100 protein-coding genes (2 of these 100 cut by a window edge) are annotated in these 115,343 nt (G+C 69.4%); 65 read left to right on the plus strand and 35 right to left on the minus strand.

Annotation, left to right across the window (positions count from 1 at the left end; all coding sequences use genetic code 11):
* The 3 genes in view from glgX to treZ are tightly spaced (at most 7 nt apart) and all read left to right on the plus strand, a layout consistent with a single transcriptional unit that may run on beyond the window.
* Window positions 1-1,725: the 3' portion of a glycogen debranching protein GlgX gene (gene glgX, locus DKM19_RS06435; RefSeq protein ID WP_204358677.1), read on the plus strand. Its footprint begins 381 nt before the window's first position; only the last 1,725 of its 2,106 coding nucleotides appear in the window; its start codon lies beyond the left edge, outside the window; its stop codon occupies window positions 1,723-1,725.
* 7 nt (window positions 1,726-1,732) lie between these two features.
* Complete coding sequence (gene treY / locus DKM19_RS06440; protein WP_239514115.1) at window positions 1,733-4,051, plus strand: malto-oligosyltrehalose synthase; 2,319 nt, start codon at window positions 1,733-1,735, stop codon at window positions 4,049-4,051.
* Window positions 4,052-4,054: 3 nt separating this feature from the next.
* Entirely contained in the window at window positions 4,055-5,758 is a 1,704-nt protein-coding gene (gene treZ / locus DKM19_RS06445) for a malto-oligosyltrehalose trehalohydrolase (RefSeq protein ID WP_110694921.1), read from the plus strand.
* A gap of 16 nt (window positions 5,759-5,774) precedes the next feature.
* Here treZ and DKM19_RS06450 read toward each other — a convergent pair whose 3' ends face one another.
* From DKM19_RS06450 to DKM19_RS06460, 3 genes are all read right to left on the minus strand, one after another.
* Window positions 5,775-6,755, minus strand: coding sequence for a DUF523 and DUF1722 domain-containing protein (locus DKM19_RS06450; RefSeq protein ID WP_239514116.1), 981 nt, complete (start codon window positions 6,753-6,755; stop codon window positions 5,775-5,777).
* 94 nt (window positions 6,756-6,849) lie between these two features.
* Window positions 6,850-7,374, minus strand: coding sequence for an RNA polymerase sigma factor (locus DKM19_RS06455; protein ID WP_110694923.1), 525 nt, complete (start codon window positions 7,372-7,374; stop codon window positions 6,850-6,852).
* Window positions 7,375-7,665: 291 nt separating this feature from the next.
* Entirely contained in the window at window positions 7,666-8,613 is a 948-nt protein-coding gene (locus DKM19_RS06460; protein WP_110694924.1) for a MerR family transcriptional regulator, read from the minus strand.
* 336 nt (window positions 8,614-8,949) lie between these two features.
* On the opposite strand from DKM19_RS06460, the gene DKM19_RS06465 reads away from it, so the two are divergent.
* Complete coding sequence (locus DKM19_RS06465; protein WP_239514117.1) at window positions 8,950-10,230, plus strand: deoxyribodipyrimidine photo-lyase; 1,281 nt, start codon at window positions 8,950-8,952, stop codon at window positions 10,228-10,230.
* Window positions 10,231-10,463: 233 nt separating this feature from the next.
* Window positions 10,464-11,405 carry a hypothetical protein gene (locus DKM19_RS06470; RefSeq protein WP_162641334.1) on the plus strand — a complete coding sequence of 314 codons (942 nt, stop codon included), beginning with the start codon at window positions 10,464-10,466 and terminating at the stop codon, window positions 11,403-11,405.
* A 258-nt stretch (window positions 11,406-11,663) separates the two neighbouring features.
* Here DKM19_RS06470 and DKM19_RS06475 read toward each other — a convergent pair whose 3' ends face one another.
* The 6 genes from DKM19_RS06475 to DKM19_RS06500 all read right to left on the minus strand — a co-directional run bounded on the left by DKM19_RS06475 (window position 11,664) and on the right by DKM19_RS06500 (window position 17,805).
* A complete protein-coding gene (locus tag DKM19_RS06475; RefSeq protein ID WP_089211404.1) occupies window positions 11,664-12,020 on the minus strand; it encodes a hypothetical protein in 357 nt (118 codons plus the stop codon).
* 36 nt (window positions 12,021-12,056) lie between these two features.
* The gene (locus DKM19_RS06480; RefSeq protein ID WP_110694926.1) at window positions 12,057-12,734 is read right to left on the minus strand and encodes a uracil-DNA glycosylase; all 678 of its coding nucleotides are present in this window, start codon (window positions 12,732-12,734) and stop codon (window positions 12,057-12,059) included.
* A gap of 78 nt (window positions 12,735-12,812) precedes the next feature.
* Window positions 12,813-13,652, minus strand: coding sequence for a carbohydrate ABC transporter permease (locus tag DKM19_RS06485; RefSeq protein WP_239514416.1), 840 nt, complete (start codon window positions 13,650-13,652; stop codon window positions 12,813-12,815).
* 32 nt (window positions 13,653-13,684) lie between these two features.
* Window positions 13,685-14,947 carry an ABC transporter permease subunit gene (locus tag DKM19_RS06490; protein ID WP_110705515.1) on the minus strand — a complete coding sequence of 421 codons (1,263 nt, stop codon included), beginning with the start codon at window positions 14,945-14,947 and terminating at the stop codon, window positions 13,685-13,687.
* A 137-nt stretch (window positions 14,948-15,084) separates the two neighbouring features.
* The gene (locus DKM19_RS06495) at window positions 15,085-16,419 is read right to left on the minus strand and encodes an ABC transporter substrate-binding protein (RefSeq protein ID WP_110694928.1); all 1,335 of its coding nucleotides are present in this window, start codon (window positions 16,417-16,419) and stop codon (window positions 15,085-15,087) included.
* A 129-nt stretch (window positions 16,420-16,548) separates the two neighbouring features.
* Entirely contained in the window at window positions 16,549-17,805 is a 1,257-nt protein-coding gene (locus DKM19_RS06500; RefSeq protein ID WP_110694929.1) for an ABC transporter substrate-binding protein, read from the minus strand.
* Window positions 17,806-17,936: 131 nt separating this feature from the next.
* On the opposite strand from DKM19_RS06500, the gene DKM19_RS06505 reads away from it, so the two are divergent.
* From DKM19_RS06505 to DKM19_RS06515, 3 genes are all read left to right on the plus strand, one after another.
* Window positions 17,937-18,443, plus strand: a complete 507-nt coding sequence (locus tag DKM19_RS06505; protein WP_089211410.1) for a PadR family transcriptional regulator — start codon at window positions 17,937-17,939, stop codon at window positions 18,441-18,443.
* A complete protein-coding gene (locus DKM19_RS06510) occupies window positions 18,440-19,183 on the plus strand; it encodes an ABC transporter ATP-binding protein (RefSeq protein ID WP_110694930.1) in 744 nt (247 codons plus the stop codon). Before DKM19_RS06505 ends, DKM19_RS06510 begins: the two co-directional genes overlap by 4 nt.
* 199 nt (window positions 19,184-19,382) lie before the next feature.
* Window positions 19,383-21,662, plus strand: coding sequence for an ABC transporter permease (locus tag DKM19_RS06515; RefSeq protein WP_110694931.1), 2,280 nt, complete (start codon window positions 19,383-19,385; stop codon window positions 21,660-21,662).
* Window positions 21,663-21,837: 175 nt separating this feature from the next.
* Here the strand turns inward: DKM19_RS06515 and treS are convergent, their stop codons facing one another.
* Together treS and DKM19_RS06525 are read right to left on the minus strand one after the other, a co-directional pair.
* Window positions 21,838-23,529 carry a maltose alpha-D-glucosyltransferase gene (gene treS / locus DKM19_RS06520; RefSeq protein ID WP_089211413.1) on the minus strand — a complete coding sequence of 564 codons (1,692 nt, stop codon included), beginning with the start codon at window positions 23,527-23,529 and terminating at the stop codon, window positions 21,838-21,840.
* A 618-nt stretch (window positions 23,530-24,147) separates the two neighbouring features.
* The gene (locus tag DKM19_RS06525; protein ID WP_110694932.1) at window positions 24,148-25,806 is read right to left on the minus strand and encodes an asparagine synthetase B family protein; all 1,659 of its coding nucleotides are present in this window, start codon (window positions 25,804-25,806) and stop codon (window positions 24,148-24,150) included.
* 71 nt (window positions 25,807-25,877) lie between these two features.
* Here DKM19_RS06525 and DKM19_RS06530 point away from each other — a divergent pair, with 71 nt between their 5' ends.
* From DKM19_RS06530 to DKM19_RS06560, 7 genes are all read left to right on the plus strand, one after another.
* On the plus strand, window positions 25,878-27,782 hold the full coding sequence (locus DKM19_RS06530; protein ID WP_110694933.1) for a glycosyltransferase: 1,905 nt from the start codon (window positions 25,878-25,880) through the stop codon (window positions 27,780-27,782).
* A gap of 10 nt (window positions 27,783-27,792) precedes the next feature.
* On the plus strand, window positions 27,793-28,494 hold the full coding sequence (locus DKM19_RS06535) for a DALR anticodon-binding domain-containing protein (RefSeq protein WP_110694934.1): 702 nt from the start codon (window positions 27,793-27,795) through the stop codon (window positions 28,492-28,494).
* Window positions 28,495-28,540: 46 nt separating this feature from the next.
* Window positions 28,541-29,353, plus strand: a complete 813-nt coding sequence (locus tag DKM19_RS06540) for a neutral zinc metallopeptidase (protein WP_110694935.1) — start codon at window positions 28,541-28,543, stop codon at window positions 29,351-29,353.
* Window positions 29,354-29,493: 140 nt separating this feature from the next.
* Window positions 29,494-30,876 (plus strand): diaminopimelate decarboxylase, encoded by a 1,383-nt coding sequence (gene lysA, locus DKM19_RS06545; protein ID WP_110694936.1) that lies wholly within the window; start codon window positions 29,494-29,496, stop codon window positions 30,874-30,876.
* Window positions 30,877-30,937: 61 nt separating this feature from the next.
* Window positions 30,938-32,230: a homoserine dehydrogenase gene (locus tag DKM19_RS06550; protein ID WP_110694937.1), complete on the plus strand. Its 1,293-nt coding sequence runs from the start codon at window positions 30,938-30,940 to the stop codon at window positions 32,228-32,230.
* Between the two features lie 244 nt (window positions 32,231-32,474).
* A complete protein-coding gene (locus DKM19_RS06555) occupies window positions 32,475-33,839 on the plus strand; it encodes a hypothetical protein (RefSeq protein ID WP_110694938.1) in 1,365 nt (454 codons plus the stop codon).
* Window positions 33,836-34,651: a polysaccharide deacetylase family protein gene (locus DKM19_RS06560; RefSeq protein WP_110694939.1), complete on the plus strand. Its 816-nt coding sequence runs from the start codon at window positions 33,836-33,838 to the stop codon at window positions 34,649-34,651. The genes DKM19_RS06555 and DKM19_RS06560 overlap by 4 nt, the downstream gene beginning before the upstream one ends.
* A 175-nt stretch (window positions 34,652-34,826) precedes the next feature.
* Here the strand turns inward: DKM19_RS06560 and DKM19_RS06565 are convergent, their stop codons facing one another.
* Genes DKM19_RS06565 through DKM19_RS06580 form a run of 4 tightly spaced genes read right to left on the minus strand, consistent with a single transcriptional unit; the run spans window position 34,827 to window position 40,775 of the window.
* On the minus strand, window positions 34,827-36,683 hold the full coding sequence (locus DKM19_RS06565; protein ID WP_110694940.1) for a glycosyltransferase family 2 protein: 1,857 nt from the start codon (window positions 36,681-36,683) through the stop codon (window positions 34,827-34,829).
* On the minus strand, window positions 36,680-38,602 hold the full coding sequence (locus DKM19_RS06570; protein ID WP_110694941.1) for a glycosyltransferase family 2 protein: 1,923 nt from the start codon (window positions 38,600-38,602) through the stop codon (window positions 36,680-36,682). Before DKM19_RS06570 ends, DKM19_RS06565 begins: the two co-directional genes overlap by 4 nt.
* Window positions 38,602-40,314, minus strand: coding sequence for a glycosyltransferase (locus DKM19_RS06575; RefSeq protein ID WP_110694942.1), 1,713 nt, complete (start codon window positions 40,312-40,314; stop codon window positions 38,602-38,604). Before DKM19_RS06575 ends, DKM19_RS06570 begins: the two co-directional genes overlap by 1 nt.
* Window positions 40,311-40,775: a hypothetical protein gene (locus tag DKM19_RS06580; protein ID WP_110694943.1), complete on the minus strand. Its 465-nt coding sequence runs from the start codon at window positions 40,773-40,775 to the stop codon at window positions 40,311-40,313. The genes DKM19_RS06575 and DKM19_RS06580 overlap by 4 nt, the downstream gene beginning before the upstream one ends.
* Before the next feature lie 231 nt (window positions 40,776-41,006).
* On the opposite strand from DKM19_RS06580, the gene DKM19_RS06585 reads away from it, so the two are divergent.
* Together DKM19_RS06585 and DKM19_RS06590 are read left to right on the plus strand one after the other, a co-directional pair.
* Window positions 41,007-42,125, plus strand: coding sequence for a glycosyltransferase family 2 protein (locus DKM19_RS06585; protein WP_110694944.1), 1,119 nt, complete (start codon window positions 41,007-41,009; stop codon window positions 42,123-42,125).
* The gene (locus DKM19_RS06590; RefSeq protein WP_110694945.1) at window positions 42,122-44,026 is read left to right on the plus strand and encodes a glycosyltransferase family 2 protein; all 1,905 of its coding nucleotides are present in this window, start codon (window positions 42,122-42,124) and stop codon (window positions 44,024-44,026) included. Before DKM19_RS06585 ends, DKM19_RS06590 begins: the two co-directional genes overlap by 4 nt.
* A 179-nt stretch (window positions 44,027-44,205) precedes the next feature.
* Here DKM19_RS06590 and DKM19_RS06595 read toward each other — a convergent pair whose 3' ends face one another.
* Complete coding sequence (locus DKM19_RS06595) at window positions 44,206-45,768, minus strand: glycosyltransferase (RefSeq protein ID WP_110694946.1); 1,563 nt, start codon at window positions 45,766-45,768, stop codon at window positions 44,206-44,208.
* Between the two features lie 219 nt (window positions 45,769-45,987).
* Between DKM19_RS06595 and thrC the strand changes: the two genes are divergently transcribed.
* The 24 genes from thrC (at window position 45,988) to DKM19_RS06715 (ending at window position 71,910) form a co-directional block, all read left to right on the plus strand.
* Window positions 45,988-47,046: a threonine synthase gene (gene thrC, locus DKM19_RS06600; RefSeq protein ID WP_089211233.1), complete on the plus strand. Its 1,059-nt coding sequence runs from the start codon at window positions 45,988-45,990 to the stop codon at window positions 47,044-47,046.
* Window positions 47,047-47,116: 70 nt separating this feature from the next.
* Window positions 47,117-48,088: a homoserine kinase gene (gene thrB, locus DKM19_RS06605; RefSeq protein ID WP_110705516.1), complete on the plus strand. Its 972-nt coding sequence runs from the start codon at window positions 47,117-47,119 to the stop codon at window positions 48,086-48,088.
* Between the two features lie 464 nt (window positions 48,089-48,552).
* Window positions 48,553-50,748 (plus strand): transcription termination factor Rho, encoded by a 2,196-nt coding sequence (gene rho, locus DKM19_RS06610; RefSeq protein WP_110694947.1) that lies wholly within the window; start codon window positions 48,553-48,555, stop codon window positions 50,746-50,748.
* A gap of 237 nt (window positions 50,749-50,985) precedes the next feature.
* Window positions 50,986-52,305 carry a sensor histidine kinase gene (locus tag DKM19_RS06615; RefSeq protein WP_110705518.1) on the plus strand — a complete coding sequence of 440 codons (1,320 nt, stop codon included), beginning with the start codon at window positions 50,986-50,988 and terminating at the stop codon, window positions 52,303-52,305.
* 11 nt (window positions 52,306-52,316) lie between these two features.
* Window positions 52,317-52,961: a response regulator transcription factor gene (locus DKM19_RS06620; RefSeq protein WP_110705517.1), complete on the plus strand. Its 645-nt coding sequence runs from the start codon at window positions 52,317-52,319 to the stop codon at window positions 52,959-52,961.
* Between the two features lie 314 nt (window positions 52,962-53,275).
* Window positions 53,276-53,521, plus strand: coding sequence for a 50S ribosomal protein L31 (gene rpmE, locus DKM19_RS06625; protein WP_110694948.1), 246 nt, complete (start codon window positions 53,276-53,278; stop codon window positions 53,519-53,521).
* Window positions 53,522-53,634: 113 nt separating this feature from the next.
* Window positions 53,635-54,687 carry a peptide chain release factor 1 gene (gene prfA, locus DKM19_RS06630; protein ID WP_089211230.1) on the plus strand — a complete coding sequence of 351 codons (1,053 nt, stop codon included), beginning with the start codon at window positions 53,635-53,637 and terminating at the stop codon, window positions 54,685-54,687.
* A gap of 9 nt (window positions 54,688-54,696) precedes the next feature.
* Window positions 54,697-55,551, plus strand: coding sequence for a peptide chain release factor N(5)-glutamine methyltransferase (prmC, locus tag DKM19_RS06635; RefSeq protein WP_110694949.1), 855 nt, complete (start codon window positions 54,697-54,699; stop codon window positions 55,549-55,551).
* Window positions 55,552-55,785: 234 nt separating this feature from the next.
* Window positions 55,786-56,451 (plus strand): L-threonylcarbamoyladenylate synthase, encoded by a 666-nt coding sequence (locus DKM19_RS06640; RefSeq protein ID WP_110694950.1) that lies wholly within the window; start codon window positions 55,786-55,788, stop codon window positions 56,449-56,451.
* 231 nt (window positions 56,452-56,682) lie between these two features.
* Window positions 56,683-59,412, plus strand: a complete 2,730-nt coding sequence (locus tag DKM19_RS06645) for a hypothetical protein (protein ID WP_162641335.1) — start codon at window positions 56,683-56,685, stop codon at window positions 59,410-59,412.
* A gap of 64 nt (window positions 59,413-59,476) precedes the next feature.
* Window positions 59,477-59,857, plus strand: a complete 381-nt coding sequence (locus tag DKM19_RS06650; RefSeq protein ID WP_110694952.1) for a hypothetical protein — start codon at window positions 59,477-59,479, stop codon at window positions 59,855-59,857.
* A 78-nt stretch (window positions 59,858-59,935) separates the two neighbouring features.
* Window positions 59,936-61,201, plus strand: a complete 1,266-nt coding sequence (gene glyA / locus DKM19_RS06655; protein ID WP_110694953.1) for a serine hydroxymethyltransferase — start codon at window positions 59,936-59,938, stop codon at window positions 61,199-61,201.
* A 57-nt stretch (window positions 61,202-61,258) separates the two neighbouring features.
* Window positions 61,259-62,557 (plus strand): glycosyltransferase family 4 protein, encoded by a 1,299-nt coding sequence (locus tag DKM19_RS06660; protein ID WP_204358678.1) that lies wholly within the window; start codon window positions 61,259-61,261, stop codon window positions 62,555-62,557.
* 151 nt (window positions 62,558-62,708) lie between these two features.
* On the plus strand, window positions 62,709-63,137 hold the full coding sequence (locus tag DKM19_RS06665) for a hypothetical protein (RefSeq protein ID WP_110694955.1): 429 nt from the start codon (window positions 62,709-62,711) through the stop codon (window positions 63,135-63,137).
* A gap of 293 nt (window positions 63,138-63,430) precedes the next feature.
* Window positions 63,431-64,222, plus strand: coding sequence for a F0F1 ATP synthase subunit A (atpB, locus tag DKM19_RS06670; protein ID WP_089211223.1), 792 nt, complete (start codon window positions 63,431-63,433; stop codon window positions 64,220-64,222).
* Window positions 64,223-64,292: 70 nt separating this feature from the next.
* Complete coding sequence (gene atpE / locus DKM19_RS06675) at window positions 64,293-64,523, plus strand: ATP synthase F0 subunit C (RefSeq protein ID WP_089211222.1); 231 nt, start codon at window positions 64,293-64,295, stop codon at window positions 64,521-64,523.
* Window positions 64,524-64,553: 30 nt separating this feature from the next.
* Window positions 64,554-65,093, plus strand: a complete 540-nt coding sequence (locus DKM19_RS06680; protein ID WP_089211221.1) for a F0F1 ATP synthase subunit B — start codon at window positions 64,554-64,556, stop codon at window positions 65,091-65,093.
* 85 nt (window positions 65,094-65,178) lie between these two features.
* Window positions 65,179-65,988, plus strand: a complete 810-nt coding sequence (locus DKM19_RS06685) for a F0F1 ATP synthase subunit delta (RefSeq protein WP_110694956.1) — start codon at window positions 65,179-65,181, stop codon at window positions 65,986-65,988.
* A gap of 23 nt (window positions 65,989-66,011) precedes the next feature.
* A complete protein-coding gene (gene atpA, locus DKM19_RS06690; RefSeq protein WP_110694957.1) occupies window positions 66,012-67,661 on the plus strand; it encodes a F0F1 ATP synthase subunit alpha in 1,650 nt (549 codons plus the stop codon).
* Window positions 67,662-67,664: 3 nt separating this feature from the next.
* Window positions 67,665-68,567: a F0F1 ATP synthase subunit gamma gene (locus DKM19_RS06695; protein ID WP_110694958.1), complete on the plus strand. Its 903-nt coding sequence runs from the start codon at window positions 67,665-67,667 to the stop codon at window positions 68,565-68,567.
* Window position 68,568: 1 nt separating this feature from the next.
* Window positions 68,569-69,996 carry a F0F1 ATP synthase subunit beta gene (gene atpD / locus DKM19_RS06700; RefSeq protein WP_110694959.1) on the plus strand — a complete coding sequence of 476 codons (1,428 nt, stop codon included), beginning with the start codon at window positions 68,569-68,571 and terminating at the stop codon, window positions 69,994-69,996.
* A 63-nt stretch (window positions 69,997-70,059) separates the two neighbouring features.
* Window positions 70,060-70,467, plus strand: a complete 408-nt coding sequence (locus DKM19_RS06705; protein WP_110694960.1) for a F0F1 ATP synthase subunit epsilon — start codon at window positions 70,060-70,062, stop codon at window positions 70,465-70,467.
* A 38-nt stretch (window positions 70,468-70,505) separates the two neighbouring features.
* Complete coding sequence (locus DKM19_RS06710; protein WP_239514119.1) at window positions 70,506-70,919, plus strand: DUF2550 domain-containing protein; 414 nt, start codon at window positions 70,506-70,508, stop codon at window positions 70,917-70,919.
* A 262-nt stretch (window positions 70,920-71,181) separates the two neighbouring features.
* On the plus strand, window positions 71,182-71,910 hold the full coding sequence (locus tag DKM19_RS06715) for a choice-of-anchor C family protein (RefSeq protein WP_110694961.1): 729 nt from the start codon (window positions 71,182-71,184) through the stop codon (window positions 71,908-71,910).
* A gap of 68 nt (window positions 71,911-71,978) precedes the next feature.
* Here DKM19_RS06715 and DKM19_RS06720 read toward each other — a convergent pair whose 3' ends face one another.
* Window positions 71,979-72,581: a cob(I)yrinic acid a,c-diamide adenosyltransferase gene (locus tag DKM19_RS06720; protein WP_110694962.1), complete on the minus strand. Its 603-nt coding sequence runs from the start codon at window positions 72,579-72,581 to the stop codon at window positions 71,979-71,981.
* Between the two features lie 269 nt (window positions 72,582-72,850).
* On the opposite strand from DKM19_RS06720, the gene DKM19_RS06725 reads away from it, so the two are divergent.
* The 6 genes from DKM19_RS06725 (at window position 72,851) to DKM19_RS06750 (ending at window position 80,257) form a co-directional block, all read left to right on the plus strand.
* Entirely contained in the window at window positions 72,851-75,841 is a 2,991-nt protein-coding gene (locus tag DKM19_RS06725) for a S41 family peptidase (RefSeq protein WP_239514120.1), read from the plus strand.
* Window positions 75,842-75,936: 95 nt separating this feature from the next.
* Window positions 75,937-76,998 (plus strand): ABC transporter ATP-binding protein, encoded by a 1,062-nt coding sequence (locus DKM19_RS06730; protein WP_110694964.1) that lies wholly within the window; start codon window positions 75,937-75,939, stop codon window positions 76,996-76,998.
* A gap of 91 nt (window positions 76,999-77,089) precedes the next feature.
* Complete coding sequence (locus DKM19_RS06735; protein WP_162641336.1) at window positions 77,090-77,887, plus strand: ABC transporter permease; 798 nt, start codon at window positions 77,090-77,092, stop codon at window positions 77,885-77,887.
* Window positions 77,888-77,922: 35 nt separating this feature from the next.
* Window positions 77,923-79,155 carry a sensor histidine kinase gene (locus DKM19_RS06740; RefSeq protein ID WP_162641338.1) on the plus strand — a complete coding sequence of 411 codons (1,233 nt, stop codon included), beginning with the start codon at window positions 77,923-77,925 and terminating at the stop codon, window positions 79,153-79,155.
* Window positions 79,152-79,745: a DNA-binding response regulator gene (locus tag DKM19_RS06745; protein WP_110694967.1), complete on the plus strand. Its 594-nt coding sequence runs from the start codon at window positions 79,152-79,154 to the stop codon at window positions 79,743-79,745. Before DKM19_RS06740 ends, DKM19_RS06745 begins: the two co-directional genes overlap by 4 nt.
* Window positions 79,746-79,939: 194 nt before the next feature.
* Window positions 79,940-80,257: an STAS domain-containing protein gene (locus DKM19_RS06750; RefSeq protein ID WP_110694968.1), complete on the plus strand. Its 318-nt coding sequence runs from the start codon at window positions 79,940-79,942 to the stop codon at window positions 80,255-80,257.
* A 100-nt stretch (window positions 80,258-80,357) separates the two neighbouring features.
* On the opposite strand, the gene DKM19_RS06755 is transcribed toward DKM19_RS06750, so the two are convergent.
* From DKM19_RS06755 to DKM19_RS06805, 11 genes are all read right to left on the minus strand, one after another.
* Complete coding sequence (locus DKM19_RS06755; protein ID WP_110694969.1) at window positions 80,358-80,963, minus strand: TetR/AcrR family transcriptional regulator; 606 nt, start codon at window positions 80,961-80,963, stop codon at window positions 80,358-80,360.
* Between the two features lie 245 nt (window positions 80,964-81,208).
* Entirely contained in the window at window positions 81,209-81,832 is a 624-nt protein-coding gene (locus DKM19_RS06760) for a response regulator transcription factor (protein ID WP_110694970.1), read from the minus strand.
* Window positions 81,810-83,057 carry a sensor histidine kinase gene (locus DKM19_RS06765; protein WP_110694971.1) on the minus strand — a complete coding sequence of 416 codons (1,248 nt, stop codon included), beginning with the start codon at window positions 83,055-83,057 and terminating at the stop codon, window positions 81,810-81,812. Before DKM19_RS06765 ends, DKM19_RS06760 begins: the two co-directional genes overlap by 23 nt.
* Window positions 83,054-84,220 carry a sensor histidine kinase gene (locus tag DKM19_RS06770; protein WP_110694972.1) on the minus strand — a complete coding sequence of 389 codons (1,167 nt, stop codon included), beginning with the start codon at window positions 84,218-84,220 and terminating at the stop codon, window positions 83,054-83,056. Before DKM19_RS06770 ends, DKM19_RS06765 begins: the two co-directional genes overlap by 4 nt.
* 5 nt (window positions 84,221-84,225) lie before the next feature.
* The gene (locus DKM19_RS06775) at window positions 84,226-85,068 is read right to left on the minus strand and encodes an ABC transporter permease (RefSeq protein WP_110694973.1); all 843 of its coding nucleotides are present in this window, start codon (window positions 85,066-85,068) and stop codon (window positions 84,226-84,228) included.
* A 190-nt stretch (window positions 85,069-85,258) separates the two neighbouring features.
* A complete protein-coding gene (locus DKM19_RS06780) occupies window positions 85,259-86,101 on the minus strand; it encodes an ABC transporter ATP-binding protein (protein WP_110694974.1) in 843 nt (280 codons plus the stop codon).
* Window positions 86,102-86,281: 180 nt separating this feature from the next.
* On the minus strand, window positions 86,282-86,941 hold the full coding sequence (nucS, locus tag DKM19_RS06785; RefSeq protein WP_110694975.1) for an endonuclease NucS: 660 nt from the start codon (window positions 86,939-86,941) through the stop codon (window positions 86,282-86,284).
* A gap of 86 nt (window positions 86,942-87,027) precedes the next feature.
* A complete protein-coding gene (locus tag DKM19_RS06790) occupies window positions 87,028-88,176 on the minus strand; it encodes an ABC transporter permease (RefSeq protein WP_110694976.1) in 1,149 nt (382 codons plus the stop codon).
* Window positions 88,173-89,051 (minus strand): ABC transporter ATP-binding protein, encoded by an 879-nt coding sequence (locus tag DKM19_RS06795; RefSeq protein WP_110694977.1) that lies wholly within the window; start codon window positions 89,049-89,051, stop codon window positions 88,173-88,175. The genes DKM19_RS06790 and DKM19_RS06795 overlap by 4 nt, the downstream gene beginning before the upstream one ends.
* Window positions 89,038-89,361, minus strand: a complete 324-nt coding sequence (locus DKM19_RS06800; protein ID WP_110694978.1) for a transcriptional regulator — start codon at window positions 89,359-89,361, stop codon at window positions 89,038-89,040. Before DKM19_RS06800 ends, DKM19_RS06795 begins: the two co-directional genes overlap by 14 nt.
* Complete coding sequence (locus tag DKM19_RS06805; RefSeq protein WP_110694979.1) at window positions 89,358-89,798, minus strand: hypothetical protein; 441 nt, start codon at window positions 89,796-89,798, stop codon at window positions 89,358-89,360. Before DKM19_RS06805 ends, DKM19_RS06800 begins: the two co-directional genes overlap by 4 nt.
* Window positions 89,799-90,005: 207 nt before the next feature.
* Here DKM19_RS06805 and DKM19_RS06810 point away from each other — a divergent pair, with 207 nt between their 5' ends.
* From DKM19_RS06810 to DKM19_RS06830, 5 genes are all read left to right on the plus strand, one after another.
* A complete protein-coding gene (locus tag DKM19_RS06810) occupies window positions 90,006-90,263 on the plus strand; it encodes a hypothetical protein (protein ID WP_110694980.1) in 258 nt (85 codons plus the stop codon).
* Window positions 90,260-90,580, plus strand: coding sequence for an ATP/GTP-binding protein (locus DKM19_RS06815; RefSeq protein ID WP_110694981.1), 321 nt, complete (start codon window positions 90,260-90,262; stop codon window positions 90,578-90,580). The genes DKM19_RS06810 and DKM19_RS06815 overlap by 4 nt, the downstream gene beginning before the upstream one ends.
* Window positions 90,581-90,588: 8 nt before the next feature.
* On the plus strand, window positions 90,589-91,302 hold the full coding sequence (locus tag DKM19_RS06820; protein WP_110694982.1) for an alpha/beta hydrolase: 714 nt from the start codon (window positions 90,589-90,591) through the stop codon (window positions 91,300-91,302).
* A gap of 75 nt (window positions 91,303-91,377) precedes the next feature.
* Complete coding sequence (locus DKM19_RS06825) at window positions 91,378-92,139, plus strand: SDR family NAD(P)-dependent oxidoreductase (RefSeq protein WP_110694983.1); 762 nt, start codon at window positions 91,378-91,380, stop codon at window positions 92,137-92,139.
* A 114-nt stretch (window positions 92,140-92,253) separates the two neighbouring features.
* Entirely contained in the window at window positions 92,254-93,045 is a 792-nt protein-coding gene (locus DKM19_RS06830; RefSeq protein WP_110694984.1) for an alpha/beta fold hydrolase, read from the plus strand.
* Here DKM19_RS06830 and DKM19_RS06835 read toward each other — a convergent pair.
* From DKM19_RS06835 to mce, 3 genes are all read right to left on the minus strand, one after another.
* Window positions 93,005-94,300, minus strand: coding sequence for an AI-2E family transporter (locus DKM19_RS06835; protein ID WP_239514121.1), 1,296 nt, complete (start codon window positions 94,298-94,300; stop codon window positions 93,005-93,007). The genes DKM19_RS06830 and DKM19_RS06835 overlap by 41 nt on opposite strands.
* 185 nt (window positions 94,301-94,485) lie before the next feature.
* Complete coding sequence (locus DKM19_RS06840; protein ID WP_110694985.1) at window positions 94,486-95,766, minus strand: DivIVA domain-containing protein; 1,281 nt, start codon at window positions 95,764-95,766, stop codon at window positions 94,486-94,488.
* Window positions 95,767-95,962: 196 nt separating this feature from the next.
* On the minus strand, window positions 95,963-96,385 hold the full coding sequence (gene mce, locus DKM19_RS06845) for a methylmalonyl-CoA epimerase (protein WP_089211191.1): 423 nt from the start codon (window positions 96,383-96,385) through the stop codon (window positions 95,963-95,965).
* Between the two features lie 84 nt (window positions 96,386-96,469).
* On the opposite strand from mce, the gene DKM19_RS06850 reads away from it, so the two are divergent.
* Both DKM19_RS06850 and meaB read left to right on the plus strand, forming a co-directional pair.
* On the plus strand, window positions 96,470-97,657 hold the full coding sequence (locus DKM19_RS06850; RefSeq protein WP_110694986.1) for an acetyl-CoA C-acetyltransferase: 1,188 nt from the start codon (window positions 96,470-96,472) through the stop codon (window positions 97,655-97,657).
* 2 nt (window positions 97,658-97,659) lie between these two features.
* The gene (meaB, locus tag DKM19_RS06855) at window positions 97,660-98,598 is read left to right on the plus strand and encodes a methylmalonyl Co-A mutase-associated GTPase MeaB (protein WP_204358679.1); all 939 of its coding nucleotides are present in this window, start codon (window positions 97,660-97,662) and stop codon (window positions 98,596-98,598) included.
* Between the two features lie 128 nt (window positions 98,599-98,726).
* Here meaB and DKM19_RS06860 read toward each other — a convergent pair whose 3' ends face one another.
* Together DKM19_RS06860 and DKM19_RS06865 are read right to left on the minus strand one after the other, a co-directional pair.
* The gene (locus DKM19_RS06860) at window positions 98,727-99,401 is read right to left on the minus strand and encodes a DUF4230 domain-containing protein (protein ID WP_110694987.1); all 675 of its coding nucleotides are present in this window, start codon (window positions 99,399-99,401) and stop codon (window positions 98,727-98,729) included.
* A gap of 55 nt (window positions 99,402-99,456) precedes the next feature.
* Window positions 99,457-100,830, minus strand: a complete 1,374-nt coding sequence (locus DKM19_RS06865) for a hypothetical protein (RefSeq protein WP_110694988.1) — start codon at window positions 100,828-100,830, stop codon at window positions 99,457-99,459.
* Window positions 100,831-101,172: 342 nt separating this feature from the next.
* Here DKM19_RS06865 and DKM19_RS06870 point away from each other — a divergent pair, with 342 nt between their 5' ends.
* The 4 genes from DKM19_RS06870 (at window position 101,173) to DKM19_RS06885 (ending at window position 106,202) form a co-directional block, all read left to right on the plus strand.
* Complete coding sequence (locus DKM19_RS06870) at window positions 101,173-101,706, plus strand: MarR family winged helix-turn-helix transcriptional regulator (RefSeq protein ID WP_089211187.1); 534 nt, start codon at window positions 101,173-101,175, stop codon at window positions 101,704-101,706.
* Window positions 101,707-101,856: 150 nt separating this feature from the next.
* Complete coding sequence (locus tag DKM19_RS06875; RefSeq protein ID WP_110694989.1) at window positions 101,857-103,524, plus strand: methylmalonyl-CoA mutase; 1,668 nt, start codon at window positions 101,857-101,859, stop codon at window positions 103,522-103,524.
* Window positions 103,525-103,570: 46 nt separating this feature from the next.
* Entirely contained in the window at window positions 103,571-104,512 is a 942-nt protein-coding gene (locus DKM19_RS06880) for a tetratricopeptide repeat protein (protein ID WP_110694990.1), read from the plus strand.
* A gap of 277 nt (window positions 104,513-104,789) precedes the next feature.
* The gene (locus tag DKM19_RS06885; RefSeq protein ID WP_110694991.1) at window positions 104,790-106,202 is read left to right on the plus strand and encodes an NAD-dependent malic enzyme; all 1,413 of its coding nucleotides are present in this window, start codon (window positions 104,790-104,792) and stop codon (window positions 106,200-106,202) included.
* An 86-nt stretch (window positions 106,203-106,288) separates the two neighbouring features.
* Here the strand turns inward: DKM19_RS06885 and DKM19_RS06890 are convergent, their stop codons facing one another.
* Window positions 106,289-106,849 (minus strand): hypothetical protein, encoded by a 561-nt coding sequence (locus DKM19_RS06890; RefSeq protein ID WP_110694992.1) that lies wholly within the window; start codon window positions 106,847-106,849, stop codon window positions 106,289-106,291.
* Window positions 106,850-106,982: 133 nt separating this feature from the next.
* Here DKM19_RS06890 and DKM19_RS06895 point away from each other — a divergent pair, with 133 nt between their 5' ends.
* Window positions 106,983-107,561 carry a YqgE/AlgH family protein gene (locus tag DKM19_RS06895; RefSeq protein ID WP_089211182.1) on the plus strand — a complete coding sequence of 193 codons (579 nt, stop codon included), beginning with the start codon at window positions 106,983-106,985 and terminating at the stop codon, window positions 107,559-107,561.
* Window positions 107,562-107,785: 224 nt separating this feature from the next.
* Here DKM19_RS06895 and DKM19_RS06900 read toward each other — a convergent pair whose 3' ends face one another.
* The gene (locus DKM19_RS06900) at window positions 107,786-108,409 is read right to left on the minus strand and encodes a TetR family transcriptional regulator (RefSeq protein WP_110694993.1); all 624 of its coding nucleotides are present in this window, start codon (window positions 108,407-108,409) and stop codon (window positions 107,786-107,788) included.
* A 152-nt stretch (window positions 108,410-108,561) separates the two neighbouring features.
* On the opposite strand from DKM19_RS06900, the gene DKM19_RS06905 reads away from it, so the two are divergent.
* The 6 genes from DKM19_RS06905 to DKM19_RS06930 all read left to right on the plus strand — a co-directional run.
* Window positions 108,562-110,148, plus strand: a complete 1,587-nt coding sequence (locus tag DKM19_RS06905) for a DHA2 family efflux MFS transporter permease subunit (RefSeq protein ID WP_110694994.1) — start codon at window positions 108,562-108,564, stop codon at window positions 110,146-110,148.
* 244 nt (window positions 110,149-110,392) lie between these two features.
* The gene (locus DKM19_RS06910; RefSeq protein WP_089211177.1) at window positions 110,393-110,647 is read left to right on the plus strand and encodes a DUF3039 domain-containing protein; all 255 of its coding nucleotides are present in this window, start codon (window positions 110,393-110,395) and stop codon (window positions 110,645-110,647) included.
* A 285-nt stretch (window positions 110,648-110,932) separates the two neighbouring features.
* The gene (locus DKM19_RS06915; protein WP_239514122.1) at window positions 110,933-111,667 is read left to right on the plus strand and encodes a zinc metalloprotease; all 735 of its coding nucleotides are present in this window, start codon (window positions 110,933-110,935) and stop codon (window positions 111,665-111,667) included.
* Entirely contained in the window at window positions 111,664-113,052 is a 1,389-nt protein-coding gene (locus DKM19_RS06920; RefSeq protein WP_110694996.1) for an MFS transporter, read from the plus strand. Before DKM19_RS06915 ends, DKM19_RS06920 begins: the two co-directional genes overlap by 4 nt.
* A gap of 97 nt (window positions 113,053-113,149) precedes the next feature.
* Window positions 113,150-113,905: a hypothetical protein gene (locus DKM19_RS06925; protein WP_162641339.1), complete on the plus strand. Its 756-nt coding sequence runs from the start codon at window positions 113,150-113,152 to the stop codon at window positions 113,903-113,905.
* Between the two features lie 371 nt (window positions 113,906-114,276).
* On the plus strand, window positions 114,277-115,343 hold the 5' portion of the coding sequence (locus DKM19_RS06930) for a DEAD/DEAH box helicase (RefSeq protein ID WP_204358681.1). 685 nt of this gene lie beyond the right edge of the window; only the first 1,067 of its 1,752 coding nucleotides appear in the window; its start codon is at window positions 114,277-114,279; the stop codon falls past the right edge of the window.

Genomic DNA, 115,343 nt, shown 5'->3' on the forward strand with positions numbered 1-115,343 from the left:
CCGTTCGTGCCCCGCTCCATCGTGATCAACCCGTTCTTCGGGTGGGGACACGACCGTCCGCCCAGCACGCCGTACCACAACACGGTGATCTACGAGGCGCACGTCAAGGGCCTGACCATCAACCACCCGAAGATCCCCGAGCGGATCCGCGGCACCTACGCGGCGATCGGCCACCCGGAGATCATCGATCACCTCACCTCGCTCGGGGTGACGGCGATCGAGCTCATGCCGGTGCACCAGTTCGTCACCGACCACGTCCTCGCCGAACGGGAGCTGACGAACTACTGGGGCTACAACAGCATCGGGTTCTTCGCCCCGCAGAACTCCTATTCGAGCACCGGCCAGCGCGGCGGGCAGGTGCTGGAGTTCAAGGCCATGGTGAAGGCGCTGCACGAGGCGAACATCGAGGTCATCCTCGACGTGGTCTACAACCACACCGCCGAGGGAAACCACCTGGGTCCGACGCTGAGCATGCGGGGGATCGACAACGCCGACTACTACCGGCTGGTCGAGAACGACAAGCGCTACTACATGGACACCACGGGGACCGGCAACAGCCTGTTCATGCGCTCCCCGCACGTGCTTCAGATGATCATGGACTCGCTCCGCTACTGGGTCATCGAGATGCACGTGGACGGGTTCAGGTTCGACCTGGCCGCCACGCTGGCGCGGGAACTGCACGAGGTCGACCGGCTGAGCGCCTTCTTCGACCTGGTCCAGCAGGACCCGGTGCTGTCGCAGGTCAAGCTGATCGCCGAGCCCTGGGACGTGGGTCCGGGCGGTTACCAGGTGGGCAACTTCCCCGCCCGGTGGACCGAGTGGAACGGCATGTACCGCGACACGATCCGCGACCTGTGGCGGGGCGAGCCCGCCTCGCTGCCGGAGTTCGCCTCCCGGCTGACCGGCTCCAGCGACCTCTACCAGGACGACAGCCGCCGCCCGGCCGCCTCGATCAACTTCGTCACCTGTCATGACGGGTTCACCCTCCAGGACCTCGTCTCCTACGACGGCAAGCACAACGAGGCCAACGGCGAGAACAACCGGGATGGCACCGACGACAACAGGTCGTGGAACTGCGGCGAGGAGGGACCCGCCTCACTGGCGATCGAGTCACTGCGCGAGCAGCAGAAGCGCAACTTCCTGACGACGCTGTTCCTGTCCCAGGGCGTGCCGATGATCTCTCACGGCGACGAGCTGGGCCGCACGCAGCAGGGCAACAACAACGTCTACTGCCAGGACAACAAACTGAGCTGGGTGGACTGGTCGGACGTCCGGGAGAACTGGCTGCTGCTGGAGTTCACCCGGCGCCTGGCCAAGCTCCGCGCCGACCACCCCGTCTTCCGGCGGCGCCGGTTCTTCTACGGCCGGCCGGTACGCGGCTCGGAGGACAATCTCAGCGACATCGCATGGTTCACCCCGAAGGGGGAGAAGATGACCGATGGGGACTGGAACGTGGGCTACGCCAAGTCGCTGGCGGTCTTCCTGAACGGCGAGGCCATCACCGAGCCGGACCGCCGGGGACGGCAGATCACCGACGACTCGTTCCTGCTCCTGTTCAACGCGCACCACGATGTCATCAAGTTCACGATTCCCAAGGACTACGGCGAGATGTGGCTGATGGAGATCGACACGGCGATGCCGATCACAGTTGACACCCGGATCTGCCGGGCGGGCGAAAGCGTGCCGGTCGTCGGCCGTTCGGTAAGGGTGTTGCGTCGTGTCTGAGCCGGGCGTGTCCGAGTCATCTGAGCCGTCGGTGTCCGAGTCGTTCGAGGAGCCGGTCCCGGTCTATCCGGCGCCGGCCTCGACCTACCGGGTCCAGCTGACCCCCGACTTCGGGTTCGCGCAGGTGGCGGACCTCGCTCCCTACCTGCGGGACCTGGGGATCAGCCACGTCTACCTGTCGCCGCTCCTGCAGGCCAATCCCGAGTCCAGGCACGGCTACGACGTGACCGACCACTCGCGGGTCCGGGCGGAGTTCGGCGGGATCAAGGGGTTGCGAGCGCTGTCGGCGACGCTGGCCGAGCACGGGATCGGGATCGTCGCGGACCTCGTGCCCAACCACATGACGATCCCGGTGCCGGAGTCGGGCAACGCGCAGCTCTGGTCGGTCCTCAAGGACGGGCAGGCCTCGCCGTACGCGTCCTGGTTCGACATCGACTGGGCGGACGGCAAGCTGAACATGCCGGTCCTCGGGGGTGACGACGGCCCGACGGCGGACGGCGACGTGCTGCGCTACCACGACCACGAGTTTCCCCTGCCCGACACGCACTACCGGCTGGTCGACTGGCGTGAGGGGCCCGGCTACCGGCGGTTCTTCGACGTCTCCTCGCTGATCGGGCTGCGGGTGGAGGATCCGGAGGTCTTCGACGCCACTCACGCCGTGATGCTCTCCCTGGTCGAGGAGGGGATCGTCCACGGGCTCCGGATCGATCACCCCGACGGGCTGGCGGACCCGCGCGGCTACCTGTCCCGGCTCCGGGCCGCCTCGGGCGTGTGGACCGTGGTGGAGAAGATCCTGATCGGGTCCGAGCAGCTGCCGGAGGACTGGGACTGCGACGGCACGAGCGGCTACGACGTGCTCAACCGGATCACCGGGCTGTTCGTCGACCCGGCGGGCAAGGAACGGCTGGTGGAGCTGTTCGTCATGCACACCGGCATGCCGACCGACTACGCCACGGTGGTCCAGGAGTCCAAGGCCGAGGTCCTCGGCCTGTTCTTCGCCTCGGAGATCGACCGGCTGCACGCCGTCGTCGGCTCCGACCGCGAGGCGCTGGTGGAGCTGCTCGCCGCGATGCCCGTCTACCGCGCCTACGTGGTGCCGGGAGAGCCGGTGCCCGAGGTCTCGGCCAGGATCGTCGAGACGGCGGGGCAGCTCGCCGCCGACCGGCTGCCCGAGGGCGCCCCGGTCGCGGAGGTCGTGAACGCGGTGCTGCACGGCCCTGCGGAGGCGGTCACCCGCTTCCAGCAGACCTGCGGGCCGGTGATGGCCAAGGGCGTGGAGGACACCGCGCTCTACCGGTGGTATCCGCTGGCATGCCTGAACGAGGTGGGCGGGGAGCCGGACCGGTTCGGGGAGTCCGTGGGTGACTTCCACACGTTCTGCCTGGAGATGTCGTCCGGCACGATGACAACCCTGTCCACGCACGACACCAAGCGTTCCGAGGATGTGCGGGCCAGACTGGCCGTGCTGTCGGAGCTGCCCGGGGAGTGGGCGGCGGCGGTCGGGGAGTGGTCCTCGAAGGTCTCCTTCGACCCGGTGCTCGACTATCTCGCCTGGCAGAACCTGATGGCGGCCTGGCCGATCAGCCAGGACCGGCTCTTCGACTACCTCTTCAAGGCGGCCCGCGAGGCGAAGACCTCGATCTCCTGGGTGACCCCCGATCCCGCCTACGAGGCGGGTATCCGCGACTTCGTCACCCGGGCCATCGGCGAGTGCGGCGCGTCGATCGCGGAGTTCGCCGACAGGATCGAGCCGTACGCCCGGTCCAACTCCCTGGGGCAGAAGCTCGTCCAGTTCATGTTGCCGGGCGTGCCCGACCTGTACTGGGGCAACGAGATCACCGACTTCTCCCTGGTGGATCCGGACAACCGCCGCCCCGTCGACTTCGACCTGCGCCGCCGGATGCTCGCCGGTGCCGGCGGCAGCGTCGCCGGTGGAGGCACCGCCGATGGCCCGTCGTGGGACGGGGCCAAGGCCGCCGGCCTGTCGCGGGACGCGGGCAAGACCGGCGATCTGTCATGGGACGAGGCCAAGCTGATGGTCACCACCCAGGCGCTGAACCTGCGCCGGCGACTGGATCCGGCCGCGCCGTACATCCCGCTGGAGGCCGACGAGCACGCGATCGCCTTCGCCCGCGGGGACCGGGCCGTGGCGGTGGCCACCCGGCTGCCGGTCGGGCTGGAGCGGCGTGGCGGCTGGGGGAGCAGTACGCTCACGCTGCCGCACGGAAGGTGGCGGGACCTGCTGTCCGGGGCCGAGCACACCGGTCGGATCCCCCTGGCGCACCTGCTGTCCATTCACCCCGTGGCACTCCTGGAAAGGGACTAGCCGATGTTCGAGGTATGGGCGCCGCATGCGACCGCGGTCGATGTGGAGATCGAGGAGACTCGCTACTCGATGTCCGCGGGGTCGGCCGGCTGGTGGTCGGTGGAGGTGCCGGGGGCCGGGCACGGAACCGACTACCGTTTCAGGCTGGACGGGGGCGAGGCGCTGCCGGACCCCCGGACCCGATGGCAGCCGGAGGGGATCTTCGGGCCGAGCCGGGTCTACGAGCACGACCGGTTCGAGTGGAGCGACGACCTCTGGCGAGGCCGGGGCCTGCCGGGGGCGGTCATCTACGAGCTGCACATCGGCACCTTCACCCCCGAGGGCACCTTCGAGGCGGCGATCGGCAAGCTTGAGCACCTGGCGGAGCTCGGCGTCGACTTCGTCGAGATCATGCCGGTGCCCCCGGTGCCGGGGGAGCGCAACTGGGGTTACGACGGCGTGGACCTGTGGGCCGTCACCGAGAACTACGGCGGCCCCGACGGGCTCAAGCGCTTCGTGGACGCCTGTCACCGGCAGGGGCTCGGCGTGATCCTCGACGTCGTCTACAACCACCTCGGCCCGTCGGGCAACTTCCTGGCCCCCTTCGGCCCCTACTTCCACTCCTCCGCCTCCTCCTTCTGGGGTCAGGCGGTCAACCTGGACGGTCCGGGCTCCGACGAGGTGCGCGGCTATCTCATCGGCAACGCGCTGCAGTGGCTGCGCGACTACCACGTCGACGGTCTGCGGCTGGACGCCGTGCACGCGCTGCACGACAAGCGGGCCGTGCACCTGCTGGAGGAGCTGGCCGTCGAGGTGGAGGCGCTGTCGGCGGCCGTGGGCAGGCCGCTGACCCTCATCGCCGAGTCCGACCTCAACGACCCCCGGCTGATGACCTCGCGCGAGGCCGGCGGGTACGGCCTGGAGGCGGCCTGGAACGACGACGTCCACCACGCCCTGCACGTGGCGGTGAGCGGTGAGCGGCACGGCTACTACGACGACTTCGCCGGGGCCCTGGCCAAGGTGCTGACCCGGGGATACTTCCACGACGGGACCTACTCGACCTTCCGGCACCGCTCCCACGGACGCCCGGCGAGCCATGTGCCCGGCTACCGATTCGTCTGCTGCGCGCAGAACCACGACCAGATCGGCAACCGGGCCGAGGGCGACCGCCTCGAGCCCGACGCGCTGAGGCTGGCCGCGGGGCTCCTGCTGACCTCGCCGTTCACCCCCATGCTGTTCATGGGGGAGGAGTGGGGGGCGCGCACGCCGTTCCTGTTCTTCACCGACCACGTCGAGCCGCAGCTCCGCGAGGGGGAGGCCGACCGGCGGCGGCGGGAGTTCGTCGGGTTCGGCTACGACGACTGGGCGGACAAGGCGCCCGATCCCGGGGAGGAGATGACCTTCCTGCGATCCAAGCTCGACTGGAGCGAGCTCGACCATGACGCCCACCGGGCCCATCTCGACTGGTACCGGGCACTGATCGCGCTGCGTCGCGCCCATCCCGACCTGTCGGACCCGAGGCTCGAGCGGGTCCAGGTCGATCACGGCGAGACCTGGCTGGTCGTCCACCGGGGCATGCTCCGCGTCGCCGCCAACCTCAGCCCGATCCCGATCACGGTACGGCTCTCGCCCGCTCAGATCCTGCTCGCCTCCGATCCGAGGACGACCGTGGACGGCGAGGAGTTGTCCCTGCCCGCCCGCTCCCTCGCGATCCTGAAGGTGACCTGACGCGGGGCGGGGGAGCTTATGCGGGGACGTGGTTCCGTAGGCGGAGCTCTTCGGGGTACGGCGAGAAGTAGGTCTGGTCCCGTACATACTCGGTGGCCTCGCCCCGTGCGTGATGGCGGAGCAGGGTCGCGGGCACGCTGAGGGCCACCAGGCCGGCCCGGTAGGAGGCGATGACCTCCGCCAGGTCGGCCCGCCTGGCCGGGTCGAGCGAGTCGCTCATCATGCCCATGCAGTGCTGCAGGACGTTGACGTTGCGGCCGATGGTGGCCTTCGTGGCGAAGGCCGTGCCGAACACGCGGGCGTAGTCGGCGGCGAGCTCCTCGCGGGGGCGCACGCCCGCCCGGGCCACGACGCGGCCGGCCTCGCCGTAGGCGACGGGGTCGTGGGCCAGGATCTGCATCTTGTGCCGGGAGTGGAAGGAGATCAGGTCGCGCACCCGCCAGTCGCCCTCCAGCAGCGCGCGCAGCCGGGCGTGCGCGAAGATCCGTTCCACGAAGGTCTCGCGGAGCAGCGCGTCGTTCAGCCGTCCCTCGTCCTCCACCGGCAGCAGCGGGTGGGCGTCGAGGATCCTGGCCGCGAAAACGCCCCGGCCCTTGCGATCCACGGCCATGTCCCCCTCGTAGACGGGGATGCCGTGCAGCCCGCAGCTGGGGCTCCTGGACTTGAAGACGTAGCCGTCCACGTCGAGGGTGCGGGCCCGCTCGGCGGACAGGGCCGCCATCCGGTCGGTGAGGTCCACCCGGGTCTTCCTGGTCACCAGACGCGGTCCTTCGGGAGAGCGCTCGAGGCGGAGGGTCTCGCGCGGGGTGCCGAGGCCGATCTCCATCTCCGGGCAGACACGCACCCAGTCGACGTGAGGGTCCAGCTCCCCGCTGAGGAACCGGTCGCGGCTGTGACCGCCGTTGAACCGCACCAGCTCGCCCATCAGGCAGCTGGACACCGCGACCCGGGGCCTGACGGCCTCGGCGATGTCGCCTGTCCGGTTCATATCGCTCATGTCATCTGCCCGACTCATGTCGTCTGTTTCGCCGGCCCCGCTCATGGCACTCGTGCCGCTCATCCCGCTCATACCCGCGCCCGGCCCGTCCTGCTCATGCCGTGACCGGGGGAAGGATGTTCGACAGGCGGCGCAGGCCGCGGGCCGTACGGGCCTTGATGGTGCCGAGCGGCACACTCAGCCTCTCGGCGATCTCCCGCTGGGTCAGCTCGCCGTAGTAGGCCAGCTCGATCGCCTGGCGCTGCGGTGCGGGAAGCTCGGCCAGCGCCCGCTGGACCTGGTCGCGGTCCGCCAGGCCGTCGCCGTGGGTCCGGCCGTCCGCACCGGCCGGATCGGCCACCACGTCCAGCGGGACCGTCTGCGGTGTCCGTATCCGCAACTGGTCGACCGCCCGGTTGTGCGCGATGCCGAGCAACCAGGCCGGGAGGTTGCGGGTGGGGTCGAAGCGGTGCCGGCACCGCCAGACCTCCGCGAACACGATCTGCTGCAGGTCTTCGATGTCCTGCTGAGGGACGAATCGCCGCAGGTAGGAGCGGACCAGTGACCCGTGCGTGTGAAAACACTCGGCCAGCGCGGCGTCGTCGCCCTCGGCGAGCCGGATGTTCAAGGTGTCTGTCATGATGACTCTCCCTTGCCATGAAAACCTACTCAAAACTTATTCATACTCGCTCACCCTTCGTGATCGCAAGCTGGGAGAGGGGCGCGTCACGAGACGGCGGGGCCCCGGGTGGTGAAACGCGGGTGGTCGGCGCGGTCGTGCGAAGGCCACGGGAGCGATGCCAGGGGGGAAGCCGGAGAGGCGAGACGTGAGCGATCGGCGGCGCGGTCCGTCAGGGCGGCCCGGCCCGGAGACGGCGGGCGCGGTGACAGGTGCAGGCCTCGAAAGGGGGAAGGCCGGTGCGGCGCGCGGTCAGTGGAGGGCGGCGCTGATCCGGGTGAGCGCGTCCCGGAACGACGTGACGCGGGAGACCGACGGCGGGAGATCGTCCCACCATCCCGTGCCGCCGACGATGACTCGGCTCGCGGGGCGGAGCAGGGGCAGCGACGCGAGCGGGGCCGGGTCGCCGGTCTCGGGCAGCTGGGACCAGACGAAGACCACCGCCGGGCCGAGGCGGCGCATCGCGTCGGCCAGGGCCGGATAGGGGATCCGTGCGCCCAGCACGCGTGTCTCCACGTGTTCGGCGGTCAGCGCGGCGGCCAGCGCGTAGATCGGCAGGCTGTGCTGCTCCTCCTCGGAGCAGGTGAGCAGCACCGGCCGGACGTTGATCGGCCGTGCGGGGCGTTCGATCAACCGGCTCAGGGAGGCCAGCAGCCGGTCGGAGAACAGGTGCTCGACCTCGATGCTCGCGCCGGTCTCGGCCTGGCGCCTGCAGATCGTCTCGAAAACCGGGATCACCAGCTCCTCCCAGGTCCAGATGACCCCGTGCCTGGACAGCGCCGCGCCGATCCAGTCGGACACGAGCTGGCTGTCCAGCATGATCGCCGCCCGAGCCAGCATCGCCACCGTGGGGATCTCGGGGCGCGGTGCCAAGACAGGCGGGTGCTCCTCCCGGGCCGCCCGGAGATCCGGGACTTCCCGGAGAGGGGCGGCCGGTGGGGTCCCGTCGCCTCTCAGGACCTCCCGCGCCGCGTCGGCGGCGGGCACGCCCGTCCGGATGAGCCGGTTCATCTCCTCGAGGCGCCGCAGGTCGCTCAGGTCGTAGCGGCGATGCCCTCCCGGGCTGCGGCGGCTGGGGCCGAGGCCGTAGCGCAGGTTCCAGGTCCGCAGGGTGGGGGCGGGCACGCCGAGACGCCGTGCGACGGCTCCGATGCCGTAGCCCGGCTCCTCTTCGGTGGTCACCTGACTCTGCTCGCCCATCTCATCTCATTCTCACAGCCCGTTCCGTGCCCGTGATCGCCCTACCAGGCTGCCAGACGGCGCGGGTGGACGTCCCCTGGACGTTTCTTCGGGCGACAGGTCCCGGCGGATGCAGTCACGGGAGCCGGAGTGCGCGAAAGGTGGCGATATGCGGCAAGCGAGGCTCCCAGGGCTGAGCGTACGAAAGGAGCCAACCCTGACAGGCGTAACCGATGAGGCCGGGGCGCGCGAATGGAGTGAGCTCTGGCGGGTGCAACCACCGGGGCTGGAGCGTGCGAAAGGGAATAAGCCCTGGTGGATGCAACCGCCGGTGCCGCAGGGCGCGAAGAGAGGATCATGATGGACACCGTCATCGTCTTGTTCAACCGCGATCTCCGGACGCACGACCACCCGGCCCTCGCCGCCGCGTGCGAGAACGCGCGCCAGGTGGTCCCGCTCTTTGTGCTCGACCCCGCACTGCCCACGGGCCACCGCTCGGCCTTCCTGTCCGAATGCCTCGCCGACCTGCGTCAATCGTTACGGGAGCGGGGAGGGGAGCTCGTGATTCGCCGGGGGGATCCGGTCGAGGAGACCGTACGGCTGGCAGGGCGGATCTCGGCCCAGGCCGTCTACGCCAGCCTGGACGTCAGCACGCTCGCGCAGCGTAGGCAGCGGCGGCTGGCCGAGGCATGTGAGCGGAGCCGGATGGAGTTTCGCGGGTTCCCCGGCGTGACGATCGTCGCGCCCGACGCGCTCAGACCTTCGGGCGGCGGTGATCACTACCGGGTCTTCACGCCCTACTGGCGCGCCTGGAGCGCCCATCCGCGGCGGGAGACGTTGAAGGCGCCCGAGGCGGTGCACGTTCCCGACGGTCTGGAGGAAGGTCTCCTGCCCGAGCCGGATCACGAGCCGTCCCCGCTGTTCAGGGGTGGTGAAACGGCGGCGCGCGAGCGGATGGGGCAGTGGTTGAAGCACTGCGTGGAGGACTACGCCGACGGCCACGACGATCTCGCGGGAGACCGTACCTCCAGGCTGAGCCCGTATCTGCACTTCGGCTGTCTGTCGCCCCTGGAGCTGGAGTCGACGGCCGTGAACGGCGACGCCTTTGTCAGGCAGCTGTGCTGGCGCGACTTCTTCCATCAGGTGACGGCGGCCTTTCCCGGCATCAACCGGGACGACTACCGATCACGCGGCCAGGAGTGGCGCACCGACTCCGGCGCCGCGCAGGCCTGGAAGGAGGGCATGACCGGGGTGCCGATCGTGGACGCGGGAATGCGGCAGCTGCTCACCGAGAACTGGATGCACAACCGGGCCCGCATGATCGTGGCGTCCTTCCTGGTCAGGCGGCTGCGTCTCGACTGGCGAGTGGGGGCCGACCACTTCTTCGAGATGCTGCTGGACGGTGACATCGCCAACAACTACGGCAACTGGCAGTGGATGGCCGGGACGGGCAACAACACCCGGCCCAACCAGACGGTCAACCACATCCGGCAGGCCAGGAGGTTCGACCCGGACGGCGAATACGTCCGCCGCTACGTGCCCGAGCTGGGCTCGGTGCCGAAGAGGGCGGTCCACGAGCCGTGGCGGTTGCCGGCGGGCGTCCCCGGCTATCCACAACCCCTGGTCTCGATGGACTGACGCGAATGATCCGGCAGGGGCGGAGGCAGGGGAGCGGGGCTTCATCCGGCAGGGGGAGGCATGGGGGTGAGGTCTGCTTTGGGCAGGCCGCAGGAGAACTGATTGAAGAGAAAAGTCGCATTAAATCCTGATTAGGGAGAAAGAGGCGACAATGCGCGACTGGGCAAGGGTGAGAGCAGGGATTGACCACGCCCGGGCGGAACGATTTGGCCCTGCCGCACGTCGCAAAAAGTGTGACCTCTTTTGAGAGCATCGACGATGACCTACGCGTCGTCCACGGGCGAGTGCGACAGCTGGAACAGCTGACCAGACGGCGTCAGGCGGTGGACGTTCAGCTCGACGAGGTCGGGCGGCTCATCGGCGACCTCGAAGCCGAGCTCGCCGAGGAGGAGCGGGGCGTCTCCAGGCTGGAGGGCGGTTTCTCGGCGTTCCTGGCCGGCCTCACCGGATCCAGGGAGGAGAAGCTGGCCGGGGAGAAGGCCAAGGCACTGGCCGTACGGCAGCGCCTTGAAGGGCAGCGAACCCGCCTCGAATGGCTGAACACCGACAGGGCGGCCTTGGAGGAGGCCCTGGCCGAGGTCGGGTCGGCCCCGGAGGAGTTCACCGAGCTGCTCGAACGCAAGGAGCGCATGCTGGTGGAGTCGAGCGATCCCCGGGGCCGCGAGCTGGCCGAGATCGCCCAGCGGCTCGCCGAGGTCGACGCCGACCTCCGGGAGCACGAGGAGGCCCACCGTGCCGGGGTCGCCGCCGCCCACGCGGTCGGTCAGGTCCTGCGCTGCCTCGGCGGCGCGCGCGGCGCCTCCACGTGGGACATGCTCGGCGGCGGTGGCGGCATCGCGGACATGATGGAGCGTGGCCACCTGCTCAACGCGGACGAGGCGGCCTGGCACGCCCAGCATCTCCTGGACGTCTTCGCCAGGGAACTCGTCGACATCGGCGTGCACGTCAGCCCGGCGCTTCCCAAGGTGGACACCCGCTGGTTCGCCGACATGTTCTTCGACAACATCGTCACCGACGCGATCAAGCATCAGCGGATCGCCCGCACGGGCGAGGCCGTCGGCGATGTCGCCGAATGGGTGGGAGGTACGGTGAACGGCCTGGCCGCCCGCTGCGGAGAGCTGACGCGCGGGCGCGACTCCTTCGTCGCCCGTCGCGAGGACGTCCTTACCGGCTGAGAGACGCCGCCGAAGTGGCCGAAGGGCGTCACCGATTCATCGGGGGCTCAAGGAGGTCGCCGGTCGGAGGGCGTCACCGATCGTCAAGGGTTTGGGGGCGCCGCGAGCCGGAGGGCGTCACCGGCTGTCGGGGCTCGGGGACACCGCCGACACGTGAATGGATGAGGGACGTCCCCGGAAGCACCGGAGCCGGCGGGACGGGTGCCCGCGAGGTCAGCTCCGGAGCTTCGGGAACGACTCCATGGTCAACGAGCGATCTCAGTGCTTGTGACCGACAGCGTCATGGTCGTGGTCGTGCTCCTCGTCCTCATCCTCGTCCGAGGGACCGTCGGAGGGCTCGACGCCCAGCACGGCCTCACGGGGCTCGATCTCCTCAACGTGCTCGATCAGACCCAGGACGTGGTCCGGCTCGATCAGCCACTGCAGCGCCGTGGCGCCGGTGTCGTCGGTGGAGACCAGCTCCGCCTGCTCCTTGCGCTCGTCATCGTCCAGATCGGCGTCCGGGTGGTTGATCTCCTTCAGCGCGGCGGCCTGCAGGCCCGCAAGGTCCTGCACCTCCACGGTAAGCTCGACAGTCAGACGCAGATAGCGTTCAGTGCCCGATTCATCACTCATGGTGTAAATCCTAGTGCCCTCGTAGGGTGCGATTGCCTAAGGAAGCTTCCACTCGACCGGCGTCGTGCCCTGCTGCTGGAGAAGCTCGTTGGTGCGGCTGAACGGGCGGGAGCCGAAAAAGCCGCTGCGGGCCGACAGAGGGCTCGGGTGGGCCGACTCGACGGCCGGGAGGTTGCCGAGCATCGGGCGCAGGTTGCGGGCGTCGCGCCCCCACAGAATCGCCACCATCGGCTTGTCACGAGCGACGAGCGCCTTCATGGCCTGCTCGGTGACCTCTTCCCAGCCCTTGCCCCGGTGCGAGGCGGACTTGCCCGGCGCGACGGTGAGAACCCTGTTGAGCAGCAGCACGCCCTGCTCGGTCCACGGGGTCAGGTCGCCGTTGCTCGGCATCGGCAGGCCGAGGTCCTCGGTGAGCTCCTTGTAGATGTTGCGCAGGCTGCCCGGAATCGGGCGCACATCTGCGGCCACGGAGAAGCTCAGGCCGATCGGATGACCCGGCGTGGGATAGGGGTCCTGGCCGACGATCAGCACTTTGACCTGGTCAAAGGGCTGTTGAAAGGCACGGAGCACGTTGGCTCCCGACGGGAGGTACTGCCTGCCTTCCGCCACCTCCTTGCGGAGGAAGTCGCCCATCTCGGCGATTCTTTCAGCGACGGGTTCGAGGGCCGTGGCCCACCCGGCTTCCACGATTTCATTCAAAGGACGCGCGGCCATGCCGAAAACCCTATCGAGGTTTGAGGTCCGGTACGGCGTGCGCCGGAAAACCGCGCACGCTGTACCGGACCTGCCCCTTTATTTCACCGAACCCGCCATCATGCCCTGCACGAAGTAACGCTGGAAGGCAAAGAACAAGATCAGCGGGATGATCAGCGACAGGAAGGCACCGGGCGCGAGGATGTCGACGTTGGTTCCGAACTGCCGCATCTGGGACTGCAGGGCCTTGGTCATCGGCTGGTTCTCGGTGTTGGCGAAGACCAGGGCGACGAGCAGGTCGTTCCAGACCCAGAGAAACTGGAAGATGCCGAGCGAGGCGACCGCGGGCTTGGCCAGCGGGAACACCACGGTCGAGAAGATCTTCCACTCACCCGCGCCGTCCATGCGCGCGGCTTCGAGCAGCGAGCGTGGAATGCCCGCGAAGAAGTTGCGGAGCAGGAAGATGGCGAAGGGGAGTCCGAAGGCGACGTGGAAGAGCACCACGCCGGCGATGGAGCCGAAGATGCCGATCGAGCCGTAGAGCTTCGCGATCGGGATCAGCGCGATCTGGATCGGCACCACCAGCAGGCCGATCACCACCAGGAACAGCGCGTCCCTGCCGGGAAACTCCATCCAGGCGAACGCGTAGGCGGCCATGGACGCGATGCCGATCACCAGGAGGGTCGTGGGCACCGTGATGAGCACGGTGTTCCAGAACGACGCGGTGAACCCGGTGGCCAGCAGATCGGAGTAGTTCTTGATGGTCCACTCGGCCGGCTTGGTGAACGCCGTCCACCAGCCGGTGGAGTTGTTGGCCGTCTCCTGGCGGAGCGAGACCACGAACAGGCCGAGGGTGGGAACCAGCCAGAACAGGCCGACCAGCACCAGCACCGCCTGGACGAGGCCGCCGCCGACCTTGTCCACGATCCGGCTGAGCATGTTGCGCGGTGGGGCGCCGAGACTGGAGGTCGTCACTGGTTGTCCCTCCTGAAACGGCGGATGTTGATAATCATGAAGGGCAGAACGAGGATCAGCAGGAAGATGGACAGCGCGCTGCCCAGCCCCTGGTTGCCTCCGCCGCCGAACGAGACCCGCCACATCTCCAGCGCGATCACGTTGGCCTGCGGCTGCACCGATCCCGGTGCGATGACGAAGACCAGGTCGAAGACCTTCAGCGTGTTGATGATCATCGTGACGAACACGACGAGCAGCACCGGGGCGAGCAGTGGGATGGTGATCTTGCGGAACACCTGCCATTCGGTGGCCCCGTCGATGCGGGCCGCCTCCAGAGCGTCACGCGGGATGGCCGAGAGCCCCGCCGCGATCAGCACCATGGAGAATCCGGCCCACACCCAGATGAACGCTCCGATGATCGCCGGAGTGATCAGCGCCGGGCCGAGCCAGGCGATCCCGTTGAAGGCCGCGTGGAAGTTCGACTCCGGCAGCCGCACCAGATAGTCGCCCGGAGCCAGCCCGGTGAAGCGGAAGGTCCCGTCGGCCCCGGTGGTGACGGTGGCCTTGACGGCACCGTTCTGCACCGCCTCGACGGTCACGCCCGTCAGGCCCTTCTCCGTGGGATCCACCTGGTTGACTGCGCCTCCGCCGCCCTGGGTGAAGTCCACCCACACGGTCCCGGCCAGTTCGCCGGGGCCCGGCTGGGACGCCTTCGCCGTCGCCGCGGAGGCGAGGGTCTCGGGCTTCACGCCGACCAGGGGGAGGAGCACGGCCTTGCCGGGCCCCGCGGGCTGTTTGGTCACCACCGCGCCCTGCTGACCGGCGACCGGCGACTGGTCGTTCTCCCTGGGCCGGGCGTCCGGGTAGCCGTCGGTGGAGCCGAAGACGTCCATCACCGAGGTGATGACGGCGTTGGCCACGCCCCGGTCCGGGGCCTGCTCGTAGACCAGGCGGAAGATGACGCCGGAGGCCATCAGGGAGACGGCCATCGGCATGAACACGATCAGCTTGAAGGCGGTCGCCCAGCGGATCCGTTCTGTCAGCACCGCGAAGAGCAGACCTATCGCGGTGACGAGGGCGGGGGCCACCGCGACCCAGATCAGGTTGTTCCTGATCGTGGTCAGGGTGGAGGAGTCATTGAAGATCGTCGCGTAGTTCTCGACGCCGACGAAGGTGTTCCCGTTGGAGTCGTAGAAGCTGCGGAAGATCGAGTAGATGATCGGGTAGATCACCATTGCGCCGAGCAGGAGCACGCCCGGCAACAGGAACCAGAGCGCCATCCTCGCCGGAGGACCCAGGGATCCGGCCTTCACGGGAGCCGGCTCGGGAGCCTTCTCAGGAGCCGCCTCCGATACCGCCTGCGATACCGGAGGCGGTGCCGGAGGGCCGTCTAACCGATCGGTCACGGCCTATCCCCTTACTTCCAGGCCTTTTTGGCCTCGTCTTCGAGCTTGCTCTGGATGCCCTTGATGTCGGCCGGGTTGCGGACGAAGTCCTGCAGGAGCTTCCACTCGCCCTTGCCGTCGGTGCCGCCGAAGGCGCTGGGGGCGAGGTCGGACATGTCGTAGCGGACCGCGTCACCGGCGGAGATGATCGTCTCGGCGAGCTTCTTGGTCAACTCGGACGGGTAGGTGTCGGGCGCGACGTTGCGGTTGGGGGAGAGGTAGCCGGGAAGCTTGGCCCAGATCTCGCCGCCCTCCTTGGAGGCGAGGAACTCCAGCAGCTCCATCGAGCCCTTGGAGTCCTTCAGCGCCACCGCGATGTCGCCGCCCAGCACGACCGGCTCGGTGTCACCGGCCTTCGGGAACGGGAAGTACTTGGCCTCCTCGCCGAGCTTCGCGCCGGACTCCTCGGCCGTGGTGCCCACGAAGTCGGCCTCGATCACCATCGCCGACTTGTCCTGGCCGTAGACCTGGGTCACGCAGGTGGGGAAGTCGGTCTGCAGGGCGCCGGAGGCGCCGCCGAGCAGGAACTCCTTCTTGCCGACAATCTGGCCGATCTTCTCCAGCGCGGTGGTCACGCTGGCGTCGGTCCACGGGATCTCGTGCTTGGAGAGCTTGGTGTAGTTCTCCGGACCCGCGCTGGAGAGGTAGACGTTCTCGAACAGGTCGGTCAGGGTCCAGCCGGACGCGCCGCAGAAGGAGAACGGCGCGGTGCCGGAGTCCGCGATCGTCTGGGAGGCCGTGACGAGGTCGTCCCAGGTGGCGGGCGGCTGCACTCCGGCGTCCTGGAAGGCCTGGTCGCGGTACCAGATGAGCGACTTGTGGGCCGCCTTCACCAGCACGCCGTACACCTGGCCGTCGGCGGAGCCGAGCTCCTTCCAGTACGGGGTGTAGTTGTCGTCGAGCTGCTTCTGCACCTCGGCGGTGAGCGGCTTGAGCGCCTTCTGGTCGGCGTACTGCTGGACCAGGCCGGGCTGGGGCAGGATCGCGACGTCCGGCGGGCTGCCGCCCTGGATGCGCGGGCCGAGATAGGCGCCGGTGTCCTCGCCGGTGGAGGCGTAGGTGACCTTGGCCCCGGTCTTGGCCTCGAAGGCCTTGAGCACCTGCTCGAAGTTGGTCTGCTCGGAGCCCGTCCACTTGGCCGCGACCTCGAGGCTCACGCCTTCGAGGGTCTTGGCCTCGGCGGGCGCGGAGGCGGGGGCGCTGCCGCTCGCGGCCGGGGTCGTGGGTGCCGCCGCCTCGCCGCCGCCGCATGCGGCGAGTGCGAGTGCGAGTCCGGCCGTCGTCGCCATGGCAATGGATTTGCGCATGCTGAACAAACCTCCTGTGGTGTCAAAGCCCCGGAATTCGGGAGAAAGTAATTCGGGAGAAGCGAAAGAGAGCGGAGGGCTGAATCGAGATCCGGGAGGGATGACGGCTCGCCGGGGGATCGCCCCGGGTTACTGAGCCCGGATGATCTCGTTCAGCTGGCCTTTCATGGAGGCGATGATGTCGTCGCCGGCCTCCTCGAAGGGTGGGGTGAGCGCGTTGGAGACCGCGCTGGCGATCACCAGGCTCACCTGGTTGTAGTTGGCACTGGCCGGTCTCGGCTGGGCCGAGAGAATGCTCTGCTTGAGGACGGGAAGGTAGGGGAAACGCTTGATCAGGGCGGGGTCGTCGTACAGCTCGGCCCACACGGGTGGGAACGAGCCGTCGGTGAGCACCCGCCGCTGGTTCTCCAGGCCGGTGAAGTAGCGGATGAACTCGACCGCCGACTTCTGCTTCTTGGAGTAGGCGCTGAGCGCGAGGTTGACGCCGCCCAGCGAGCTGGAGCCCGGACCGTCGAGTCCGGGCAGCCGGGTGACCGCGAACTTGTTCGCGACGGCCGAGTCGGTGGCGGGGCCGTACGCGTGCGGCCAGTTGCGGGCGAAGGCCAGCCTGCCCTCCTGGAAGGCCAGCCGGGACTCCTCCTCCTTGAAGGAGAGCGACTCCGGCGGGATCCAGCCTTCGCGGAACCCGCCGACCAGGAAGTCCAGGCCGGCCTTGGCCTTGGCCGAGTCCATGGTCACTTTTGTGCCGTCCGGGCTGAGGATCTGCCCTCCCGCCGACTGCACGGCCTCGGCGAAGTTGACGGTCAGTCCCTCGTAGGCCAGGAACTGCCCGGCGTAACCGCCGATGCCGTACTTCTCATGCAGCGCACCGGCCTGCTCGCGGAGCTCCTCCCAGGTCTTGGGGGGCTTGAAGCCCTGCTTGGCGAGCAGGTCCTTGCGGTAGTAGAGCAGCCCGGCATTGCTGGTGTACGGCACGGCCCAGAGCTTGCCCCGGTAGACCGCCGTGTCGACGACCGGAGGCAGGAACCTGTCGAGCTGGAACATCCCGCGTTCCAGCGGCAGGATCCAGCCCGCGTCGGCGAACTCCGCCGTCCAGACCACGTCCAGGCCGAGCACGTCGTAGCGATCGCTTTTGGCCTGGAGGTTGGCGACCATCTGCGCGCGTTGCTCGTCGGCCGCCTCGGGGAGTTCGAGCAGGGTGACCCGCTCTCCGGGATGGGTCTGGTTCCACCTGTCCAGCAACGGTTGCAGGTAGGCGGTCGTGTCCCGTCCGATCACGAGGGTGAACGGGCCGGTCCCCCCGAACCTCTCGGTCTCCTGCGCGCCCACCCCGGCGCATCCCACCGGCAGAAGCACGGCGAGCGCGATGGGAATGAGACGGCGCACTATGACCTCCAGATTTCGAGGTAGTTACATACGTGTTAGGTAGATGCATGCATGTTATGCATAGCGATAACATGAACGTCAACGGATTGACCCGTAACGCTCAGGTAACAAGCACTCCGAGGAGGTGGGGCGTGCGGCCGTTGCTGATGGCGCTCCTCGCGAAAGAACCTGCCCATGGTTACGAGCTGAAACAGGCGCTTGAGCAGATCTTCGGCAACGCCTATCCGTCGCCGAACATCGGGCAGATCTACGTTACGCTCGGCCGCCTGGAGAAGGACGGCCTGGTCCGCGTCGTGGACGTCGAACAGTCCAACCGCCCGAACAAGAAGGTTTACTACCTGACCGCCGCGGGCCGGGAGAGCCTCGACACGTGGGTGGACGAACCCACCGAGGGACCCCGGGTCCGGGACGACTTCTTCATGAAGCTGGTGCTGGCCCCGATGACCGGCCTCGCCGACAGGATGACGCTGATCAACCGCCAGCGCCGTCACTACCTCGCGCTGATCCGTGACCTGAACGAGCTCGCGGAGCGGATCGACCCCGAAAATCGAGTCGCGCTTCTCCTCGTGGAGGGGGCTATGCTCCACCTGCAGGCCGACCTCGACTGGCTCGAGCGCTGCCAGGAGGACCTGAGTTGACTTCCCCCGTGGTCGATACCGTCAATCTCGTCAAGATCTATCAGAACGGCGCCGTGCCGGTGCCCGCCGTGCGCGGAGTCGATCTGCGGGTGGCGTCCGGGGAATTCGTGGCGATCATGGGCCCCTCCGGGTCGGGCAAGTCCACCCTGGTCCACATGCTCGGCGGCCTCGAAGCCCGGACCAGCGGCGAGATCTGGCTCGACGGGCAGCGGGCCGACACTCTGAACGAGAGCGCCTGGGCACTGCTGCGCCGTAAGAAGGTCGGCTTCGTCTTCCAGTTCTTCAACCTGGTCGCCAACATGACCGTGGCCGACAACGTCGAACTGCCCGCGCTGCTGGCCGGGGCCTCCGCGCGTGAGGCACGCCAGCGCCGGCAGTATCTCCTCGGCGAGCTCGGCCTGACCGACCGCGCCGACGCCGCGCCCTCCCAGCTCGCGGGCGGCGAGCAGCAGCGGGTCGCGCTGGCCCGCGCGCTGGCCAACAAGCCGAGCCTGCTGCTCGCGGACGAGCCCACGGGCAACCTCGACAGCCGCAACACCCGCGACGTTCTCCGCCTGCTCGGTGAGGTCCACCGCGACGGCCAGACCGTCATCCTGGTCACCCACGACGCCCGGGTGGCCGGCCTGGCCGACCGGGTGGTCGCCCTCTTCGACGGCGAGATCGTCGACGACGGCACCATCGGCATGGCCCGCCGCCGCCCCAAGGCCACCGTGGGCGACGTCGTCGAGCTGAGGGGATAGCCGGTGCGCGTCTCTCGCTCCTGCCGTGCCCTCTCGCGGGCCGGATCCGCCGCTCCCCTCACGATCCGGCTCGCCCACCGGCACCCGGCGGAGACCCACCGCGTCCTCACACGGGCAGGGTCCGCCGCTCCGGGGCGGCCCGCCGGCCTCACTCGCGTGGGTTCGACCGGCTTCACCCGCGCGGGACGGGTCCGCTGAGATGAGCACCGTCCGGGCGTCCGTCAGATGGATCCGGGCCGACCTCAGGGCGCGGCGGGTGCAGGCACTGCTGACGCTGCTGGCCGTGGCGGGGATCGTCACGGCACTGATCACCTCCGCGACCCTGCTGGAAGACGGGACCAACCCGTGGCGGGGACTGTTCACGGAGTCCAGGGGCGCGCACGTGTGGATCCACACCAAGGACGCCCCGGACGTGGCCGCGCTGTCGCGGCTTCCGGGCGTGGTCCAGGTGGCGGGACCGTACCGGACGGCGCCCGTGACGCTCACGCTGGACGGCAAGAAGTCACCCGTGGCGCTGCGGGAGATGTCCCCCACTCCCCCCTCGGTGGCCACGCCGATGATCCGCGAGGGACGGTGGCTGCGCGCGGGCGACACCGAGGGCGTGATCGTCGAGCGGTCCTTCGCCACGGCGCTCAACCTGAAGGTGGGCGGTCCCTTCACCGTCACCGCGCTCAACGGCGCCTCCCACCCGCTCATCGTGGTCGGCCTGGCCGACACCGCCGACCAGGGCTTCTACCCCGAGTGGACGCCGGGCCTGGCCTGGACCCTGCCCGAGGTCCTGGCCAGGGTCGAGCCCGCCCTGGGCCGCAGCGAGTCGGTCACCGGGCTGCGCCTCGCCGACGGCGAGGCCACGCTGCCGGTCGTCCACGGCGCCGTCACCCTGCTGGACGAGGAGATCCAGCGGATGTCCACCTGGCGCGAGGTCCGCGCCTCCATGGAACTGGACAACCGCCTGCTCGGCCTGCTGCTGGCGCTGTTCGGCGTCACCGGGCTCGTCGCCGCCGCGCTCGCCATCGCCAACGCGGTGGGCGGGCGGGTGCTCGCCCAGACCCGCGACATCGCCACCCTCAAGTCCCTCGGCTACACCCGGAGCCAGGTCTTCGGCGTGCTCATGGCCGAGCACGGCGCGCTCGGACTGCTGGGCATCGCCATCGGTCTCGTCTGCGGCCAGCTCATCGCCTCGCTGACCCTGCACGGCACGCCGATCCTGCCGCTCTCCCCGATCCCGCTGCTCGCGATCACCGGTGGCACCGCCGCGGTGGTCCTGGTCGCGGTGGCCCTGCCCGCCTGGCGCGGCGGCCTCACCCCGCCCATCCCCGCGGCCACCGCGGGGCCGCCCCGGGGCCACCTGTCGCGGATGGCCAGGATCGCCCTCCTGGTACGGCTGCCGCCCGCCCTCGTCCTGGGCACCCGCGACGCCTTCACCAGGCGCGTCCCCGCGTTCCTGAGCATCTTCGGCCTCGCGGTCCCGATGATGATGATCACCATCGGCCTCGGCTGCTGGGCCACCCTGGACGACTTCCTGAACCACCCCGAACGGGTCGGCCAGGCGGCGGCGCTCATCGTCCGCCCGGACAAGCTCCCCGCCGAGGACGCCGCCCGGATCGCCAGGGCCGATCCTCAGGTGCTGGCCGTCTACCCGGGCAGCGAGGTGTCGGCCCTGGAGCCGGAGCAGACCAGGAGCGTGCTGGCCCGCGCGCTGGGCACGTCGGCCGACCCGTACCCCTTCTCGGTCGTGGAGGGGCGGATGTTCACGGCCAGGGGTGAGGCCGTCGCGGGACAGGGGCTGCTCGACCTGCTGGGCGTCAAGATCGGCGATCGGGTCCGCATGACGGTCGGCGGCACACCGCTGATCGTGCACCTCGTCGGCCGGGTGGTGGAGCCCGACCAGGACGGTGAGGTGCTCTCCTTCGGCATGGACAGTCTCGCCGCCAAGGACGCGGTGCCGCCGCAGTTCTACAGCCTGGTGCTCAGGCCGGGCGCCGACCCCGCCACGGTCCGGGCCCGGCTGCTGGCCGCCTCGGGCGAGGCCCTGGAGGTGAACCGGGTGGTCAACCCGGCCGAGCGGCTCGCGATCATCCGTGTGGTGATCGTGGCGTTGATCGCCGTGCTCTCGCTGCTGGGCCTGGCCAACCTGCTCACGGCGAGCGCCCTCGGCCTGCGTGATCACGCCTTCGACCTCGCGGTGCTCAAGGCGATGGGCCTCACCCCCCGGCAGGTGGCCGCGACCCTGGTCACCGGTACGGGCCTGCTCGCGGTGCTGGGCGTGGTCGCGGGCACCGCGGCCGGGGCCTCGCTGGTCGGCGGCCTCATCGACCTGCAGGGCTACACCAGCGGCGTCGGCGCGGGCATCGGCCGCACGCCCTCGACTCTGACGCTCGTCTCCGCGGCGGCGATCGCGGTGGGGGCCGCCCTGCTGGTGGCGTTGATCCCGGCCAGCAGGGCGGCTCGCGCCCAGGTGCCGGCGGGCATCAGATAGATCCCGCGCTCGCCGGCGGAGTGGTCGGGAGCGTCTTGGAACGACGAGAAACGGTACGGCCAGGCCGTACCGTTCCCTGTCGGATCTCGTTCGGAGCCGAAACCGAGCCGCCCCGCTCACACCGGGGCGGCTCGGGAAAATCTGCCCGGAGCGGGCCGGGTCCCGTTTTTTCCGGTCAGTCCACGTGCTTGAGGGAGAACCAGTAGAAGCCGTGACCCGGCAGGGTCAGCAGGTACGGCAGGGTGCCCACGCGGGGGAACGGCACCCCGCCCCTGGCCTCGATGGGCGTCATGTCCATGAAGCGGCGCAGGTCCAGCTCCACCGGCTGCGGATACTTCGACATGTTGTTGACGCACAGCATGATGTCGTCCCCCTCCTCGCGGATGTAGGTCAACACCGCCGGGTTGCTGGACCACAGCTCGCTGTAGGCGCCGGTGCCGAAGACCGGGTGGTTACGGCGGATCGCCAGCATGTTCCTGGTGAAGTGGAGCAGCGACGCCGGGTTCTTCCGCTGCGCCTCCACGTTGACCGCCTGGAAGCCGTAGATCGGGTCCATGACGGCGGGGAGGTAGAGGCGGCCGGGGTCGGCCTGGGAGAAGCCGGCGTTGCGGTCGGGGCTCCACTGCATCGGGGTGCGGACCGCGTCGCGGTCCTCCAGCCAGATGTTGTCGCCCATGCCGATCTCGTCGCCGTAGTACATGACCGGCGAGCCGGGCAGCGACAGGAGCAGGGCGGTGAACAGTTCGATCTGGTCGCGGTGGTTCTCGAGCAGCGGGGCCAGGCGACGCCGGATGCCGAGGTAGGCCCGCATGCGCGGGTCCTTGGCGTACTCGGCGTGCATGTAGTCGCGCTCCTCTTCGGTGACCGTCTCCAGGGTCAGCTCGTCGTGGTTGCGCAGGAAGATGCCCCACTGGGCGGTCTCCGGGAGCTTCGGCGTCCGCGACATGATCTCGGAGATCGGCTCGCGGCTGCCTCGCCGTACCGCCATGAAGATGCGCGGCATAAGCGGGAAGTGGAAGGCCATGTGGCACTCGTCGCCGCCGACCGAGGGGTCGCCGAAATACTCCACCACGTCCTCGGGCCAGCCGTTGGCCTCGGCCAGCAGGACCCGGTCCGGGTAGAGGCGGTCCACCTCGCTCCGGACCTTCCTCAGGTAGGCGTGGGTCTCCGGCAGACCGGAGCAGGCGGTGCCCTCACGCTCGAAGAGGTACGGCACGGCGTCCAGGCGGAAGCCGTCGATGCCCAGGTCCAGCCAGAACCGCAGAACCTCCAGCATGGCCTCCTGGACCGCCGGGTTGTCGTAGTTCAGGTCCGGCTGGTGGTGGAAGAAGCGGTGCCAGTAGTACTGCTTGCGGACCGGGTCGTAGGTCCAGTTGGACTCCTCGGCGCCGATGAAGATGATCGGTGCGTCGGGGTACCCGGTCGGGTCGTCGGACCAGACGTAGAAGTCCCCGTAGGGACCCTCGGGGTCGTGCCGCGAGGCCTGGAACCAGGGATGCTTGTCACTCGTGTGGTTCATCACCAGGTCGGTGACGATGCGCAGGCCGCGCTGGTGCGCCGACTCGATCAGCTGCACGAAGTCTCCGAGATCCCCGAAGTCCGGCAGGATCTTCATGTAGTCGGAGATGTCGTAGCCGCCGTCACGCAGCGGCGATTCGTACAGGGGCAGCAGCCACAGGCAGTCGACGCCGAGCCACTGGACGTAGTCCAGCTTCTCGATCAGACCGCGCAGGTCTCCGGTGCCGTCGCCGTTGGAGTCCTTGAACCCTCGGACCAGCACCTCATAGAAGACCGCACGCTTGTACCACTGGGGGTCCGCCGAGACGAAGTCCTCGGGAACGGATTCGGGAAGGGGGGATGCGTTCATCGTGTTCTCGCTCACGGTGATAAAGGGCAGGACGAAGTCACCGGATGTCCCGGCTGATGAAATTTGGTGACCGCGCCTGGGGGAGCCGTCATCCCTACGAGCTCCGTGCCCCTCGGCCGGACCGAATTTGTAATTCGGTGCCATCCGTTGTGGCGCTTTCTGGGCCGAACACTACCAGCCGCATGACATCTTCGAAGCCTGCGTAACGGGCTTAAACGCCCCGGCGACACGGAATATCCAGCCTGCCGCGCCATCTCCGCGTAATCGCCTTGATACTTACCGTTCTTTTCTGTGAAACACGCCACGCGCCGTGGCGATGACCTTGGGCGATACCCGAAGACCCGTCCGGCGCCCGTGTCTTCCGGAGCGCCGGTGAATACGGGCTTCGGCGACACCCGAGCCCCGTTCCACCCCACGGCGCGCGCCCGTCCGGGCCCCGCGTCGCGGATTCCCGGCACCCGGTTTTTTCCGTACGGCGCGCGAAGGTAAAGCTTTTGCCCCGCCGGGCGGCGCGGCCCTTCCGAAGGCCGGGGACGGCCCCGAGGGAGAGGTCGGAGCGGGCATGAGGGGCAAGCCGGAGCGGGCGGTGAGGAAGAGGAAGGGGCCGTGAGGGAGGGATCAGAGCCAGGGAGGGGTGAGCTCGGGGAGGCGGTCCTCGTAGTCGCCCAGCCAGGCTCCGAACAGCACCAGGCTCCGTACCCAGAACCGGTCGTTCCAGCCGTTGAACCGCGCCAGGGCGTCGGGGCCCTCGGCGATCACCACGTGGAGCTGATCCGACAGCAGCGAGGGCACGGCGGCCGCGACGCGGGTCAGCATCCGGTGGCCGTACTCCCTGGCGGGAGCGGCGGTCGAGCGGAGCGGCACCCTCTGAAGCGGCTGCTTGACCACGTTGGTGGAGGGCAGCGCGGCGACGCGAGGGTTGGCCGCGTGCAGGATCTCCCGGTAGAACCGCCCCTTGTCCTTGCGGGCCACGCCCACCGAGAGCGCCGCGTCGAAGAAGTCCGGATGGATGAACGGCGCCGCGAACGAGACCTCGGGGCCGACCAGGTTGACCGGGGAGCGGGCGATGCCCCGGGCCGTGCGGGTGTGCAGGACCGACAGCGGCAGCTCGGCCCGGTGACCGTTGAACATGGAGGTCGACTGGGTGAAGGCGTCCTCGACGCTGTCGGTGATCCAGGCGGAGGCCCGCTCGGACAGGAACGGCGCGGACGGGGCGCCCAGCGTCAGGGAGCCGAGCAGCGCGGCCTTCCGCTCCGCCTGCGAGGAGGCCTCCAGCGCCGCCCCGCTGATCATGAAGTTCTTCAGCAGCGGTCCCCCGGCCAGCCCGTCGACCAGGGTCCGCCCGGCCTTGTGCACCTCACGGGAGAACGGGGTGTACCAGGCGTGGTGCGGGGTGAGGAACTCCAGTCGCCGGGCCACGTCCAGCGCGTCGTCGGGATAGGCGGAGGCGTCCTGAGTGATCACGCGGTGCCGTACGCCCAGCTCGCGGGTTATCGCGCGGGCGAAGGTGATGTCGGTGTCGGTGCCGTCGTCCGGGCTCGTCGTCCACGACTCCACGTCGGCGCCCCGCGCCACCGCGACCGAGCAGAGCAGCCGCGAGTCGTAGCCGCCGCTGACCGGCACGAGCAGCGGCCGCCCGTCGAACTCCTTGTAGACCTCGTGCAGGATCTCCAGGATCTCCCCGGCGGTCCGGCCCGCCTCGTACGGCTCCTCGCGCAGCCACCGGGGCAGCCTGCGCTCGGTCGAGATCCGGCCCGTCGCCCGGTCGAAGATCAGCGCGCTTGATCCGCCCATCCTCTTGACCTGCGCGTACGGGGTGTCGTCGCGGAGAGGGAAGGTCAGCTGGATGATCGAGGCCCAGGCGTCCCAGTTGATCTCGTACGGCCGGCGCGCGAGGGACAGCAGGGGTTCCAGCAGGGAGGAGAAATAGACCGCCCCGCCCCGGAACAGGTAGTAGACGTCCACGAGGCCGAGCCCGCCGGCGTGCAGCGTGACCCGCTTCCCGTCGTCGATCAGGCCGGGCGTCTCGAAGTTCTCCGCCACGCCGATCCACGGTGCCGCCTCGGTGGGGACGCGCTCACCCCAGGCGAACGCGCAGGTCAGCGCGTCCCGCTGATAGGGCGGCAGCGGAGAGGAACTGCACAGCGACGCCCCCGCCGCACGAAGCGCGGGCGTGACGCGCGGTCCGGCCCTCCGCAGCGTCTCCAGGACGGCCTCGTCAAGGTGGCCGATGCCGCCGCAGACGTACGGCCTCACATTGAACGTCGGCCACTGCACCGTGCTGACTCCTCTGTGTCGAGATTGTCCAAAGGGTATCCTTTCGCCCGGCTTAGAAAACGGAGGACGACGTGGCGAGCGAGCAACTCGAGAGCACACGGCAGGCGTTACGGGAGGCCATGGCCCATGCGGAGCGGGCTGCCGAACTGGCTCGACTGCTCGACGAGGCGCAGGCGAGGACCGCCGACGCGGAGCGGGCGGCCGATGAGCTGCGTACGGTGAGGGATCGGCTGAGCGAGACGGAGGAGCGGCTCGAGGCCGCGAACGCGATCGAGGAGAAACTCCACAGGGATCTGGCGGAGCAGCGCTACCAGGCCGAGGTGGCGAAGTGGAAGCTGTCCTCGGTGCAGGTGGCCCGCTGGTCCCGCATCGGTGACGCGCTCAAGACGGGCAAGAGCAATCCGGTACGGCTGGCGCGCGGACTGCGCGGAGCCGCCAAGCCCGCCAAACGCCCGATCGCCCCCGAACGCCAGCCCGTCCCGCGCAGGAGCGGCGACAAGCCGGTCCCCGGCGTCTCCTTCCAGGCCACGACCTCGACCAGGACCGTCGGCGGCAAATCGGTCAAGCTCAAGCCCTTCCGCGTCCCGACCGGCCCGAACACCCGCCCGCACCTGACGGTGGCCGTCGTCGCCGAGCCCCACGCCGAGGCGCTGCTGCGCTACGAGTGGCGGCAGACCATCGGCTTCACGCCCCGGGACTTCGCCCGGGTGCTGGCCGGGGAGGTCCCGCACCTGCTGCTGGTCGAGTCGGTGACCGAGGGGCCGTGGGCCGAGGAGCTGAGCCGTCCGGGCGAGGGTCTGCGCGGGCTGCTGTCCTGGTGCGCGGAGCGGGGCATCCGCACGGTCTTCTGGCACACCAAGGGGGAGCCGGACCGTTTTGTGGCCGCCGCCAGGCTGTTCGAGCACATCGTCACCGCGCTGCCCAGGTCGGTGGGGCCGTGGAGCGCGATCCTCGCCGCCCAGGAGCCGGAGCAAGGGCGCAGGGCTCCCTCGCTGGGGATCCTGCCCTTCGCCATCCAGCCGCGCGTGCACAACCCGCTGCCGCTGGGCGGAGACCGGTTCGACCGGGTGCTCACCCTGCAGGAGCTGCTCCCCGAGCACCTGACGTATCCGGACGTGCTCACCTCCTATCGCTGGCCGGTGGCGGTGGACTGCCCGCCCGGCACCGAGTCCTGGCTGATGGCCGAGCTGGCCGCCTGCGGCACGCTGATCGGTACCGCGCCCGACGACCGCCGGGCCCACGTGGCGCTGCGCCAGGCCTACACCTCGGGCACGATGACCCAGAAGGTCGACGACCTTCTCGACGCGATCGGCCTGCCCAGCGGCCGGGCCACCCTGAACATCTCGGTGATCATGATCGACCGGGGCGACCTCGACCACACCCTGGCCCAGGTGGCGCCGCAGAAGGGCGTCGTCCAGCTGGTGCTCCTCACGGACGCCCCGGACGCCGAGAAGCGGGCCCGCGCCGCGATGCCCGACAGGGTGGACGTCGTGGTCCGCCGTACCGACCCCGGCCTCACCATCGGCGGCATGCTGAACCACGCCCTCGATCTGTGCCAGGGCGACCTGGTGGCCGTCATGGACGCCCAGGACGTCTACAGCCAGCACTATCTGACCGATCTCAGCAGGGCCTTCCTGTTCACCACCGCCGACATCGTCGGCAAGGCCGCCTACCACGCCCATCTGCGCGACGTCACCGCGACCGTGCTGCGCCAGCCCGCGGCCGAGTACTCCTACCTTCCCGAGATCGCCGGAGCCACCCTGCTGGCCCGCCGTACGGTCCTGCGCGGCCTCGGGTTCGCCGACGTCTCCGAGGGCTGGGCCGAGGTGCTGATGCGCCAGTGCCGCACGGACGGGGTCAAGGTCTTCTCCGCCGACCGGTTCGGCTACGTCTGCCGCCGTGATCACGACCGCGGGCTTCTCGACTCGGCGCAACTCGTCGAGTACGGCCCGGCCGACCCGCACGCCCTGATCTAGGCTGTCGGGCATGACGCCCGGCCGGCTCGGTGAGATCCTCGGCCTGCCGCCGATCCCGCAGGGGACGTGGGCCGAGGAGGCGCTCTACGTCTCCCCGGCCGCGTTGCGCCGCGGGGAGGCGCCCGGGGAGATGGCGGCGCGGCTCCGGGCGCTGCCGGGGATCGCGGATGTCCGGGTGCGGGCGGACGGGTTCCTGGAGATCGCGGTGACCGTGCCCGGGGAGCTCGTCGTGGAGCTGACCGGGACCGTTTCCCCGGACTCCCCGGCATCCACAGCACCTCCGGCATCTCCAGCGCTCCCTGACACGGCGGTGTCGCCCTGGACCGACGCTCCCGGGACGTGGAGCAACCCTGGATTTGTTGTGAAATACGCGCATGTAAGGGCGGTTGCCGTACGGCGCTGGGCGGCGGAGCTGGGGGTCGGCGGGAGGTTCCGGCCCGAGTCGCTCGACGGCCGATGGGACAGGGCGGTGCTCAGGCTGCTGGCCGAGGTGCACGGCAGGCGGGCGAGCCGGGACCCCGGATGGGCCGCCTACACCGAGCGGCTGGCCCTGGCCTACCACGACGCGTTCGAGCGGGCCGCGGTGCTGCCGATGGGAGACGAGGAGCCGTCGCCGCTCCACACCGCCCGGGTGGAGCTGGCGCGGGCCGTACGGGCCGTACTGGCCGAAGGTCTGGCGGCGCTGGGCGAGACGGCGCCCGACAGACTGTGATAGACCCTGCCAGAATGGCCCTCCCGAAACGAACCTTGGAGAACGGGTGAACGGCGCGCGGGACTGGGAGGCACGGGAGCCGCGCCGGCCCGGAGTGATCCGGCGGGTGCTGCCGACCGCGCTGGCCTTTGTGATCATCATCGGCGGAATGGCCTATCTCGGCGGTGACCTCCAGGAACTGCTCGGAACCGCGCCGGGTTCGCCGCGGTCGGCGGCGGCCACGAATCGCGTCTACGAGGAGACCGGCCCGGTCGACGCCCGCTGCGACACCCTGCCGGAGGACGTCAACGCCGACCCCGCGACCTCGCTGAGGGCGCTCTCGAAGTGCCTGGACCGGATGTGGGCCGCCACGCTGGCGCAGGCGGACCTCGACTACGAGCGGCCGCGGGAGGTGCGGCTGGTCGCCAGCCGGGACAAGGCCGCGTGCGGGATCGAGGACTACGACTGGGCGGGGATCTACTGTCCCCAGGGGCGCGTGGTCAACGTGCTGATCGAGGACTGGCACACCTTCCCGATGATGTTCACGCTCGCGCACGAGTACGCCCACCACATCCAGGAGATCAGCGGGATCGCCGACCAGCGGGGCTCCGAGGTCTTCGACGACGCATGGTCCCGGCGGCTCGAACTGCAGGCCGACTGCCTGGCCGCGGTGACGCTGCGGACCTCCTGGCCGAACCCGCTGGAGAACTTCCGGAGGATGGCCAGGGGCGACTCCGGCACGGCGGGCGAGTTGGAGGACGGCTACCTGCAGTCGCACGGTTCGGGTGCCAGCAGCGCCGCGTGGATGCTCCGCGGCGGGCAGGCGGGCACCATGGCGTCGTGCAATACCTGGGGTGCTCCCGCCGACCAGGTGTCCTAACGGTCAAATCATCACAAAACACAAAAATATATGGCTTAAGCACTCAATTGCGTAAAAAGTCCACGATTTTGGGGCTGATAGCGTCTCGATAGATGGGCACTCGTCCCACGGGGATCACCGGGTCCTATAGCCTCGATCGGGTGAGTCGATTCGCCCATCCTGCCGGTGACCGGCATGCCGAAGTGTTGCCCGAGGACCGCCCTCCGCACACACCTGCCGACCTGAACACACTCGACCCGACGATCTGGCCCCGAACGTCGAACCGCGCCGACGGCTCGATCACGGTCGGCGGCGTGGATGTCAGAGATCTGGTCGAAGCACACGGCACCCCGCTCTACGTGGTGGACGAGGAAGACTTCCGTTCCCGGTGCCGCGACTACAGAAGCGCGTTCGCCGGCGGTGAGGTCCACTACGCCGGCAAGGCGTTCCTGTGCCGCGAGGTCGCTCGCTGGATCATGCAGGAGGACCTCGGCCTCGACGTGTGCAGCGCGGGCGAGCTCGCCGTCGCGCTGAGCGTCGGATTCCCGCCCGAGCGGATCACCCTGCACGGCAACAACAAGTCGCTCGCCGAGCTGGAGAAGGCCATCGAGGCCGGGGTCGGGCACATCGTGGCCGACTCCTTCGAGGAGATCGCCCGCCTGGGCTTCCTCGCGGACAAGCACGGCAAGCGCCCCCAGATCATGATCCGGGTGACCGTGGGCGTGGAGGCGCACACCCACGAGTTCATCGCCACCGCCCACGACGACCAGAAGTTCGGCTTCTCGCTGAGCAGCGGCGCCGCGGCGGAGGCCGCCCGGCGGATTCTCGCACTGCCCCAGCTGGAGCTCGTGGGCCTGCACTCCCACATCGGCTCCCAGATCACCGACACCGCGGGCTTCGAGGTGGCCGCGCGCCGCCTGGCCACGCTTCTGGTGCAGATCAAGGAGGAGCACGGCGTCGTCCTGCCGGAGCTCGACCTCGGCGGCGGCTACGGCATCCCCTACGTCGACGGCGACACCGCGCTCGACGTCAAGGAGATCGCCGACAGCCTGCGGGAGATCGTCTCCAAGGTGACGAAGGCCGCGGGTCTGCCGGTGCCCAAGCTCACCGTCGAGCCCGGCCGCGCCATCGCCGGACTCGCCGGAATGACGCTCTACGAGGTCGGCACGATCAAGGACGTCGAAGGCCTGCGCACCTACGTCAGCGTCGACGGCGGCATGAGCGACAACATCCGCACGGCGCTCTACGGCGCCGAGTACACCGCGCGCCTGGCCTCCCGCGAGAGCACCTCGGGGCCGATGCTCTCGCGCCTGGTCGGCAAGCACTGCGAGAGCGGTGACATGGTGATCCGCGACCTGTGGCTTCCGCAGGATCTGGCCACCGGCGACCTGATCGCCGTCGCGGGCACCGGCGCCTACTGCCGTTCGCTCGCCAACAACTACAACTATCTCCCCAAGCCCGCCGTCGTCGCGGTCAAGGACGGGGGGGCCCGCGTGATCGTTCGCCGGGAGACCGAGGACGACCTGCTGAGAGGGCAGCTGTGAAACGACCTCAGACGGTGAGCGGCCGAGTGAGCGAAGCGAACGGGCAGGAGAGTGTGACCGAATGACACTTAAAGTCGCGCTTCTGGGATGCGGCGTCGTGGGCTCCCAGGTGGTCAGGCTGATGCACGAGCAGGCCGACGACCTCGCCGCGCGCATCGGGACCCCGCTGGAACTCGCCGGTGTGGCCGTGCGGCGGCTGGGCCGCAGGCGCGACACCGACGTGGACCCCGCCCTGCTCACCACCGACGCCGAGGCCCTGGTCACCCGCGACGACGTGGACATCGTCGTCGAGGTGATCGGCGGCATCGAGCCCGCCAGATCGCTCATCCTGGCCGCCATGAACAGCGGCAAGTCGGTCGTCACGGCCAATAAGGCGCTGCTCGCCGAGGACGGCGCGGCCGTTCACGGCGCGGCCAGGGCCAACAACGCGGACCTGTACTTCGAGGCGGCCGTCGCGGGCGCGATCCCGCTGATCCGCCCGCTGCGCGAGTCCATGGCCGGAGACCGCGTGCACCGCGTGCTCGGCATCGTCAACGGCACCACCAACTACATCCTCGACAAGATGGACTCCAGCGGGGCCTCGTTCTCCGACGCGCTGGAGGAGGCCCAGGCGCTGGGCTACGCCGAGGCCGACCCCACGGCGGACGTGGAGGGTTTCGACGCCGCGGCCAAGGCCGCGATCCTCGCCGGAATCGCGTTCCACAGCCGGGTGACGGCCGCCGACGTGCACCGCGAGGGCATCACCGAGATCACCGCGACGGACGTGGCCAGCGCCAAGGCGATGGGCTACGTCATCAAGCTGCTGGCGATCTGCGCCCGCTCCGAGGACGGCCGCTCCTTCGGCGTCCGGGTGCACCCGGCCATGATTCCCAGGACGCACCCGCTGGCCGGGGTCCGCGAGGCCTACAACGCGGTCTTCGTCGAGGCCGAGTCCGCGGGACAGCTGATGTTCTACGGCGCGGGCGCCGGCGGCGCTCCGACGGCGAGCGCGGTGCTGGGCGACATCGTGGCCGTGGCCCGCAACCTGCTGGCCGGGGCGCGCGGTCCCGCGGAGTCCACCTACGCCGACCTGGTCGTGCACCCGATGGGCGAGACCGTCACGCGGTATCACGTCTCCCTGGACGTCGCCGACAAGCCGGGTGTGCTCGCCCGGGTCGCCGACATGTTCGCCAAGCAGGACGTGTCCATCCAGACCGTCCTCCAGGAGGGGCACGGCGACGATGCCCAGCTCGTGCTGGTCACCCACCGGGCCACCGACGCCGCTCTCTCCGCGACGCTCGAGGGTCTGCGCGAGCTCGACATCGTCCGGGACGTGGTGAGCGTCATGCGGGTCGAGGGCGAGGGCGCCTCCTAGAAGTTCTCCCGGCCCTCCCCGTCCGCTCGGGGGAGGGCCATCCGCGGGACATGTGGCCGTGTAAGCGCCCTCCGTCCGCGCGAATCCGGCCGATGACATCCATGCCCAGATGCTTGGTAACAAGTTATTTGAGCAGTGCTATGGGCATATATGGTGATTAATGCCTATGTCCCTGATGCGTCGTCTATCGGATCGCCCCGTTGTTCTCCTCGGGGCGATTTGTTGCGTTTACGTCGGGCTCCAGTTGGCGATTCTGCCCAACGGCATGCCCCTCGAATGGGACGAGGCGGTCTACACCAGTCAGGTCGCCCCCGGCGTACCCGACGCCGTCTTCAGCGCTCCTCGCGCCCGGGGAATCACCTGGCTGGTCGCCCCGGTGGCCTATTTCACCAGGGATCCCGCCCTCATTCGCGGCTGGATGATCTTACTGTCCGGCCTCGGGCTCTTCCTGGCCTTCCTCCCCTGGGCCTTCCTGCTCAGCAGGCGGGTGCTGCTGCTCTCCGCCGCCCTGTTCGGCGGCCTGTGGGTCACCCTGCTGTACGGCGCGCAGGTCATGCCCAACCTCTACGTCGCCTTCGGCGCCGCCGCCACCGCGGGCTGCCTGCTGCTGGTGCTCCGGGGCGGCCCCGCCCGCGCCTCCCTGAGCCTCGGCGGCCTCGGCGTCTCCGCCGCGGCGGTGGCCGCGCTGCGTCCCAGCGACGCCCTCTGGCTCGCCCTGCCGCTGGCCGTCGCCAGCCTGCTGCGCCGCCGGATCCGGCCCGTCGTGGTGCTCTCCGCCGGCGTGGCGGCGGGGTTCGCCCCGTGGATCGCCGAGTCCTTCGTCTCCTTCGGAGGCCCGCTGGCGCGCTGGAGGGCGGCCGGTGAGGTCCAGGGCGGGCTCTCCCTGGCGCCTGGGTTCCTCCACGAGTTCAAGACGGCCAACGGACCCCTGTTCTGCCGCCCCTGCACCATCCCGCTGGAGAATCCGCAGTGGGCGATCTGGTGGCTGCTCCTGCCGTTGCTCGCGATCGGCGGGATCGTCGTCTCCCGCAGGGCCGCCCCCGCGACGGTGGCCGCGATCACGGGGTTCAGCGTGGCGGTGCCGTATCTGGTGATGGTCGACTACGGCGCTCCGCGCTTCCTGCTCCCGGCCTACATCCTGCTGGTGATCCCCGCGGCCGAGTGCCTGCTCTGGCTGGCCGGGCGGGCCCGTGTCCGGTATCGCTGGGTGCCGGCGGTCCTGGTGACGGGCGTCCTGCTGGCCCACACCGCCGTCCAGGCGGACGTCCTGGTCGATCTCGCCTACCAGCAGGACAGGCAGCGCGGCTATAACGCCGACGTGGTCAGGGACATGGGCAAGCTGGGCGTACGGCCGCCGTGCACAATGGTGGACCAGTTCGTCGATCCCGCGATGACCTTCGTCTCCCGCTGCGACACGCTCAACCTCTCCGACCACGGCAAGTCCCTCTCCGCCCAGATGGCGCAGGCCGAGCCTGGGCGGGTCTTCGCGCTCCTGACCAAAGGAGACCCGCCTCCCGAGGTGGCGGGCTGGGAGCGGCACGTACTGCGCGAACGCGACACGGAACCCCTCTGGGTCGCCTACATCTTTCGAAAGGACGACTTACGGTGAGGATCGCTCATTGGGCGGCAGCCCTGCTGGTCGCGCTGATCGCCGTGCCGGCGATGTCGGCCATGCCGGCACAGGCCTCCTCGGAGGCGACCGCGAAGCCGAAGAAGGTCAGCACGGTCGTCTCGCTCACCTTCGACGACGGGGACGTCACCCATCTGGCCGTGGCACGCATGCTGGAGAAGCGGAAGATGCGTGGAACGTTTTACATCAACACCGAGACCATCGGGGATGAGCTCAAGCTGACCCGCGCCCAGGTCGCCTCGATCGCCAAGGGGGGTCACGAGATCGGCGGCCACACGCTGACCCACGTCAGGCTCTCCGAACTCCTGCCGAGCGAGCAGCGCGTGCAGATCTGCGACGACCGCCGGACGCTGGCGGCGTGGGGCTACCGGGCCACGACCCTCGCGTATCCGTTCGGCGCGGAGGACGCCGACGCCAAGAAGGTGGCCCGCCAGTGCGGCTACGACGTGGCGCGCACGGTCGGCGGGCTCAAGGAGTGGGGATGCCCTCGCTGCCCGGCCGCCGAGGTCTCCCGCCCGAAGGACCGCTACGGAATCCGGACCCCGGGCTCGGTCCGTGACGACACCTCGCTGCGCGAGATCAAGCAGCAGGTCCTCGACGCGGAGAAGACCGGCGGGATCCTCCCCCTGGTGTTCCACCGGGTCTGCGCCGGCTGCGGCGTCTACTCGGTGCCCCCCAAGATCCTGGACGAGTTCCTCGGCTGGCTGGCCACCCGCAAGTCTCACGGCACGGTGGTCAAGACCATGCACGACGCGCTCGGAGCCAAGTACAGGCCCCTGCCGAGCCAATGACCCCGGCCTCCTCGCGTGTCCCTCCGTCACGATGATCGCGGCGGAGGGACGGGGGAGCGACGGTACTCGCGGGAACGGCGGTGTCTTCGGGACGGCGGCACCGCAGGGCACCTGAGAACGCCTGAGGACACGGCAGCCGGAGAGGCCGCCCCCGGTCAAGGGACGCGAGGCCGGGCTAGGTGGAGTCCCGTACCAGTTTCCGCAGGCGGCGGGTGGCGCGGCCGAGGAACGAGCGTTTCTGCGCGTTGCGCAGGGCCACGGCCTCCAGCCGGCGCTGTTCGGCCTTCTCCCGCCATCTGGAGGTGTCGCGCTGGCTCCTGGCCACCGAGGCGCGCAGCTCCTTGAGCTCGGCCCTGAGCGCCGCGACCTGCCGCTGGGCCCGTTCGGTCTCCCGCTTGCGGGACTCGGCCTCCGCGCGCCAGCGCACGGCCTCGCGGTTGCGGTTGGAGGCCCAGGCCGGGTAGGCCCGCGCCGCCGGCCGGAACTTCCACGACTCGGCGTCCAGCCAGGTCGCGCCGTAGAGGTCGGCGATCACGTCGTCCAGGGACTCGTCGTCGCGGGCGAAGCGCATCGCGCGGGCGACGGCGGCCGTCCGTTCCAGGCGGGCGGTCACGACCCCCGACTCGTTCTCCTCCAGCGCCACGAGAAGCAGGCCCTCGTCGTCCTTCTCCGCCTGCTCGACCAGCAGGGCCAGCGACTCGGCGCCGGGAACCCACCCGGCCGGGCAGGTGAGGCGGAACGGCGCGGGGGCCGACGTCGGGGGAACCTCCTCGGCGAAGGAGACACGGCTGTCGTGGGCGTACTGCCCCTGGACCAGCCGCAGGTCCAGCAGCGGATCGTCCAGCGGCGCCCGGCGCCCGCCGGTCAGTGACGACCACGGGCCGACCACCGTGACCCGCAGGTCGGGCAGGGTGCTCGCCAGCGCTCCGTCCACGCTCGCCCGGACGTCCTCGAAGGCGGCGCCGAGGGCGTCGACCACGACCTCGACGTAGGGGACCAGCCACTGGCGGCCCGGGTCCGAGCGCAGGTGCCGCCGGTAGGGCACGCGGTCGGCGATGAAGGGATCGTTGTGCCGCCGGACGTCCTTGGCCCTCCTCATCGCCGTCGTCGTGCCCAGGTGCCAGCTCAGCGCGCCGGTCTCCGGGACGAACACCGCGCCCGTCTGGGTGAGCCGGTAACCGAGCTCGGTGTCCTCACCGAGCGTCAGGGACGGGTCGGTCCCTCCCACGGCCCGGAACAGCGCCGCGGGCAGCGATACGGTCGCGCCCACGTGGACACGGTGGAGGAGCGCGCTGGGCGCGTCGCGGAAGCCGCGGTGTCCGGCGACGAGCTCGTCGATCCAGTCGTGCCCGTGGTCGGGGTCGGCCTCGAAGAGGGAGGCGGCCCTGTCCTTGGCGACGGCGATCTGGACCTCGGAGGGGGTGGGCGGGGTCCCGGCCATGGCGGTGAAGCGCAGCGTGCCCATGACCACCAGGTAGTCGGCGAGGTGGTGCCAGCGCATGTGCGCCTCGACGTGGTCCCGGTAGGAGACGATGTCGGAGTCCATCCGGTGGATCACCTCGCCGTCCGCGACGGCCGTGCCGGACTCCAGGGCCCAGGCGATGCCCCAGCCGCCGGGGGCGCCGCCGATGATCCGGGTGCGTTCCGGGGCGATCTCGGGAAGGCGGAGCGGGGGCGCGCTGCCGTCGTCCACGACGATCACTTCGAGAAGGTGCGCGGGGTAGGTCTGGGCGGCGAGGGCGGCCAGCGTGAGGTCGAGCTTCTCCTGGTTCTGCCTGGCGGGGATCACCACGCTCACCGACATGCGCGGCTCCCACGCGCCGAGGGCGGGCGGATCGAGCACGCCGTAGTCGTTGCCGGGGATCCGCGGTGCGTTCACGCCGGTGTGACCGGTACCCGTGTCGTGGTGGCCGGGAGCCGGTGGTGGGCTCACACCGAGGTGGCCGGGGTGTGGTGGCGCGCTCATGCCGGGGTGGCGGGGAATCGGCGGTGTGCCCACGCCGTGATGGCCGAGGGGCGACGGTGTGTTCACGCCGTCTCCACCGGGAGCTCCATGAGGGCGTTGGGCCGGAAACCGCGCCACTGGCGTCTGTTGCGCCGCAGGAAGGTGCCGATCGGCTCGCGCCAGGTGTGGTTGGCGGCGTTGCCGCGACGCAGGATGTAACCCAGACCGTGGGTGCGGTAGATCTGCCCTCCGGCGGCCTGTACGGCGTGCTGGAACTGGGCGTCGATCGTGCCCGGCATCGGCCTGAAACCGCCTATGGCCTCGAAGGTGGAGCGTTCGGCGAAGATGGTTCCCCCGGCGATGAAGTTGGTGATCTGCTCGGTGACCTGCTCGCGGTGGACGGTCACCCCGATCGACGCCAGATAGACGAACTCCGGGACCATGCCCACGACCTCGGCCCCCGAGTACGAATGAGCCAGGAGCAGGTCAGACAGGAAGTCCGGCCCGTACCAGTCGTCGTCGTCCACCTTGACGAGGAACGTTCCCGAGGCCCTGGCGGCGGCCTCGTTCAGCACGGTCCCGAACACGGTCTCCCTGCTCGCCTCGAACACGGTCACCGGCCGGTCGAAGGAGGCCAGTGCCGCCACCACGTCGGGATGCCCCGAGGGGATCCCGTGCAGGGTGAGGATCATCTCGAACTCGGCGCCGCGCTGCCTGGCCATCTGTTCCAGCGCGAAGCGCACCATCTCCGGGCGGCGGGTGGTGAGCAGTACGGAGATCAGCGGTGTGGGCGCGGCGGGGGCGCCGAGCTGCTCCCAGCGTGCGCGGACGCCGTGGGTGCGCAACGCCTCGCGCCGGAGCCGGATGCTGTGCTCCTCGCGTTCCAGATCGTCCGCCAGGCCGGGCTCGCCGACCGAGGTCAGCAGCCTGTCCAGTTCCGGCCCGAGAGCTCCCGCCCATCTCGGCACGGCGTCGGAGATCAGGGGCACACCGGCCGCCGCCAGCCCGGTGACGACCCGGAGCGCGGCCACGGGGCCGCTGTGGCTCCGCCGCCAGTCCACGCGGACCCCCCGGACTCGCCTGATCCGGTTCACGTCCACGTCGGTGACGCACCCGGAGGTGGCGAAACGGACGAGCGTCTCGCCGTCACAGGTGATCGCCCAGCGGCCGGATTCGACCGAAAGGTCGGCCATGCCGAGGGAGGGTACGGTGAGGAAGCCCATCGGGTTGACCGAGCGGTCGTCGACGGGCGGGATGGTCCGGGGCTCGGAGAGGTCGCCGAAGGAGGTCTCCAGGATCTTGGCCCCGCCGGGACGGCCGAGCTGCTCCCAGCTCATCAGCTCGGCGACCGGACGATCCGTCGGGATCTCGTCGCCGGCCCAGGGGTCCGGATCCTGACCGGTGACGCGCAGGACCAGGTCGCTGCCGCGCGCGCCGAACCGTTCGGGGACCGGGCCGATCGCGCCGGCCGGGGCCGCGTTCGGGTCGCCGGGACGCCAGTGGGCCGCTCCGGGACCGGACAGGCCGGCCACGGGCGCCGCGACGACGTCCAGCCGGTGCGCGGCGAACGCCCTGGCGGTCGCGGCGAGGGTCCGGCCGGCGGGCGTGGGCTTGGAGAACCTCGCGTGCACCACCCACGACGGCCGTTTCGGCTGGTGCACGCGTAGCTCGGTCAGCGCCCGCCAGCGATGGGCCGGGGTGGGGGACAGGACCGGCGCGGTGTACCACGGCGGAGTCTCCTCCACGGCGACGACGACCCGCGACGCCAGGGGGAGCAGGGACTGCAGGGACGCGGCCCTGCGGAGGTCGGTCGGCGTCCGGGCGAGCACCAGGATCTCGGCGGCGCTCCCGTCCGGCCGCGGGGCATCGTCGAGGTCCCCGTCGAGGTCCACCACCTCGTACGGTTCCAGCTCGGTGAACGTCTCGAAGCCGGCGTGGTAGACGAGGACGCGCTGCTTGCCGTTACGCTCCACGGCGGCGCGGACAAGGTCGATCAGAAGAGACATCAGCCGGTTTTCCCCTGGCCTATGGCCGTCGCGATGATCTCTCGCAGAGGGCCGCGCGGCCGCTTGCCCTCCAGTTGCCCGATCTCCGCCCGGAGGCGCTCGGCCTCGGCTCGAAGATCCTTGACCTCGCCCTCCAGCCGTTTCGCCTCGCGCCGCCACCGCGCCGATTCGGCCCGCCACTTCGCGGGATCCCCGGTGACGGGCTCGGCCTTCCCCGCGGTCGTGAGGCCGAACTGGTCCGCACCCGCCCAGAACGAGCCGAACAGTTCGTGCACCACGTTGTCGGTGGCGTCGGTGGCGTCGGTGGCGTCGGTGGTGAGGGCGTCGGCACCGTGGCCGCCGGCGATCAGCAGGGCCGCCCTGGCGAAGGCGGCCGTGCGTTCGAGCCTGATCGCCCTGACTCCCTCGACTCCCTCGTCGAGCACCACGCTCAGCAGGCCGTACTCCTCGCGCTCGGCGAGTTTCACCAGTTCCGCCAGGCTGTCCGCACCGAGAACCCACCCGGCGGGGCAGGTGAGGCGGAACGGCGCGGGGGCCGAGCTCCGGGGCGCCTCCTCGGCGAAGGAGACGCGGGGCTCGTGGGCGTAGAGGTTGTGCGTCAGGCGCATGTCGAGCAGCGGCTCGTCCAGGGAGGAGCGACGCCCGCCGGTGAGTGCCGACCAGGGGCCGACGACGGTGACGGCGACGTCGACGACGGTTCCGGCGAGCGCGGCGTCCACGGTTGCCCGGACGTCCTCGTAGGAGGCGTCGCGGGCGTCGACGACGACGTGGACGTAGGGCACCAGCCAGTGCCTGCGCGGGTGGGAGCGCAGCCAGCGCAGGTCGGGGATGAGGTCGGGCAGCACCGACCAGTTGTGCCGGTGCACCTCCTTCTCCCGGCGCATCACCGTGGACGTGCCGAGATGCCAGCTGCGGGCCTGCGGATCGGGGATGAAGACCGCCCCCGCCTGCGCGAGGCGGAAGCCGAGGTCGGTGTCCTCACCCATGTTCAGGGTGGTGTTCACCCCGCCCACCGACCGCAGGAGCGCGGTGGAGACCGAGGTGGTGGCGCCGGAGTGGAGCCGGTAGGCCCCCGCGCCCGCGTCCCGCAGCCACCGGGTCTCCTCCAACACGCCCGCTCTCCATGCGTGCGGAGCCGAGGTCTCGAACAGCTTCTCCGCGTCGCCGGCCTCGACGGCCGAGAAGACCTCCTGCGCGGAGGGCCCCGCCTCGTCGGGGGTGAAGCGGACATCGCCGAGAACGACGGTGTAGGAGGCGAGATGGTGCCAGCGCATGTGCGCCTCGAGGTGCTCCCGGTCGAGGATCATGTCGGAGTCGATCCAGTGCAGGACGTCGCCGCCCGCCGTCGCCGCGCCGGTCTGGCGGGCCCAGCCCCGCCCCCAGCGGCCGTCGGGCACCCGGACGATCCTGGTGTTCACCGGGGCGAGCTCGGGGATTCGCAGCGGCGGATCGCTGCCGTCGTCGGCGACGACCACCTCGGTCAGATGCGAGGGATAGCTCTGCGCGGCCAGGCAGGCGAGCGTGCGGTCCAGTGCCTCCTGGCAGTCGTACGCCGGGATCACCACGCTGACCGTCAGCCGCGGCTCCCCGTCGCCGAGATCGTGCGGCCATAGCGATCCGTAGTCGTTGTGCCTGATCCGGGCGTCGGCAACGGCGTCACGACCCTCCCGGGGGAGATGAGGGGCAGGGGCGCCGGGGGGAGCCTCCGTCATGCCTTCCCCTCTGCTTCGGCCCTGGCCTCGACCGCTTCCAGACGCGGCAGCAGCTCGTGGACCATCTCCTCCATCTCCTGACGCTGGGGCAGGGAGGTGAGCCGGTCCTCTCCGAGGGAGATCAGGATCGCCTGCAGATCCTCGTCGCGTTTGAGCTCGCGGCTTCTGAGCAACTCGACGATCTCGTCGAGCCGCCGGTCGAGCCGCGCTGTCACCGCCTTGACATCGGCCAGCTCGGTTTCGTACCGCTTGACTCGGTTGTCAATGCGCATGGCCTTGCCGTCGACCCTGCGGACGCTCATGACCGTCAGAACCTGGCAGGCGAGCACTACCGCGATCGCGCCGAGCACGACGGCCGCCGTCGCCGAGATGACATCCGTGCCCGTGAGCAGCGTCAACGCGATCAGCGCACAGAGGCCGATGCTTGCCGCCAGGAGTGTCAGTTTTCGGGGCGTGGGCATCCGCGCTTACCTTCCGTACCGCTTCTATCGAAAGATCTGTCGACGAGGTAATAATCGAGGCTATCTGTTGTTCAAGTGGAAATATGGCCACAAAGCGGAAACTCTGAGCTTCCCGTGACCTGGGTAACAGCTGTGAGTGATCGTTTGTAAGCGTCCTTGTCAAATTGTGGGCGCTCACGTCAAGTCGAAGTAGGACGAGACGGACGCCTCGGGCATCGCTATCCTTCGCTCGTGCCTGTACAGCCGACTCTCCCCCTCCCGACACCCGTCGGTTTCCTGCGGTCAGCGGCCGAGGGGGCGGCCGAGCTTTCGTGGACCGGGCAGGGCTGGCTGGCGGCCGGCGAACCGCTCGGTGACCGGCTGGACGCCGACGGCGTCGCCCGCCTGAGACCGCTGCGGGGACTGAACGTCCGATGGCCCTCCTCCCGGGTTCCGGTCGAGGTGATCACGGACCTGGCGGCGGCCGGGGTTCCGCTGCACGCCGCCGACACACCGGCGTGGGTGGAGCCCGAACTGGCCGGCCTGCTCGCCGCGTGGACGCCCGAGGAGGGTGACGGCGGCCGGCGGTCCGTGACCGACCTGCGGCGGGAGGAGCACAGCGTACGGCTGCGTCGCCACGGGCTCCGGAGCCGGGCCGCGGAGCCCGCGGTGGCCCTGCCCAAGGTGAGCGTCGTGATGTCGAGCATGCGGCCGTACCTGCTGGCCTCGGCACTCGACCAGATCGCCCGGCAGCGGCGGGTGGAGGTCGAGGTCCTGCTGGGCCTGCACGGCGTCCCCGCCGAGCACGAGGCGGTACGGCGGGCGGTGCGGGAGTTCGGCCTGCCGATCACCGTGGTCGAGGCCGGCGCGGAGATCCCCTTCGGGGAGGTGCTCAACCGGGCCGCGTCCAGGGCGAGCGGCGATCACATCACCAAGTGGGACGACGACGACTGGTACGGCCCCGAGCACCTGGCCGATCTTCTCCTCGCGCGGTCCCACACCGGCGCGGACATCGTGGGCACCACGGCCGAGTTCTTCTACCTGGAGCCGCTCAACGCCACGATCCGCCGTACCGACTACACCAGCGAGATCTGGTCCGAGCACGTGGCCGGAGGCACGATCCTGCTCGATCTGGCCAGGTTCCAGGAGCTCGGAGGGTTCCCCGCACTGCGCGGCGGGGTGGACGCCGCGTTCCTGAAGGCCGCCCACGCCGCGGAGGCGCGCATCTACCGGACCCACGGCCTCGGCTACATGCTGCGGCGCTCGGTGAGCACCGAGCACACCTGGCAGCTCTCCCTCGCCCATTTCCTGCGCGTCGCGTCGAACCAGTGGCGCGGTTTCCGCCCGAGTCTGATTCTGGAAAGACCATGACCGCACGGATCACCGGTAACGACTACCGGAGCCTCACACCCCCCGAGATCGGCGCCTGGACGCCGTCGCTGCGGGTCAGCGTGGTGGTGCCCGCCTACGGCGGCCAGGACAAGCTCGACCTGGTGCTCGCCGGGCTGGCCGGCCAGACCTACCCCGCCGCGCTGACCGAGGTCATCGTGGTGGACAACGGCAGCCGGCCGCCCCTGCGCCTGCCCGACCTTCGTCCCGCGGGGACCCGGTTGATCGTCTGCCCGGTGCCCGGCCGGGCCCACGCCCGCAACGCCGGCCTCCTGGCGGCCACCGGCGACGTGATCCACTGGCTGGACTCCGACGTGGTCCTGGACCGCAGGTCGGTCGAGGCGCACATGCGCTGGCACCACGCCGCGCCGTACCTCGTGGTGACCGGCTACCTGCGCTTCACCCCGGCGGAGCTGCCCGCGCCCGGCGTGGTGGCCGCGGCCGACGACCTGGCCAAGATCTTCGAGCCCGCCGAGCCGCACGCCTGGCTGGTCGACCTGGTCGAGCGGACCGGCGGCCTCGTCGACAACCCGCACCGCGCCTTCAGCCTGCACGTGGGCGGCGCCACCTCGGTCAACGCCGCGCTGCTCGCCCAGGCGGGGCCGATGGACGCCGACCTGATCCTCGGCCAGGACACCGAGATGGGCTACCGGCTGGCCCAGGCGGGCGCCGTGTTCGTGCCCGAGCCGCTGTCCCGCGCCTTCCACCTGGGCCCCACGATGCGGATGCGCGACAAGGCCTCGATCGACCGGGTCAGTCACGCGTTCGTGGCCGACCGGATCCCGGCCTACCGCTGGCTCCGTTCCCACCCGGCCAGGCAGTGGAAGGTGCCCTATCTGGAGGTGGTCGTCGACCTCACCGGCCGGCCGACCGGCGAGTTCGGCTACGACGAGGTCCGCGCCACCGTGGACGCCGTGCTCGCGGGCACCCTGCCCGACGTCGTGATCACCCTCACCGGTCCCTGGGACCGGCTCGGAGCCGAGGGGCGCGCGCCGCTGAAGGACCCGGACCTGGACCTCGTGCTGATCCGCGGCCACTACGCCCACGAGCCCAGGGTGCGCTTCTCGCTGGAGGCCCCCGACTCGGTACGGCCGGCTCCGCCGTATCCGGCGACCGGCGACGGACGGCCGACGGCCGCGGTGCCGTACCGGCTGAGGCTGCCCGCGGGATGGGTACCGGGCGAGGACAGCCTTGCGCGACTGCTCGACCTGGCCAGGGACGAGGGCTACGGCCTGGTCTCGGTGCTGCTGGCCGAGGGTCCCGTCGGCGCCGGAGGTGCCAAGGGCGTCAAGGGTTCCGAGAGCGCCGAGGATCCCGCGAGCGCCGAGGATCCCGCGAGCGCCGGGGATGCCAAGGGCGTCGAGGGTTCCGAGAGCGTCGAGGGCTCAGGGAGCCCCGGGAACGCCCGGGATGCCGAGGACCTCGGGGATGCCGGAAACGCCGGTGACGCCGGAGGCTCGGTCCGGGGAGATCGGCGGATCGTCGCGGCCAGGCTGGAGCGGGCGGCGGCGTTCGCCCGTGCCGAGATCGTGCTGGCGGAGGGTGAGGACCTCGACGACGCCGTGGAGGACGCCTTCGGGGTGCTGTGGGTGGACGGCGAGACCTACGGGTTCCTGCCCGAGGCCCGGCCGATCGTGGGCCGTCGCGGCTCCTATCGGGCCAGGACCGAGGCGGAGGCCGAGGTGGTCCGGCTCACCAAGGAGGCCGAACGGCTCCGCGGCCAGGTGACCAAATGGCGCGGCGAGGCGGGAACCTGGCGCAAGAGCGCGGTCGAACTGCGGCGCGAGGTCGGCGGCCTGCGCAGGGAGCTGGCCGCCGCGAAGAAGGTCGTCCAGTACGGCCTGCTCTCCTCCGTCAAACGGGCGATCACCCGTCGCCGATGACCACGCCGGCCCCGCCGGGAAGCTCCCCCACCGGGACCCGCGATCCGGGCCGATGCCGGCGATCACCGCGCGTCCGGTTCCTCTTACGAGACCGTGAGCCGGGTCGGTGCGAGTGTTCGTGCCACCGGGCGTCCGATCTCTCCCCACCGGATCCGCGAAGCCGGGTTCCGCTCGGTCGCTCAGCCGGATCGGGGCCTGGTGCGGAGCCTGCCGAGCCAGGACTCCGGCCTGGCCTGAGCGGGCTTCTGCGCCGAAGAACGGGCCGAGGCACCGGTCGGCGAGGGCGCATTTTGGGCCGGGGCGTCCTTGGCCGGTTTCCGCACGGGCTCCTTCACGGGAGCCGGGGGCGCGGTCTTGACCGGCCAGAACTCCGACCGGTCGCCGTGCCGTACGCCGTGGGTGGCCTTGATCGAGGTGACGACGTCGTCGGCGCCGAGCAGTTTCGCCCGGCCCAATGCCTCGGTCCGCTCCAGCGTCGCCGTGCCGTCGCCCGCGAGGTCGACGACGAGCATGCCCGGCCGGTCGCCCCCCTGCATCACGCCGATCATCCGCTCCAGCGAATCGTCTCCCAGCGGGACCGAGACCGGACCCGTGTAGCGGAACGGGATCGGGGCGGGGGTGCTCGCGACCGTGTCGGCCAGCCGTACCCGCTCGTCGTGGGAGAAGTGCTCACGCAGCAGCCGAAGATCGAAGAAGGGGTCGTCGATCACCGGGTGGCGGCCCTCCGGCAGCTGTGACCACGGGGCGACCAGGGTGACGATCACGTCGCCGGCCGTTCCCTCAAGGGCCGCGTTCACCGCCTTGCGCACCTGGTCTCCGGGCGCGTCGACGTGGAGCACCACCTCCACGTACGGCACCAGCCACCGCCTGCCCCGGTCCTTGCGCAGGTCACGGCGGAGCGGCACGCGCTGGGCGAGGTAGGGGGCGACGACCTGGACCGCCCGCTCCCTGTCCAGGCGCTGCGCGGGAAGCCCCAGATGCACGGCCTCGGCCGCCATGTCGGGAATGAAGACCACGCCCGACTGGGCCAGCCGGTAGGCGAACTCGGTGTCCTCGCCCCTGAGCACGGCGGGATCGACCCCGCCCACGGCGTGGAAGGTCTCGCGCCGCATCGACACCGTCGGCCCCGTGCACACGTGGTAGGGGTTGCGGCTGGCCCGCAGGCCGTTGGTGCGCTGGATCGTCTGCTCGGTGGAGCTGGCCAGGGCGTTCGACAGGTCGAAGATCGCTCCGAGCGAGCCTCCGCGTACGCCGTCGTGCACCTGGGAGGCCGAGATCGCCGGCTCCTCGATGAACTTCTTCGCGCCGATGGTCACCAGGTAGTCGGCCAGGTGATGCCAGCGGGCCAGCGCCTCGATGTGCTCCCGGCAGACGACCATGTCGGCGTCCAGGCGCTGGATGATCCGGCCCTCCGAGAGGGCGGCGCCGGTGTTGACCGCGTTGGCGGTGCCCCAGCCCGCGGGGTCGGCCATCTCGATCCGGGCGCCCGCCGGAGCGATCTCCGGCAGCCGCAACGGCGGACCGCTGCCGTCGTCGACCACGATCACCTCCATGAGGTGATCGGGATAGGTCTGCGCGGCCAGGGCGGCGAGGGCCAGGTCAAGCCTGTGCTGACCGCCGTACGCCGGAATGATCACGCTGACCGAGAGGCTCGGATCCCATTCGCCGAGTGCGGGCGGATCCAGGGGGGAGTAGTCGTTGTTCCGGATCGGCGGCTGGTCGATCACCGCTTCGTCCGTCATGTTGGGGTGCCCCTTTTGCGCGTATACGTGTCTGTCAACTCCTGTCAAGGGCTGATGACCCTACCGACCGTTGCTTAGAGTTTCCTGATAGCAAGACATCCGACTTGTCCAATTGGTGGACAACGCATCCCGCTGCCGAGACCGTTGCCCGTAGACTCGTTTCTCAATACCGCAGGTAGTAGGTCGCGCACGGTCTGTCCGCGCGCGGGAGGAGTAATCATGACCAGGGCGTGGCGTGGCCTCATCGAGGAGTACCGTGACCGACTTCCGGTGACCACGGCGACGCCCGTCGTCACGCTTCTGGAGGGCGGCACACCGCTCATCCCGGCGAACAGGGTTTCGGCGCTGACCGGCTGCGAGGTCTATCTCAAGGTCGAGGGTCTGAACCCGACCGGCAGTTTCAAGGACCGTGGCATGACCATGGCCATCAGCAAGGCCGTCGAGGACGGCGCGAAGGCCGTCATCTGCGCCTCCACCGGCAACACCAGCGCCTCCGCCGCCGCCTACGCGGTCCGTGCGGGCCTGACCTGCGCCGTGCTGGTGCCCCGAGGCAAGATCGCGATGGGCAAGCTGGCCCAGGCGCTGGTCCACGGGGCCAAGCTGCTCCAGGTCGAGGGCTCGTTCGACGACTGCCTCGACATGACCAGGAAGCTGTCGGAGAACTACCCGATCGCGCTGGTCAACTCGGTGAACCCGTTCCGGCTCCAGGGCCAGAAGACCGCCGCCTTCGAGATCGTGGACACCCTGGGCGACGCCCCCGACATCCACTGCATCCCGGTCGGCAACGCCGGCAACATCTCGGCCTACTGGATGGGCTACACCGAGTACGCCGGGGACGGCATCGCGTCCCGGACACCCCGGATGTTCGGCTTCCAGGCCAGTGGCGCCGCGCCGATCGTCAACGGCGCGCCGGTGACCCACCCGCACACGATCGCCACCGCGATCCGCATCGGCAACCCCGCCTCCTGGCAGCTCGCCGAGGCCGCGCGTGACGAGTCGGGCGGGGTCATCCAGGCCGTCACCGACCGCCGGATCGCCGCCGCCTACAAGCTGCTGGCCCAGGAGGAGGGCGTGTTCGTCGAGCTCGCCTCGGCCGCCAGCGTGGCGGGCCTCCTCCAGGCCCACGAGCAGGGACTGGTCGAGCCCGGCCAGCGCATCGTGTGCACGGTGACAGGAAACGGCCTCAAGGACCCCGACTGGGCCATCTCGGGCGCTCCCACCCCGGTGACGATCCCGATCGACGCCTTCGCCGCCGCCACCGCCCTCGAACTCGCCTAAGCGTTAGGCCTGAGCGTTAAGGAGTAGGGGCGTGATCCTCCTTTCGGAGGGATCACGCCCCGGAATCTCGATGACCGACAGCAGCAGAGTCGTCGTCCGGGTCCCGGCGACGTCGGCCAATCTCGGACCCGGGTTCGACACGCTGGGGCTGGCCCTCAGCCTGTACGACGAGGTCGAGGCCTCGCTCTTCGAACCCTCGGAAGATCCCGCCTCCCTGGGCGTCGCCATAGAGATCGAGGGCGAGGGGGCGGGCGAGCTCGACCTGGGCGAGGGTCATCTCATCGTGAGGACGATGCGCGTGACCTTCGACGAGATGGGGGTTCCGCAGCCGCGCGGCATCCGGCTGCGCTGCCTGAACCGCATCCCCCACGCCCGCGGCCTCGGATCCTCCTCGGCGGCGATCTGCGCGGGAATCCTCGCCGCACGCGCGCTGGCCGGCACGTCGTATCCGGCGAGTTCTGGCCGGTCCCTCGTGCGGCCCGAGTTCACCGATGACGACGTCTTCGCGCTGGCCACCGAGATCGAGGGCCATCCCGACAACGTGGCGCCGTGTCTCGCGGGCGGGCTGACCATCGCATGGACGGATCAGTCGGATGTGCCGCATATGGTGAAGCTGATTCCACATGCCGACATCCGGCCCGTGGCCATCATTCCCCGGAACAGGCTCTCCACAGAGATCGCCCGGGGGCTTCTCCCCAAGGACGTGCCGCATGTCGACGCGTCCGCCAACGCCGGCCGGGCCGCGCTGCTGATCGCCGCGTTGACCGGAAGGCCCGAAGCGAAGCTGCTACTGGCCGCGACGGAAGATCGTCTCCATCAAAATTACCGCGCGCCTGCGATGCCGCGGACCGCGGATCTGATAGAACGATTGCGCGGGATCGGCGTTCCCACGGTTGTCTCGGGAGCCGGTCCCACGATTCTTGCGTTTTCGACTGCGGATACGCAGGATTTGATCGCACCAGAAGTGGGTACTGACTGGCACATCCAGCCACTGGATGTCGAAACCCGCGGTGCTTGCGTTGTTTCTCCCGAGACACGCTGATACCTCTTCGACCTTCAGGGAATAGCTGTGTGCGCTGGTGATGTTAGGCTGATAGCCGCACCAGGTGCCCCGTGTTGGGTGCGTGCTTGTCAGTCACACATCGCTGCACCATGTCTTACCTCGTGAGACATGAGCGCCGCAGTGGCCTCCCCGAATCCGTCGCCTCCGAATGCTCCACATTCGGTTGGGGCAACGAGAGGCGGCGTTTTAGGGGACATGCGCGTTCGATCTACCTCGACATCTGGTTGCCGGTAGCAATCCGGGGGGTGTCCTCCAAGCCCCACCGCCGGCGAATCTCGCTGGTGGCGGTCTGGACAAGCCCTTCTCCGACAGTGGCGGCGGTTCTCATGGACCGTCGAGGATCGCAACGTGCAACCCGACCCGGTCTGTCCCACCGGGTTGATCGCACCACCGGGACGATTGGCTGATCATGGCCACGCCCGACCCCTGGGAAGGACCCATTAGTGAGCGACACCACCGAACTCCTCTCCGACACCGGCACACTGCCGGCGGCCGGCGACACCCCCATCCGCGCCGCGGCCAAGCCGCGTCGTCGCTCCGGCACCGGCCTGTCCGCCATGGTGCTGCCCGAGCTGCAAGCCATGGCGTCAGGCCTTGGCATCAGCGGGACCGGGCGGATGCGCAAGAGCCAGCTCATCGCGGCCATCCAGGAGAAGCAGGGCGTATCCACGGAGAGCGCCCCGGCTTCCACCCCCGCTCCCGCCGTCGTCAAGGAAACTCCGGCAGCCCCGGCCGCCGTGGCCGAGCCCGTGACCGAGCGGGCCACCGAGCGTCCGGCGCGCACGCGGAGGGAACGTTCCCGCCCCGTCGCCGTCGCCGCCGAGCCCGTTGTGGAGCAGCCGCCCCCCGCGCCTGAGCCCGTGGCCGCGGTCGCCGCAGCCGAGCCCGTCGTGGAGCAGCAGCAGCTCGACACCGTCCAGAGCGAAGGCCGCGCCGAGCGTGGCGAGGGCCGTCGCGAGCGTAGCGACCGTCGTGGTCGCAACAGCGAGCGTGGCGAGCGGACCAACGACCGGCGTGAGCGCGGCGACAGCCGCACCGACCAGCGCGCCGCCGACCCCGGCCAGAGCCGCGGCGACCGCGGCAGCGACCGTGGCGAGCGCCTCAACACCGACCGCGGCGAGCGTCTCAACGACCGTGGTGACCGCGGTGACCGTCTCAACGATCGCGGTGACCGTGGCGAGCGCCTCAACACCGACCGCGGCGAGCGTCTCAACGATCGCGGTGACCGCGGTGACCGTCTCAACGATCGCGGTGACCGTGGCGAGCGCCTCAACACCGACCGTGGTGACCGCGGTGACCGCGGCGAGCGGACCGGTGACCGTGGCGACCGTCTCAACGACCGTGGCGACCGCGGCCCCCAGAACCGTGGCCCGCAGGACCGCAACGACCAGCACGGCATCGGCGAAGACGACGACCGTCGCGGCCGTCGCGGCCGGTTCCGTGAGCGGAACCGTCGCGGCCGTGACCGCTTCGACAGCAACGAGCCCGTGGTGGGCGACGACGACGTCCTGATCCCGATCGCCGGCATCCTGGACATCCTCGACAACTACGCGTTCGTCAGGACCAGCGGCTACCTGCCCGGCTCCAACGACGTCTACGTCTCGCTGGCCCAGATCCGCCGCAACGGCCTGCGCAAGGGTGACGTCGTCACCGGCGCCGTCCGCCAGCCCCGCGACGGTGAGCGCCGCGAGAAGTTCAACGCGCTCGTCCGCCTCGACACGGTCAACGGCATGGACCCGGAGCAGGCGCGGCAGCGGCCCGACTTCAACAAGCTCGTCCCGCTGTACCCCCAGGAGCGGCTGCGCCTGGAGACCGAGCCGAACATCCTGACCACCCGGATCATCGACATGGTGGCGCCGATCGGCAAGGGCCAGCGCGGTCTCATCGTCTCCCCGCCCAAGGCCGGCAAGACGATGGTGCTCCAGGCGATCGCCAACGCGATCGCCCAGAACAACCCCGAGTGCCACCTGATGGTCGTCCTGGTGGACGAGCGTCCGGAAGAGGTCACCGACATGCAGCGGTCGGTGAAGGGCGAGGTCATCCACTCGACCTTCGACCGTCCGGCCGAAGATCACACCACGGTCGCCGAGCTCGCCATCGAGCGTGCCAAGCGCCTGGTGGAGCTCGGCCACGACGTCGTCGTGCTGCTCGACTCGATCACCCGTCTGGGCCGGGCCTACAACCTGGCGGCCCCGGCCTCCGGCCGAATCCTGTCCGGTGGTGTCGACTCGACCGCGCTCTACCCGCCGAAGCGCTTCTTCGGCGCCGCCCGCAACATCGAGAACGGCGGCTCGCTGACGATCATCGCCACGGCACTGGTCGAGACCGGTTCCAAGATGGACGAGGTCATCTTCGAGGAGTTCAAGGGCACAGGAAACCTGGAGCTCAAGCTCAACCGCTCGCTCGCGGACAAGCGGATCTTCCCGGCGGTGGACGTCGACGCGTCCAGCACCCGTAAGGAAGAGATCCTCATGGGCAAGGACGAGCTGCAGATCACCTGGAAGCTGCGGCGCGTGCTGCACGCTCTGGACATGCAGCAGGCTCTGGAGCTTCTCCTGGAGAAGATGCGGGAGACCAAGTCCAACGCGGAGTTCCTGCTCCAGGTCCAGAAGACGACGGTCAGCTCCGAGCGCGACTGACGGTCCCGCAACACCGATCATCTTGACGTACGGCGAACGCCCCGGTCACCACGACCGGGGCGTTCGTCGTCTCCAGGGTCTTGTGTGACCGGAGACTTCGGGATATCCCTACTTCAGAACGCCCGCCTGCCTCATTCTGCCCAGGCCGCACCCTCCAACAGGCTTGGATGGTCCGAGGCGAGGTCCGGGCGTCGGCCATAGCCGTGATCGCAGCTCGTGAAGACGGAGGGTGAGCGCATGGTGGCCGAGACCGCAGCAGGCCGACCGGTGACAGGGACGCCGCTCCGCCGACGCGTCCCGCTGGGGCCGAACGGGCCCGTGGGGATGCTCGTCGATCCGATGACCTGGCGGGCGGTGCCTTACCTTCTGGTGAGCATGTTCTACGGCATCGCCTGCTTCGCCGTCCTGGCGTCGGCGATCCTGCTCTCCCTGGTCCTGGCGATCGTGTGGGTGGGAGTGCCGCTGCTCGCACTGACCATGCTGGCCTGGCGCGGCGCGGCGACGCTCGAGCGCCGGTTCCTCCGGCTGGCCTTCGGGGTCGAGATCCCCGTTCCCTACCGGCCCTCCGAGGGCGACAACCTGTTCCTGCGGTGGAAGGACATGTTCGTCGACCCCGCGACCTGGAAGGACCTTCTCTATCTCCTGCTGCTGCTGCCGATCGGGATCGGGGAGTTCGTCGTCTCGGTGGTCCTGTGGTGCTTCGCGCTCGGCCTGACCCTCGCGCCGTTGCCCCTGCTGCTCCTTGGCAAGCCGATGACGCCCGGCGGTGAGTTGCTGATCGACACCGTGCCCGAGGCGCTGCTGTGCATGGTCATCGGAACCGGATTCTTCCTCGCCGCGCTCTACGCGACCCGGGGGATGGCGTGGCTGCACGCGCTGTTCGGCCTCGCGTTGCTGGGGACGGGGGAGAAGAACCGGCTGGTCGCCCGTGCGGCGCACCTGCGGGCCAGCAGGGCTCGCGGGGTCGACGCGGCCGAGGCCGAGCGGCGCAGGATCGAGCGCGACCTGCACGACGGCGCTCAGCAGCGGCTGCTCTCCGTCGCCATGGACCTGGGCCGGGCACAGGCCAAGATGGACTCCGACCCCGAAGGGGCCAGGGAGCTCCTGGCTCAGGCGCACACCGGCACCAAGGCCGCCATCGCCGAGCTACGTGATCTCGCGAGAGGGATCTACCCGGCGATCCTCACCGACAGGGGGCTGAGCGCGGCGCTCTCCTCGCTCGCGGCCCGTGCGCCCGTGCGGGTGGATCTGTCGGTGGAGGTGTCCCATCGCCCGCCGGCGGCGGTGGAGAGCATCGCCTATTTCATCGTGGCCGAATGTCTGACCAACCTGGCCAAGCACTCCGAGGCCACCGAGGCGTTCATCCGGGTCAGCCGCCAGGAGCAGCGGGTGATCGTCGAGGTGTACGACAACGGGGTCGGCGCCGCGGTGCCGCGTCCCGGGGGTGGTCTCGCGGGGCTGGCGGACCGGGCGGCGACCATCGACGGCACCCTGAGCGTTGACAGCCCGCTCGGAGGTCCCACGATGATCCGGGCCGAACTGCCCTGCGAATGGTGAGGGCCGAGCACATGCGGGTAGTGATCGCCGAAGACTCGGTGCTGCTGCGTGAGGGATTGGCCAGGCTGCTGGCCGACGGTGGGATCGAGACCGTCGGGGTGGCGGGGGACGGCCCGGGACTGGTGACCGCGGTGGCCCAGCATGAGCCCGACCTGGCGATCGTGGACGTGCGGATGCCGCCGACCCACACCGACGAGGGCCTGCGCGCGGCCCTGGAGGCCAGGTCGCGGCGGCCGGGACTGCCGATCCTGGTGCTGTCACAGTATGTGGAGGAGCAGTACGCCACCGAGCTGATCGGCGGGGGCGCCGCGGCGGTCGGCTACCTGCTCAAGGAGCGGATAGCGGACGTGGCGGAGTTCCTCGACGCGGTGCGCCGGGTGGCGGCCGGAGGGACGGTCATCGACCCCGAGGTGATCGGGCAGCTGCTGAGCCGCCAGCGCAAGGGAGACCCGCTGGAATCCCTGACCGCCAGGGAGGGAGAGGTCCTGGCCCTGATGGCCGAGGGCCGCTCGAACACGGCGGTCGCCGGGCGCATGCTCGTCACCGAGGGCGCGGTGGAGAAGCACATCTCCAGCATCTTCGCCAAGCTCCGCCTTGAGCCCGCCTCCGACGACCACCGCCGGGTTCTCGCCGTGCTGGCCTATCTGGGCAGGTGATCTCGGGCCCGCCTCCGACGACCATCGCCGGGTCCCAGCCTGTCCGGGCAGGGGGCCAAGATGAAGAACGGGTAAAGATGAGGTGCGGGGATCCGCGCCCGATGACGCCCGTGCGACCCGCCTGCGGACACGGGTCACGGCCGCCGGGGAATGTCTTGTGGCCTGGGATGGTTGGAGGATCTGGCACACTGGTAGCCGAACTGCAGTGGTTCCGGTTCCCGCCCGCGCGCACCTCGGTGTGCTCAGCGCGCAAGCCTTACAGGCGAGAGACAGTGGCGACCCGGCGACCGTGCTTTGGAGAGGATCAAAAAGACATGAAGCCTGACATTCACCCGGAGTACACCACCACCGTGGTGACCTGTACCTGTGGTAGCTCCTTCACCACCCGTAGCACCGCCAAGGGTGGCGCGATCCACGCGGACGTGTGCTCGGCCTGTCACCCCTTCTACACCGGCAAGCAGAAGATCCTCGACACCGGCGGCCGGGTGGCACGCTTCGAGAAGCGCTTCGGCAAGAAGCCCACGGCGGAGGCCGCAGCGGAGCCCACGCCGGGCCAGTAGCCTCGTCTCGACGCCGGCTCGGAACCACCCCTCCGTTTTTTGGAGGGGTGCACCCGGGTCGGCGTTCGTGGTGATTAGGCAGGCTTCAAAGCGCTTTCAAGGAAGGACGCACGGTGAACCTCGACGAGCTACTCAGTGAGTACGCCGAGCTGGAACTCAAGCTCGCCGATCCCACCGTGCACGCCAACCAGACGCAGGCTCGCACCTTCGGCAGGCGCTACGCCGAGCTGACCCCGATCATCACCACCTATCGGGAGCTCGAAGGAGTGCAGGACGATCTCGGAACGGCCAGGGAGCTGGCGTCCGAGGACCAGGCCTTCGCCGAGGAGGCCAAAGAGCTCGAGGCTCGGATCCCCGAGCTGGAAGAGAAGCTCAGGCACCTGCTGATCCCGCGTGATCCCAATGATGACAAGGACATCATCATGGAGATCAAGGCGGGCGAGGGCGGCGAGGAGTCCGCGCTGTTCGCCGGCGACCTCCTGCGGATGTACCTGCGGTACGCCGAGCGGATCGGCTGGAAGACCGAGCTCATCGACGCCACCTACTCCGATCTCGGCGGCTACAAGGACGTCACGGTCGCCCTGAAGGCCAGGGGCGACGAAGGCGTCTGGTCGAGGCTGAAGTTCGAGGGCGGCGTGCACCGCGTCCAGCGGGTGCCGGTCACCGAGTCGCAGGGCCGCATCCACACCAGCGCCGCCGGCGTACTGGTCTACCCGGAGGCGGAGGACGTCGACGTCCAGATCGACCCGAACGACCTTCGCATCGACGTCTACCGGTCCAGCGGCCCCGGCGGCCAGAGCGTCAACACCACCGACTCGGCCGTGCGCATCACGCACGTCCCGACCGGCGTGGTCGCCTCCTGCCAGAACGAGAAGAGCCAGCTCCAGAACAAGGAGTCGGCCATGCGCATCCTCAGGGCCCGCCTTCAGGCCATCGCCGAGGAAGAGGCCAACGCCGCCGCGATGGCCGAGCGCAAGTCCCAGATCCGGACGGTCGACCGCTCCGAGCGGATCCGCACCTACAACTTCCCCGAGAACCGCATCTCCGACCATCGCGTCGGCTTCAAGGCGTACAACCTCGACCAGGTGCTCGACGGTGACCTCACCGCCGTCATCCAGTCCCTGCTCGACGCCGAGATGGCGGAGAAGCTCGCCGCTCACTCATAGAACGCGCCCATGACCTTTCTGCTGGACGAGATCGCCCTCGCCACCGCCCGGCTCGCCGAGGCAGGTGTGCCGTCGCCGCGCACCGACGCCGAGGAGATCGCCGCGTGCGTCCACGGTGTGCGGCGCAGTGAGCTGCACATGGTGAAGGACTCGGACTTCGACGCGCTGTTCTGGGAGGGCGTCGCCCGGAGAGAGTCCCGCGAGCCGTTGCAGCACATCACCGGGCGGGCGTACTTCCGCTACCTGTCCCTGGAGGTCGGGCCAGGCGTTTTCGTGCCGCGTCCGGAGACCGAGGTCGTGGCCGGTTGGGCCATCGAGCGGCTGCGGGAGATGGACGTCGCCTCGCCGGTGGTCGTGGATCTCGGCACCGGTTCCGGCGCCATCGCACTGTCCATCGCCCAGGAGGTCGCCCTGGCCACGGTGCACGCGGTCGAGGTCGATCCGGACGCCTATCGCTGGGCCAAACGCAACATCCTGGAGCACGGTCAGGGCCGCGTCCACCTGCATCCCGAGGATCTGGCCGACGCCCTGTCCGAGTACAACGGCCAGGCCGATCTGGTGATCTCCAACCCTCCCTACATCCCGCCGGGCGCCATTCCCCGCGACCCCGAGGTCCGTGACTACGACCCGCACCGTGCTCTGTACGGCTCGGGCAGTGACGGTCTCGACGAGGTCAGGGCGGTCGAACGGACCGCCAGGCGGCTGCTCCGCCCCGGTGGGTTCGTCGCCGTGGAGCACGCCGACCAGCAGGGCACCCCGGTCTATCTGATCTTCTCCGAGGACAACGGATGGCGCGACGTCCGCAGCCGCCAGGACCTCACCCGCAGGGACCGCTTCGTCACCGCCCGTTTTGGCCAGGAATAGGATGGCATGGCGTGAGTGACCGTAGTGAGCCGGTGGACACGGCAGCCCTTGGTTCACTGATGGCTGGCCTTCGGGCGAGGAGGCCGCGAGTGAGCGAACCAGTAAACACAGCAGCCCTTGGCTCACTGATGACGAGCCTTTAGGCGAGGAGGCCGCGAGTGAGCGTAGCGAGCGAACCAGTAAACACAGCAGCCCTTGGCTCACTGATGACGAGCCTTTAGGCGAGGAGGCAAAGTGAGCCGTAGTTATGACTGCACAGACCCCGAGCAGCGAGCCGCCGGTCTGACCGACGCCGCGTCAGCCGTACGGCGGGGCGAGCTCGTGGTGCTCCCGACCGACACCGTCTACGGCATCGGAGCGGACGCCTTCACCCCGGCGGCGGTCACCTCGCTGCTGGAGGCCAAGGGGCGTGGCCGGGACATGCCGGTGCCCGTGCTGGTCGGGACCGTGCGGGCCGCCAACGCCCTCGTGGAGAACCTCGGCCCGTACGGCCAGGATCTCATCGACGCCTTCTGGCCCGGCCCGCTCACGCTGATCTGCCGCGTGAACCGGTCGCTGTCGTGGGACCTGGGCGACAGCAAGGGCACCGTCGCCCTCCGGATGCCACTGCACTCGGTCGCCCTCGACCTGCTCAAGGAGACCGGCCCGATGGCGGTCTCCAGCGCCAACCGGTCCGGCGCCCCGGCCGCGACCACGGCCGGCGATGCGGAGAAGCAGCTGGGCGACTCGGTCTCGATCTATCTCGACGGCGGCCCGTGCGACGACAACATCCCGTCCACGATCCTCGACCTGACCACGGCGGTGCCCCGGCTGCTACGCCGCGGGGCCATCTCGGTGGAGAAGCTGCGCGGTGTGATCGGTTACGTCGCCACCGATGGCGGATCCGAGTCCGACGGGTGACGTAGACCCGGGCGCTCCGGGCCGGCGTTCGGCCGGCGGGACCGGCCCGGGACGTCGGCCGTAACGCCTGGTCGGCAGGGATCGGCCCGGGACGCCGGCCGTAATGCTCGGCGGCGCGCCGCCGAGCGCCGCCCGGTCTGTGCCCGTGATCCATGCCGTCTGATTATCACCGTGACGCGCGGCGTTCTCCCCGGTACCGTGAAGTGGGCCGACACCCTCCGGGAGACGTCCATGGGCAAGTTCGAAGGAATGGACCCCAAGCTGGTCCGTGACCTGCTGTCCGAGGTGCAACAAGCCGCGGTGCGGATGCGGACCGCTGAGGACCGGGTCAACCACCTGATGCGTGGCGCCGGCCTGCCCGCGCTGTCCACGCACCACCCGGCCCAGATCGCCGACGACTGCGAAAAAATGGTCCGTGACGTCTCCACCCGCGTGGAGTTGCTGGAGAAAAAGGTCAGGCAGGAGGCCGGGGCCCCTCCCGGGGCGCCGAAGGCCGGAGACGCGGGATCCGATTCACCCAAGACCGAGACCGGTTCCCAGGGCGGTGGCGACAAGCCCCGCGTCGGCGACCAGTCGGCCGAGACCGTGCCACGCGACGATCCCAAGGATCAGCCCAGGGCGGATGCCCCCAAGGGCGGCGACGCGAAATCCGAGGCCGGTTCCAAGGGCGACGATGCAAAATCGGAGACCGGGTCCAAGGACCAGTCCACATCGGACACGCCCAAGGGCGACGACACGAAATCCGGGTCGCGCGACGATCCCAAGGATCAGCCCAGGGCGGATGCCCCCAAGGGCGACGACGCGAAACCCGAGACCGGTTCCAAGGGCGACGAGTCCTCTCCACGGGATGATCCGAAGGAGTCTCCTCGAACCGATCCGCGAGACGACGCGAAGGCGCCTCCTCAAACCGACGACCCCAAGGATCAGCCCCGATCGGACGCCCCCAAGGGCGACGACGCGAAACCCGAGACCGGTTCCAAGGACGAGACCTCGCCACGGGACGATGCGAAGGAGTCTCCTCGAACCGATCCGCGGGATGACGCGAAGGCGCCTCCTCAAAACGACGATCCCAAGCCGGACACCGGTTCCAAGGGCGATGAGATCTCCCCACGCGAGGGAGACGAGCCCAAGGAGATCGTGACGCCGGAGACGCCGGGTCCTGAGGCCGCGCAGGAGGAGCCGAGGGCGGATGACGTGCAACCGGCTCCGCGGGGCGAGGATTCGGAGCCGGTGCTTCCGGGGCCGGATGAGGGTTCTCAGGGTGACGGGCAACCTGTCGACCCCGCGCCTCGGGAGACGCCGAGCCCCGATGCCGCGCAGGAGCAGCCGAGGACCGACGACGCGCAGCCTCCCGCTCCACGGGTTGAGGATCTGGAGCCGGCGGTTCCGGGGCCGGGCGAGGGTCCCCAGGGCGAGGCGGTTCCGGGGCCGGGCGAAGGCCCTCAAGGCGGAGCGGCTCCAGGTCCGGGTGGGGGTCCCCAGGGCGGAGCGGTTCCGGGGCCGGGCGAAGGCACTCAAGGCGGAGCGGCTCCAGGGCCGCTTCCGGGTCCGGGTGAGGGTTCTCAGGGCGACGGGCAAACTGTTGACACCGCGCTTAGGGATGCCCCGACGCCGAGTCCTGACGCCCCGCAGGAGCAGCCGAGGACGGACGACGGGCGGACGCAGGTCGACCAGGTCAACAACCCGTCGCCGGGCACCGGAGACACCCCGACCGATGCCCCCGCGAACGACCCCGACGGCAAGGGCGACACCGGCTCCAAGGGCGACGAGCGCTCGCCCAGGGAAAACGGCGGCACTTCTGGCACCGACATCTTGGACACCGCGCAGAAGGACCATCCCGACGACATCGACCAGAGCGGCGACCTGAAAGCGAGGGTCGTGGAGGTCGACGGGGTGAAGGTGCTGCAGATCCCGCTCGACTCGCCCACGGCGGATGAGGTCAGCGAGCTGCTGAAGAACATCGAGGACATCCCGCCGCTGGAGATGCCCGGAGTCGACGGCGTCTCCGACATCGTGGGCCAGCCCGGCTGGGTCGAGCCGAACGAACCGCTGGCTTCGGCGAAGCCGGACTTCCCCCTCCTCGACACCGCCGAGCCGGCCCCCGGCCAGACGGTCCAGCCGCCGGACACGGGCGGGGACGTGGGCACGCAGTCGGCGGGTGCGGCTCCGGGGGGTGCCCCGGCTCAGTCGATCGGGACGGCCGCCCCCGGCGACACCGGGACGCAGTCGGCGGGTGCGGCTCCGGGAGGCGCGCCGACCCAGTCGATCGGGACGGCCGTTTCCGTGGATGCCGGGACGCAGCAGGTAGGGGCGGCTCCGGGGGATGTTCCGGCTCAGTCGATCGGTACGGCCATTTCTGTGGATGCCGGATCGCAGCCGGCAGGGGATGTTCCGGCTCAGTCGATCGGTACGGCCGTTTCCGTGAATGCCGGGACGCAGTCGATGGGGACGGCCGCTTCCGGAGACATCGGGACGCAGGCCGCGGGAGCGGCGCCGGGGGATGTTCCGGCGCAGGCCGTCGGGGCGGGGGGCGAGGGGTCGGTCGCGCAGTGGGCGAACGACGGCAGCGATGTCGTCTCGGCCAGAGCCGACCCGCTGAACGTGGAGGCGTTCAGGACGCTCGTCGACAATGTCAGCGATGTCGAGCCGCTGGACATGCCGGGCGTGCAGGTCGGCGGCGGAGAGACCGGGGGCGGGGGGTCGGTTGAGCAGTGGGCGAACGACGGCAGCGACGTCGTCTCGGCCGAAGCGGGTCCGCTGGACATGGACGCACTGAGGACGCTCGTCGACAATGTCAGCGATGTCGAGCCGCTGGACATGCCGGGCGTGCAGGTGCCCGACGGCGAGACGTGGGGCGAGGGCGCCTGGGTGCCCAGGGACATCGGTCCCGACGGCCCGGCGGACGATGTGGATCCGGGTGACCCGCTGCGGTCGATCCCGCCACTCGGCGGTGGGAAGTGAGGCCGGCAGTGAAGCTGACGGCGAGGCGGGCAGCGAGACCGACAGTGAGCGTGAGGAGCCTGTGATGTTCGTGGATCCACCCGCACCGCAGCCGCTGCAGCCGGGGGAGACCCCACCGGTCTCGGGAGGTCTCGGGCTGCCGTCTCCGGATACCGCCATGTCGTGGGAGTTCAACCCCGACTACCAGCGGCTGGTCATGATGTGGAGACAGGTGCTCCCCGTGCTCGACACGCTGACCGCCTCCCTGGACAAGGCCTACCAGCTCGCCAGGAGCAGGGACGTCTGGGACGCCCCCGTCTCGGGTCGCTACGTCGAGGACATGACCGCGTGGCGCACCCGTCTGGGTCTCTACCGGCAGGCGATCCTCACCTCGATCAGCGATCAGGCCGCCGACACGCCCAGGTGGATTCCCGCCGCCGCAGGAGCACCACACGCATTCTCATGACGACGCGCGTCTGACGTGGGAAAATGGGTCCGATCAGGCTTACAGTGGGGGTGAGTCGTCATCCCCAGGATGTGAGCCATGGGCGCAGAACCGTACTACGGGCCCGATTTCGGTCTCCTGCAGAGGCAGGACCCGGAGATCGCGGGTGTTCTCCTCGATGAGCTGGACCGGCTCCGCGGCGGCATCCAGCTCATCGCGAGCGAGAATCTCGCCTCGCCCGCCGTGCTCGCCGCGCTCGGCTCGACGCTCACCAACAAGTACGCCGAGGGATATCCCGGCAGGCGTTACTACGCGGGCTGCGAGGTGGTCGACCGGGCCGAGCAGCTCGCGATCGACCGGGCCAGGCAGCTCTTCGGCGCCGACCACGTCAACGTGCAGCCCCACTCGGGCGCCTCGGCCAACCTCGCCGCGTACGCCGCCCTCCTCCAGCCGGGTGACACCGTGCTGGCCATGGCGCTGCCGCACGGCGGCCACCTCACTCACGGCTCCCGGGTCAACTTCTCCGGCCGGTGGTTCGACGTCGTGGCGTACGGCGTGCGCAGGGACACCGAGCTGATCGACTACGACGAGGTCAGGGAGCTGGCGCTGCGGCACCAGCCCAAGATGATCATTTGTGGCGCCACGGCATACCCACGCGAGATCGATTTCATGGCCTTCAGGGGGATCGCCGACGAGGTGGGCGCCTGGCTGCTGGCCGACGTCGCGCACACCATCGGCCTGATGGCGGGAGGCGCCCTGCCGTCCGCGGTGCCGTACGCCGACGTGGTGACCTTCACCACGCACAAGGCGCTCCGCGGTCCGAGGGGCGGTGGCATCATGTGCACGCAGGAGCTGGCGGCCAGGATCGACCGGGCGGTTTTCCCGTTCGTCCAGGGCGGTCCGCTCATGCACGCGATAGCGGCCAAGGCGGTGGCGTTCGGCGAGGCGCTCCGACCGGAGTTCGCACAGTACGCGCGGCGGGTGGTGGACAACGCCCGGGTGCTGACCGACGCATTGGCGGCCGAGGGCATGCGGCCCGTCTCCGGGGGCACGGACAGCCATCTGGCGTTGATCGACCTGCGGGACGCCGGGGTCTCGGGTGCGGTGGCCGAGCAGCGATGTTCCGCGGCGGGGATCACACTGAATCGCAACGCGATCCCGTATGATCCGGAGCCTCCCACGGTGACGTCCGGAATCCGGGTCGGCACCCCCTCCGTCACGACGCAGGGGATGGGACCCGAGGAGATGAAAGAGGTGGCCTCGATGGTGGCGCAGGTCATCCGCAGCCCGGACACCGTTGGAGAGATAAGAAGGCGGGTCACGGCGCTGACGCAGGCCTATCAGGTATATCCCAGGGAACTATGAGCTGTTCTGTGTCGTTTTCCGGTCACAGTTGGCCGGACTATCCGCGAAACTAGGTCCGTGCGCGAATATCTACTTATGGCGCTGGTGGCGGCGGCGATGACCTATCTGCTGGTCCCGCTGGTCCGCGTTTTCGCCATTCGCATCGGTGCTATGCCCGAGGTCCGTGATCGTGACGTGCACACCACGCCGACGCCGAGGCTCGGTGGCCTGGCGATGTACGGCGGGCTCGTCGCCGGTCTGCTGATCGCCAACGAACTGCCCTACGCCGGAGGCAAGCTGGCCGAGGGCAAGACCGTGATCGCACTGATCGTCGCGGGCGGTCTGATCACACTGACCGGCTTCCTGGACGACTGGTGGGGCATGGACGCCCTCATCAAGCTCGCCGGACAGATCGGCGCCGCCGGCATTCTGGTCGCTTTCGGGATTAATCTGCCCTGGATTCCACTGCCCTCCTCGCTCGGCGGGACGGTGATCCTGGACTCCACGCTCAGTCCTCTGATCACGATTCTGATCGTGATCGTTATGATCAACGCGGTCAATTTCGTCGACGGACTGGACGGCCTGGCGGCCGGCATCGTCGGCATCGCCGCGATGGCCACGTGGACGTACTCCGTCGCCCTGTCCAAGGACTACGGAGACAGCAGCATCAACGTCACTGCGGTGATCACCTCGGTGCTCATCGGCATGTGCCTGGGCTTCCTGCCCCACAACTTCCATCCGGCGAAGATCTTCATGGGTGACACCGGCGCGATGCTGATCGGCCTGGTGCTCGCGTCCACGATGATCACGGTGACGCCGCTCGACTCCAGCAACATCAACCGGTTCCCGGTGGTCCTTCCCCTCATCGTGCCGATCGCGATCCTGGTGCTGCCGCTGCTCGACCTGATCATGGCGGTGGTCCGGCGCACGTCCAACGGCCTGTCGCCGTTCGCCCCTGACCGGGGCCATCTCCATCACCGGCTCCTGGACGTCGGCCACTCGCACCGGCGCAGCGTCCTGATCATGTACACCTGGACCTTCCTGTTCGCCTTCACGGTCGTGGGGCTGTCCATCGAGGGCGTCCCGCTCGTCCTGTTCCCGCTGACCGTGCTGCTGGCCGTCGGCGTGCTGGTGATGATGTCGCTGCCGCGCTGGCGTGCGCGCCGCGAGGCCAACGGGAATGGGGGGCCCGGAGCGCACACCGGGCGTCGCTCGCGTCATGGTGCGGTGCCGGCCCAGTCTTCTCCGCTTCCCCCGGAGGCGCCGGGTCCCCGGCCGGCCGCCGCAGACGGTGACACGGCTATGCTGTCCGCGCTCCCCGACCTGTCGCTCACCGCTCCCCGGCAGACTTTCTCAAACCCTGAGACGCGGCGCTGAACACCTTCTGGTAACCCAATGATCGTTTACTTGAAACGGCAGGTAAAGGCGGTCTTCCAGGAGCTTGTGATAGCTTTCACTAACAACGGCTCAACCAGATGAGCTTTACAAGGTAGCAATCGCTCGCTTGATAACCGAACCAGGAGCGCCGATGCAGGACAACGATCTCCGAATTCTCAGGGCCGCTGCGATCCCCACGGCCCTGGTCGGTCTGATCGCTGTCATCGTCGCCGCGTTCCTCTCGGGAACCAAGGGGGCGCTGGGCGCGGGCATCGGCGTTTTTGTGGTGGCGGCCTTCTTCACCATCAGCCTGGCCGCCGTCGCCTACGCGGCGCGGATCTCGCCCACGATGATGATGGCCGCGGCGATGGGCACCTTCTTCGCGAAGATCCTCGTACTGGCCGTGCTCCTGGAGTACTTCCAGGACGCCACGGTGTGGAACCCGAGGGCGTTCGGTCTGACCGTCATCGTCTGCACGATCTGCTGGACCATCGGTGAGGCGCGTGGCTTCATGCGACTGCGCATGCTCTACGTCGACCCCGAGGGTAAGGTTCCCGGACAGCTCGGGGAGAAGCGATGACGAGACATCGCATCCTGTCCCAAATGTCACATAGGCTCACCCTGGCAGACGGAGCGAGACAAGTCACCGCCGGGCATCCCGGGGCGAAAGCCCCTGAGGACTGGCTCGATATGACTAGTCACAGTTGCGCCTGCTATTGTCGCGTGCGCGATAAACGAAGGTAGAGGAACGTCCGCCGGAGCCGTCGCGCCCTGGCCTCTCCGCCCTTTTCGCGCCCTCCAGCCGGCTGACCTGTCCAAGGTGAGGCCGCTGGATCACCTCTTGACCAATCAATACGACGAAGGGACCGCCGAGTGAGCGCCGCGTTGACGCCTCTCGCCTCCGAGGAGTTCCAGGCTCCGGGGCTCGGCCTATTCGACTGGCCGCCGCTCGTCGAGGGTCAGGCCTGGTTCAACAAGCCGGCCCTGCTCGCGCTGATCGGCGTGGTGGTGGTCGTCATTTTCGCCTACAGCGCGTTCTCCAGGCCGAAGCTGGTGCCGAAGGGCATGCAGAACGTCGGTGAGATCGCCTACGAGTTCGTCCGCGAACAGATCGCCAAGCCGAACCTGGGCAAGGACAGCGACCGGTGGATGCCGCTGCTGGTCAGCATGTTCCTCTACGTGTTGGTCGTGAACCTGTTCGGTTCCCTCATATTCGTCCAGTTCCCCGTGATGTCGCGGATCGGTTTTGCCGCGATCCTCTCGATCGGTGTGTGGGTGCTGGTGATGTACCTGGGCATCAAGCACCAGGGTCCCATCGGCTTCTTCAAGAACGTGATGTTCCCGCCCGGCCTGCCGACGTGGATCTACTTCCTGGTCGCGCCGATCGAGCTCATCTCGACCTTCTTCCTGCGCCACATCACACACGCGGTGCGACTGTTCGCCACGATGATGGCCGGTCACCTGATCATTGCGCTGTTCTCCGAGGTCGGCTGGCACTTCCTGTTCGTTCAGCTGACCCCCCTCGGCGCCCCGATCGGTGTGCTCGGGTTCATCATGACGATCCTGCTCACCGCCTTCGAGCTGTTCATCCAGGCGCTGCAGGCCTACGTGTTCGCACTGCTGGCCGCCATGTTCATCAATGACGCGCTGCACCCCGCGCACTAAGACCTTTCGTTCCCACCGCTAAAACCCTCCGGTGGACATTCCACTGGTCGATAGAAAAGGAAACCTCAGCATGTCTGGTCTGCTCGCCGAAGTGACAGGCAACCTCGGTTCGATCGGCTACGGCCTCTCCGCGATCGGCCCCGGCATCGGCATCGGCATCATCTTCGGCCAGGGTGTGCAGGCAATCGCCCGCCAGCCCGAGGCCTACGGCCTGATCCGCCAGAACATGATCCTGGGCTTCGTGTTCGCCGAGGCGCTCGCGCTGATCGGTATTGCGCTCGCGTTCGCCTTCCGAGCCTGACACGACCAGCCTCGACGGAAGGCAGTACTTATGAATCTGCTAGCGGCAGAGGAAGCGACGAACCCACTCCTCCCACACGTGTCGGAGATGGTCGTCGGTGGAGTCTCATTCCTGATCGTCCTGTTCTTCGTCGGACGTCTCCTGGTGCCCCGTATCCAGAAGACGCTGGCTGAGCGTGTCGACGCGATCGAGGGCGGCCTGAAGCGGGCCGCGGACGCACAAGAAGAGGCTCAGCAGGCTCTCAAGCAGTACAGGGACCAGCTGGCCGAGGCTCGTCACGAGGCGTCTCGTCTCCGTGAAGAGGCTCGTGAGCAGGGCGCGCAGATCAAGGCCGAGCTCCGCGAGGAGGCGCAGGCCGAGGCCCGCCGTCTCATCGAGGCCGCGCACCTTCAGATCGAGGCCGACCGCCAGCAGGCGTTCACCCAGCTTCGCTCTGAGATCGGCCGCCTGTCGACCGACCTGGCCGGCCGTATCGTCGGTGAGTCCCTCGAAGATGAGGCGCGTCAGCGTCGCACCGTCGACCGGTTCCTTGAGGAGCTTGAGTCGACGAGCAACGCGGCGGTCCGCTGATGATGGAGCGAATCCGACGCAGTGTGCGGAGTGGTTCGCGAGGTACGAGCGGGCCGCGTAGTGAACGAGGAGCGGTGAGCGACCGATGAGGGGTCTGAGCAGGGCTTCGCTGGCCGAGGTCGAAGAGCACTTCAACGCGGTGGCGGGAAGTGCCGACCTCGGCACGCTGGCCGACGAGCTTTTCTCGGTCGCCGACCTGTTCGACCATGAGCACGGGCTCCGTCGCAACCTGTCCGACCCCGCCCGCCCGGCGGCCCAGAAGGCGCAAGTCGTACGGGTCCTGCTGGAGGGCAAGGTCAGCAACGCGGCGCTGGAGACGGTTGTCGCGGCCGCGTCCGCGAAGTGGGCGCGTTCCGGCGACCTGAGCGACGCGCTCGAGCGTCTCGGCGTCATCGCCGCGGCGGCCGAGGCCGAGGCGCAGGGCAAGCTCGACGAGGTCGAGGACGAGCTGTTCCGGTTCGGGCGCATCGCCGCCTCGAGCCTGGAGCTGCACCGGACCCTGACCGAGCCGAGCATCTCCGCTGAGCGCAAGAGGGAGCTTCTCGCCTCTCTGCTCGATGGCAAGGTCGCCCCCACCAGCCTCCGTCTGGTCACGCAACTCGTGGTTCATCCCCGAGGACGTAGCCTGGACAGAGGTCTGGAGGAGTTCGGCAAGCTGATCGCCGCCCAGCGGCAGCGGCTCGTCGCGGTGGTGCGCAGCGCCATCGAGCTCTCCGAGGAGCAGAAGCAGCGTCTCGCCACGTGGCTGCGCACCTCGTACGGCCGCGACGTTCATCTGAACGTCGAGGTGGATCCGCGAGTGATCGGAGGGTTCTCGGTTCACATCGGGGACGACCTCATCGACACCACCATCGCGGGACGAATCGAAGAAGTCCGCCGCCGGTTGGCCGGCTAGGCGAATAGGGAGACTGAAGAGAGATGGCGGAGCTTACGATCCGGCCGGATGAGATCCGGGACGCACTTGAGCGCTTCGTCCAGGCGTACGAGCCGGAAGGCGCCGCGCGCGAGGAGATCGGGACCGTCGTCGACTGCGGCGACGGTATCGCCCATGTCTCCGGCCTTCCCTCGGCGATGGCGAACGAACTGCTTGAGTTCGAGGATGGCACGCGTGGCCTGGCACTGAACCTGGACGTCCGGGAAATCGGTGTTGTTGTTCTGGGCGACTTCAGCAAGATCGAGGAAGGTCAGTCGGTCCGCCGGACGGGCGAGGTCCTGTCCGTGCCGGTCGGCGACGACTTCCTCGGCCGAGTGGTGGACCCGCTGGGTGTCCCGCTGGACGGCAAGGGCGCCATCGAGTCCGAGGGCCTGCGTGCCCTTGAGCTCCAGGCGCCCTCGGTGGTCCAGCGTCAGCCGGTGAAGCAGCCGCTGCAGACCGGCCTCAAGGCGATCGACGCCATGACGCCGATCGGCCGTGGCCAGCGCCAGCTGATCATCGGTGACCGTGGCACCGGCAAGACCGCCGTCGCCGTGGACACCATCCTCAACCAGCGCGAGAACTGGCTTTCCGGCGACCCGGAGAAGCAGGTCCGCTGCGTCTACGTCGCGGTCGGCCAGAAGGGCTCGACGATCGCCCAGGTCAAGGGCCGCCTCGAGGAGGCGGGCGCGATGGAGTACACCACCATCGTCGCCGCTCCGGCGTCCGACCCGGCCGGTTACAAATACCTCGCCCCCTACACCGGTTCGGCCATCGGCCAGCACTGGATGTACCAGGGCAAGCACGTCCTCATCGTCTTCGACGACCTGACCAAGCAGGCCGACGCCTACCGCGCCGTCTCGCTGCTCCTGCGCCGCCCGCCGGGCCGTGAGGCCTTCCCCGGCGACGTCTTCTACCTACACTCCCGTCTGCTCGAGCGTTGTGCGAAGCTCTCCGCCGACCTGGGCGCGGGCTCGATGACCGGTCTGCCGATCGTCGAGACCAAGGGCAACGACGTCTCGGCGTTCATTCCCACCAACGTCATCTCCATCACCGACGGCCAGTGCTTCCTCGAGACCGACCTGTTCAACTCGGGTGTGCGTCCGGCCATCAACGTCGGTGTCTCCGTCTCCCGAGTGGGCGGCTCCGCGCAGGTCAAGGCGATGAGGAAGGTCGCCGGCACGCTGCGTCTGTCCCTGTCGCAGTTCCGTGACCTGGAGGCCTTCGCCTCCTTCGCCTCCGACCTGGACGCGGCCTCCCGCGCCCAGCTGGAGCGTGGCCAGCGACTGGTCGAGCTGCTCAAGCAGGCCCAGTACAGCCCGTTCCCGGTCGAGAAGCAGGTCGTCTCGGTCTGGGCCGGCACCACCGGTGAGCTCGACGACGTCCCGGTCGAGGACATCCGCCGCTTCGAGACGGAGTTCCTGGACCACCTGTCGCGCGAGAACAAGGGTGTCTTCGACAGCATCCGCGAGACCAAGGATCTGTCGGACGACACGGTGCAGGCTCTCAAGGACGCCATCACGGAGTTCAAGAAGGGCTTCGAGACCTCCTCGGGCGAGCTGCTGATCAACGACGAGCCCGTCGAGGCGCTCAGCGCCGACGAGGTCGGCCAGGAAAAGATCACCAAGCGCGTCCGTACGGCAGAGAAGAAGTAGCCGATGGGTGCCCAGCTAAGAATGCTGCGGCGGCGGGTCAGGTCGCTGAAGTCCATGGCGAAGATCACGCGCGCTCAGGAGCTCATCGCCTCGTCGCGCATCGTGAAGGCACAGCAGCGGATGCAGGCGGCCGTGCCGTACGAGCGCGAGATCATTCGCGCCGTCACGGGTGTTGTCAGCAACACCGGCAGCATCGACCACCCCTTGACCGTGGCGAAGGAGCAGTCCACCAAGGCCGCCGTTCTCATCGTCACCAGTGACAGCGGCTTCTGCGGCGGCTTCAACGTGAACGTCCTGCGTGAGGCCGAGGCCCTGAGCAACCTGCTGAAGGACAAGGGCATCACGCCCACGCCCTTCGTGACAGGACGCAAGGGTGTCATCTGGCACACCTTCCGCGATCGTGAGATGGGCGGGCAGTGGACGGGATTCTCCCGTAAGCCCTCGTACGCCGACGCCAAGGAGATCGCGAACGCGCTGATCCAGGCGTTCTCGGCGGACGACGGCGTCGACGAGATCCACATCGTCTCCACCGAGTTCGTGTCCATGCTGACGCAGGAGGTCGTGGTCCGGCGGATCCTTCCCCTGGAGGTCGAGGAGACCACCGAGAAGCCCGGCGACACGCCGCTGCCGTACTTCGAATTCGAGCCCACCGCGGGAGACGTGCTCGACTCGTTGCTGCCGCGGTACGTGGAGTCGCGCATCTTCACCGCGCTGCTCCAGTCGGCGGCCTCGGAGGAGGCCGCGCGGCGCCGGGCGATGAAGTCGGCGACCGACAACGCCAATGACCTCATCGGGGACTTCACCCGTCAGATGAACCAGGTCCGTCAGGCCGAGATCACCCAGGAAATCAGCGAGATCGTCGGCGGCGCGAACGCGCTGGCTGACTCCGCAGCGGGGAAAGAGTGAAATGACTGCACAGACTGTTGAGACCGGCGTGGGCCGCGTCGCGCGCGTCACCGGTCCCGTCGTCGACGTGGAGTTCCCCGTCGATGCGATGCCCGAGATCTACAACGCCCTGAAGGTCGATGTCGCCCTCGGCGGCGAGACCAAGGTTCTGACGCTGGAGGTCGCCCAGCACCTGGGTGACAACCTCGTCCGCGCCATCTCCATGCAGCCCACCGACGGCCTGACCCGCGGTGCGGCGGTGTCCGACACCGGCAGCGCCATCTCGGTGCCGGTCGGCGACATCGTCAAGGGCCACGTGTGGAACACCCTCGGTGAGTCGCTGGACGTCGAGACCGCGTCGCTCAAGATCACTGAGCGCTGGGGCATCCACCGTCCGTCGCCCGCCTTCGACACCCTCGAGTCGCGCACCGAGATGCTGACCACCGGCATCAAGGTCATCGACCTGCTCACCCCGTACGTGCAGGGCGGCAAGATCGGCCTGTTCGGCGGCGCGGGCGTCGGCAAGACCGTTCTGATCCAGGAGATGATCCGCCGGGTCGCCCGTAACTTCGGTGGCACCTCGGTGTTCGCCGGCGTCGGCGAGCGCACCCGTGAGGGCAACGACCTCTGGCTGGAAATGGAGGAGGCCAACGTCCTCAAGGACACGGCGCTCGTCTTCGGCCAGATGGACGAGCCCCCGGGCACGCGTCTGCGCGTCGCGCTCTCCGCCCTCACCATGGCGGAGTACTTCCGTGACGTGCAGAAGCAGGACGTGCTTCTGTTCATCGACAACATCTTCCGCTTCACCCAGGCCGGTTCCGAGGTCTCCACCCTGCTCGGCCGCATGCCGTCCGCGGTGGGTTACCAGCCGACCCTGGCCGACGAGATGGGCGTTCTGCAGGAGCGCATCACCTCGACCCGCGGTCACTCGATCACCTCGATGCAGGCGATCTACGTCCCCGCGGACGACATCACCGACCCGGCCCCGCACAACGCGTTCGCGCACCTTGACGCGCAGACCGTTCTGTCGCGGCCGATCTCGGAGAAGGGCATCTACCCCGCGGTGGACCCGCTCGACTCCACCTCGCGGATCCTCGACCCGCTGATCGTCGGCGAGGAGCACTACCGCGTCGCCCAGGAGACCAAGCGGATCCTGCAGAAGTACAAGGAACTGCAGGACATCATCGCGATCCTCGGTATCGACGAGTTGTCCGAAGAGGACAAGGTCACCGTCAACCGGGCCCGTCGCATCGAGCGTTTCCTCTCCCACCCGATGTACGCCGCCGAGGCGTTCACCGGTCAGCCCGGAGAGAACGTCCCGCTGGACGAGACCATCGCCTCGTTCAAGGGTCTGTGCGCCGGCGACTACGACCACCTGCCCGAGCAGGCGTTCTTCATGGTCGGCGGCATCGAGCAGGCCGTCGCCAAGGCCAAGGAACTCGCCCGCTAGTCGCCTTCGGTGCCGGTACGGCTTGCCGTACCGGCACCTGGTTCGAAAGGAACTGGAGAGAAAGTGGCGAAGCTGCGAGTAGGCGTCGTCTCGCCGGAACGTGAGATCTGGTCCGGCGAGGCCGACATGGTGATTGCCAAGACTGTCGACGGCGAGATCGGTATCATGCCTAGACATGCACCCGTGCTCGGCGTTCTCGTCGAGGGTGGCGTGTTGACGGTCAAGCGCGGCGATGGTGAGTCCGACCTCGTCGCCGCGGTCCACGGTGGGTTTCTCTCGGTGGCCAACGACGAGGTGTCGATCCTGGCCGAAATAGCCGAGCTCGGCTCCGAGGTGGACGTCTCCAGGGCAAGAAACGCGCTGGAGCGTGCGCAGGCCTCGGTCGAGAGCAACCAGGAGGACGCGGACGCCGCTGTCGAGGCCAAGCGTGCCAAGGCCCGGTTGCGAGCGGCCGGCGAAGAAGTCGGATAAATTCTGCTTCTTAGCGGTACGGGTCTTGGGGGCGCGACATGGTGGTGCTGGACGTACTCATCGTGGTAGTGCTGCTCGTCGCCCTTCCAGCCTCCAGGGTGCTCGTTCTGACCCGCTCTCGCGGCTCGGTGCTGTGTTGTCTGCGCCCGATGTCGGGAGAACGAGGCTGGCGGGTGGGGGTGGCCCGATACGCCGACGGGCAACTCAACTGGATTCCGCTCATAGGTTTGCTTCCAAGGCCGCGCCACGTCATCGTGAGGCGCGGCCTTGTCGTTTCCGGGCGTCGCAAGGTCGGGCCCGGAGAGTTCTACGGGTTCATCGAGGGCGTGACCGCGCTGGAGTGCCGGAACGGGGAGAGCGCGTTCGAGCTCGCCATGGGCTACCGCGCCCTCACCGGCTTCGTCGCCTGGCTGGAGTCCGCCCCGCCCAGCGCCTACCTCGACGTCGCCTGACTCCTTCCAGCGCCTGCTCCGACGTCGCCTGACTCCTTGCCGTACGGCTCACGGGGCTCCCTGCCTACGGCTCCCGGGCCGATCGGGCGTGCCATCAGGACAAGATCCCTTCCTCTCGGTTACCGTGGATCTTCGTTGACTACCGAGAGTGTCTCATCGCTGACACTCGGTGTGTCGTGCGCGCCGGGCCCCGTCATGGCCGGCCCCGTCATGCCGTCCCCTCGTCCTGTCGCGAAGCGGACCGCACAACAGGAGGAAGGTCATGAACGTTCCGACGGCTCGTCATCAGAAACCGGCCCGGCTGGCGGCCTGCGCCCTCATACTCTGCTTCTGCGCCGTCTCGCCGGCGGTGGAGGCCCATGCCCTGTCCTCGGCGTCCTCGGCGTCCTCGGCGTCCTCGGCGTCCCCGATGTCCCCGGCGGCTCCGCCGGTCGGCAACGGCGGGTTCGAGACCCCGCCGACGACCGGGCAGGCCTTCCAGGACACGGGCAGCAGCCTCGGGGCGTGGAAGGTCACGGCGGGATCCGTCGATCTCATCGGCGTCGGCGGCCCGTTGCTGCCGGCCAAGGGGAAGCAGTCCCTCGACCTCACGGGCTACAGGCCGGGGACGATCGAGCAGACCATCCCCACGACGGCCGGGCGCTGCTACACCGTGAGCTTCGCCCTGGCCGGGAACACGTTCGGCCCTCCCGTCGTGAAGGCCGGATATGCGCGGGTCACGCAGGGGCCCCTCACCGTCCAGAAGAACTTCGCCTTCGACATCACCGGGAAGACGCCGCTGAACATGGGCTACGTCCGGGAGAGGCTTCACTTCTGCGCGGAGGGCCCGGAGGCGACCCTGAGCCTGGTGTCCACCACCAACGGGGCGTACGGCCCGGCGATCGACGACGTGACCGTCACTCCGCGACTCCGCTTCGCCGAAGCAGAGGCCGAGGCCGGGGCTGGAGCCGGGGCCGGGGTCAGGGCTGAGACGCCGCGACGGAACGGCTGACACCCCGCGCCGCGGGCCGGACGACGCACGGGAGTCCCGGCAGCGCCGGGACTCCGGGGCGAAGGGATCTACCGAGTACCGCCGGGCTTCCAGAGGATCTCGTCGCCGCCCGCGGCCACCCGGCAGAGGATGAACATCAGGTCACTCAGCCGGTTGAGGTATTTCGCGGTCAGCGGGTTGACGTCGTCGTGCGCCTCCAGGGCGGACCAGACGGTCCGCTCGGCCCTCCGGGTCACGGTCCTGGCCACGTGGAGCTGGGCGACGACCGGGGTGCCGCCCGGCAGGATGAAGCTGCGCAGCGGCTTGAGCCGCTCGTTGAACTCGTCGCACCGCTCCTCCAGCCATTCGACGTAGGAGGGCTCAACCCGCAGCGGCGGGAACTCGGGGTTCTCCACGATCGGGGTGCACAGGTCGGCGCCGACGTCGAACAGCTCGTTCTGGATCCGGACGAGGACCCGGGTGATGTCCTCGTCGAGGGAGCCGTCGACGGCGCCCACGGCCAGGGCCACGCCGATCGCCGCGTTGGCCTCCTCCACGTCCGCGTAAGCGGCCAGACGGGGGTCGGTCTTGCGGGCGCGGCTCATGTCGCCGAGCGCGGTGGTGCCGTCGTCGCCGGTGCGCGTGTAGATCTTTGAGAGCACAACCGGCTGGTCTCTGTCAGCTCGCGTCATAAGGCCCAGCGTATCGGCCGGTAAAATCCTCTGTTTAACCCGATAGTGGACAATATGATTTACCGATGGCTTCTGGTTTCTACCTGCGATTCCCTCACATAGCCCGTGAGACGCTGACGTTCGTCGCCGATGACGACGTCTGGGCGGCCCCCGTGAACGGTGGCCGAGCGTGGCGTCTCTCCTCGGACCGGGCTCCCGCGGGCCATCCCCGCCTCTCTCCCGATGGTACGAAGGTTGCCTGGACAAGCGTTCGGGAGGGCGCTCCCGAGGTGTTCCTGGCCGATCTGGAGTCCGTCTCGGCCGAACGGCTGACCTACTGGGGCGATTCCCGGACCCGTACGCGCGGCTGGACGCCGGACGGCAAGGTCCTCGCGATCAGCGCGACCGGGCAGCCGTTCGCCTCGCAGGCGTGGGTCTACGCGCTGAGCGACGGCCAGGCGGAAAGGCTGCCCTACGGCCCGGTCACCGATCTTTCGATCCTTGAGGACTCGGTGGCGCTGCTCACCGCCTCCCTCACCCGCGACCCCGCGACCTGGAAACGTTATCGGGGCGGTACGGCGGGGCGCCTCTGGGTCCAGCAGGCGGGCGGTGACTTCACCCGGCTGCTGGCAGAGCTGAACGGTCACTTCGCCAGCCCGATGCTCGTCGGCGGGCGTCTGGCCTTCCTCTCCGACCACGAGGGCGTCGGCAACCTCTACTCGTGCGCGCTGGACGGCACCGGACTGCGTCGCCACACCGACCATGACGTCTTCTACGCCCGGCACGCCACCACCGACGGCACCCGGATCGTCTACCAGAACGCCGGTGACCTCTACCTTCTGGACGGCCTCGACGACGAGGGGCGCAAGCTCGACGTCACGCTCGGCTCCCCGCCGCGCGGGCGGCAGCCGTACCAGGTCAACGCGGGCAGGCGGCTGCACGACCTGGTCGTGGACGCGACCGGGCGGGCCAGCGCGGTGGAGATCCAGGGTTCGGTGCACTGGGTGACCCACCGGGACGGTCCGGCGCGCCAGCTCAGCACCGGCCTGTCGGCGGGACGGCCCCGCCTCCTCGGCAAGGACCGGGTGGTGTGGGTCTTCGACGACGGCGAGCAGCAGGGCCTGGAGATCGGCCCGATCGGCGGCGGGGAGAGCCGCAGGATCGCCGCGGGGAAGCTGGGCGAGGTCGGCGATCTGGCCGTCGCGCCCGACGGGAACACGATCGCGGTGGCCACCAGGGACGGGCGGATGCTCCTGGTGGACGTGGCCTCCGGCGAGGTCACCGAGCTGGTCAAGGCCGAGGGCGAGATCGACGGGCCGACCTGGTCGCCCGACTCCGCCTGGCTGGCCTGGTCGCAGCCGGAAGGCACGCAGCTCCGCAGGATCCGGCTGGCCAGGATGGCGGACCGGGTCGTCACCGACGTCACCGACGGCCGGTTCGTGGACATCTCGCCCGCGTTCACCGGCGACTATCTGGCGTTCCTGTCGCGTCGGGGCTTCGACCCCGTCTACGACGCGCACTCCTTCGACATGTCCTTCCCGTTCGGCTACCGCCCCTATCTGGTGCCTCTGGCCGCGGCCACGCCGTCGCCGTTCGCGCCCAGCTCCGAGGGCCGGTCGGCAGGGGACTCCGAGGACTCCGAAGGTTCCGGCGAGGCCGGTGACGACAAGAAGAACAAGAAGGAAGACAGCACCGCGCTCACCGTCGACCTGGACGGCATCGCCGCGAGGGTCGTGCAGGTGCCGGTGCCCGAGGGCCGCTACTCGAACCTGCAGGCGGTCAAGGGCGGGTTCGTCTGGCTTCGCGAGCCGCTGGCCGGGGAGCTCGGCGAGGACAGGGACCGGGTGGGGGGTGACTCTCCCAGCCCCGCGCTGGACCGTTACGACCTCGGCAGGCGCAAGTGCGAGGAGGTGGTCGAGAAGCTCGACTGGTATCGGGTGAGCGGGGACGGCACCCAGCTCGTCGTCAGCGACAAGGGAACGCTCACGGTCCGTTCGGCCACCGGCAAGTCGTCCAACGGCAAGAACGGCGACGACACGACCATCGACCTGTCGCGGATCCGGATCACCGGCGACCCGCAGGCCTACCGGCATCATGCCTACACCCAGGCGGGCCGCCGGATGCGGGCCGACTTCTGGGTCGACGACATGGCCGACGTCGAGTGGGACGCCGTGCTGGAGGAGTACCGGCCGCTGGTGGATCGCGTCGCCACCGCGGACGACTTCGCAGACCTGCTCTGGGAGGTCCTGGGGGAGCTGGGCAGCTCGCACGCCTACGTCAGCCCCGCTCCCTGGGAGCACAGAGGGTTCGAGCCGGTCGGCATGCTCGGCGCCGACCTGTCGGTGAACGGTGACGGCCGCTGGCAGGTGGACCGGATACTCCCCGGCGAGTCCTCCGACGTGCACGCCCGCTCACCGCTGGCCGCGCCGGGGGCGGGAGTCCGGCAGGAGGAGACGCTGCTCGCGGTCGACGGCCGCCCGGTGCCGCCCGAGGGGCCCGCCCGGCTGCTGGTCGGCGCCGCGGACAAGCCGGTCGAGCTGACCCTGGGAGGCGGCCGGCGGGTGGTCGTCACCCCGCTCCGCGACGATCGGCGCCTCCGCTACCAGGACTGGGTGGCCTCGTGCCGGGCGCACGTCAGGGAGCTCAGCGGCGGCCGTCTCGGCTACCTGCACATCCCGGACATGGTCGCCGAGGGCTGGGCGCAGTTCCACCGCGACCTGCGCAGGGAGATGACCTTCGAGGGGCTCGTCGTGGACGTCCGGGGCAACCGGGGCGGTCACACCTCCGAGCTTGTCATCGAGAAGCTGATCCGCAAGGTCATCGCCTGGGACCTGCCCCGGGGCATGGCGCCGATCACCTACCCCGAGGACGCCCCGCGCGGGCCGCTGGTCGCGGTCACCGACCAGAACGCCGGATCCGACGGAGACATCGTCACCGCCGCCTTCAAGATCCACAAGCTCGGGCCCGTGGTGGGCACCCGTACCTGGGGCGGCGTCATCGGCATCGAGAACGGCCACCGCCTGGTCGACGGGTCGCACATCACCGTGCCCAAGTACTCGTTCTGGTTCGAGGGACTCGGCTGGGGAGTGGAGAACTACGGCGTCGACCCGGACGTCGAGGTCGACATCACTCCCGATGACTGGGCAGCCGGCCGGGATCCGCAGATCGAGGAGGCGGTACGGCTCGCGCTGGCCGCCCTGGAGGAGCGCCCGGCGGCGACCCCGCCGGACCCGGCGACCCGCCCCTCCCGCCGCCGGCCGGCGCTGCCGCCCCGTCCGTAGTTGACATTTGTCATCTCGATCACCTGAGAGACGCGGATCTCTCCGGTGATATCGGCGACTACCTGTCAAAAGGCAGGAAAGCGACGATTGTCCACATGACATTGCGACAGGGTGTGGACGCGACGAGCACCGAAGCCGCCGGCCTCGACAACGTGATCGAGGTCGGCGGGCTCCGGCAGAAATACGGTGACTTCGAGGCCGTGCGCGGCATCTCCTTCACCGTCGCGAGGGGCGAGATCTTCGCCCTGCTCGGCACGAACGGCGCCGGCAAGACGACCACGATGGAGGTGCTGGAGGGTTTCACGCCCACCACCGACGGCACCGTCCGGGTGCTCGGCCTCGATCCCGTCAGGGACCGGCGCGAGCTGCGCCTCCGTGTGGGGATCATGCTGCAGGAGGGCGGCTTCCTCGGCGACCTCACCGTGGCCGAGACCGTGGACCTGTGGAAGGGGATGAGCGAGGACGCGGGGCGTCCCGTCACCCTGTCAGGCACCACCACGCTGCCCGGGCGTCTCACCCTCATGGGCCGGGCCAAGGGAGTGGACCGGCGGACCATGGGGGCGCTGGAGCTGGTCGGCCTGGAGGGCAAGGCCAGGACCAGGGTCCGGCAGCTCTCCGGCGGGCAGAAGCGCAGGCTCGACCTCGCGCTCGCCGTGCTGTCGGCACCCGAGGTGCTCTTCCTGGACGAGCCGACCACGGGAATGGACCCCGAGGCCCGCCGGACCACGTGGAAGGTGATCGAGGACCTGCGGGCCGGCGGCACCACCGTGCTCCTCACCACCCACTACCTGGAGGAGGCCGAGCGCCTCGCCGACCGGCTGGCCATCATGCACGAGGGCCGGATCCGCACCTACGGCACGGTCGAGGAGGTGGTGGCCGACTCCGGCGACATCGTCGCCTTCCGGCTCCCCGGCACCACCTGGTCCTTCGGTGACCTGCCCTCCCTGGACGGCACCACCCCCACGCTGACCTACGCGGCCGGCGGCACCGAGGTCAGCTACACCTTGACCGGCGAACGGGCCGAGGTCCGCGCGCACGCCGCGCTCCGGCCGCTGCTGAGGTGGGCCGAGGAGCGGGACGAGAACCTGGAGCGGCTGGCCGTACGCAGGGGAACCCTTGAGGACGCCTTCATGCGAGTGGTCGGAGAGGTCCGATGAGCCGGGCCGGATCCGGCGGGGGAGGCGGAGCGGTCCGCGAGGCAGTGGTGACCGAGCAGCAGGCACAGCGCACGAGGAGTGGTGAGTGAAGATGAGGACCGACGTTCTGCACGCCGTACGGCTGGCGAGGATCGACCTGACCCTGGTGTTCAGGAACACCACCGTGCTGTTCACCGTGTTGCTGCTGCCGCTCCTGATGGCCTGGTTGTTCACGCAGGTCCAGGGGGCCCCCGAGATCTCCGGGGTGCCCAGCGAGCTCTACGTGCTGACCGGGGTGCCCGGCCTGATGCTGGGATTCGCGGTCTTCACCAACCTGGTCAACTCCTTCACGGCCCGGCGTGAGGAACTGGTGCTCAAGCGGCTGCGCGGGGGCCAGCCGTCTTCGGTGGCGGTCCTCGGCGGCAGCGCCCTCGGCTCGCTCGCGCTCTTTCTCGGCCAGGTGGCGCTGCTGGTGATCTGGATCAACCGGTCCGACGGAGTGCTGCCGGCCAACGTGCCGCTGCTGGTGCTCGCGGCGGTCCTGGGGGTCGTGCTGTTCGCCCTGTTCGCCGCCGCCTTCTCCGGAATCACGCCCAACGCCGAACTGGCCCAGGTCACGGTGCTTCCGGTGATCCTGCTCATGATGGTCGGCGCGCCGGTGGCCTTCTCCGTCGACATGCTTCCCGGCCCGCTGGGCACGGTCGCCACCCTGCTTCCGGTGACCCCGGTCGTGACGATCATGCGTACCGCCTTCCTCGGCCAGGATCACTTCTCCGGGAGCGGGGAGGTGCTGGGCATGGCCGGGCAGTGGGTGGCCGCGCTGCCCTCCCTGGGGATCCTGCTGGCCTGGATCGCGGTGGCGGCCCTGCTGGCCAGATGGCTGTTCCGCTGGGAACCCCGACACGGCTAACGTTCACTTAAATGGCGATAAATGATGATGAGAGCGTGGCGGGGCGCCTCAGGCGCTCCGTCCTTCGTTTTTTCCCCCGGGGCGGGAAGCGAACGCCCGTCGAGCGGCTCCGCCGGTTGGTCTTCTGGTCTCTGACCATCGGCATTCCCCTGGCGTGGGCCGGCGGTCTCAACGGAATCGCGAGAGGCGGACAGGCGGGTTCCGAGGCCGTCCTGACTCTCATTTTCGGATCGCTGGGACTGATCGTCTTCAGCGCCCTCTACCTGATGATGGTGAAGGCGGCCGTTGCCGGGATCACGGCCAACCGTGAGACCGCGGCCTCGGGCGTGCTCGTGATCGTCCTGCTGCTGACCCAGGAGACCTACCTGTGGACCTGGGGGCTGCTCGCCCCGGCCTGGGCGACGGGAGCGGCGCTCCTGCTGAACAAGGTCGGCACGCTCGTCGCCAGCCTGGGCGCGGCCGTGGTCGCGCTGCTTCTCGTATCGACCGGGGACGGCCTCGTCCCCGACCTCGGCCGCATGATGGTCACCCCGTACGCGGCCGATCACCTGGGACTCATCGGCCTCTTCGTCGGGACCACCCTGGTGATGCCTTTCACCAACCGGTTCCAGCTCTGGTTCTGGCAGGTCGTCAAACTGGCGGAGGAGGGGAAGGAGGCCCGGGCCCGGCTGGCGGTCACCGAGGAGCGGCTCCGGTTCTCCCGCGACCTGCACGACCTGGTCGGGCACAGCCTCTCCGCGATCGCGGTCAAGAGCGAGGTGGCCGTCAAACTGTCGAGCGTCGACGCGGAGCGGGCCGTCGCCGAGATGAACGAGGTGCGGGGGCTGGCGCGGCAGGCGCTGAAGGAGATCCGTACGGCGGTGCGCGGCTACCGGACCGTCGATCTCGACGCCGAGCTGTGCAGCATGACCGCGGTGCTGGAGGCGGCCGGCATCCGCTGCACGCTGGAGACGCCCCGGGAGCAGGTGCCCGACGAGCTTGCCACGCTGCTGGCCTGGGTGGTCCGCGAGGGCACCACCAACGTGCTGCGGCACAGCTCGGCGACCCGCTGCCGGATCGCGGTCGCGCTCCGCGACGGTACGGCCGTGCTGGAGATGACCAACGACGGGGTGGCGGTGCCGGGCGGGCGCGGCGGCACCGGGCTTGCCGGGCTGTCGGAGCGGCTGGCGACCGTGGGGGGAGCCGTCACCGTCGTCGGCGGCGGTAAGAGCGACGGTGGCGGAGAGTTCAGGCTGCGGGCGACGATCCCGCTGGAGGGAATGCGATGATCCGGGTACTGCTGGCCGACGACGAGCACCTGATCCGGGGGGCCATCGCCACCCTGCTGGGCCTGGAGCCGGACATCGAGGTGGTGGCCGAGGTGGCCAGAGGAGACCTGGTGGCGCAGGCCGTGCGGGATCGTCGTCCCGACGTGATCGTGCTGGACATCGAGATGCCGGGAATGGACGGGCTGAGCGTCGCCGAGACGCTGCCGGGCCACGCGATGGTGATGCTGACCAGTTTCGGGCGGCCCGGACACCTGCGGCGGGCGCTCGCGGCGGGAGTGCGCGGCTTCATCCCCAAGGACGCCTCCGCGGACGAGCTGGCCACCGCGATCCGCAAGGTCCATTCCGGCGGCCGCTATCTCGACGCGGAGATGGCGGCCTCGGCGATGATGGCGGGGGAGAGCCCGCTCACGGAGCGGGAGCGCGGGGCTCTGGCCCTGGCCGCGCAGGGCGCGCCGGTCGGTGAGATCGCCGCATCGCTGCACCTCACCGAGGGCACCGTCCGTAACTACCTGTCCAGCGCCATCACCAAACTGGGCGCCACCAACCGGATCAACGCGATCCGTGCGGCCCAGGAAAAGGGATGGCTCTGAACGGCATCTTCTCCTCCTCTTCGGGAAAGGGAAACTCATGGCCGTAATGAGTGTGAATCGGGACGCGTGTGGGGGACGCACCCACGTTCATACTGTGACATCGTACGAATACGGTGCGTGACCGACTGGCTGTGGTGGCGCACCGCCGTTATGCCTGGACGTGTCGGTTACACGACCAGGTTTGAGGAGGAGGCATGCGCGTCCCTGGTAACCCCGAGGCCCAGGTGGTCAGCGTCGGACACCGTCTCGACGTGGGCACCGTCGCCGGCGTACGCCCGCGGCTGCACGGAGCAGTCGACTCCGGCGAGGGCGACCTGATCGTAGATCTTTCCGGGTTGGAAATGATCGACGCCACCGGTCTCGGAGTGCTGGTGGGCACGCATCGCCGCGCTGTGGGCGCGGGACGCCGCCTTATTCTGCGAGGGGTGCCACCGCGAGTCATGCGGGTGCTGGCGGTGACCCGGCTCAACCGGGTTCTCACCGTTGAGCTCCCCGTGGCGGCGGTGGCCTGATCCCGGTCACCGCCGGTCTTCGGGACGCCGGCGGACCGGGCATATCGAGGAGGACGGGTTCATCCGAGCCCGTCCTCGTCCTCGCGGATCGTGCGGACGATCATGTCGCGAAGGACCGGTGGAAGATGTGCACGGCCGTGCTGATCAGGCGATCGGTCTCGGGAGGGTCGTCGGCCAGCACCCATTCGATGAGCAGTTCCTGAAGCGCCCCGATCATGCCCAGCGCGAGCAGGCGCCGGTTGATCCTGACCGCTTCCGGCCGGTCGGCGATGATCGTCTCGATCATGTTGGTGAAGGCCTCCACCGCCTGCTGGCGTGAGGTGATGAGGCAGTCTCCCGCCCGGCGCACCTCCAGGTGCATGATCCGGGCGCGGCGCCGATCCTCGGTGACGAAGTCGATGTATCCGGTGATGCCCGCCTCGACCCGGCCGAGCAGCGTGTCGGGGGCCTGTTTGACGGAGTTCGCCACCGAGACCAGCGTCTCGTGCACGCACCGGTCGTGGACCACCTGCATCAGTTCTGTGCGTCCGGAGAAACATTCATAGAAGGCGCGGTTGGAAATGCGCGCGGAGGCGCACAACTTCTCAATCGTGGTCTCCGGAAAACCAGGGTCGGAGTAAAGGGTGTACGCCGCGGAGATCAGGCGCTCCCGGCGCTCCGTCAGCCGCTCCTCCGCCGACATTCCCCTGTATGACCGTCCATTCATGTCAAGCCCCTGCCTTCAGTGTGGGGTTGACAAACAACTCGCTTTATCACTTCCACCTCATGGTCATGGCCCCCGGAATCCACCATTATGGGTGCAAGATCCTTTTTGCGGAAGGGTCAATGCGCTATTGCTTGCGTCGTCCATGCAAGAAGGTCACAAGCCTGACTAGTCGGTCAAGTTCCTTCCGGCCGCGAATGAACGAGGCGGGGGTCATTCCGGCGATGCGGGGCGCCGGTCCCGGACGTTCAACGGATGAGCAGGCCCCTGTCGAGGGCCGTGGTCACGGCGGCGGTGCGGTCGGAGACACCGAGCTTGCCGAAGACGCGCAGCAGGTGGGTCTTGACCGTGGTCTCGCTGATGAACAGAGCCCTGCCGATCTCCCCGTTGGTCAGTCCCCTGGCCACCAGGGAGAGCACCTCGGCCTCGCGCGGCGACAGTGACTCGGTCACCGGGGCTCGCATCCGGGTGACGAGCCGGGTCGCCACCGAGGGCGACAGCACGGTCTCGCCGCGCGACGCGGAGACGATCGCGGCCAGCAGATCGGCTCTGGAGGTGTCCTTCAGCAGGTATCCGGCGGCCCCCGCCTCGACCGCCCGCACGATGTCCTGGTCCGTCTCGTAGGTGGTCAGCACGATCACCCGGCTCTCCGGCCGGTTCGCGAGGATGCGCGAGGTGGCGCTCACCCCGTCGCCGTCCGGCATGCGCAGGTCCATCAGGATCACATCCGGCCTGAGCTCAGCCGCCCGCACGACCGCCTCGTCCCCCGACGCCGCCTCGCCCACCACGGTGATCCCCGGGTCGGCCTCCAGCATCCCCCGCAGTCCCTCGCGAACCACGGGGTGGTCATCAACGATCATCAGACGCAGCACGGTGATGCTCCTTGGCGGGAGGGTCGGAATGGTCGGACGGGGCGGGGCCGCCGGGCTGGTCGGCGGGGATGGCGGCCTCGAGGAGGGTGCCCCCGGACGGAGGGCCGGTCAGCGTGAGGGTGCCGCCCACCTGCTCGATCCGGGCGCGCATGCCGCGCAGGCCGTATCCCTCGGCGGTGGACGGATCGAAGCCCGTGCCGTCGTCGCGGACGGTCAGCCGGGTCGCCTCGGGGGTGTATTCCAGCGTCACCGCGACGGCCCTGGAGCGGGCGTGCTTCCGCACGTTGGCCAGCGCCTCCTGCGCCGCGCGGAGCAGGACGACCTCGACCTTGGTCGACGTGGCCCTGAAGTCGCCCCTGACCTCGAAGGCGGTGGACACCGCGAGCTCCTCGCCGAACTGCGAGGTGATCCGGCCGAGTGCCTCCTCCAGGGTGGCGCCCGACAGAGGGGCCGGGCTCAGCGCGGTGATCAGGGTGCGCGCCTCGGCCAGGTTCTCGCGCGCGGTCTGCACGGCCAGCTCGATCCGCCGTGCCTCGGGCTGCTGGAGCAGCATGATGATGCTGGTGAAGCCCTGGGCCAGGGTGTCGTGGATCTCCCCGGCGAGGCGTTCGCGCTCGGCCAGGGCCCCGCGCTCGGCCGAGAGCGTGGCCACCTCGGCCCGGCGGATCTCCAGCTCCTGGATGAGCGAGGCCCGCTCCCTGCTCTGGCCGACGATGTCGACGATCCAGGGACCGAAGGTCATCGCGAAGGTGAGGACGAGGATCGTCACCCCGAGGAAGACGACCAGCTCCTCCCGGGGTGGCGGGACGAAGAGGAACTCCAGCGCGGGGGCCACGTTGAAGATGATCACGGCGACTTTCGCCTGGTTTTTGGGGATCATCATGAAACACTGCGCGCACAGCGCGAAAAGGACGAACCTGGTGGGCGGGCAGATGGCGGCCACCGGAGTGAACAGCACGAGCAGCAGGACGACGTACGTCCGGCCCTCCCACGAGCGGTATCCCACGCCGACGGCTCGTCGCCCGAGGCGCACGTACGCCGTCACACACCCGCTGATCAACGCGATTCCACCTGCCCGCTCGGCGGTCCCGAGGGAGTCGTCGAAGAACACGAAGAGAAGGGCGACCAGGAAGGCGACGAGGTAGAGCAACTCCCACCCGTTCAGACGCATGAAGGCGTGCTGGCGCGGGGGCGGGGGGTTGTCCAGAGATATCACGATGGTCACTCTGCCATCTCGACGATCAGCGTCGTTCCCCCTCCCTGCGAACTCCGCACCCGCATCGAGCCGCTCGCCTGCTCCACCCGGCTCCGCATGCCGCGCAGGCCGTATCCGCCGGTGGTGGACGGGTCGAAGCCGCACCCGTCGTCGTGGACCTCCAGCGCCACCGTCTCCGGGCCGTAGGCCACCGAGACGTCCACCCGGCTCGCCGCCGCGTGTCTGCGTACGTTCGCCAGGGACTCCTGGGCGGCGCGGATGAGCACCACCTCGATGGGCGGCGGCAGCGGGCGTGACTCTCCGCGGACGGTGAAGGTCACGGTCATCCCCATGTCCTCCCTGAGCCGGTCGGCCAGCCGTACCAGTGCCTCGTCCAGAGTGGAGCCGTCCAGCGGTGCCGGGCTGAGCGCGGCCACCAGCGCGCGGGCCTCGGCCAGGTTCTCGCGCGCGGTCTGTACGGCCAGCGCCAGGTGGCGGGCCGGGTCGGACCGGGCCTCGGCGGCCTGGAGCAGCATGATGATGCTGGTGAAGCCCTGGGCCAGGGTGTCGTGGATCTCCCCGGCGAGGCGTTCGCGTTCGGCCAGGGCCCCGCGCTCGGCCGAGAGCCTGGACACCTCGGCCCGGCTGCTCATCAGTTCCTCGATGAGTTCGGCCCGTTCCCAGCTCTGTTTGGAGACCCCCTCCATCCAGACGCCGAACACCCAGGAGAAGACGATCACGATGAGGGTGACCGTCAGAAAACCGAACCAGCTGGGTTCCGGCTCCAGGAACAGGTAGCTGATGGCCGGGGCGAGGTTCAGCACGATCACCGCGATCATGGCCTGCCGGGTCGGGAACACCATGAAGCACTGCGGGCAGAGCCCGAACAGGGCGAAGGTCACGTCGGAGGTGATGAACGTGGCCAGGACGAACAGCAGGATCATGAGCGCGATGTAGACCGCACCGCGCCGCCGGTTCTCGGCCATGATCGCCGGGCGGCCGAGCACAAAATAGAGCGGCAGGATCGAGACCAGGCATGCCGCCACGATCACCCTGTCGCGTACGGGCAGGTCGCCGAGCAGGATGATCGTGGCGGGGGCGAGGGTCGCCACGAACAGGAGGATCTCCCAGATGCGCAGCGAGTCCCATAGGTGTGGCCCGGCTGGGTTGGTGACATAGCCGGGCCAACGCACATGGTTTACCCGTCGCGGCGGCTCTTCCAGCGGAACGTCATCAGGCACAGCACCAGTCCTCCGATGACCCAGGCTCCGAGGACCAGGGCGACTCGGTCCAGTTCGTATGATTTCGCGATTTCCAGCGTGGCGCCGGCATCACCGAGGAAAACCGAGCGGAAACCCTGGCACATCCACTTGAGGGGGAACACCGAGGCGATGTTCACCAGCCATGACGGGAGCTCGGTGATGGGGATGAACACCCCGGAGATGAACTGCAGCACCACGAACGGCATGGAGATCACCGCGCTGGCGCTCTTGGCCGATCGGGGCAGGCTGCTGACCGCGATGCCGAGCAGGGACGAGCCGAGCACCCCGAGAACGAACACCCAGGCGAAGGTCACCCACCTGCCCGCCTCCGACGGCAGCTCCAGACCGAACATGGTGACCCCGATGGCCAGCAGGATGACGACCTGGAGGAAGGAGATGAACAGGGTGTTGAGCGCCTTGCCCATGAAGTAGGAGCTGGGAGGCAGCGGCGTGCCGCGCAGCCGCTTGAGCGTGCCGTCGTCGCGGTCTCCCGCGATGTTGATGCCGAGGTTCTGGAAGCCGGTCATCGTCGCCGAACCGATCAGCGACGCCACGTAGAGCTGGGAGACGGTGAGCCCCGTCCCCTCCAGATCGCCCGCGAAGATCGAGCCGAAGATCACCAGTAGGACGATGGGGAAGGAGAAGGTGAAGATGACCGCGTCCTTCTCGCGGAAGAACATCCGGGTCTCGATGGCCGCCCGCGACAGCCCCAGCTGTGTCGCGGAAGGCTGCCTGGTACGGAGGGGAGGAGCGGGGGTTCGGGTCACGGTTTCGCTCACGGGACGGTCACCTCGGGGGGTCGGTCGACGCTGGATCGGGGGGTTGGGCTCGCGGGATGAGGCCGGTCACCCACGAGTGGAGCCGGTCTCTCGCGGGTGGGGCGGGTTCCTCGGGGGAGGCCGGTCGTCCTTGCGGCGGGGCCGGTCCTGCCCGGAGGGCGGATGTCGCTCCCTGTGAGGGCGGGCGGTGTCAGGCGGGAGCCTCGATGAGCTGGAGGTAGACGTCCTCCAGGGAGGGACGGGTCACGGTCAGCTCGGGAACCTCGCCGTCGAACCGCTGGGTCAGCTCCAGCACGGTCCTCGTCGGGGTGTCGGTCTCCAGCGAGCGGCGCTCACCCTCGTCGGACCAGCTCACCCTGGCCTTGGCGGTCGCCCGGCCTCCCAGGGTCTTGGGTTCGCCCTCGGCGACGATCAGGCCTCCGGCGACCACGGCCACCCGGTCGGCGAGCGCCTCGGCCTCGTCCAGATAGTGGGTGGTCAGCACGATCGTGGTGCCGTTGTGGGCCAGGCCCCCGATCAGCTCCCAGAACTGCCGGCGGGCCTCGGGGTCGAACCCGGTGGTCGGCTCGTCGAGGAAGAGCAGCTCAGGATTGCCGATCACGCCCAGGGCGACGTCCACCCGGCGCCGCTGGCCGCCGGAGAGCTGACGGATGCGCTTGCCGGCCTTGTCCGTCAGGCCGACCTGCTCGATCACCTCGTCCGGATCCTTGGCGTCCGGATAGTAGCCCGCGAAATGCCGGACGGTCTCCCGCACCGTCGCCTCGGCCACGTCGTCGGCCGTCTGGAGCACGATGCCGAGCCGGGAACGCCACTCGCGGGTCGGCTTGTCCGGGTCGATGCCCAGGACGCTCACCTCTCCGGCGTCCCGGGTGCGGTATCCCTCCAGGATCTCCACCGTGGTGGACTTCCCCGCTCCGTTCGGGCCGAGGATCGCGAACACCTCGCCCGCGCGGATGTCCAGGTCGATGCCGCCGACCGCCTGTACGTCGCCGTAGCGCTTGGTCAGGCCACGAACTTTCACCGCTGTCGTCATGGTTCAAATGTCGCGTCCGTACGGCTTCCGCGACACCAACGACCGGTGGAACCGGCTGTCCTCCATTCGGAGGACAGCCGAAGGACATCCAAGGACATCCAAGGACATTCGAGGACGCAGCCGGGGCGGGCGGCACCGTACGGGTCGACGCACGCCGTGACGGGCAGCCCGCCGGAACCCCTAGAACAGGGTGTCGTTGCGCTCGATGCCCCGTAGCTTGTCGTAGTCGAGGGTGACGCAGCCGATGCCCCGGTCGGCGGCGAGCACGCGCGCCTGGGGCTTGATCTCCTGAGCGGCGAAGATGCCCTTCACCGGGGCCAGCAGGGGGTCGCGGTTGAGGAGCTCCAGATAGCGGGTGAGCTGTTCGACGCCGTCGATGTCACCGCGCCGCTTGAGCTCCACGGCCACGGTCGCGCCCGTGTGGTCGCGGCAGAGGATGTCGACCGGGCCGATCGCCGTCATGTATTCGCGGCGGACCAGCGTCCAGCCGGCGCCCAGCGTGGTGATGTGCTCGGCGAGGAGCTCCTGCAGGTGGGCCTCGACGCCGTCCTTGATGAGACCGGGGTCGACGCCCAGCTCGTGGCTGGAGTCGTGAATGATCTCCTCCATGGTGAGGACGAGCTTCTCACCGGTCTTGCCGTGGGTCACCGTCCAGGTGCCCTCCTCCTCGCGGAGTTTGCACGGCGGATTCATCCAATTCAGTGGCTTGAACGCCCGATCGTCGGCATGGATCGAGACGCTGCTGTCGGCTTTTATGAGGATGAGCCGGGGCGCCATTGGAAGATGAGCAGTGAGCTTTCCCACGTAATCCACGCTGCACCGCGCGATGACCAGACGCATGAGCGAACCCTACCGGCCGGACGGGACCCAGATCTCCAGGATACGTCCGGCCGGGGAACGTGCGCCGGATTCCTCCGGCGCACGGGTCAGCGCACGACCTCGGAGAGTTTGACGCGGGCGCCCGTGCGCAGGACCGCGCGCTGGTAGATGCGGGATCCGAGGACGAGGGTGCCCGCGGTCGCCAGGAGCATCAGGACCGCGGCCAGGGCGATCTCCCAGGCGGCCACCGCACCGCCGGCCATCCGGACCGGCATGACCATCGAGGAGAACGGCGGCACCAGCGACAGGATGCGGGCCACCGGGCCGCTGGGATCGAAGGCCGCGTAGTAGGCGACCAGGTAGGTGGCCATCATGATCATCGTCATCGGGGTGAGGACGCTGCTCACGTCCTCCTGCCGGGACACCAGCGAGCCGAGCGCCGCCGCCATCGCGGCGAAGAACCCGTAGCCGAGGAGGAACCAGAACAGGGTGCTGATCACGATCCCCGTCATGCCCGGAGGCAGGTCGGCGGCGAGGCCGGTCGCCGCGGCGGCGCCGAGGCCGGCCACGATGACCACGACGAGGTTGATCAGCGCGAGCGCGCCCAGGCCCACGATCTTGCCGCCGAGCAGCTGCCAGGGGCGGATCGAGGTCAGCAGGATCTCGACGATGCGGCTCCCCTTCTCCTCGACCACTCCCATGGCGACATACATGGAGGAGTAGATGATCAGGAAGAACAGCACCATGACCAGAAGTGACGCGAGGCCGATTCGCACGCCCGAATAGCGGGTGTCCGTCCCGACCGAGACCTGTTCCAGAGGGGTGACCCGCATTGCCTGGGTCACCTTGGCGGGGTCGAGGCCCGCCTCGGCGAGTTGTCTCTGGACCTGGGCCGCCTGGTGCGCGTTCTCCAGCAGCAGGCCGAGCTCCCGGTCGACCTCGCCGTCGGCGAGGACCTTGCGATCGGCCACCAACGCGGCGTCCACGTCGCCGGCGAGCACCGCCTTGCTCGCGGCGGCCTCGTCGGGGAACTGCCTGACGGTGATCTCGATGTCCTTCGCCGTCTGGGTGAGCGCGGACTGCAGCGACTGCGACCCGGTGACCCCCAAGGTGTAGGAGTCGGGTCCGGCGAAGATCCGGGGGAGGAATGCGAGTGCGGCGACCAGCACGGCGCTCACCACGAGGCCGATGACAAAGGCTTTTGTACGGCCGCGCGTGACGATCTCCCGCTGCGCGACCAGCCACAGACTGTTCATGCCACAGCCTCTCTGAAGATTTCGGTGAGTGTGGGCCGCTGCCAGCCGAAGTGTTCGACCCTTCCCGCCTTCACGGCGAGGTGGAGGATTTCCTGGCCGTCGCCGTTCACATCGGTGAGAAGCACTTCGTCGCCGTTCTCGACGACGTTTCCCGGCAGGCCGGAGGTCCAGCCGGGGGTCGCGTCGCGGACGACCACCCTGAGCCGGCCGCGTCCCTCCCTGTCCCGCAGGTCCTCGACCGCGCCGCTGGCCACCATGCGACCGGCGGAGATGATGCCGACCGAGTGGCAGAGCCGTTCCACCAGGTCCAGTTGGTGACTGGAGAAGAGCACCGGCACGCCGGAGCGGCACCGTTCGGCGAGCACGTCGGCCAGCGCGTCGACGGCGAGCGGGTCCAGCCCGGAGAAGGGTTCGTCCAGGATGAGCACCTGGGGATCGTGCACCAGGGCGACCGCGAGCTGCACGCGCTGCTGGTTGCCCAGGGAGAGCGTGTCCACCGCGTCGTTGCGGCGCTCGGTGAGCGAGAGCCGCATCAGGAGGTCCTCGGTCGCCCGCCTGGCGTCGCCCGAGCCCATGCCGCGGAGCCGGCCGAAATACTCGATCTGCTCGGTGACCTTCATCTTCTGGTAGAGGCCGCGCTCCTCCGGCATGTAGCCGAACCTGCGACGTTCCTCGAACGTCAACGGCCGGCCGTCCCGGAGCACGGACCCGGAGTCGGCGGTCAGCACGCCCATCAGGATGCGCATCGTGGTGGTCTTCCCGGCGCCGTTGGCTCCGACGAAGCCGAACATCTCGCCGGGTTTCACGGAGAACGTGACCCCGTCCAGGGCGGTCTTGTCACCGTAGCGTTTGTGCAGATCGTCAATTTCGATCACGGGGGGATCCTTCGGTCAGTCGTCTCAGTACGGAGATGTATTCCTGGAACGCCCGGTGTCCCTCGTCGGTGAGCGCCAGCCAGGTGCGCGGGCGCTTGCCGACGAAGACCTTCTCCACCCGGACGTAGCCGGCCTCTTCCAGGGTGATGATGTGTTTGGAGAGCAGGGAGTCACTGACCTCGATCGTGTCGCGCAGGAAACGGAACTCCGCCTTCTCCGTGGCCGACAGGGCGGCCATGATCGACAGGCGGACCGGGGCGTGGATGACGTCGTCCAGGGCGTGCCGCGGATGCGAGCCGGCGCCGCTCATCGCCCCGCCCTCAGGATGCGCCGGCCGCCGTAGAGCGCGGGCAGGCCGGAGAGCACCGCCAGCACGATCAGCGTGGCGATCCAGACGCCGCCCGGATTCTCGGGGCGGAAGAACATCCCGAAGACGAACGTGACCGCGACGGAGACCACGTAGGCGACGGTCACCGGGGAGGTCGACTTGTTGACCCAGGTGACCTCGCGGTCCTGGACCTTCATGGTGCACATGTAAAAGGTGCCCGCGACCGCGAGCACCACCCAGATCACCCCTGCCGCCGCCTGTACCCACACCGGGCCGAGAGACATGGCCGGCCAGTACAGCATCGTGCACAGTCCCAGGGTTACGAAGATCCATCCGGCGACCCGCGCCGGCCGCCGGGTGTGGCGGTCGATCTCGCCGATCTGCCGGAGTGCGTCCGTCGGGTCAAGCCTGTCCTCCACGACTTCTCCTCCGCTCATCTCCTCAAATGGTAATTACTATTCAACTTTCGTTCAAGTACTTTCCAAAGGTTCTCTAAAAGACGAGTGTCGGAGAGGTGGGCTGTCCCCGGCTTTGGGGTACGCGGGGGGTCTCTGGGAGACTGTTGCGGTGCCGAAGCGGGCGATCGCCGGCACGGAGCGGATTTCGCGGGTGCGATGGGGAGAGCGATGACGAGCATCTATGGGACGGCCGGAGTGGTCGGGCTCGCCACGGCAGGCCTCGGGAGCCCCGATTCCTCCGTCCGTGCGAGGTCCGCCGTGATCGGCGCCGAGGCCGGACCGGCGTCGGCGCGCGGCCGGAGCTTCACCACCCGCCATGACCTCCGTACGTCCCGCGCCCCGCGCCGTCGATCTCCCCTCACCCCCGCGTCGCTGCTCGACCAGCTCGTCACGGCCAGGGTGCGGAGTCTCCGAGACCCGTCGTGAGCCCCCGCAAGGCCCGTCGGGCCGACCCCTTCGACAGGGGCGGAAACCGGGGGTCCTCCCGGCCCGTCGGCCAGTTCGTGCCCGGGGTCGACCAGGTGGAGGAGTGGCCCGACGGCGACTGGCACGTGCGCCGGGTCACCGGCGCCGGGGCGGACAAGGTCTACCGGTGCCCCGGCTGCGACCAGGAGATCAGGTCCGGCCTGCCCCACCTGGTGAGCTGGCCCGCCTGGTCCGGTGGGGAGAACGAGCGCAGGCACTGGCACACCGCGTGCTGGCGCAACCGGGTCAAGCGTGGTCCCGGCCGCAGCAGATATTGAGGAGACACATGGAGATCAGGGCCTCTACGGTGCTGCCCGCGCGCAGGGAACCGATCGAGTTGAACACCGGTGACGGGCTGAAGCTCGTCGGTGAGCTGGCCCTTCCCGCAGACAGGCCCCCGGTGGCCACGCTGATCTGCCTGCACCCGCTGCCCACCCACGGCGGCATGATGGACAGCCACGTCTTCAAGAAGGCCTCCAACCGGCTGCCCGCCCTCGCGGATCTGGGCCTGCTGCGGTTCAACACGCGCGGCACCACCTCCGAGCGGGGCACCTCCGAGGGCGCCTTCGGCGGTGGCGAGGCGGAGCGTCTCGACGTCGCCGCCGCGCTGGAGTGCGCCGACTTCAACGACCTGCCCCGGGTCTGGCTGGTCGGCTGGTCCTTCGGCACCGAGCTCGCGCTCAAGTGGGGTCGTGACCCGCTCGTGGAGGGCGCCATCCTGCTCTCCCCGCCGCTGCACCGCACCACCGACGCCGACCTCGACGCGTGGGCGGAGTTCGGACGGCCGCTGATCGCGCTGGTCCCCGAGTTCGACGACTACCTCCGCCCGGAGGAAGCCCGCGAGCGCTTCGCCCGGGTGCCCCAGGCCGAGGTCGTCGGCGTGGACGGCGCCAAGCACCTGTGGGTCGGCGAGCCGTATGTGCGGATCGTCCTCAATGAGATCGTCCGCAGAGTGAATCCGGCCGCCCATCCTCTCCCCACAGAGGTCGCCGACTCGTAGAATCTTGTTCGGTTCCAGCTCGCCGGCGTGTGCCGGGCCTGGCAGCCGATGGCGCATGTCAACGAGGAGGCGGCTGTGCAGGCGTTCGATCTTTCCGGCAGGAAGGCGTTCATCACCGGGGCGTCGAGGGGCATCGGACGGGCGATCGCACTCGCCTACGCGGAGGCGGGGGCCGACGTCGCGCTCGTCTCCCGGTCGGCCGAGTCACTGGCCGAGGTGGCCTCCGAGGTGAAGGCACTGGGGCGGCAGGCCGCCGTCATCCCCTGTGACGTCACCGACAGGGACGCCGTGGCGGCAGCCGTACAGCGGGGGATCGAGGAGCTGGGCCACGTGGACATCGTGGTCAACAACGCGGGCGGGTCCAACTTCCTCGTGCCGTTCAAGGACCTGAGACTGTCCGGCTGGGACAAGCTGATGAGGCTCAACCTCGACTCCGCCATGTCGGTCTGTCACGCGTTCGCACCGCACCTCACCGAGCGGGGCTCCGCCTCGGTGATCAACGTGGCCTCGGTGGCGGCCAAGGGCGCCCCCCTGCTGGCGGCCTACGCCGCGGCCAAGGCCGGAGTGGTCGCGCTGACCAAGACCCTGGCCCTGGAGTGGGCGGAGAGCGGGGTGCGGGTCAACGCCCTGTGTCCCGGCTGGACCGCCACCGACCTCAACCGCAGTCTCTGGGAGGACGAGAACGCCGGCCGGGCGACCGTCCAGACCGTTCCCATGCGCCGCTGGGGCACCCCCGAGGAGATGGCCCACCCCGCGGTCTTCCTCGCCAGTACGGCCTCCGCCTACATCACCGGCCAGGTCCTCTTCGTCGACGGCGGCGCCACCGCGATGTCCTGACGTCCTCCTCGGCGCTGTCGTGACCCGTCCCCGCCACGGGCGGGGTTCTCCTCGTCTGACACCCGTTGTGAATCAAGGGGTGTCAGACGAGGAATACCGGAATACGGTGACAGCGTGCACCTGTACACGCGATCGGCGGGCGAGGGACTTCCGGTCGTCCTCCTCCACGCCTTCCCCCTGTCATCGGCCATGTGGCTGGCCCAACGTGAGGGCCTGGCGGCCACCTGCAAGGTCATCACCCCCGACCTGCGCGGCTTCGGCGGCTCGGTGCTGGGCGAGGATGAGCCCTCCCTCGACGTGATGGCCGACGACGTCGTGCGCCTGCTGGACCGCGAGGGGATCGAGCGCGGGGTCGTCGGCGGCCTGTCCATGGGCGGCTACGTGACGATGGCCCTGTGCCGCCGCCACCCCGACCGGGTGCTGGGGGTGATCCTCGCCGACACCAAGGCGGACGCCGATCAGGAGGCGGCCCGGTCGAACCGCGAGCGGATCGCCGCCACCGTGCTCGACAGCGGCACCTCGGTCCTGGTGGAGGAGGTGCTCCCCGGGCTGCTCGGGCAGACCACCGTACAGCGCAGGGCGATGGTGTTCGGCCGGGTGCGCGGGCTGGTCCAGGCGGCTCCGCCGGGCGCCGTGGCCTGGGCGCAGCGAGCCATGGCGGGCCGCCTGGACTCCTTCGACACCCTGCGGGCGCTCAAGGTGCCCGTCCTGGTGATCGTGGGGGAGGAGGATGAGATCTCACCGCGCGCCGACGCCGAGGCGATGGTCGACGCCGTGCCCGACGGGCGGCTGGCCGTGATCGAGAAGGCGGGTCACCTGAGCGCGATCGAGCAGCCCGAGGCGTTCAACCGCGTCGTGGCCGGCTTCATTGGCGAGCTTGCCGGGGGATCACCACCTCGCGGATGAGCAGCGCGATCGCCGCGGCCACCGGGATGGCCAGCAGCGCCCCGACGATGCCCATCAGCGCGCCGCCGAACAGCGCGGCGATGACGGTGACCGCCGGGGCCACGTCCACCGAGCGCTTCATCACGCGAGGATAGATCAGGTAGTTCTCGACCTGCTGGTAGACCAGGAAGAAGATCGCGCAGGCGATGCCGAGCGTTCCCGACTGGAGGAGCGCCACCAGGGTCACCAGCGCCGCGCCGATCGTCGCGCCGACGAGCGGGATCAGGTCGGTGACCGCCACGATCAGGGCGAGGGCCAGCGCGTACTCGACGCCCAGGACGGAGAGGAACACCCAGGTGACCACACCCGCGATCACCGAGATCAGCAGGTTGCCGGCCACGTAGCCGCCGATGCCGTCGAGGATCTCGTCGCCGAGCGCCCGGGACCGCTCCCTGCGGCTGCTGGGCACGAGCTTGAAGAGGTAATCCTTGATCGAGGGCAGCGAGCCGAGGAAGTACAGGGTCAGGACCAGCAGCGTGACCCCGGAGAAGAACGCGTTGAACACCACCGCGCCCGCGCCGAGCAGGCCTCCCGCCACGGTCTGGGCGAGACCGCCACTGGTGATGTAGTCGCCGGCCCTCGTCAGGATCTGGTAGTCGCTGTCCAGCCCCCTGAGCGTGGGGTTGGCGAGCAGCTCCTTCGTGTAGCCGGGGACCGCGCTGACAAACGCGGCCGCCTCCTGGGTCACCGGCGGGACGATCGCCAGGCCGAAGAGCACGAAGAACAGGATCACCGCGCCGAAGACGATCGAGATCGCCCCGCGCCGGGCCATCCGCCGCCGCTGCAGCGCCTCGACGGCAGGGTTGAGCCCCACGGCGAGGAACATCGCCACCACGATCAGGACGATCACACTGCGGGAGGTGACCAGCGCCTGGGAGAGCGCCCACGCGGTCAGCAGGCCCAACCCGCCGGTCAGGCCGACCAGGAAGGGGTTGCTGGCCAGCGGCTGACCCGGCTTGCCGTACAGCGCCTCGTGCGCGCCGGTCGTGCTCTGCTCGCCGTGTGCCCCGTGGCCCGGCTTGTCGTGCCTCCCGTGCCCGCCGAAGGCGATCGGCCTGCCGTGCGCCTCATGACCGCCGGAGGTGACCGGCTCGTCGTGTGCGGTGAAGCTCGCCGGTCCGCTGGAGATCTCCGGTCCGCCGGAGGTCTCGGGGGAGGAGGGCGGGCCCGGGACGGACACCTTGGGATCGTCGGACACCTGGGACGCTTCGGGCACAGCTGCTCCTAGCGGAGTGGAGAGAGGTACGCAGAACCGTAAGGACGGTGTGAAGACAAGAAGCGTAAGGACGGTGTGAAGACAAGAAGCGTAAGGACGGTGTGAAGACAAGAAGAGAGCCTAGCGACCGTCTAGGTCGCCAGGCTCTCTCGTAGCCGTCGCCAACGCCCCGGAGTCAGCGGTGCCTACTCCTGCCACCACTCCGCGTCGTCGTCCTTCGTCTCCGCCTTGGCGGGAGCCGGGACCGGCTTCTCGCTGCCGTTGGCGGCCGGGATGGCCGGCTTCGGCGGGGCCGCGGTGATCGCGGGCTCCGGCTCGGAGGCCGGGAGCGGGGCGCCACCGAGCAGCTGGCGCAGCTGCGCGAGGTGGCTGGTGATGCTGTCGCGCTGACGGGTCAGCTCGTCGACCTGGCGCTGGGCGACCGAACGGCTCCGCTCGGCCTCCGACTTGGCCTCGGAGACGATCGACTCGGCGCTCGACTTGGCCTCGGAGACGACCTGGTCGGCGTTCTTGCGCGCGTTGGCGACCAGCTGCTTGGCGTGGCTGTCGGCCTCGCGGCGGGTCTGCTCGGCCTGCTGGGTGGCCTTGGTGGCGCGCTGCTCGGCGGTGGCCGCACGCTGCTCGGCCTCGGCGACCAGCTTCTGGGTGGCGGCCTGCGCGGTGGAGTGGCGCTCGGCTTCCTGACGCTCGGCGTCCTCGCGGCGGGCGGCGAGCTGGATGTCGAACTCGGCCTCGTCCTGGGCGCGCTTGGCCTCGGACTCCTCCAGGACCCGCTGAGCCTGGGCGCGCATCTCGTCGGCCTGGCGCTTGGCCGTGGTGAGGACCTCGTCGCGCTCGCGCTTGGTCGAGGCGCGCAGCTGGGCGACCTCGCGCTCGGTGGTGGTGCGCAGCTTGGCGATCTCGCGCTCGGCGTCGGCGCGCTTCTCGGCCACCTCGTGGTCGGCGGTGGCGCGCAGCTTGGCGACCTCGCGCTCGGTGGTGGAGGTCAACTCGTCCGACTCGCGGCGGGCGGTCGAGCGGATCTCCTCGGCCTCGCGCTCCGCGCTGGTGCGCATCTCGTCGGCCTCGCGGGTGGCGAGGGCGCGCTTCTCGGCCGCCTCGTTCTCGGCGGCGGCGCGCAGGTCTGCGGCGTCGACCTTGGACGCGGCCTTGATCTCGTTCGCCTCGGACCGGGCGGCCTGGACCAGCTCGGTGGCCTGCTCCTCGGCGAGGCGGAGCAGCTGCTCGATCCGGGCGCCAAGGCCGGAGTAGGTCGGACGCTCCTGCTCCTGCAACTGCCGCTGGGAGTCGGACAGGTCTCGCTGCAGACCCTGAAGCTGCTCCCGGGTCTGGCGCAGCTCGCCGTCAATCTGCTTCAGATGATCGTGAACCTGGTGCCGGTCGTAGCCACGGAGCACCACGTCGAATTCCCGAGCGGGGGCGTCTTCAAAGAAATTGTTGAGCTGGGCATCGATGTCGGACTGCATGGAGGCTCGATCCTGGGTTGTCGAGACGGCTACACGGGCCGGACGGGGGATTCGGACATCCGAGGCGGGAGCCGTGGCGGGATCCACGTCCGGTGGTAGGCCAGCGTACTCCGGTGACGCGGCCTTGGAGGTCTCGTCCAATTTTATGCACGACTTGTTACGTATGAACGTTTCTTGCATTTGACACGGCGCGTTTTTAATGATCTGGGGCCTGAACGAGCTCCGTGAGCATTCCCGCCACGTCCTTGGGGTGGAGGAAGGCGATGGAGGAACCCATCGAACCATGCCGCGGTTTTTCGTCGAGCAGCCGGATGCCCTTGCCGCCTATTTCCTCCAGGGCGCGCGCGACGTCCGGGACGCCGAACGCGACGTGGTGCACCCCTTCCCCGCGCTTGGCGAGGAACTTGCCGACCGGCGTGTCGGGGCCGAGCGGTTCGAGAAGCTGGATGTAGGACCCTCCCCCGTTGCCGTCGGCGATGTGCAGCATCGCCTCCTTGACGCCCTGCTCCTCGTTGATCTCCCGTGCCACCACGGTCAGCTCGAAGGTCCGCTCGAAGAACGCGATCTTCTCTTCCAGGTTGTGGCAGGCGATTCCCACATGGTCGATGCGCATGAACATAGGTCCAACCTCCATGGCGGTCGCTTGGGTACTCATGGGTATGGTGGCAAAGTCGCCGCAAGCCCCGTCAGGGAGGCCCCTTCTATGTCTGGTTCCGTCATTGTCGCCGGAGCTCGCACGCCCATTGGCCGGTTGCTCGGCTCATTATCCGGCCTTTCGGGTGCCGAGCTGGGTGGCATCGCCATCAAGGCCGCGCTGGAGCGTTCCGGTGTCGCCCCCGAGGCCGTGCAGTACGTGATCATGGGTCAGGTGCTCCAGGCCGGAGCCGGTCAGATCCCTTCCCGCCAGGCCGCGGTCAAGGCCGGGATCCCGATGTCCGTGCCGTCGCTGACGATCAACAAGGTCTGCCTGTCCGGGCTGGACGCCATCGCCCTGGCCGACCAGCTCATCCGGGCCGGTGAGTTCGACATCGTGGTCGCGGGCGGCATGGAGTCCATGTCGAACGCCCCGCACCTGCTGCCGGGCCTGCGCAGAGGCGTGAAGTACGGCGACGCCGGCATCGTGGACTCGATGGCCCTCGACGGTCTGACCGACGCCTACGACCAGGTGGCCATGGGCGAGTCCACCGAGCGGCACAACGCGCGCCTGGGCCTGACCCGCGAGGAGCAGGACGCCTTCTCCGCCCGCTCCCACGAGCGCGCCGCCGCCGCGATCAAGAACGGGACGCTCGACGCCGAGATCGTCCCGGTGTCGATCCCGCAGCGCAAGGGTGAGCCGGTGGTCTTCGCCGCGGACGAGGGCGTGCGCGCCGACACCACCGTCGAGGTTCTGTCGCGCCTGCGGCCGGCGTTCACCAAGGACGGCACGATCACCGCCGGCTCCGCCTCGCAGATCTCCGACGGCGCCTGCGCGGTGGTCGTGATGTCCAAGGCCAAGGCCGAGGAGCTGGGCCTTGAGTGGCTGGCCGAGATCGGCGCCCACGGCAACGTGGCCGGGCCGGACAACTCGCTCCAGTCCCAGCCCGCCAACGCGATCAAGCACGCCCTCGGCAAGCAGGGACTCACCGTCGCGGACCTCGACCTGCTGGAGATCAACGAGGCGTTCGCCCAGGTCGTCCTCCAGTCGGCCAAGGAACTCGGCGTCTCCCTCGACAGGGTCAACGTCAACGGCGGCGGCATCGCCGTCGGCCACCCGATCGGCGCCTCCGGCGCCCGCATCGTCCTCGCGCTCGCCCACGAGCTCAAGCGCCGGGGCGGCGGCCTCGGAGCCGCCGGGCTCTGCGGCGGCGGCGGCCAGGGCGACGCCCTGATCCTCCGCGTTCCCTCGGCCTGATCGTGGAGGTCTCCGACCTGATCGCCCGGGCCAGGGACGGCCAGCCGCGTGCCGTGGCCCGGCTGATCTCCATGGTGGAGAACGGCTCGCCCCGGCTCCGGGAGATCATGGCCGAGCTCCGCACGGACCGGCCGCACCGGGCCCGGATCATCGGGCTCACCGGCTCTCCCGGCGTGGGCAAGTCCACCTCCACCGGGATGCTGGTCCAGGCGTTCCGCAAGCGGGACAAGAAAGTCGGCGTGCTCGCCGTGGACCCGTCCTCTCCGTTCACCGGAGGGGCGCTGCTGGGCGACAGGGTCCGCATGCAGGACCACGCATGCGATCCCGAGGTGTTCATCCGGTCGATGGCCAGCCGCGGCCACCTGGGCGGGCTGTCGTGGGCCACGCCCCAGGCGCTGCGTGTCCTGGAGGCGGCCGGATGCGAGGTCATCCTCATCGAGACCGTCGGGGTCGGCCAGGCCGAGGTGGACATCGCCTCGCTGGCCGACACCACCGTCGTGCTGCTCGCCCCGGGAATGGGCGACGGCATCCAGGCGGCCAAGGCGGGCATCCTGGAGATCGCCGACGTGTTCGTGGTGAACAAGGCCGACCGCGACGGGGCCCAGGCGACGATTCGCGAGCTCCGCAACATGCTCGCCCTGGTCGAGCGGGCGTGGAGGCCGCCGATCGTGCCGACCGTGGCCTATCGGGGCGAGGGCGCCGAAGACGTGGTCAACGCCCTCGACGAGCATCTGGCCTACCTCGAGGAGTCGGGCGAGCTCGCCCGCCGTCGCCAGGTCAGGGCTCGCGACGAGATCGAGGCCATCGCCCTCGCCGCTCTCCGCTCCCGTTTCGCGCACCTGCACGGTGACAATCGCCTGGACGTCCTGGCCGACCGCGTCCTGGCCGGCGATCTCGACCCCTACACGGCCGCCGACGAGCTCATGGAGGCCATCGGCTGACCGGCCTCGGGTGCTCGCCCCGGTCCGGTCTCCGTTCGAGGTCACGGGCCTGAGGCCCTTTAGGCGAAGGCGGGGCCCCGGGCCTGTCATCGCCTAAAGGGCCTCGACGCCGGTCCCGCCCCGTAGGTCTAGGGCTCGTCGGCGAACTTGACGGTGACCTTGTCGAAGCCGAGGGTGCCCAGCATGCCCTGGAGCATGGCCTTGGTGTTCTGGTCGGCCCGGTTGCGCAGGTCACTGGCCTGGGCGGCCTCGGCGATCTTCTTCTCGGCCAGTACGTAGAGCTCCTGCTGGTCGGCGGGAGAGGAGGACAGGAAGTCCTCCACCCGGTCGAAGAGACCGCGCTGCTGGGCGTAGACGTAGGAGCGCTTGTTGTCGAGGTTGGGCTTCTCGAGCTGGGCGCGCGGCAGCTTGATCGTGACTTCCTTGCGGTCGGGAGACATGGTCAGCGCGCCGTTGGGCAGGCCGCCGAAGTCCACGTAGGCGTCCACGCCGCCCGCACCGACGAAGAGGGTCCGGCTGCCCTTGACGGCGTCGGGCAGGAAGGAGGCGTCCTTCTCCAGATCCACGACGACCTGGAAGTTGCCGGTGGCCGCCTCGAAGCGGCTGAGGTTGTGAATGGACTGCAGCAGCACGGGCTGGCTGCGGTCGATCGAGGTCTCGCCGAACGGGTTGAGCCACGACCAGGTCAGCCGGGCACCCACGGCAAGGATGATCACGACGACGAGCAGCCCGGCGAGGAAGCGCCAGGGGCGCCTGCGAGGCTTCGGAGGTGCCTCGGGCGGTGCTTCTAAGGGGGCTTTCACGCCGGTCCCCTTCCCTGGGAGGGTGCTTTCTCACGCGGAGCCTATGCTGATCTTGTCAGCTGCGTGGGAACGGGACCGTATCGGGTTTTCCCGAGGGGGACTTCCACGGGGTCGACGGCGGGAGCGCCGGGATCGGGGGAGTGACACCGGGCGCCTGGTAGGACGGTTCGGCCTGCGGAATCCGCGGGAACGGCACCGCCCGGCCGCCCCCGGCCCCCGGGCCCGGCGGCACTGTCTGAGTGGTCTGCCCCGCCTGCCCCCCGAAGTGAGTGCTTTGTAGCCGGCACTCGGTGAAGTCGGCGTAGTACAGCCGGAGCCAGTCGCGCCGCTGGTCCTCCGTGAGACCGGAGAACCACGCGGCGGCGTACTGGTGCTCGGGGAGCGGTCCGCCGGGGAGCGGCTTGCCGCGCAGCCACGCGATCACGATGTCGCGGTATCCGTTCGCCGAGGTGCCCTCGCACTTCGTGCCGAGACCCTCGACGAACTCGTCGGCCGCCCTTTCCGCGAACCCGGCGGCCAGGTCGTCCACGTGGATCGGAACCGTCCCCGGAGCGAGGGGCGCCTGGTCGCGCCGGGGGTGCTGCTCCAGCCGGGAGAACTCGCCGGGCGTCCCCGCCAGCCGGGATGCGATCTTGATGAACGCGGAGCCGAGCTCGGGGAGGCCGGCGTGCATTCCCGGGTGCACGCAGACCATGATCGGCCATTCCTGGCAGCTGTAGACCACCTGCTGGGCGGAGCCCGGTCCCGGCTCGGTGAACAGCCGGGCCACCCCGGTCCCGGCCGCCAGCACCGCGAGCAGCGCGGCGGCCAGGACCAGTGCCTGGCGGGTCACCACCGCGGCCCAGCCGAGCAGCAGGGCGGCGCTGATTCCCAGCAACCAGAGCGTCTGGTCGGTGAACGCCGCCGCGCTCAATCCACGGAACAGGTCGTACGGCTCCCGGGTGGCCGGGGTGAGCCGGTCGGCCCAGGGCGGCCCCTGGGCCAGCCCGGCGAACAGGCCGTAGCAGCCGAGCCCCGCGAGCGCCGGAGTGATCGTCCACGGCAGCAGCCAGCCGGTCACCCAGCCGATGACGACGTACAGGGCCAGCCCGGCCACGCCCATGACCAGACCGCTGGGCAGCAGCCGACCGGCCTGCTCGGTGATCATCGTTCTGATCGCCAGGACCAGCACCGTGGCGGTGAAGGCGCCACCGGCCACCACCAGGACCGCCAGCGGTGCGCGCACCGCCTGCCAGGGGGTCAGGGACCGCCCGCCGGTCCCGCGCCGCCTGCGCACCGCCACCCAGGCGGCGAACGCGGCGGCCACGGGTCCGGTGAGCCGGAGCGAGCCGATCACCGCGACGATGATGTTCTCCCACGCGCTGACCCCGGGAATCAGGACGCTCCACGCCGCGGCCACCCCCAGCACGAGCAGGACGGCGACCGCCATCAACCCACTCTGCTGGAGCTCCTCGCGCGAAACGCCCCTGTGCTCACGCACCGGCGGGCGTGGAAGGGATCCACGCCGTGCCGGCTGCGCCGAAGTCCGTGTGGCGTCTGAACGCCATTGAGTTGTCGTTCACCAAGCACCCCCCGTGCCGTGAATGTGCGGAAGCCGGTCCCCTCGGCACCGGTCCGGACCGCGTCCCCCGCAGGCCGGACTGAGTCTGCGCGGCCACTTGGCCACGGCCTCACCATTCGATGTGGGAACCATAACTGAGCGTGACGTTTGGCGTTGGTGTTCTTGGTGAAGCCGTCAATTTGATGACGCTACGTATATGGGCGAACCGGGATGAGGCCGCGCTACCGTAGCCCTGTGGCTACAGGTCAGTTGAATTTGCCGTTCGACCCCATCGAGCGCGCCGCGGAGACATGGCGCGTTCATTTCGGGCCTTCCTCCGCCATGGCCGCCGTCACATCGATCATGAGAGCGCACCAGATCCTGCTGTCGCAACTGGACACGCTGCTTAAACCACATGACTTGACCTTTGCCCGGTACGAGGCACTGGTTCTGCTGACGTTCAGCAAGACGGGGGCGCTGTCGCTGTCCAAGATCGGTGAGCGGCTGATGGTCCATCCGACAAGCGTGACGAACACCGTGGACCGACTGGAGCGCGCCGGCCTGGTGCGCCGCCTGCGCAATCCCCGGGACGGCCGCGGGGTGCTGGCGGAGATCACCGACCAGGGTCGCGAGGTCGTGCGCAAGGCGACCGCCGATCTGACGGAGGCCGATTTCGCCATGACGATGTACGGCGAAGCGGAGCGGGAGCAGATGTTCGGCCTGTTCCGGACCCTGCGCGTGGCCGCCGGAGACTTCGAGGGCTGACGCCCGGCTTCCGAGGCCGTCGCGGCCCCGGCGCGGTGCCACGGTTCCCCCATCGGCATAATGCTGGCCAAAAATTACTAGGACGTCCTAGTATTTCTCTGAGGCCACAAGCCGTGTAGGAAGCCGCAAGCCGTACAAGGGAGTTGGCTGATGGACGCCGAGAAGATCGAGGCGGGGCGCGCGCGCTGGCAGGCGCGGTTCGACAAGGCACCCAAGCGCGAGTCCGAGTTCCGGACGCTCTCCGGTCTCGACGTGGAGCCGGTCTACGGGCCCGAGGGCGACGACCCCCGTCTGGAGCGCATCGGCTGGCCGGGGGAGTATCCCTTCACCCGGGGCCTGCACCCCACCGGCTACCGGGGCAAGGCGTGGACCATCCGGCAGTTCGCCGGGTTCGGCAACGCCCGGCAGACCAACGAGCGCTACAAGATGATCCTCGGCGCGGGCGGCGGCGGCCTGAGCGTCGCCTTCGACATGCCGACGCTGATGGGCCGTGACTCCGACGACCCGCGCTCGCTCGGCGAGGTCGGCCACTGCGGCGTGGCGATCGACTCCGCGCTGGACATGGAGCTGCTCTTCGAAGGCATCCCGCTCGGCGACATCACCACCTCGATGACGATCAGCGGACCGGCCGTCCCGATCTTCTGCATGTACGTCGTCGCCGCCGAACGGCAGGGGGTGCCGGTCGGCAAGCTCAACGGGACGCTCCAGACCGACATCTTCAAGGAGTACATCGCGCAGAAGGAGTGGCTGTTCACCCCCGAGCCGCACCTGCGGCTGATCGGCGACCTGATGGAGTTCTGCACCGCCGACACCCCGGCGTACAAGCCGCTCAGCGTCTCCGGCTACCACATTCGCGAAGCGGGCTCCACGGCCGCGCAGGAGCTGGCCTTCACCCTGGCCGACGGGTTCGGCTACGTGGAGCTGGGCCTGTCGCGCGGGCTGGACATCGAGACCTTCGCCCCCGGCCTGTCCTTCTTCTTCGACGCGCACATCGACTTCTTCGAGGAGATCGCGAAGTTCCGGGCCGCGCGGCGGATCTGGGCGCGCTGGCTGCGCGACGTCTACGGCGCCAAGACCGACAAGGCCCAGTGGCTCCGCTTCCACACCCAGACGGCGGGGGTCTCGCTGACCGGGCAGCAGCCGTACAACAACGTGGTGCGCACCGCGGTCGAGGCGCTCGCGGCGGTGCTCGGCGGCACCAACTCGCTGCACACCAACGCGCTGGACGAGGTCCTGGCGCTGCCCTCGGAGAAGGCCGCCGAGATCGCGCTGCGCACCCAGCAGGTGATCATGGAGGAGACCGAGGTCGTCAACGTCGCCGACCCGCTCGGCGGATCCTGGTACGTGGAGGCGCTGACCGACCGGCTCGAGGCCGAGGCTGAGGCGATCTTCACGAAGATCCGCGACATGGGGTCGGACGGGTCGATGACCTCGGGGATCCTGCGCGGCATCGAGGACGGGTGGTTCATGTCGGAGATCGCCGAGGCGGCCTTCGACTACCAGCGCAAGCTGGAGAAGGGGGAGAAGAGGATCGTCGGGGTGAACTGCCACACGGCCTCCATCGACGAGCCGCTGGAGATCCTCCGGGTCAGCCACGAGGTCGAGCGCGAGCAGAACCGCGTCCTCGCCGACCGCCGCGCCGCCCGCGACCAGACGGCCGTGGACGCCGCGCTGGCCGCGATGGTGCAGGTCGCCAGGGGTGAGGGCAACATGATCCCGTCCATGCTCGACGCCGTCCGCGTCGAGGCCACCCTCGGTGAGATCTGCGACGCGCTCCGCGACGAATGGGGCGTCTACACCGAGCCCGCCCGCTTCTAGTGAGGGGGCGTCGGCGCAGTGACTGGGATACGGCAGGATTAGGGGTATGAGCCCAGCGGACTTCACTCGACCCGGATCGCTATACGGTGCCGTGGATCTCGGCGCCCGCAAGCAGGCGCTGGAGGCGCAGGCACGGCGGGAGAGCGTCGCACAGGAAACCGGTGGCGTTCCGGCGCCGGTCATCGATGTCGACGACGCCAACTTCGCGGCGGAGGTCGTCGAACGCTCCATGAACAGCCTCGTGCTGCTGGAGCTCACCGTGACCCGCGCCGAGCAGGCGAAGGAATACAGCCTCCTGCTGGAGAAGCTGGCCGCCGAGAACGTGGGCCGGTGGGTCCTGGCGCGGGTGGACGTCGAGGTCAACCAGCAGATCGCGCAGGCGCTCCGGGTGCAGAACGTGCCCGCCCTGTACGCCATCTTCCAGGGCCAGCCGGTGGCGGTCGTCCCCGGCATCGCCACCGAGCAGCAGCTGCGGGAGTGGCTGGTCCAGCTCATGGAGGCGCTGGCCCAGTATCTCCCGCCCGGCGAGGAGGCTCCCGAGTCTCCCGACGCGGAGGGGCAGCCGCAGGAGCCCCCCGTCGACCCGGACGTGCTCGCCGCCGAGCAGGCCATCGACGCCGGTGATCTCGAGGGCGCCGTGGCCGCCTACGAGCGGCTGCTGGCCCGTTCGCCGAACAACGAGGACGCGAAGCTGGGCCTGGCCGGACTGGGCCTGATCCGGCGGACCCAGGACGTCGACCCCGCCGACCTGGAGCGTCGCCTGAACGACCCCGCCGACGTCGAGGCGCACCTTCTGGCCGCCGACTTCGAGATGCTCTCCGGCGAGGTGGACCGGGCCTTCGACCGGCTCGTCGACGTGGTGCGCAGGACCTCGGGCAGCGAGCGTGACAGGGCGCGGATGCACCTGCTCGCCCTGTTCGACACGCTCCCCGCCGACGACCCGTCCATCGCCAGGGCCCGGAGAAACCTGGCCAACGCGCTGTTCTGAGCGCCCTCCACGAGGGGATCCGTGCGACCTCACGAGGCACGGCCCCATCGGCCGGGCCGGTTGCCGACTTCGGTGTTGATCGGTGGGCCGCCGGCGGCGCGGCCCACCTCCCGCCGCCGGGCGACGGGCCGCTCCGGCATGCCGGTCACCGGGAGGGGGAGCCCGATTGTGACCGCATTGGCAGCCTCGGGTCGGCCGACCTCGGCGCGCCCACCCGTCCGGGGATGGCACGATGGAGGTATCCCAACCAAGTCAGTCGCAAAGGAGCGGATTGACTGTGGCCACCGTGCCGAGTGTGTCTTACTCCATCACCGTGCGCCTGGAGGTGCCGGCCGGCGGTAAGGCAGTCAGCCAGCTCACCCACGCAGTAGAGTCCGCCGGGGGTGTGGTCACCGCGCTCGACGTGACCACCGCCGGGCACGAGACCCTGCGCATCGACGTCACCTGCGCCGCGCGTGACACCGATCACGCCCAGGCGATCGTGGACAAGCTGGAGGGCGTCGAAGGCGTCGTCATCCACAAGGTCTCGGACCGGACCTTCCTCATGCATCTCGGAGGCAAGATCGAGATGCGGTCGAAGGTGCCGCTGCGTAACCGTGACGAGCTCTCCATGGCCTACACCCCCGGCGTCGCCCGGGTCTCCATGGCCATCGCCCGCAATCCCGAGGACGTCCGCCGCCTGACCATCAAGCGCAACAGCGTCGCCGTCGTCACCGACGGTTCGGCCGTGCTCGGTCTCGGCAACATCGGCCCGGCCGCCGCGCTCCCCGTCATGGAGGGCAAGGCGGCCCTGTTCAAGCGGTTCTCCGACATCGACGCCTGGCCGATCTGCCTGGACACCCAGGACGTCGACGAGATCGTGCGGACCGTGCAGATCATCGCCCCCGGGTTCGGCGGCATCAACCTGGAGGACATCTCGGCGCCGCGCTGCTTCGAGGTGGAGCGGCGGCTGCGCGAGCTGCTCGACATCCCGGTCTTCCACGACGACCAGCACGGCACCGCGATCGTGGTGCTCGCCGCGCTCACCAACGCGCTGCGCGTGGTCGGCAAGGAGCTGGGAGACGTACGGATCACCCTCGCCGGCGCCGGCGCCGCCGGTACGGCGGTGCTGCGCCTGCTGTTCGCGGCCGGCGCCCGCAACGTGATCGTCTGCGACTACCTGGGCGCGGTGCACCGCGGCCGTGACGACCTGGACGACTCGCTCCAGTGGATCGCCGACCACACCAACGCCGAGGGTTACTCCGGTGACCTGCGCGGCGCGGTCAAGGGCGCGGACGTGTTCATCGGGGTCTCGGCCCCCGGCATCCTCAACGGCGACGACATCGCCACGATGGCCAAGGACGCCGTGGTCTTCGCGCTCGCCAACCCGGAGCCCGAGGTCTCACCCGACGCCGCCCGCGAGCACGCCGCGGTGGTCGCCACCGGCCGTTCGGACTACCCGAACCAGATCAACAACGTGCTGGCCTTCCCCGGGGTCTTCCGCGGTCTGCTCGACGCCCAGGCCACCGTGGTCAGCCAGGAGATGCTTCTGGCCGCCGCCAAGGCGCTGGCCGCCGTGGTCACCGCGGAGGAGCTCGGCCCGAACTACATCGTCCCCAGCGTGTTCCATCCGGACGTGTCGGGCGCCGTCGCGGCGGCGGTCCGGGAGTCGGCCGGGGGGCGGGCACGCACCGGCATGACCGAGGCCTGACCGCTTTCCGCCCGACCGCCTCTCCGGCCTGAAGACCGGAGAGGCGGCCCGCGATCCGGTGGGCCGTAAAGGCGGGTGACGGGTCGTCAGGGCTCGAGGCCGGGGTGCCGGCGGCGGCCGTACGGCGACCGCCGGATGGCGATCGGCCCGCTGGGGTTCCGGCGCGGCCAGATGGCGCCGTACCACCAGAACAGTCCGCCGGTCAGCACCAGGCCTCCGGCTGTGGCGATCTTGCCGATCAGATCGGCGGGCGGCCCCGTATAGGGAAGCCACCCGCCGGCCGCCTGACGATCCGCGCGGTAGTCCGCGTGCTGGTCGGACCGGCGCTTGCCGCACAGGGACCTGACGGTGCGGCTCGTGGTGCTCTGCTCTTCGATCCCGGCCGCGACCTGCGCCGATGCGCCTCGCGTGGCCCCGAGGGCCACGCTCCGCTCGCCGCTCGCGTCGATCGGACCGTTCGGAACGGCGGGCTTTTCGCGGTAGACGGCGGAGGCGGCCCTGCCGCCGGCATCCTCTCCGGCGGGTTTTCCGTCCGGACAGGCGGCGGCGTCCGTCCCGGACGTTGAGGGCGCGCCCACCGTGGACGCGAGGGCCATGCCGAAGAACAGCGCGAGCAGCAATATGGAGCCCTTGGACATCTGCAGCATTTTCCCTCCGATTCGCGATCTATGCTACCCAGAGTTTCTCATTGAGCACTCCAAGTAACATAACGCGAGGTTTGAAAGATCCGAAGAAGGAGGGGAGCAGCGCGATCCGGGGTTCACCCCTCATGATGGAGGTATGGCGGAGGCGATCTACGTCGGTGGACTTCTGGTGGCGACGCCGCAACTCGACGATCCCAACTTCCGGCGCAGCGTGGTTCTGGTGCTGGAACACGACCTCGACGGTGGCACCCTGGGCGTGGTGCTCAACCGGCCGAGCGACATCGCGGTGACCCAGGTGCTGCCCACCTGGGACACCATGGTCACCGGCCCGTCCGTGCTGTTCCAGGGCGGCCCCGTACAGACCGACAGCGCACTGGCGCTGGCCGCGGTTCCGAGCGGGCAGGAGCCGCTCGGCTGGCGGCGACTGCACGCGGGCACCCCGGCGGTGTCCAGACTCGGCACCGTCGACCTCGACGCGCCGCCGGAGATCCTCGCCGGAGAGATCGCCCAGATGCGGATCTTCGCGGGTTACGCCGGGTGGTCCGCCGGGCAGCTTGAAACCGAGATCGGCGAGGGCGCGTGGTACGTCGTGGACTCCGAGCCCGGCGACACCTTCCACCAGGAGCCGGAGTCGCTGTGGCGCGCGGTGCTCCGCCGCCAGCGCGGTGAGCTCGCCTACGTGGCCACCTGTCCCGACGACCCCTCGATGAACTGACGCCGCGTCACGGCGGGCCGAGGAGCTGAGGCCGTCCGCTCCCAGGGCGGTCGCCTGAGAGCGGGCCCGATCATCGCGTCGAGCTCGTCGCGGGCATTCCGACGCCGCCCGCATCACGGGCGCGACCATCAACGCGACGGCGGGTACGCGGCCCGATCGTCGGCATTTCATCGAGGCGACGGGCACTGACCAATGGCAGGACCGCCGTCGTCGGCGCGGTGGAACTACGGGCGGTCCCAGCCGGGGCGCAGGGAACGCTCGGCCAGGGCCAGCGTCGCCTCCAGCCGGGCCGCGAGGGCGGCGAGGTCGTCGACGCCCGTCGGCGGGCAGAACTCGAAGCCCACCCGGGCCACGGTGGTGGCGAGGGCGACGACGAAGTGGGGGAGGAGGTCGTCGCTGCCGGAGCCCTCGCGCCGGGCGATCTCGGCGATCAGTCGCCGCTCGTTCTCCATCACCCGCCGCATGCTGCCGGCGAAGAGCGCGGGGGTGTTGTCGATCACCTCGCGGGCCTTGAGGAATCTCGCCCTCTCGGCGAGGTCCTCCTCCTCCAGCATGGTGACCATCGCGCGCACGGCGTGCGAGAGCGCGGTGAAGGGTGACTCCTCTCCGGGGCGGCAGGCCAGCTCGGCGAGCATGGCCTCCTGCCCGTCGACGTGCAGGGAGAGGGCGACGTCCTCCTTGGTCGCGAAATAGCGGAAGAACGTGCGGGGCGAGACGTCCACGGCCGCCGCGATCTGGTCGACGGTCGTCGCCTCGTACCCCTGATCGAGAAACAGGTCGAGGGCCGCGTCGATGAGGGCCAGTCGTGTCTTCTGCTTCTTGCGCTCGCGTAGGCCGGGCTGACCCATGCTTGTCACCCCTTCGAAACGTGTAGTTCACAGTCTGCCATATGTCATCCTCTGTCTCATAAAAGGATTTGTCACATGTCATGAGCTGACATAAATTACCTGCGGTTGATGCCTCATGCGGGGGCAGATCGGATCACGAGGGGGACCCTTCCATGGCACAGGCCCAGACGGTGGCGGCACCACCGCCGTCGCACACAGGCAGGTCATCCAGGCAGGGTCACCCGTGGCTCACACTGCTCGCGGTGTCGCTCGGCGTGATGATGGTGATGCTCGACGGCACCGTCGTCTCCATCGCCAACCCCGTGATCGGCAAGGAGCTCAACGCCTCCCTCGCCGACCTGCAGTGGGTGACCAGCGGCTATCTGCTCGCGCTCGCCGTGTTCCTGATCACGGCCGGCAAGCTCGGCGACCTGTTCGGGCACAAGCGGATCTTCGTGATCGGCATCGCCGGCTTCGCGCTCACGTCCCTCGCCATCGGCCTGTCCGACTCCATCACCTGGCTGATCGCCTTCCGGGTGCTCCAGGGACTCTTCGGCGCGCTGCTGCAGCCCGCCGCGCTCGCGCTGCTCCGCGCCGCCTTCCCCGCCGAGAAGCTGAACATGGCGATCGGCGTCTGGGGAGCGACGATCGGCCTGTCCAGCGCCGCCGGCCCGTTCATCGGCGGTCTCCTGGTGGAGAACGTGAGCTGGCAGTCGGTCTTCTTCATCAACGTCCCCGTCGGCATCGTCGCCCTGATCGTCGGCCTCCTCGTGGTCAAGGAGAGCAAGGCCGCCTCCCTGTCCAGGATCGACTGGCTCGGCGTGGTCCTGCTCTCCGGCGCCATGTTCTGCCTGATCTGGGCGATCATCAAGGCTCCCGAGTACGGCTGGGGCGACGCCAAGACGCTCGGCTTCCTGGTCGCCGCCGCGCTGCTCGGCGCCGGGTTCGTCTACTGGCAGACCAAGGCCGCCGAGCCGCTGATCCCGCTCAGCCTGTTCAGCAACATCTCGGTCGCGGTCGGCACGGTCCTCATGATTCTGATGGCGTTCTCGATGTTCGGCGCGATGTTCTTCCTCACGTTCTACTTCCAGGGCGTGCACGGGCTCTCGCCGCTCCAGTCGGGCCTGCGGATGCTCCCGATGAGCGCCGGAATGATCGTCGCCTCGCCGCTGGCGGGCCTCGCCATCGGCAAGCTCGGCCCGAGGATCACGATCTCCGCGGGCATGCTGATCACCGCCGTGTCGATGTTCCTGCTCTCCCGCCTGGGGCTGGAGGCCGGCTATCTGGACAGCGCGATCCCGTTCGCGCTGCTCGCCTTCGGCCTGTCCCCGGTGATGGTCGGCGCCACCGAGATCATCGTGGGCAACGCCCCCGAGGAGCTCAGCGGTGTCGCGGGCGGCGTGCAGCAGTCGGCGATGCAGGTCGGCGGCTCGGTGGGCACCGCGGTGCTCGGTGCGATCGTCGCGGGCAAGGTGGCCGACGTGCTCCCGGGCTACTGGGCGGACGCCAAGCTGCCGGCGCTCTCCGCCGATCAACAGGAACTGGTCAACCAGGGCGCCTCGTTCGCCCAGGCCGGCGCCGCTCCCGGGACACCCGAGCCGATCATGCGGGCCATCGAGGGCGTCGTGCACCTGTCCTTCCTGGACGGCATGCACGTCGGCTTCACGGTCAGCACGGCGGTCGCCGTACTCGCGGCGCTGCTCGCGCTGTTCGTCAAGGCGGGCCGCAAGACCGACGGCGCCCAGGTCCACCTGGGCTGACGGCTCTTCCCGTACGGCCCCCGCGAAGGCCCCGCGTCTTCCCCCTCTGTACGGCTCCCGCCACGCCAGGCGGGAGCCGTAGCCGTTTCCGGAGGCAATTTCACGGGGGGCGGTTCGGAGATCTGGACGGAGACCCTGGTCACCCCGTCGGCCTGGGGCATCATGCCGGGACGGCGGCGCCTGCACGCGACCTCGGCGAGTGCCGACGCCGGAACCGCGGTGATGCGGGCTTAAAATCAGCAGGATGAGCACGAAGATTCTCCCAGAGACCGAGAGCGACATCCGGCCGGATCTGTCGCACGGCGACGGCGATCACGAGCGGTTCGCCCACTACGTCGAGAAGAACAAGATCATGGAGAGCGCGTTCAGCGGCACCCCGGTGCGCGCGCTCTGCGGCAAGGTCTGGGTGCCGAACCGCGATCCGCAGAAGTTTCCCGTCTGCCCCGAGTGCAAGGAGATCTACGGAGGGTTGCCCAAGGGCGAAGACAACAAGGAATGAGTGTTGTTCATGGGTGATCGCCACCGATGAGGCTACGGTCAGGTTGTCGCTGGGGAGCGGCGACCGATCAGTAGGTGTGACTTCTCGGGGGAGTTCATGGTCCGGCGTGCAATCGCCGTCATTTCGGTATGCCTGTTCACAGCGGGCGCCGCTCCTCCCATCCCCATCTCGGCGTCCGCTGTGCCCGGTATGTCAGAGCTGCCTGGATGTGTCCACCCCGCTCGGGTCATGGCCCCCGGACGAGGGGTCGAGCCGCATGCGCCGCCCCCGGCGGAGGTCGCCGAGATGCTCGCCGACTCGAGGCCACGCCGATCGAGCCCCCGCGAGCATCGGATCCCCATCACGGTTCCCACCTGGGTGCACATCATCACCGACGGTCTGCTGGGGGCGTCGGACACCGCGGTGCGCAACCAGATCGCCACGCTCAACGCCGCCTACTCCGGACACTTCGGCGGGGTGGACACCGGAATCCGGTTCAGGCTCGACGGGCTCACCCACACCACCAACGCGCTCTGGTTCCGTGACCCGCTCACCAACGAGCGGGCGATCAAGCGGATGCGCAAGGGCGGTCCGGAGACCCTCAACCTCTACGTCGCCCAGCTCGGCCAACTGGTGCTCGGCTACTCCACCTACCCGGCCTGGTACAAGGCCGAGCCCATGCTCGACGGAGTGGTCATCGACTGGCGCAGCCTGCCCGGCGGATCGCTGCGCAGCTTCGACCGCGGGTTCACGGGAGTTCACGAGATCGGCCACTGGTTCGGACTGCTGCACACCTTCGAGAACGGTTGCGCGTCGCCGGGCGACGGGATCGCCGACACCTCACCCGAGGCCGTGGCCACCGACGGCTGCGTGATCGACAAGGACACCTGCGAGGGCGGCGGGCCGGACCCGATCCACAACTTCATGGACTACTCCGACGACCGTTGCATGTCGGAGTTCACCGCCGGACAGGCGCTCAGGATGCAGGAGACGTGGTCCGCCTACCGGCGCGTGAAGACGGACATTACCCTTGACAGGTGACAGCACCGAAGACACTTGACACTCCATACACCCCCCCGCGGATCTTCGGTTCCGAATACCGTACGGCGTCCCTTGGCATACTGCTCGTCGTCACGCTGATCGCCTTCGAGGGCATGTCCGTCGGCGCTGTGATGCCCGCCGTCTCCAAGGACCTCAACGCGCTCGACCTGTACGGCATGAGCTTTTCCGCCTTTCTCATCGCCGGCCTGTTCGCCAACGTCGCCGCCGGGCTGTGGTCTGACCGGCGAGGCCACGCCCTGCCCTTCCTCCTCGGCGTGAGCCTGTTCGTGGTCGGAATGGCGCTGGCCGGCGCGGCCGGGTCCAAGGAACTGTTCATCCTGGCGCGCGCCGTCCAGGGACTGGGCGGCGGCGCGGTCATCGTGGCGATCTACGTGATGATCGCGCGTGTCTACGTCCCCGCCGCCCGGCCCAAGGTGTTCGCCGCGCTGTCGGCCGCCTGGGTGCTCCCGGCCCTGATCGGGCCCGGCGTCGGCGGGCTCATCGCCGAGACGGCCGGCTGGCGGTGGGTCTTCTACGGCATCGTGCCGCTGGTGATCCCGGCCATGGTGATGCTCCTGCCCGCGCTGCGCACCGGGCAGGGGCCGGCGCCCGAGCCCGGGACGGGCCCCCGATCCCGGCCGCTGGCGATGACCCTGTCGGCGATGGCCACGGCGGCCGGTGCCGGGGTGCTGCTGTACGGCGTGGACCGGCTGCACACCACCCCGGTGTCCGGCGGGATCGCCACCGTCGCCGGACTGGTCGCGCTGGCCGTGGGCCTGCCGAGGCTGCTGCCCCCGAAGGCGCTCAGGTTCGGCCGGGGCCTGCCCACCACGGTCATGATGCGCGGCGTGCTCTCGGCGGCGTTCTTCGGGGTCAACGCGTTCATCCCGCTGTTCCTCACCGAGGAGCGGGACTTCTCGGTCCTGAACGCGGGGATCGCGCTCACCCTCGGCGCCCTGGGCTGGACGGCCGGCTCCTACCTGCAGACCCGTCGCGTCTACGACCGGCCCCTGCTCGTACGGCTCGGCGCCACCGCGGTCACCACGGGAATCCTGCTGACGTCGCTCGCACTCGTTCCCGGGATCACCGGATGGGTCGTCGTGCCCGCCTGGGTCGTCGCCGGATTCGGCATGGGCATCGGCATCACCAGCGTCAACGTGACCGCGATGCTCCAGTCGCCCGACGCGGAGCAGGGCGCGAACTCCGCGGCCCTGCAGGTCGTCGACACCCTGGGCAGCGCGCTCACGATCGGCTTCGGCGGGGTCCTGGTCAACCTGATCGGCCACGACGACATCGCCACCGGCTACACCACGATCGTCGCCCTGATGGCCGCCGTAGGACTGATCGGAGTGACCGTCGCCGGACGCATGCGGGACGTCTCCTGACTCATTGATCCTCCTATAACGGCGAGCACCCATAGCCGGACCGCGCCCTGGCATGCATGGTAGGACGGTAGGACCGTGACCGCCGGGAGGAGGCGTCGTGCACGAACGACCTCGCCGGGCGCGCCCACCGGATGATTCCGGGCGGAGCGACGAGTGGCAGCGACCGCCCGAGGAGTCCGCGCAGGCGGGAAACCGGTCCGGCATGTCCTGGCCTCCCCGGATACCCGAGCCCGGGGACGACCTTCCGCCCTCGGCTCGCTGGTACGGCATGCCCGTGCCTCCGCCGCCGCGCCGGACCGGCAACCGGATGCGGCGCGTCCTGCTCGCGTCGCTCGCCCTGGCGGTCTGCGGGGGGATCGTCGCCGGAGCGGTCGTCCTGGTGCTGCGGGTCCTGCCTTCTCCCTCCTCCCCGGCCGGCAGCGTGATCGACACGGCCGCGGGCGTGAGCTATTCGCTGCCCGATGGCTGGCTCGCGGGGACGGTTCCGCCGGTCACCGCGTTCACCTCGGCGGCGGGCAACGGCGGGACGGCGACGGTGATGGTCAGGCCGGGAGAGCCGGTGGCCGATGTGCGCAAGGCGACGGTCGAGCTCAGCGAGCTGTATGCGCGGCTGCTGCTCCACGGCGACGAGGTGGAGGTCCTGGACGACCAGCCGATCACGGTGGGCGGGCGGACCGGCCACAGCCGCTCCCTGCGCGCGGTGTATCGGGACGTGGTCAATCGGCCGGCCTATCTCAATGTGGTATTTCTCACGGGTTCCGGAGGGCGCCCTGTCGTCGTGGTCGCCGTGGCCCAGCCGGACGACCTCAGGTTGCGGGCCGCGCTCGATGTGGTGATCTTGGGAATTCGCTGACGGCGCCGGGCCGGCCGGGCGGGGGCGTTCGCGGACGGTTCACACCGGCGTCCTCACGGCGCTCGCAGGCGCCCTGGCGGCCGTGCGCCGGGACTTTGCCACGTCCCCGCGAGCGGGCTGCCGAGGAGCGTTTCCAGGGTCGTCGGGAGGTGCTGCGGGCGCGGGAGGTTCCGGGTCGGCGGAAGACGTCCGGGGCGCCGTGAGGTTCCGGGGCGCCGAGGGCGTCGAGGGCGTGGCGCTGAGAGCGTCCAGGGGCGCCGGAGGCGCAGCCGTACAAGATCCGGAAATCTCTAGCACGCGGAGGCGACCTTGGCGAGGATCTCAGCGGATCGGCACGTCTTGTCGGTGACGCCGATTACGCTGATGACACTGTGAGCACTTTCGCCGCATCCCATCTGTCGCCCTCATATCCGGACCGTGCCGCCTGGGGCACCGCGCCGAAGCTTCGCGCATGGCAGCAGGAGGCATTTGACCTGTACTCCAGCCGTGAACCGCGAGACTTTCTCGCGGTCGCCACGCCGGGCGCGGGCAAGACGACCTTCGCGCTCCGCATCGTCAGCGATCTTCTGGCGCGGGGGATCATCCGGGCCGTGACCATCGTCACACCAACGGAGCACCTGAAGCAGCAGTGGGCGGATGCCGCGGCCAGGGTCGGCATCGCCATCGATCCCGAGTTCAAGAACAGCCAGGGCACGACCTCCCGTGACTACGTCGGGGTGGCCATCACCTACGCCCAGGTCTCCATGCACCCCGCCCTGCACCGCGCCCGGACCGAGGCCCGCAAGACGCTCGTGATCTTCGACGAGGTTCACCACGCCGGCGACGCGAAGTCCTGGGGCGACGGCGTGCGTGACGCGTTCGAGCCCGCCGCGCGGCGTCTCGCGCTGACCGGGACCCCCTTTCGGTCCGACGTCAACCCGATCCCGTTCGTCACCTATGCGGAAGACGGCGACGGCGTCCGCCGCAGCGTCTCCGACTACTCCTACGGATACGGCCCCGCCCTCGCCGACGGTGTCGTCCGGCCGGTCATCTTCCTCGCATACGCGGGTGAGATGCGCTGGCGGACCCGCGCGGGCGACGAGATCGCCGCGACCCTCGGCACCCCGCTGACCAAGGACCAGCTCGGCCAGGCGTGGAAGGCCGCGCTCGACCCGAAGGGCGACTGGATCCGGCAGGTGCTCACGGCGGCGGACAGGCGGCTGACCGAGGTCCGCAGGGGCGTTCCCGACGCGGGCGCCCTGGTCATCGCCACCGACCACGAGACCGCCCGCGCCTACGCCAAGCACATCCGGGCGATCACCGGAGAGGGCGCCACCGTCGTGCTCTCCGACGATCCGGAGGCGTCAAAGAAGATCAAGCAGTTCGCCGACGCCCCGGACCGCTGGATGGTCGCGGTCAGGATGGTGTCCGAGGGCGTCGACATCCCACGCCTGGCCGT

The organism is Streptosporangium sp. 'caverna' (assembly GCF_003203775.1).
Classification (GTDB): domain Bacteria; phylum Actinomycetota; class Actinomycetes; order Streptosporangiales; family Streptosporangiaceae; genus Streptosporangium; species Streptosporangium subroseum.

Coding starts and splice junctions, on each gene's coding strand:
- DKM19_RS06840 (WP_110694985.1), bottom strand. CDS start 95,766: ATGCAGTCCGACATCGATGCCCAGCTCAACAATTTCTTTGAAGACGCC.
- DKM19_RS06620 (WP_110705517.1), top strand. CDS start 52,317: ATGCGGGTAGTGATCGCCGAAGACTCGGTGCTGCTGCGTGAGGGATTG.
- DKM19_RS06710 (WP_239514119.1), top strand. CDS start 70,506: ATGGTGGTGCTGGACGTACTCATCGTGGTAGTGCTGCTCGTCGCCCTT.
- DKM19_RS06900 (WP_110694993.1), bottom strand. CDS start 108,409: ATGGGTCAGCCCGGCCTACGCGAGCGCAAGAAGCAGAAGACACGACTG.
- DKM19_RS06870 (WP_089211187.1), top strand. CDS start 101,173: ATGAGGCCGCGCTACCGTAGCCCTGTGGCTACAGGTCAGTTGAATTTG.
- DKM19_RS06720 (WP_110694962.1), bottom strand. CDS start 72,581: ATGACGCGAGCTGACAGAGACCAGCCGGTTGTGCTCTCAAAGATCTAC.
- DKM19_RS06465 (WP_239514117.1), top strand. CDS start 8,950: ATGATGGACACCGTCATCGTCTTGTTCAACCGCGATCTCCGGACGCAC.
- DKM19_RS06895 (WP_089211182.1), top strand. CDS start 106,983: ATGGCGGAGGCGATCTACGTCGGTGGACTTCTGGTGGCGACGCCGCAA.
- DKM19_RS06790 (WP_110694976.1), bottom strand. CDS start 88,176: ATGAACAGTCTGTGGCTGGTCGCGCAGCGGGAGATCGTCACGCGCGGC.
- thrB (WP_110705516.1), top strand. CDS start 47,117: ATGACCGACAGCAGCAGAGTCGTCGTCCGGGTCCCGGCGACGTCGGCC.
- DKM19_RS06665 (WP_110694955.1), top strand. CDS start 62,709: ATGCAGGACAACGATCTCCGAATTCTCAGGGCCGCTGCGATCCCCACG.
- thrC (WP_089211233.1), top strand. CDS start 45,988: ATGACCAGGGCGTGGCGTGGCCTCATCGAGGAGTACCGTGACCGACTT.
- DKM19_RS06645 (WP_162641335.1), top strand. CDS start 56,683: ATGGGCAAGTTCGAAGGAATGGACCCCAAGCTGGTCCGTGACCTGCTG.
- DKM19_RS06455 (WP_110694923.1), bottom strand. CDS start 7,374: ATGACAGACACCTTGAACATCCGGCTCGCCGAGGGCGACGACGCCGCG.
- DKM19_RS06755 (WP_110694969.1), bottom strand. CDS start 80,963: ATGAATGGACGGTCATACAGGGGAATGTCGGCGGAGGAGCGGCTGACG.
- DKM19_RS06550 (WP_110694937.1), top strand. CDS start 30,938: ATGACACTTAAAGTCGCGCTTCTGGGATGCGGCGTCGTGGGCTCCCAG.
- DKM19_RS06880 (WP_110694990.1), top strand. CDS start 103,571: ATGAGCCCAGCGGACTTCACTCGACCCGGATCGCTATACGGTGCCGTG.
- DKM19_RS06865 (WP_110694988.1), bottom strand. CDS start 100,830: ATGGCGGTCGCCGTCCTGCTCGTGCTGGGGGTGGCCGCGGCGTGGAGC.
- DKM19_RS06685 (WP_110694956.1), top strand. CDS start 65,179: ATGAGGGGTCTGAGCAGGGCTTCGCTGGCCGAGGTCGAAGAGCACTTC.
- DKM19_RS06905 (WP_110694994.1), top strand. CDS start 108,562: ATGGCACAGGCCCAGACGGTGGCGGCACCACCGCCGTCGCACACAGGC.
- prmC (WP_110694949.1), top strand. CDS start 54,697: ATGACCTTTCTGCTGGACGAGATCGCCCTCGCCACCGCCCGGCTCGCC.
- DKM19_RS06650 (WP_110694952.1), top strand. CDS start 59,477: ATGTTCGTGGATCCACCCGCACCGCAGCCGCTGCAGCCGGGGGAGACC.
- DKM19_RS06890 (WP_110694992.1), bottom strand. CDS start 106,849: ATGCTGCAGATGTCCAAGGGCTCCATATTGCTGCTCGCGCTGTTCTTC.
- DKM19_RS06515 (WP_110694931.1), top strand. CDS start 19,383: ATGAGCACCGTCCGGGCGTCCGTCAGATGGATCCGGGCCGACCTCAGG.
- DKM19_RS06450 (WP_239514116.1), bottom strand. CDS start 6,755: ATGAGCGATATGAACCGGACAGGCGACATCGCCGAGGCCGTCAGGCCC.
- DKM19_RS06715 (WP_110694961.1), top strand. CDS start 71,182: ATGAACGTTCCGACGGCTCGTCATCAGAAACCGGCCCGGCTGGCGGCC.
- DKM19_RS06680 (WP_089211221.1), top strand. CDS start 64,554: ATGAATCTGCTAGCGGCAGAGGAAGCGACGAACCCACTCCTCCCACAC.
- DKM19_RS06800 (WP_110694978.1), bottom strand. CDS start 89,361: ATGAGCGGCGCCGGCTCGCATCCGCGGCACGCCCTGGACGACGTCATC.
- DKM19_RS06570 (WP_110694941.1), bottom strand. CDS start 38,602: ATGTCTCTTCTGATCGACCTTGTCCGCGCCGCCGTGGAGCGTAACGGC.
- DKM19_RS06730 (WP_110694964.1), top strand. CDS start 75,937: ATGACATTGCGACAGGGTGTGGACGCGACGAGCACCGAAGCCGCCGGC.
- DKM19_RS06875 (WP_110694989.1), top strand. CDS start 101,857: ATGGACGCCGAGAAGATCGAGGCGGGGCGCGCGCGCTGGCAGGCGCGG.
- DKM19_RS06580 (WP_110694943.1), bottom strand. CDS start 40,775: ATGCCCACGCCCCGAAAACTGACACTCCTGGCGGCAAGCATCGGCCTC.
- DKM19_RS06590 (WP_110694945.1), top strand. CDS start 42,122: ATGACCGCACGGATCACCGGTAACGACTACCGGAGCCTCACACCCCCC.
- DKM19_RS06475 (WP_089211404.1), bottom strand. CDS start 12,020: ATGAGTGATGAATCGGGCACTGAACGCTATCTGCGTCTGACTGTCGAG.
- nucS (WP_110694975.1), bottom strand. CDS start 86,941: ATGCGTCTGGTCATCGCGCGGTGCAGCGTGGATTACGTGGGAAAGCTC.
- DKM19_RS06595 (WP_110694946.1), bottom strand. CDS start 45,768: ATGACGGACGAAGCGGTGATCGACCAGCCGCCGATCCGGAACAACGAC.
- DKM19_RS06485 (WP_239514416.1), bottom strand. CDS start 13,652: ATGCTCAGCCGGATCGTGGACAAGGTCGGCGGCGGCCTCGTCCAGGCG.
- DKM19_RS06695 (WP_110694958.1), top strand. CDS start 67,665: ATGGGTGCCCAGCTAAGAATGCTGCGGCGGCGGGTCAGGTCGCTGAAG.
- DKM19_RS06750 (WP_110694968.1), top strand. CDS start 79,940: ATGCGCGTCCCTGGTAACCCCGAGGCCCAGGTGGTCAGCGTCGGACAC.
- DKM19_RS06745 (WP_110694967.1), top strand. CDS start 79,152: ATGATCCGGGTACTGCTGGCCGACGACGAGCACCTGATCCGGGGGGCC.
- treZ (WP_110694921.1), top strand. CDS start 4,055: ATGTTCGAGGTATGGGCGCCGCATGCGACCGCGGTCGATGTGGAGATC.
- DKM19_RS06490 (WP_110705515.1), bottom strand. CDS start 14,947: ATGGCGCTCTGGTTCCTGTTGCCGGGCGTGCTCCTGCTCGGCGCAATG.
- atpA (WP_110694957.1), top strand. CDS start 66,012: ATGGCGGAGCTTACGATCCGGCCGGATGAGATCCGGGACGCACTTGAG.
- DKM19_RS06820 (WP_110694982.1), top strand. CDS start 90,589: ATGGAGATCAGGGCCTCTACGGTGCTGCCCGCGCGCAGGGAACCGATC.
- DKM19_RS06615 (WP_110705518.1), top strand. CDS start 50,986: ATGGTGGCCGAGACCGCAGCAGGCCGACCGGTGACAGGGACGCCGCTC.
- DKM19_RS06780 (WP_110694974.1), bottom strand. CDS start 86,101: ATGACGACAGCGGTGAAAGTTCGTGGCCTGACCAAGCGCTACGGCGAC.
- DKM19_RS06460 (WP_110694924.1), bottom strand. CDS start 8,613: ATGGGCGAGCAGAGTCAGGTGACCACCGAAGAGGAGCCGGGCTACGGC.
- DKM19_RS06535 (WP_110694934.1), top strand. CDS start 27,793: ATGACGCCCGGCCGGCTCGGTGAGATCCTCGGCCTGCCGCCGATCCCG.
- mce (WP_089211191.1), bottom strand. CDS start 96,385: ATGTTCATGCGCATCGACCATGTGGGAATCGCCTGCCACAACCTGGAA.
- DKM19_RS06735 (WP_162641336.1), top strand. CDS start 77,090: ATGAGGACCGACGTTCTGCACGCCGTACGGCTGGCGAGGATCGACCTG.
- rpmE (WP_110694948.1), top strand. CDS start 53,276: ATGAAGCCTGACATTCACCCGGAGTACACCACCACCGTGGTGACCTGT.
- DKM19_RS06915 (WP_239514122.1), top strand. CDS start 110,933: ATGCTCGCCGACTCGAGGCCACGCCGATCGAGCCCCCGCGAGCATCGG.
- DKM19_RS06495 (WP_110694928.1), bottom strand. CDS start 16,419: ATGCGCAAATCCATTGCCATGGCGACGACGGCCGGACTCGCACTCGCA.
- atpE (WP_089211222.1), top strand. CDS start 64,293: ATGTCTGGTCTGCTCGCCGAAGTGACAGGCAACCTCGGTTCGATCGGC.
- glyA (WP_110694953.1), top strand. CDS start 59,936: ATGGGCGCAGAACCGTACTACGGGCCCGATTTCGGTCTCCTGCAGAGG.
- DKM19_RS06850 (WP_110694986.1), top strand. CDS start 96,470: ATGTCTGGTTCCGTCATTGTCGCCGGAGCTCGCACGCCCATTGGCCGG.
- atpD (WP_110694959.1), top strand. CDS start 68,569: ATGACTGCACAGACTGTTGAGACCGGCGTGGGCCGCGTCGCGCGCGTC.
- DKM19_RS06810 (WP_110694980.1), top strand. CDS start 90,006: ATGACGAGCATCTATGGGACGGCCGGAGTGGTCGGGCTCGCCACGGCA.
- DKM19_RS06575 (WP_110694942.1), bottom strand. CDS start 40,314: ATGACGGAGGCTCCCCCCGGCGCCCCTGCCCCTCATCTCCCCCGGGAG.
- DKM19_RS06480 (WP_110694926.1), bottom strand. CDS start 12,734: ATGGCCGCGCGTCCTTTGAATGAAATCGTGGAAGCCGGGTGGGCCACG.
- DKM19_RS06910 (WP_089211177.1), top strand. CDS start 110,393: ATGAGCACGAAGATTCTCCCAGAGACCGAGAGCGACATCCGGCCGGAT.
- treS (WP_089211413.1), bottom strand. CDS start 23,529: ATGAACGCATCCCCCCTTCCCGAATCCGTTCCCGAGGACTTCGTCTCG.